Annotated in this window: 121 protein-coding genes and 1 pseudogene (2 of these 122 running past the window's edge); 65 read left to right on the top strand and 57 right to left on the bottom strand. The window is 61.1% G+C overall.

Features of this window, described 5'->3' with window-relative positions; translation table 11 throughout:
- From ACJO2E_RS03130 to ACJO2E_RS03175, 10 genes are all read right to left on the bottom strand, one after another.
- Positions 1-180, bottom strand: the 5' portion of a protein-coding gene (locus ACJO2E_RS03130; protein WP_406961739.1) for an HPr family phosphocarrier protein. 90 nt of this gene lie to the left of the window's left edge; 180 of the gene's 270 nt are visible here — the first part of the coding sequence; its start codon is at positions 178-180; the stop codon falls past the left edge of the window.
- Positions 177-1067: an RNase adapter RapZ gene (rapZ, locus tag ACJO2E_RS03135; protein ID WP_406961741.1), complete on the bottom strand. Its 891-nt coding sequence runs from the start codon at positions 1065-1067 to the stop codon at positions 177-179. The genes ACJO2E_RS03130 and rapZ overlap by 4 nt, the downstream gene beginning before the upstream one ends.
- A 65-nt stretch (positions 1068-1132) precedes the next feature.
- Positions 1133-1600, bottom strand: a complete 468-nt coding sequence (gene ptsN / locus ACJO2E_RS03140; RefSeq protein ID WP_406961743.1) for a PTS IIA-like nitrogen regulatory protein PtsN — start codon at positions 1598-1600, stop codon at positions 1133-1135.
- A gap of 93 nt (positions 1601-1693) precedes the next feature.
- Positions 1694-2002, bottom strand: a complete 309-nt coding sequence (gene hpf, locus ACJO2E_RS03145; RefSeq protein WP_328189485.1) for a ribosome hibernation promoting factor — start codon at positions 2000-2002, stop codon at positions 1694-1696.
- Positions 2003-2032: 30 nt separating this feature from the next.
- Positions 2033-3538, bottom strand: a complete 1506-nt coding sequence (locus tag ACJO2E_RS03150; protein ID WP_406961745.1) for an RNA polymerase factor sigma-54 — start codon at positions 3536-3538, stop codon at positions 2033-2035.
- Positions 3539-3771: 233 nt separating this feature from the next.
- The gene (gene lptB, locus ACJO2E_RS03155; RefSeq protein WP_406961747.1) at positions 3772-4497 is read right to left on the bottom strand and encodes an LPS export ABC transporter ATP-binding protein; all 726 of its coding nucleotides are present in this window, start codon (positions 4495-4497) and stop codon (positions 3772-3774) included.
- Positions 4498-4508: 11 nt separating this feature from the next.
- A complete protein-coding gene (gene lptA, locus ACJO2E_RS03160; RefSeq protein ID WP_406961749.1) occupies positions 4509-5048 on the bottom strand; it encodes a lipopolysaccharide transport periplasmic protein LptA in 540 nt (179 codons plus the stop codon).
- Positions 5032-5652 (bottom strand): LPS export ABC transporter periplasmic protein LptC, encoded by a 621-nt coding sequence (lptC, locus tag ACJO2E_RS03165; RefSeq protein WP_406961751.1) that lies wholly within the window; start codon positions 5650-5652, stop codon positions 5032-5034. The genes lptA and lptC overlap by 17 nt, the downstream gene beginning before the upstream one ends.
- On the bottom strand, positions 5652-6221 hold the full coding sequence (locus ACJO2E_RS03170) for a KdsC family phosphatase (RefSeq protein WP_406961753.1): 570 nt from the start codon (positions 6219-6221) through the stop codon (positions 5652-5654). Before ACJO2E_RS03170 ends, lptC begins: the two co-directional genes overlap by 1 nt.
- Positions 6222-6231: 10 nt before the next feature.
- Complete coding sequence (locus tag ACJO2E_RS03175) at positions 6232-7200, bottom strand: KpsF/GutQ family sugar-phosphate isomerase (RefSeq protein WP_406961755.1); 969 nt, start codon at positions 7198-7200, stop codon at positions 6232-6234.
- A 206-nt stretch (positions 7201-7406) separates the two neighbouring features.
- On the opposite strand from ACJO2E_RS03175, the gene ACJO2E_RS03180 reads away from it, so the two are divergent.
- From ACJO2E_RS03180 to ACJO2E_RS03230, 11 genes are all read left to right on the top strand, one after another.
- A complete protein-coding gene (locus tag ACJO2E_RS03180; protein ID WP_406961757.1) occupies positions 7407-8234 on the top strand; it encodes an ATP-binding cassette domain-containing protein in 828 nt (275 codons plus the stop codon).
- The gene (gene mlaE, locus ACJO2E_RS03185; RefSeq protein ID WP_406961759.1) at positions 8227-9021 is read left to right on the top strand and encodes a lipid asymmetry maintenance ABC transporter permease subunit MlaE; all 795 of its coding nucleotides are present in this window, start codon (positions 8227-8229) and stop codon (positions 9019-9021) included. Before ACJO2E_RS03180 ends, mlaE begins: the two co-directional genes overlap by 8 nt.
- Positions 9021-9479 carry an outer membrane lipid asymmetry maintenance protein MlaD gene (gene mlaD / locus ACJO2E_RS03190; RefSeq protein ID WP_406961761.1) on the top strand — a complete coding sequence of 153 codons (459 nt, stop codon included), beginning with the start codon at positions 9021-9023 and terminating at the stop codon, positions 9477-9479. Before mlaE ends, mlaD begins: the two co-directional genes overlap by 1 nt.
- A 30-nt stretch (positions 9480-9509) precedes the next feature.
- On the top strand, positions 9510-10205 hold the full coding sequence (locus tag ACJO2E_RS03195; RefSeq protein WP_406961763.1) for an MlaC/ttg2D family ABC transporter substrate-binding protein: 696 nt from the start codon (positions 9510-9512) through the stop codon (positions 10203-10205).
- A complete protein-coding gene (locus ACJO2E_RS03200; RefSeq protein WP_406961765.1) occupies positions 10202-10504 on the top strand; it encodes an STAS domain-containing protein in 303 nt (100 codons plus the stop codon). The genes ACJO2E_RS03195 and ACJO2E_RS03200 overlap by 4 nt, the downstream gene beginning before the upstream one ends.
- A 51-nt stretch (positions 10505-10555) precedes the next feature.
- A complete protein-coding gene (locus ACJO2E_RS03205) occupies positions 10556-10798 on the top strand; it encodes a BolA family protein (RefSeq protein WP_406961767.1) in 243 nt (80 codons plus the stop codon).
- 69 nt (positions 10799-10867) lie between these two features.
- Positions 10868-12130 (top strand): UDP-N-acetylglucosamine 1-carboxyvinyltransferase, encoded by a 1263-nt coding sequence (gene murA, locus ACJO2E_RS03210; RefSeq protein WP_406961769.1) that lies wholly within the window; start codon positions 10868-10870, stop codon positions 12128-12130.
- Positions 12131-12170: 40 nt separating this feature from the next.
- Positions 12171-12824 carry an ATP phosphoribosyltransferase gene (hisG, locus tag ACJO2E_RS03215; protein WP_406961771.1) on the top strand — a complete coding sequence of 218 codons (654 nt, stop codon included), beginning with the start codon at positions 12171-12173 and terminating at the stop codon, positions 12822-12824.
- Between the two features lie 293 nt (positions 12825-13117).
- Positions 13118-14437, top strand: a complete 1320-nt coding sequence (hisD, locus tag ACJO2E_RS03220) for a histidinol dehydrogenase (RefSeq protein WP_406961773.1) — start codon at positions 13118-13120, stop codon at positions 14435-14437.
- A 9-nt stretch (positions 14438-14446) separates the two neighbouring features.
- Complete coding sequence (gene hisC / locus ACJO2E_RS03225; RefSeq protein WP_406961775.1) at positions 14447-15505, top strand: histidinol-phosphate transaminase; 1059 nt, start codon at positions 14447-14449, stop codon at positions 15503-15505.
- A gap of 52 nt (positions 15506-15557) precedes the next feature.
- Positions 15558-16301, top strand: coding sequence for a Nif3-like dinuclear metal center hexameric protein (locus ACJO2E_RS03230; protein ID WP_406961777.1), 744 nt, complete (start codon positions 15558-15560; stop codon positions 16299-16301).
- Between the two features lie 42 nt (positions 16302-16343).
- Here the strand turns inward: ACJO2E_RS03230 and ACJO2E_RS03235 are convergent, their stop codons facing one another.
- Positions 16344-16790, bottom strand: a complete 447-nt coding sequence (locus ACJO2E_RS03235) for a Z-ring associated ZapG family protein (RefSeq protein ID WP_406961779.1) — start codon at positions 16788-16790, stop codon at positions 16344-16346.
- 313 nt (positions 16791-17103) lie between these two features.
- Here ACJO2E_RS03235 and zapE point away from each other — a divergent pair, with 313 nt between their 5' ends.
- On the top strand, positions 17104-18201 hold the full coding sequence (zapE, locus tag ACJO2E_RS03240; protein WP_406961781.1) for a cell division protein ZapE: 1098 nt from the start codon (positions 17104-17106) through the stop codon (positions 18199-18201).
- Between the two features lie 93 nt (positions 18202-18294).
- Here zapE and ACJO2E_RS03245 read toward each other — a convergent pair whose 3' ends face one another.
- From ACJO2E_RS03245 to ACJO2E_RS03280, 8 genes are all read right to left on the bottom strand, one after another.
- A complete protein-coding gene (locus ACJO2E_RS03245) occupies positions 18295-19233 on the bottom strand; it encodes a glucosaminidase domain-containing protein (protein ID WP_406961783.1) in 939 nt (312 codons plus the stop codon).
- A 72-nt stretch (positions 19234-19305) separates the two neighbouring features.
- Positions 19306-19872, bottom strand: coding sequence for a YfaZ family outer membrane protein (locus ACJO2E_RS03250; RefSeq protein WP_406961785.1), 567 nt, complete (start codon positions 19870-19872; stop codon positions 19306-19308).
- Positions 19873-20019: 147 nt separating this feature from the next.
- The gene (gene yacG / locus ACJO2E_RS03255; RefSeq protein WP_406961787.1) at positions 20020-20223 is read right to left on the bottom strand and encodes a DNA gyrase inhibitor YacG; all 204 of its coding nucleotides are present in this window, start codon (positions 20221-20223) and stop codon (positions 20020-20022) included.
- Complete coding sequence (locus ACJO2E_RS03260) at positions 20223-22604, bottom strand: response regulator (protein WP_406961789.1); 2382 nt, start codon at positions 22602-22604, stop codon at positions 20223-20225. The genes yacG and ACJO2E_RS03260 overlap by 1 nt, the downstream gene beginning before the upstream one ends.
- A 31-nt stretch (positions 22605-22635) precedes the next feature.
- A complete protein-coding gene (gene tsaA, locus ACJO2E_RS03265) occupies positions 22636-23379 on the bottom strand; it encodes a tRNA (N6-threonylcarbamoyladenosine(37)-N6)-methyltransferase TrmO (protein ID WP_406961791.1) in 744 nt (247 codons plus the stop codon).
- An 8-nt stretch (positions 23380-23387) separates the two neighbouring features.
- Positions 23388-24458, bottom strand: coding sequence for a hypothetical protein (locus tag ACJO2E_RS03270; protein ID WP_406961793.1), 1071 nt, complete (start codon positions 24456-24458; stop codon positions 23388-23390).
- A gap of 7 nt (positions 24459-24465) precedes the next feature.
- On the bottom strand, positions 24466-25077 hold the full coding sequence (gene coaE, locus ACJO2E_RS03275; protein ID WP_406961795.1) for a dephospho-CoA kinase: 612 nt from the start codon (positions 25075-25077) through the stop codon (positions 24466-24468).
- A 147-nt stretch (positions 25078-25224) separates the two neighbouring features.
- Positions 25225-26373 carry an isocitrate/isopropylmalate dehydrogenase family protein gene (locus ACJO2E_RS03280; RefSeq protein WP_406961797.1) on the bottom strand — a complete coding sequence of 383 codons (1149 nt, stop codon included), beginning with the start codon at positions 26371-26373 and terminating at the stop codon, positions 25225-25227.
- A gap of 209 nt (positions 26374-26582) precedes the next feature.
- Here ACJO2E_RS03280 and ACJO2E_RS03285 point away from each other — a divergent pair, with 209 nt between their 5' ends.
- Together ACJO2E_RS03285 and ACJO2E_RS03290 are read left to right on the top strand one after the other, a co-directional pair.
- Positions 26583-27353: an EAL domain-containing protein gene (locus tag ACJO2E_RS03285; protein ID WP_406961799.1), complete on the top strand. Its 771-nt coding sequence runs from the start codon at positions 26583-26585 to the stop codon at positions 27351-27353.
- Between the two features lie 15 nt (positions 27354-27368).
- Positions 27369-27725, top strand: a complete 357-nt coding sequence (locus tag ACJO2E_RS03290) for a hypothetical protein (protein ID WP_406961801.1) — start codon at positions 27369-27371, stop codon at positions 27723-27725.
- A gap of 10 nt (positions 27726-27735) precedes the next feature.
- On the opposite strand, the gene ACJO2E_RS03295 is transcribed toward ACJO2E_RS03290, so the two are convergent.
- On the bottom strand, positions 27736-28653 hold the full coding sequence (locus tag ACJO2E_RS03295) for a LysR family transcriptional regulator (RefSeq protein WP_406961803.1): 918 nt from the start codon (positions 28651-28653) through the stop codon (positions 27736-27738).
- A gap of 134 nt (positions 28654-28787) precedes the next feature.
- Between ACJO2E_RS03295 and ACJO2E_RS03300 the strand changes: the two genes are divergently transcribed.
- Both ACJO2E_RS03300 and ACJO2E_RS03305 read left to right on the top strand, forming a co-directional pair.
- A complete protein-coding gene (locus ACJO2E_RS03300; RefSeq protein WP_406961805.1) occupies positions 28788-29477 on the top strand; it encodes a histidine phosphatase family protein in 690 nt (229 codons plus the stop codon).
- A gap of 31 nt (positions 29478-29508) precedes the next feature.
- Positions 29509-30282 (top strand): SDR family oxidoreductase, encoded by a 774-nt coding sequence (locus tag ACJO2E_RS03305; protein WP_406961807.1) that lies wholly within the window; start codon positions 29509-29511, stop codon positions 30280-30282.
- A 71-nt stretch (positions 30283-30353) separates the two neighbouring features.
- Here ACJO2E_RS03305 and dacB read toward each other — a convergent pair whose 3' ends face one another.
- Complete coding sequence (dacB, locus tag ACJO2E_RS03310) at positions 30354-31880, bottom strand: D-alanyl-D-alanine carboxypeptidase/D-alanyl-D-alanine endopeptidase (protein ID WP_406961809.1); 1527 nt, start codon at positions 31878-31880, stop codon at positions 30354-30356.
- 345 nt (positions 31881-32225) lie between these two features.
- On the opposite strand from dacB, the gene ACJO2E_RS03315 reads away from it, so the two are divergent.
- Positions 32226-32639, top strand: coding sequence for a GFA family protein (locus tag ACJO2E_RS03315; RefSeq protein ID WP_406961811.1), 414 nt, complete (start codon positions 32226-32228; stop codon positions 32637-32639).
- Here ACJO2E_RS03315 and ACJO2E_RS03320 read toward each other — a convergent pair whose 3' ends face one another.
- On the bottom strand, positions 32640-33758 hold the full coding sequence (locus tag ACJO2E_RS03320) for a PQQ-dependent sugar dehydrogenase (RefSeq protein WP_406961813.1): 1119 nt from the start codon (positions 33756-33758) through the stop codon (positions 32640-32642).
- A 534-nt stretch (positions 33759-34292) separates the two neighbouring features.
- On the opposite strand from ACJO2E_RS03320, the gene ACJO2E_RS03325 reads away from it, so the two are divergent.
- On the top strand, positions 34293-34508 hold the full coding sequence (locus tag ACJO2E_RS03325; protein WP_406961815.1) for a dodecin: 216 nt from the start codon (positions 34293-34295) through the stop codon (positions 34506-34508).
- Positions 34509-34525: 17 nt separating this feature from the next.
- On the opposite strand, the gene ACJO2E_RS03330 is transcribed toward ACJO2E_RS03325, so the two are convergent.
- Together ACJO2E_RS03330 and ACJO2E_RS03335 are read right to left on the bottom strand one after the other, a co-directional pair.
- Complete coding sequence (locus tag ACJO2E_RS03330; RefSeq protein ID WP_406961817.1) at positions 34526-34978, bottom strand: YaiI/YqxD family protein; 453 nt, start codon at positions 34976-34978, stop codon at positions 34526-34528.
- 178 nt (positions 34979-35156) lie between these two features.
- Positions 35157-35969: a hypothetical protein gene (locus ACJO2E_RS03335; RefSeq protein WP_406961819.1), complete on the bottom strand. Its 813-nt coding sequence runs from the start codon at positions 35967-35969 to the stop codon at positions 35157-35159.
- A gap of 328 nt (positions 35970-36297) precedes the next feature.
- Between ACJO2E_RS03335 and pdhA the strand changes: the two genes are divergently transcribed.
- The 5 genes and pseudogenes from pdhA (at position 36298) to aqpZ (ending at position 41729) form a co-directional block, all read left to right on the top strand.
- Complete coding sequence (pdhA, locus tag ACJO2E_RS03340; protein WP_406961821.1) at positions 36298-37380, top strand: pyruvate dehydrogenase (acetyl-transferring) E1 component subunit alpha; 1083 nt, start codon at positions 36298-36300, stop codon at positions 37378-37380.
- Positions 37377-38405 carry an alpha-ketoacid dehydrogenase subunit beta gene (locus ACJO2E_RS03345; RefSeq protein WP_406961823.1) on the top strand — a complete coding sequence of 343 codons (1029 nt, stop codon included), beginning with the start codon at positions 37377-37379 and terminating at the stop codon, positions 38403-38405. Before pdhA ends, ACJO2E_RS03345 begins: the two co-directional genes overlap by 4 nt.
- Positions 38402-39523 (top strand): dihydrolipoamide acetyltransferase family protein, encoded by a 1122-nt coding sequence (locus tag ACJO2E_RS03350; protein ID WP_406961825.1) that lies wholly within the window; start codon positions 38402-38404, stop codon positions 39521-39523. Before ACJO2E_RS03345 ends, ACJO2E_RS03350 begins: the two co-directional genes overlap by 4 nt.
- A 630-nt stretch (positions 39524-40153) precedes the next feature.
- A pseudogene (locus tag ACJO2E_RS20090) lies at positions 40154-40896 on the top strand (transposase); the annotation flags it as partial.
- Between the two features lie 143 nt (positions 40897-41039).
- Complete coding sequence (aqpZ, locus tag ACJO2E_RS03365; RefSeq protein WP_406961831.1) at positions 41040-41729, top strand: aquaporin Z; 690 nt, start codon at positions 41040-41042, stop codon at positions 41727-41729.
- 342 nt (positions 41730-42071) lie between these two features.
- Here the strand turns inward: aqpZ and ACJO2E_RS03370 are convergent, their stop codons facing one another.
- From ACJO2E_RS03370 to ACJO2E_RS03385, 4 genes are all read right to left on the bottom strand, one after another.
- Complete coding sequence (locus ACJO2E_RS03370; RefSeq protein WP_406961833.1) at positions 42072-42497, bottom strand: hypothetical protein; 426 nt, start codon at positions 42495-42497, stop codon at positions 42072-42074.
- Complete coding sequence (locus ACJO2E_RS03375; RefSeq protein ID WP_406961835.1) at positions 42494-42802, bottom strand: hypothetical protein; 309 nt, start codon at positions 42800-42802, stop codon at positions 42494-42496. The genes ACJO2E_RS03370 and ACJO2E_RS03375 overlap by 4 nt, the downstream gene beginning before the upstream one ends.
- A gap of 1 nt (position 42803) precedes the next feature.
- On the bottom strand, positions 42804-43478 hold the full coding sequence (locus tag ACJO2E_RS03380) for a hypothetical protein (protein WP_406961837.1): 675 nt from the start codon (positions 43476-43478) through the stop codon (positions 42804-42806).
- Between the two features lie 721 nt (positions 43479-44199).
- On the bottom strand, positions 44200-44532 hold the full coding sequence (locus tag ACJO2E_RS03385) for a hypothetical protein (protein ID WP_406961839.1): 333 nt from the start codon (positions 44530-44532) through the stop codon (positions 44200-44202).
- Between the two features lie 174 nt (positions 44533-44706).
- Between ACJO2E_RS03385 and ACJO2E_RS03390 the strand changes: the two genes are divergently transcribed.
- The 10 genes from ACJO2E_RS03390 (at position 44707) to ACJO2E_RS03435 (ending at position 52168) form a co-directional block, all read left to right on the top strand.
- Complete coding sequence (locus tag ACJO2E_RS03390; protein WP_406961841.1) at positions 44707-46152, top strand: AAA family ATPase; 1446 nt, start codon at positions 44707-44709, stop codon at positions 46150-46152.
- A gap of 235 nt (positions 46153-46387) precedes the next feature.
- Positions 46388-46723, top strand: a complete 336-nt coding sequence (locus ACJO2E_RS03395; protein WP_406961843.1) for a hypothetical protein — start codon at positions 46388-46390, stop codon at positions 46721-46723.
- A 47-nt stretch (positions 46724-46770) separates the two neighbouring features.
- A complete protein-coding gene (locus ACJO2E_RS03400) occupies positions 46771-47055 on the top strand; it encodes a hypothetical protein (protein ID WP_406961845.1) in 285 nt (94 codons plus the stop codon).
- 93 nt (positions 47056-47148) lie between these two features.
- The gene (locus ACJO2E_RS03405) at positions 47149-47442 is read left to right on the top strand and encodes a hypothetical protein (protein ID WP_406961847.1); all 294 of its coding nucleotides are present in this window, start codon (positions 47149-47151) and stop codon (positions 47440-47442) included.
- Positions 47443-47534: 92 nt separating this feature from the next.
- Positions 47535-47948 (top strand): hypothetical protein, encoded by a 414-nt coding sequence (locus ACJO2E_RS03410; protein WP_406961849.1) that lies wholly within the window; start codon positions 47535-47537, stop codon positions 47946-47948.
- A 68-nt stretch (positions 47949-48016) separates the two neighbouring features.
- Positions 48017-48424: a DUF4279 domain-containing protein gene (locus ACJO2E_RS03415; protein WP_406961851.1), complete on the top strand. Its 408-nt coding sequence runs from the start codon at positions 48017-48019 to the stop codon at positions 48422-48424.
- A 205-nt stretch (positions 48425-48629) separates the two neighbouring features.
- On the top strand, positions 48630-48908 hold the full coding sequence (locus tag ACJO2E_RS03420; RefSeq protein ID WP_406961853.1) for a type II toxin-antitoxin system RelE/ParE family toxin: 279 nt from the start codon (positions 48630-48632) through the stop codon (positions 48906-48908).
- Positions 48908-49201 carry a HigA family addiction module antitoxin gene (locus ACJO2E_RS03425; RefSeq protein ID WP_406961855.1) on the top strand — a complete coding sequence of 98 codons (294 nt, stop codon included), beginning with the start codon at positions 48908-48910 and terminating at the stop codon, positions 49199-49201. Before ACJO2E_RS03420 ends, ACJO2E_RS03425 begins: the two co-directional genes overlap by 1 nt.
- Before the next feature lie 71 nt (positions 49202-49272).
- Positions 49273-49899 (top strand): DJ-1/PfpI family protein, encoded by a 627-nt coding sequence (locus ACJO2E_RS03430; protein ID WP_406961857.1) that lies wholly within the window; start codon positions 49273-49275, stop codon positions 49897-49899.
- Positions 49900-50125: 226 nt separating this feature from the next.
- Positions 50126-52168, top strand: coding sequence for a PhoX family protein (locus ACJO2E_RS03435; protein WP_406961859.1), 2043 nt, complete (start codon positions 50126-50128; stop codon positions 52166-52168).
- A gap of 76 nt (positions 52169-52244) precedes the next feature.
- On the opposite strand, the gene ACJO2E_RS03440 is transcribed toward ACJO2E_RS03435, so the two are convergent.
- The 3 genes from ACJO2E_RS03440 to ACJO2E_RS03450 all read right to left on the bottom strand — a co-directional run bounded on the left by ACJO2E_RS03440 (position 52245) and on the right by ACJO2E_RS03450 (position 54449).
- Positions 52245-53300, bottom strand: a complete 1056-nt coding sequence (locus tag ACJO2E_RS03440) for an NAD(P)-dependent alcohol dehydrogenase (RefSeq protein WP_406961860.1) — start codon at positions 53298-53300, stop codon at positions 52245-52247.
- A gap of 201 nt (positions 53301-53501) precedes the next feature.
- Positions 53502-54059 (bottom strand): CBS domain-containing protein, encoded by a 558-nt coding sequence (locus tag ACJO2E_RS03445; RefSeq protein ID WP_406961862.1) that lies wholly within the window; start codon positions 54057-54059, stop codon positions 53502-53504.
- Between the two features lie 90 nt (positions 54060-54149).
- Complete coding sequence (locus ACJO2E_RS03450) at positions 54150-54449, bottom strand: hypothetical protein (RefSeq protein WP_406961864.1); 300 nt, start codon at positions 54447-54449, stop codon at positions 54150-54152.
- Positions 54450-54708: 259 nt separating this feature from the next.
- Between ACJO2E_RS03450 and ACJO2E_RS03455 the strand changes: the two genes are divergently transcribed.
- The 4 genes from ACJO2E_RS03455 to ACJO2E_RS03470 all read left to right on the top strand — a co-directional run bounded on the left by ACJO2E_RS03455 (position 54709) and on the right by ACJO2E_RS03470 (position 57769).
- Positions 54709-55539, top strand: a complete 831-nt coding sequence (locus ACJO2E_RS03455) for a helix-turn-helix domain-containing protein (protein ID WP_406961866.1) — start codon at positions 54709-54711, stop codon at positions 55537-55539.
- Between the two features lie 40 nt (positions 55540-55579).
- Positions 55580-56188 carry a LysE family translocator gene (locus ACJO2E_RS03460; protein WP_406961868.1) on the top strand — a complete coding sequence of 203 codons (609 nt, stop codon included), beginning with the start codon at positions 55580-55582 and terminating at the stop codon, positions 56186-56188.
- A 50-nt stretch (positions 56189-56238) separates the two neighbouring features.
- The gene (locus ACJO2E_RS03465) at positions 56239-56790 is read left to right on the top strand and encodes a GNAT family N-acetyltransferase (protein WP_406961870.1); all 552 of its coding nucleotides are present in this window, start codon (positions 56239-56241) and stop codon (positions 56788-56790) included.
- Positions 56791-56866: 76 nt separating this feature from the next.
- Positions 56867-57769 carry a hypothetical protein gene (locus tag ACJO2E_RS03470; RefSeq protein WP_406961872.1) on the top strand — a complete coding sequence of 301 codons (903 nt, stop codon included), beginning with the start codon at positions 56867-56869 and terminating at the stop codon, positions 57767-57769.
- A 47-nt stretch (positions 57770-57816) separates the two neighbouring features.
- Here ACJO2E_RS03470 and ACJO2E_RS03475 read toward each other — a convergent pair whose 3' ends face one another.
- The 7 genes from ACJO2E_RS03475 to ACJO2E_RS03505 all read right to left on the bottom strand — a co-directional run bounded on the left by ACJO2E_RS03475 (position 57817) and on the right by ACJO2E_RS03505 (position 67220).
- Positions 57817-58677 (bottom strand): hypothetical protein, encoded by an 861-nt coding sequence (locus ACJO2E_RS03475; RefSeq protein WP_406961874.1) that lies wholly within the window; start codon positions 58675-58677, stop codon positions 57817-57819.
- Positions 58678-58711: 34 nt separating this feature from the next.
- Positions 58712-59695, bottom strand: coding sequence for a glycosyltransferase family 2 protein (locus ACJO2E_RS03480; RefSeq protein WP_406961876.1), 984 nt, complete (start codon positions 59693-59695; stop codon positions 58712-58714).
- Entirely contained in the window at positions 59692-60834 is a 1143-nt protein-coding gene (locus ACJO2E_RS03485; protein WP_406961878.1) for a polysaccharide pyruvyl transferase family protein, read from the bottom strand. The genes ACJO2E_RS03480 and ACJO2E_RS03485 overlap by 4 nt, the downstream gene beginning before the upstream one ends.
- Positions 60835-60838: 4 nt before the next feature.
- The gene (locus ACJO2E_RS03490; protein ID WP_406961880.1) at positions 60839-62329 is read right to left on the bottom strand and encodes an alkaline phosphatase family protein; all 1491 of its coding nucleotides are present in this window, start codon (positions 62327-62329) and stop codon (positions 60839-60841) included.
- A 32-nt stretch (positions 62330-62361) separates the two neighbouring features.
- On the bottom strand, positions 62362-63873 hold the full coding sequence (locus tag ACJO2E_RS03495) for a lipopolysaccharide biosynthesis protein (RefSeq protein ID WP_406961882.1): 1512 nt from the start codon (positions 63871-63873) through the stop codon (positions 62362-62364).
- A gap of 399 nt (positions 63874-64272) precedes the next feature.
- The gene (gene fhuB, locus ACJO2E_RS03500; RefSeq protein WP_406961884.1) at positions 64273-66273 is read right to left on the bottom strand and encodes a Fe(3+)-hydroxamate ABC transporter permease FhuB; all 2001 of its coding nucleotides are present in this window, start codon (positions 66271-66273) and stop codon (positions 64273-64275) included.
- The gene (locus ACJO2E_RS03505) at positions 66270-67220 is read right to left on the bottom strand and encodes an iron-siderophore ABC transporter substrate-binding protein (RefSeq protein ID WP_406961886.1); all 951 of its coding nucleotides are present in this window, start codon (positions 67218-67220) and stop codon (positions 66270-66272) included. The genes fhuB and ACJO2E_RS03505 overlap by 4 nt, the downstream gene beginning before the upstream one ends.
- Before the next feature lie 180 nt (positions 67221-67400).
- On the opposite strand from ACJO2E_RS03505, the gene ACJO2E_RS03510 reads away from it, so the two are divergent.
- Positions 67401-69062 carry a multidrug ABC transporter permease/ATP-binding protein gene (locus ACJO2E_RS03510; protein ID WP_406961888.1) on the top strand — a complete coding sequence of 554 codons (1662 nt, stop codon included), beginning with the start codon at positions 67401-67403 and terminating at the stop codon, positions 69060-69062.
- A 75-nt stretch (positions 69063-69137) separates the two neighbouring features.
- Complete coding sequence (locus ACJO2E_RS03515; RefSeq protein ID WP_328186311.1) at positions 69138-69317, top strand: hypothetical protein; 180 nt, start codon at positions 69138-69140, stop codon at positions 69315-69317.
- A 105-nt stretch (positions 69318-69422) separates the two neighbouring features.
- On the opposite strand, the gene ACJO2E_RS03520 is transcribed toward ACJO2E_RS03515, so the two are convergent.
- On the bottom strand, positions 69423-69629 hold the full coding sequence (locus ACJO2E_RS03520; RefSeq protein WP_328186309.1) for a cold-shock protein: 207 nt from the start codon (positions 69627-69629) through the stop codon (positions 69423-69425).
- Positions 69630-69860: 231 nt separating this feature from the next.
- Positions 69861-70829, bottom strand: coding sequence for a ribonuclease Z (locus ACJO2E_RS03525; protein WP_406961891.1), 969 nt, complete (start codon positions 70827-70829; stop codon positions 69861-69863).
- A 95-nt stretch (positions 70830-70924) separates the two neighbouring features.
- Between ACJO2E_RS03525 and ACJO2E_RS03530 the strand changes: the two genes are divergently transcribed.
- Positions 70925-72505 carry a PQQ-dependent sugar dehydrogenase gene (locus tag ACJO2E_RS03530; protein ID WP_406961893.1) on the top strand — a complete coding sequence of 527 codons (1581 nt, stop codon included), beginning with the start codon at positions 70925-70927 and terminating at the stop codon, positions 72503-72505.
- A gap of 87 nt (positions 72506-72592) precedes the next feature.
- Complete coding sequence (locus ACJO2E_RS03535; RefSeq protein WP_406961895.1) at positions 72593-72790, top strand: hypothetical protein; 198 nt, start codon at positions 72593-72595, stop codon at positions 72788-72790.
- A gap of 87 nt (positions 72791-72877) precedes the next feature.
- Here ACJO2E_RS03535 and ACJO2E_RS03540 read toward each other — a convergent pair whose 3' ends face one another.
- Positions 72878-74881 carry a hypothetical protein gene (locus ACJO2E_RS03540; protein ID WP_406961897.1) on the bottom strand — a complete coding sequence of 668 codons (2004 nt, stop codon included), beginning with the start codon at positions 74879-74881 and terminating at the stop codon, positions 72878-72880.
- 183 nt (positions 74882-75064) lie between these two features.
- Here ACJO2E_RS03540 and ACJO2E_RS03545 point away from each other — a divergent pair, with 183 nt between their 5' ends.
- From ACJO2E_RS03545 to ACJO2E_RS03560, 4 genes are all read left to right on the top strand, one after another.
- Positions 75065-75388 (top strand): antibiotic biosynthesis monooxygenase family protein, encoded by a 324-nt coding sequence (locus ACJO2E_RS03545; protein WP_406961899.1) that lies wholly within the window; start codon positions 75065-75067, stop codon positions 75386-75388.
- Position 75389: 1 nt separating this feature from the next.
- Positions 75390-75656, top strand: a complete 267-nt coding sequence (locus ACJO2E_RS03550; RefSeq protein WP_406961901.1) for a DksA/TraR family C4-type zinc finger protein — start codon at positions 75390-75392, stop codon at positions 75654-75656.
- A gap of 137 nt (positions 75657-75793) precedes the next feature.
- The gene (locus tag ACJO2E_RS03555) at positions 75794-76528 is read left to right on the top strand and encodes a helix-turn-helix domain-containing protein (RefSeq protein WP_406961903.1); all 735 of its coding nucleotides are present in this window, start codon (positions 75794-75796) and stop codon (positions 76526-76528) included.
- A gap of 73 nt (positions 76529-76601) precedes the next feature.
- On the top strand, positions 76602-76985 hold the full coding sequence (locus ACJO2E_RS03560; protein ID WP_406961905.1) for a VOC family protein: 384 nt from the start codon (positions 76602-76604) through the stop codon (positions 76983-76985).
- 18 nt (positions 76986-77003) lie between these two features.
- Here ACJO2E_RS03560 and ACJO2E_RS03565 read toward each other — a convergent pair whose 3' ends face one another.
- On the bottom strand, positions 77004-77588 hold the full coding sequence (locus ACJO2E_RS03565) for a 2-hydroxychromene-2-carboxylate isomerase (RefSeq protein ID WP_406961907.1): 585 nt from the start codon (positions 77586-77588) through the stop codon (positions 77004-77006).
- 18 nt (positions 77589-77606) lie between these two features.
- Entirely contained in the window at positions 77607-78335 is a 729-nt protein-coding gene (locus ACJO2E_RS03570; RefSeq protein ID WP_406961909.1) for an SDR family oxidoreductase, read from the bottom strand.
- Positions 78336-78447: 112 nt separating this feature from the next.
- Between ACJO2E_RS03570 and ACJO2E_RS03575 the strand changes: the two genes are divergently transcribed.
- Positions 78448-78924: a winged helix-turn-helix transcriptional regulator gene (locus tag ACJO2E_RS03575; RefSeq protein WP_406961911.1), complete on the top strand. Its 477-nt coding sequence runs from the start codon at positions 78448-78450 to the stop codon at positions 78922-78924.
- Between the two features lie 65 nt (positions 78925-78989).
- Here the strand turns inward: ACJO2E_RS03575 and arfB are convergent, their stop codons facing one another.
- Together arfB and ACJO2E_RS03585 are read right to left on the bottom strand one after the other, a co-directional pair.
- Complete coding sequence (gene arfB, locus ACJO2E_RS03580) at positions 78990-79400, bottom strand: alternative ribosome rescue aminoacyl-tRNA hydrolase ArfB (protein ID WP_406962371.1); 411 nt, start codon at positions 79398-79400, stop codon at positions 78990-78992.
- 73 nt (positions 79401-79473) lie between these two features.
- Positions 79474-80343: a LysR family transcriptional regulator ArgP gene (locus ACJO2E_RS03585; RefSeq protein ID WP_406961912.1), complete on the bottom strand. Its 870-nt coding sequence runs from the start codon at positions 80341-80343 to the stop codon at positions 79474-79476.
- 100 nt (positions 80344-80443) lie between these two features.
- On the opposite strand from ACJO2E_RS03585, the gene ACJO2E_RS03590 reads away from it, so the two are divergent.
- Entirely contained in the window at positions 80444-81052 is a 609-nt protein-coding gene (locus ACJO2E_RS03590) for a LysE/ArgO family amino acid transporter (RefSeq protein ID WP_406961914.1), read from the top strand.
- Between the two features lie 8 nt (positions 81053-81060).
- On the opposite strand, the gene ACJO2E_RS03595 is transcribed toward ACJO2E_RS03590, so the two are convergent.
- Together ACJO2E_RS03595 and ACJO2E_RS03600 are read right to left on the bottom strand one after the other, a co-directional pair.
- Positions 81061-81441, bottom strand: a complete 381-nt coding sequence (locus ACJO2E_RS03595) for a ribbon-helix-helix domain-containing protein (protein ID WP_406961916.1) — start codon at positions 81439-81441, stop codon at positions 81061-81063.
- Positions 81442-81497: 56 nt separating this feature from the next.
- Positions 81498-82067 carry a DJ-1/PfpI family protein gene (locus tag ACJO2E_RS03600; RefSeq protein WP_406961918.1) on the bottom strand — a complete coding sequence of 190 codons (570 nt, stop codon included), beginning with the start codon at positions 82065-82067 and terminating at the stop codon, positions 81498-81500.
- A gap of 159 nt (positions 82068-82226) precedes the next feature.
- On the opposite strand from ACJO2E_RS03600, the gene ACJO2E_RS03605 reads away from it, so the two are divergent.
- Positions 82227-82814 carry a CPBP family intramembrane glutamic endopeptidase gene (locus ACJO2E_RS03605; RefSeq protein ID WP_406961920.1) on the top strand — a complete coding sequence of 196 codons (588 nt, stop codon included), beginning with the start codon at positions 82227-82229 and terminating at the stop codon, positions 82812-82814.
- Between the two features lie 9 nt (positions 82815-82823).
- Here the strand turns inward: ACJO2E_RS03605 and ACJO2E_RS03610 are convergent, their stop codons facing one another.
- The 6 genes from ACJO2E_RS03610 to ACJO2E_RS03635 all read right to left on the bottom strand — a co-directional run bounded on the left by ACJO2E_RS03610 (position 82824) and on the right by ACJO2E_RS03635 (position 88195).
- Positions 82824-83330, bottom strand: coding sequence for a C40 family peptidase (locus ACJO2E_RS03610; protein ID WP_406961922.1), 507 nt, complete (start codon positions 83328-83330; stop codon positions 82824-82826).
- A 105-nt stretch (positions 83331-83435) separates the two neighbouring features.
- Positions 83436-84062 carry a hypothetical protein gene (locus ACJO2E_RS03615; RefSeq protein ID WP_406961923.1) on the bottom strand — a complete coding sequence of 209 codons (627 nt, stop codon included), beginning with the start codon at positions 84060-84062 and terminating at the stop codon, positions 83436-83438.
- Between the two features lie 16 nt (positions 84063-84078).
- Entirely contained in the window at positions 84079-84480 is a 402-nt protein-coding gene (locus ACJO2E_RS03620) for a DUF2721 domain-containing protein (protein ID WP_406961924.1), read from the bottom strand.
- An 87-nt stretch (positions 84481-84567) separates the two neighbouring features.
- Positions 84568-85959 (bottom strand): Re/Si-specific NAD(P)(+) transhydrogenase subunit beta, encoded by a 1392-nt coding sequence (gene pntB, locus ACJO2E_RS03625; protein ID WP_406961926.1) that lies wholly within the window; start codon positions 85957-85959, stop codon positions 84568-84570.
- A gap of 10 nt (positions 85960-85969) precedes the next feature.
- Positions 85970-87544, bottom strand: a complete 1575-nt coding sequence (locus ACJO2E_RS03630; protein ID WP_406961928.1) for a Re/Si-specific NAD(P)(+) transhydrogenase subunit alpha — start codon at positions 87542-87544, stop codon at positions 85970-85972.
- A 75-nt stretch (positions 87545-87619) separates the two neighbouring features.
- Complete coding sequence (locus ACJO2E_RS03635) at positions 87620-88195, bottom strand: NnrU family protein (RefSeq protein ID WP_406961930.1); 576 nt, start codon at positions 88193-88195, stop codon at positions 87620-87622.
- Between the two features lie 165 nt (positions 88196-88360).
- Between ACJO2E_RS03635 and ACJO2E_RS03640 the strand changes: the two genes are divergently transcribed.
- The 6 genes from ACJO2E_RS03640 to ACJO2E_RS03665 all read left to right on the top strand — a co-directional run bounded on the left by ACJO2E_RS03640 (position 88361) and on the right by ACJO2E_RS03665 (position 91003).
- Positions 88361-88681, top strand: coding sequence for a putative signal transducing protein (locus ACJO2E_RS03640; protein ID WP_406961931.1), 321 nt, complete (start codon positions 88361-88363; stop codon positions 88679-88681).
- Positions 88681-88890 (top strand): hypothetical protein, encoded by a 210-nt coding sequence (locus tag ACJO2E_RS03645; protein ID WP_406961933.1) that lies wholly within the window; start codon positions 88681-88683, stop codon positions 88888-88890. Before ACJO2E_RS03640 ends, ACJO2E_RS03645 begins: the two co-directional genes overlap by 1 nt.
- A 7-nt stretch (positions 88891-88897) precedes the next feature.
- Positions 88898-89557 carry a DUF2238 domain-containing protein gene (locus tag ACJO2E_RS03650; protein ID WP_406961935.1) on the top strand — a complete coding sequence of 220 codons (660 nt, stop codon included), beginning with the start codon at positions 88898-88900 and terminating at the stop codon, positions 89555-89557.
- Positions 89558-89627: 70 nt separating this feature from the next.
- Positions 89628-90017 carry a DUF2784 domain-containing protein gene (locus ACJO2E_RS03655; RefSeq protein WP_406961936.1) on the top strand — a complete coding sequence of 130 codons (390 nt, stop codon included), beginning with the start codon at positions 89628-89630 and terminating at the stop codon, positions 90015-90017.
- 12 nt (positions 90018-90029) lie between these two features.
- Positions 90030-90593, top strand: coding sequence for an RNA 2',3'-cyclic phosphodiesterase (gene thpR, locus ACJO2E_RS03660; protein ID WP_406961937.1), 564 nt, complete (start codon positions 90030-90032; stop codon positions 90591-90593).
- 35 nt (positions 90594-90628) lie between these two features.
- Positions 90629-91003, top strand: a complete 375-nt coding sequence (locus ACJO2E_RS03665) for a thiol-disulfide oxidoreductase DCC family protein (RefSeq protein WP_406961939.1) — start codon at positions 90629-90631, stop codon at positions 91001-91003.
- 16 nt (positions 91004-91019) lie between these two features.
- Here ACJO2E_RS03665 and ACJO2E_RS03670 read toward each other — a convergent pair whose 3' ends face one another.
- Complete coding sequence (locus ACJO2E_RS03670) at positions 91020-92159, bottom strand: aminotransferase class V-fold PLP-dependent enzyme (protein WP_406961941.1); 1140 nt, start codon at positions 92157-92159, stop codon at positions 91020-91022.
- Positions 92160-92382: 223 nt separating this feature from the next.
- Here ACJO2E_RS03670 and ACJO2E_RS03675 point away from each other — a divergent pair, with 223 nt between their 5' ends.
- From ACJO2E_RS03675 to ACJO2E_RS03720, 10 genes are all read left to right on the top strand, one after another.
- Positions 92383-93987, top strand: a complete 1605-nt coding sequence (locus tag ACJO2E_RS03675; RefSeq protein ID WP_406961943.1) for an alkaline phosphatase family protein — start codon at positions 92383-92385, stop codon at positions 93985-93987.
- Positions 93988-94074: 87 nt separating this feature from the next.
- Positions 94075-94551: a copper chaperone PCu(A)C gene (locus tag ACJO2E_RS03680; protein WP_406961945.1), complete on the top strand. Its 477-nt coding sequence runs from the start codon at positions 94075-94077 to the stop codon at positions 94549-94551.
- A gap of 391 nt (positions 94552-94942) precedes the next feature.
- Positions 94943-95752, top strand: a complete 810-nt coding sequence (locus ACJO2E_RS03685; protein WP_406961947.1) for a polysaccharide biosynthesis/export family protein — start codon at positions 94943-94945, stop codon at positions 95750-95752.
- Positions 95753-95774: 22 nt separating this feature from the next.
- A complete protein-coding gene (locus ACJO2E_RS03690) occupies positions 95775-97139 on the top strand; it encodes a Wzz/FepE/Etk N-terminal domain-containing protein (protein ID WP_406961948.1) in 1365 nt (454 codons plus the stop codon).
- The gene (locus ACJO2E_RS03695) at positions 97136-98017 is read left to right on the top strand and encodes a CpsD/CapB family tyrosine-protein kinase (protein ID WP_406961949.1); all 882 of its coding nucleotides are present in this window, start codon (positions 97136-97138) and stop codon (positions 98015-98017) included. Before ACJO2E_RS03690 ends, ACJO2E_RS03695 begins: the two co-directional genes overlap by 4 nt.
- 130 nt (positions 98018-98147) lie before the next feature.
- Positions 98148-99392 (top strand): polysaccharide biosynthesis protein GumE, encoded by a 1245-nt coding sequence (locus ACJO2E_RS03700; protein WP_406961951.1) that lies wholly within the window; start codon positions 98148-98150, stop codon positions 99390-99392.
- The gene (locus tag ACJO2E_RS03705; RefSeq protein ID WP_406961953.1) at positions 99389-100519 is read left to right on the top strand and encodes a glycosyltransferase family 4 protein; all 1131 of its coding nucleotides are present in this window, start codon (positions 99389-99391) and stop codon (positions 100517-100519) included. The genes ACJO2E_RS03700 and ACJO2E_RS03705 overlap by 4 nt, the downstream gene beginning before the upstream one ends.
- Positions 100516-101640: a glycoside hydrolase family 5 protein gene (locus ACJO2E_RS03710; protein WP_406961955.1), complete on the top strand. Its 1125-nt coding sequence runs from the start codon at positions 100516-100518 to the stop codon at positions 101638-101640. The genes ACJO2E_RS03705 and ACJO2E_RS03710 overlap by 4 nt, the downstream gene beginning before the upstream one ends.
- Positions 101641-101664: 24 nt before the next feature.
- The gene (locus ACJO2E_RS03715) at positions 101665-102882 is read left to right on the top strand and encodes a GumK N-terminal domain-containing glycosyltransferase (RefSeq protein WP_406961957.1); all 1218 of its coding nucleotides are present in this window, start codon (positions 101665-101667) and stop codon (positions 102880-102882) included.
- A complete protein-coding gene (locus tag ACJO2E_RS03720) occupies positions 102879-103655 on the top strand; it encodes a WecB/TagA/CpsF family glycosyltransferase (RefSeq protein ID WP_406961959.1) in 777 nt (258 codons plus the stop codon). Before ACJO2E_RS03715 ends, ACJO2E_RS03720 begins: the two co-directional genes overlap by 4 nt.
- A 20-nt stretch (positions 103656-103675) precedes the next feature.
- On the opposite strand, the gene ACJO2E_RS03725 is transcribed toward ACJO2E_RS03720, so the two are convergent.
- Together ACJO2E_RS03725 and ACJO2E_RS03730 are read right to left on the bottom strand one after the other, a co-directional pair.
- A complete protein-coding gene (locus ACJO2E_RS03725) occupies positions 103676-104797 on the bottom strand; it encodes a porin family protein (RefSeq protein WP_406961961.1) in 1122 nt (373 codons plus the stop codon).
- A gap of 310 nt (positions 104798-105107) precedes the next feature.
- Positions 105108-106562 carry an undecaprenyl-phosphate glucose phosphotransferase gene (locus ACJO2E_RS03730; RefSeq protein ID WP_406961963.1) on the bottom strand — a complete coding sequence of 485 codons (1455 nt, stop codon included), beginning with the start codon at positions 106560-106562 and terminating at the stop codon, positions 105108-105110.
- 919 nt (positions 106563-107481) lie between these two features.
- Here ACJO2E_RS03730 and ACJO2E_RS03735 point away from each other — a divergent pair.
- Complete coding sequence (locus tag ACJO2E_RS03735; protein ID WP_406961965.1) at positions 107482-109551, top strand: hypothetical protein; 2070 nt, start codon at positions 107482-107484, stop codon at positions 109549-109551.
- A gap of 139 nt (positions 109552-109690) precedes the next feature.
- Here the strand turns inward: ACJO2E_RS03735 and ACJO2E_RS03740 are convergent, their stop codons facing one another.
- Positions 109691-110602, bottom strand: the 3' portion of a protein-coding gene (locus ACJO2E_RS03740; RefSeq protein ID WP_406961967.1) for a sodium-dependent transporter. It continues 474 nt past the right edge of the window; the window shows 912 of its 1386 coding nt (coding positions 475-1386); its start codon lies off the right edge, out of view — the gene reads right to left on this strand; its stop codon occupies positions 109691-109693.

The following is a 110602-nucleotide window of genomic DNA, read 5'->3' on the forward strand; positions in this document are numbered from 1 at the left end:
TTCCGTTCCCTGGCTGGCGGCCAGCATCATCACCGGCATGATGCTCTTGGCGTCCACCTCGCGGTCACCCTTGGACAGCAGTACATGGCTTTCGAAGGCCGATGCCGTCTCGACCAGTTTGGCGGCCGCCCGGGCATGCAGCCCGAGCTTGTTGATGATGGTAATGGGTTGGCGGATCATGCCGTACCGCTGGTTTTCGGGTTCAGGTGGGGCAGTTCCGTGTGCCGGGTCTGGACCCGGTTGTACTGCCGGCTGAAATAGCGGGACAGTTGTTCGCACACGTAGACGGACCGATGCTGTCCGCCGGTACAGCCGATGGAAATGGTCATGTAGCTGCGGTTGCTCTTGCTGAACTGGGGCAGCCAGCTTTCCAGGAAACGGGTCAGGTCATCGATCATACGGTTAGTCATGTCGTCAGAGCCCAGGAAATCAATGACCGGCTGGTCCATGCCGGTGTATTTGCGCAGTTGCGGGTCCCAGTAGGGGTTGGGCAGGCAGCGGACGTCCAGAACATAGTCGGAATCCACCGGCACACCGTGCTTAAACCCAAACGACTGGAACAGCAGTGCCAGCTCCTGCTCACGGCGGCCGATAATTCGCTGCTTGACCATATCCCGGAGCTCGTACATGGACAGCTCGGTGGTGTCCAGGTACAGGTCCGCCAGTTGGGCGATGGGTTCCAGCAGTTGCTTCTCGTAGCGGATGGCCTCAGTGAGCGAGGTGTCGTCGTCGCTCAGGGGGTGCTTGCGCCGGGTGGCATGGAAACGCTGCAGCAGGGACTGTTCGGTGGCATCCAGATAGATGATCTCGGTGGTCATCCCCGAGTCCAGCAGCCGCTGATGGATAGCCTCGAAATTGGCAATCTCGCTGGACAGGTTGCGGGCATCAATGCTGACCGCAATCTTCTCCAGCCGGCTGCCGGAGTTGCGTGAGGTGGCCTCGGTGGTCAGCGGGAACAGCAGCCCGATGGGCAGGTTGTCGATGCAGTAGTAACCCAGATCCTCCAGCACATGGAGGGCGGTACTCTTGCCCGAACCGGAACGTCCGCTAACGATGATCAGCTTCATGAAACTTGTCCCCTGGCGACTTGGCCGACATTGAGCGCGAGTATACGCGACATGCCGGGAAAGGATCAGGTGTTGCCGGTCATCTTCTGGTGGAGACCTTCGGCGGTCTCGCAGGCCCGAAGGGCATCGCAGAAGCTGCGGTCATTGAATTGCTCGGCAAGCTGGCTGAGTAGCTCCAGGTGCTCTGAGGTGGCTTCGCGGGGCACGATCAGTGTGAACAGGAGATCCACCGGCTGGTTGTCGATGGCGTCGAAGGCTACCCCTTCCTCCATCGTGACCAGGGCCCCGACCACGCGGGTGCACCCTTCGAGCCGGCAGTGGGGAATGGCAATACCCTGACCGATGCCGGTGCTCCCCAGCCGCTCCCGGGCTACCAGGTTATTGAAGATCTGGGTTTCATCCAGCTCCGGATACTGTCCGGCCACCTTTTCCGCGATAAATTCCAGAATCCGCTTCTTGCTGGTGCCATTGACCCGGCAATGGGTGAGTTCCGGCGCCAGTATGTTGTTGATGGTCAAGGTCGAATCGGTCATGGATGCTCGTCGGTCCCGATAAAAAAATGCTGCGGTACGAGTCCGTACCGCAGCGTTGTGAGTCAGATTATAGCCGTTCCGGTATCGCAATGGTTAGCGGGCAGTTGCTCCGTGCATCCGGTCAACGTTCTTTTCCTTGTGCTTGAGGATCTGCCGGTCAAGTTTGTCCACCAGGGCATCGATGGCGGCGTACATGTCATCGTTTTCAGCCTTCGCGTGGATTTCGCCGCCGACCACATGCAGCGTGGCTTCCGCGATCTGGCGCACCTTTTCCACCTCCAGGGTTACCTGACAGTTGCTGATGTGATCGAAGTGGCGCTCAAGTTTTTCGAATTTCTCGTTGATGTAATCCTTGAGGGAGGGAGTCAGTTCGACATGATGACCGGAAATGTTCAGTTGCATGGGCTTCTCCTGTTTGTCAGACCCTTTGTGTCAGACCAGTCGCTTCCGCTCGTTGGAGGGCGGAATATGCATGGCTTCACGGTACTTTGCCACCGTTCGCCTCGCCACCTTGATGCCCTGCTCTCCCAGCATGGTGGCAATCTTGCTGTCACTGAGCGGCTTTTTCGGGGTTTCCGCCGCAATCAGTTTCCTGATCATTGCGCGAATGGCTGTAGACGAGCATTCGCCGCCTTCCTCGGTGCTCACGTGGCTCGAGAAGAAGTACTTCAGCTCGAAGATGCCACGGGGCGTGTGCATGAACTTTTGCGTGGTGACCCGGGAAATGGTGGATTCGTGCATTTCCACAGCCTGGGCGATGTCCGACAGGATCAGCGGTTTCATCGCCTCTTCCCCATGGTCCAGAAAACCCTGTTGATGTTCAACTATTCGTGTCGCCACCTTCAGCAGGGTCTCGTTCCGACTCTGCAGGCTCTTGATGAACCATTTCGCCTCCTGGAGCTGATCCCGCAGATAGGTGTTGTCGGCACTGCTGTCGGCACGCCTTATAAGGGAAGCATAGCTGGCATTGACACGAATGCGCGGGGCAATTTCAGGATTCAGTTCCACCCGCCAGCGGCCCTTGTCCTTGCGTACGATCACGTCCGGAATCACGTAGTCCGGCTCGGAGGTGTCCAGGGCGTTGCCCGGGTGCGGGTTGAGGGCGGTGATCACCGCCAGCACTTCCCGCAACTGGTCTTCCTTCAGGCGACTGCGCCGTAACAGTTGTGCGTAGTCGCGGTTACCCAGCAGGTTGATGTAGTGGGTGATCACCAGTCGCGCCTTGTCCAGCCACGGGGTGTCTGCGGGCAATTGGTTAAGCTGGATCAGCAGGCATTCCTGCAGGTCACGGGCAAAGACACCGGGCGGGTCGAAGTGCTGCAGGCGGCGCAGGACGGCTTCCACCTCGTCCATTTCCACCGGGTCCTCGTCTTCGTCGTCCATCAGCCCGGAATGGATTTCCTCCAGTGCGGAGGTCAGGTAGCCGCGCTCATCCACGGCATCCAGCAGGGCATGGGCGATGGCGGCATCCCGCTCGCCCATGGGGGTCAGGTTGAGCTGCCACTCCAGATGGTCGTGCAGGGTCTCGGTAGTGGGACTGCGGCTTTCGAAATCGGAGTCATTGTCGTCATCGCCCCGGGAGGCGGGAGCCGGCGCGGACTGGTAGATATCGTCCCAGGCGGTGTCCACCGGCAGGTCGTCGGGGATGTTGTCGGACGGGTTGTTGTCCGCCGACCAGTCCGATTCCTCCCAGGTATTGTCGGCTGCGGACTCACCTTCCGAGGCGCTGACCGACTCCTCGTTGTTGTCCTGCTCGGCGTCGGAAGACTCGTCGGTGTCTTCCTCCTCGGAGGTTTCCAGCATCGGGTTGGAGTCCAGGGCCTGCTGGATTTCCTGTTGCAGGTCCAGTGTGGAAAGCTGGAGCAGACGGATCGCCTGTTGCAGTTGTGGGGTCATCGTCAGGCTCTGACCCATCTTTAACTGTAAGGAGGCTTTCATCACCATGGTTTCACATCCATCGCCCTTCTGAGGTAGCCGGTAACAGAATCGTTGCTAAAAAACACTGATTCAGCTCAAAAAATAGCTGAAGTCAGGCAAAAAAATCAGCATTACCGGATACTTGGAAATAACAAGCAAGTTCTTTGCCGAGTGTACCCCCTTGCTGCTGTCAACACAATTGCAGGGCGTGCGGACTGTGTTGCAGTGTGTAATGGGCACGGTCTGGCGTCGGATTACAGCCTGAACTCGTTCCCCAGGTAGACTTCCTTCACCTGCTGGTTGGCCAGGACTTCATCCGCGGACCCAGAGGCAATGATGTGGCCGCTGCTGACGATGTAGGCCTTTTCGCAGATATCCAGCGTTTCCCGCACGTTATGGTCGGTGATCAGTACGCCGATCTGCTTGTCCCGCAGGTGGCGGATGATCTGCTTGATGTCGCTGACGGAGATGGGATCCACCCCGGCAAACGGTTCGTCCAGCAGGATAAAGGCCGGTTCCATGGCCAGTGCCCGGGCGATTTCCACCCGCCGGCGCTCCCCCCCGGACAGGGCCATGCCGGCGCTGTCACGGATATGGGTAATGTGGAACTCCTGCAGCAGTTCTTCCATCTTGTCCTGGCGCTGCTTCTTGTTGAGGTCTTTCCGGGTTTCCAGGATCGCCATGATGTTGTCGCTGACCGACAGCTTCCGGAATACTGACGCTTCCTGGGGCAGGTAGCCGATGCCCTGCCGTGCCCGCCCGTGCATGGGCAGGGGGGTGATGTCCTTGCCGTCGATGCTGATGTGGCCGTGATCCGCCGGCACCAGGCCGACGATCATGTAGAAGCAGGTGGTCTTGCCGGCGCCATTGGGGCCCAGCAGTCCCACGATCTGGCCGCTCTCGATGCTCAGGGATACATCGATAACCACCTGTTTCTGTTTGTAGCTCTTGGCGAGATGATTTGCCTGCAATAGTGCCATGGAAACAGCCGTCAGTTGTTGTTGCCGGAGTTGTTGCCCCGGGGCTGGATAACCATTTCAACCCGTCCGGACCCCTCGCCCTCCGCGGTCCGGCCCTCACCGGTAACCACGCGGTTGGCGGTGTTGTAGTTGATCACGGCACCACGGAACTCGTCACCGCCTTGCTTCACCACGGCCTCCCGCTCGAAACGCAGCAGGTTGTCGGGAGCGGAATAGTGGATGAGCAGGGCTTCGGCGTCCACCGGGCCTTCGGTCTCGGTGGCGGGCCGGGAATAGGTGGCAGGTTGTCCGCGGGCGTCGATACGGTCAAGGCCCTGGGCGTTTCGGTGGACATCGACCCGGTCGGCGGTGAGCAGGATCCCCCCCTGGCGGACCTCGACGTTGCCCCGGTAGATGGCGATGCCCTGGTTGTCGTCCAGGCGGGCCGAATCCGCGGTCACCCGGATCGGTTCGTTGGAGTCCAGGTTGAAGGCCAGGGCGGGCAGGGCCGGGCCCAGAACCAGCGTTGACAGCAGTAGCAGGCGACCTGCCAGGTTACTGACGGGTTTCATAGATCCCCTCGACTGAGTTTTCCAATTCCAGCACCCGTTCATCGAACCAGCCGGTCATGCCTCGGGCGTGGGTGATGCTGCCCGGCGACTTCAGGGTGACGGGGCGATCGGTTGTCGCCCTGCCGGCGGGATTATCGATGCGAAGGTACTCGGTGAGCAAGATGGCATTACCGCCTTCCACGCTTCGGGTGACTTCCACGTTGCCTTCCAGTTCCATCACTTCGGTGTCCATGTGGTACAGGCCATGGTTGGCGTCCAGCAGCCAGCGCAGGTCGGCCTCATGATCATACAGAGTGGCGTCCGGCGCTTCCAAAACTGCCTGCCGGCGGTCGTCGAACTGTTCCGTACGAGGGCTTGAGGCTACCAGCTTGGGGCGGCCCTGGGTATCGAACGAGCGGAATTCACCGTCATTGATAAAGGTGTCGGGCTCACTGGCGCCCCGTAGCTCCATGGCGTCGGTATCGACGGTGGCTGGCTCATCGCTGTGCCACAGCAGGAAACCCAGGGCCACGACGGCGATCAGCAGGCCGGGGTTGCGGATGCCCGGGCGGGCCAGGAAATCCAGGACCCTCAGCAGCAGGTGGCGGGGATTCTCTGACGCCATCAGGTGTCCCCCAGCCAGGTCAGCAGTTCGCCGTCCAGGTGCCCCCGGGCCGACAGCAGCAGGTCGGTGAGCTCCCGCACGGCACCCGAACCGCCGGCGGCGTGGGTGCAGAAATCGGCGTGCTGGCGCACGAACCAGTGGCCGTTAGGCACGGTAACACCAAACCCGGCATAGCGGATGGCGGCCAGGTCTGGCAGGTCGTCGCCAATGTAGGCCACCTGGGCCGGCTGCAGTTGTCGCTCGGCCATAATTTCCCGCAGGGCGGCGATCTTGTCCTCCCGGCCCTGGAGCAGGGTGGTGATGCCGAGGCTGGTCATGCGCCGCTCGGTGAGCGGGGACTGGCGACCGGTGATCACCGCCACCTCAATGCCGGCGGCCATGGCCTGCTTGAGGCCAAGCCCGTCGAGGATGTTGAATGCCTTGAGTTCATCGCCGCTGGCAGAGAACAGCAGGGAGCCGTCGGTCATCACGCCGTCCACGTCCAGGGCCAGCAGGGCAATCTCCCGGGCCCTGGTGAGTGCGTCGTCCGGCCACTCCGGCCGGCTGTTGGGTGCCGTCTCCTCGGTCATTACCACTCCGTCAGATCACGCCGGCGCGCAGCAGGTCGTGCATGTTGAGGGCGCCCACCAGTTCGTCGTTGCGGTCCAGCACGGGCAGGGCGTTGATCTTCAGCTCCTCCATGATGTGCAGGGCCTCGGCGGCGAGCTGGTCCTCATGGATGGTGCGTCCGTTGCGGGTCATGACATCACGGATCAGGGTCTTGTGGATGTCGATGGACCGGTCCAGGGTCCGGCGCAGGTCGCCGTCGGTGAAGATACCCACCAGCTTGCCGTCCTCGTTGATGACCGTGGTCATGCCGAGGCCCTTGAGGGAGATTTCCAGCAGGGCGCCGGACAGGGGGGTGTTCTCCTGTACCTTCGGTACCCGGTCATCGATGTGCATGATGTCGGACACCCGCAGCAGCAGTCGCCGTCCCAGGGTGCCACCGGGGTGGGAGAAGGCGAAATCCTCGGCGCTGAAGCCGCGGGCCTCCAGCATGGCCACGGCCAGGGCGTCGCCCATGACCAGGGTGGCGGTGGTGCTGGAGGTGGGGGCCAGCCCCAGGGGGCAGGCCTCCTTGGCCACGCTGATGTCCAGGTTGGCCACGGCCTCCCGGGCCAGGGTGGAATCCGGGTTGCCGGTCATGCTGATCAGGGGGGCGCCCATGCGCTTGATCAGGGGCAGGATGGTGAGGACTTCGGCGGTGTTGCCGGAATTGGAGATGGCGAGTACCACATCCTGGGGCGTGATCATGCCCAGGTCGCCATGGCTGGCTTCACCGGGGTGGACAAAGAACGATGGCGTGCCGGTACTGGCCAGGGTGGCGGCTATCTTGTTGCCGATATGACCGGACTTACCCATGCCGGTCACCACCACGCGGCCCTGGCATGCCATCATCACCTCGCAGGCATGGACGAAGTCATCGCCGATGCGCGTGGACAAGGCCTCCACGGCCTGGCGTTCCACTTCGATGGCCTGCAATGCGGCAGAGACATAAGGCTTGTTCATGGGGCTCCTGGATTGCTCCGATCCGGGGCTGGTGCCACCGGGGGTGTAACAGGGGCGACAGTATATCATCAACCCGGCCTCCGGGCCTTCTCGCAGGGGGTGTTCGCTGGCTGCCGGGCCTCTCCTGCCAAACTTTAACACCCCCGACCATTGAGCGGCAGCGCAAGTTGGCATACTGTACGCCAAATTTTCCGGCAGTTTCTGACATGTCTGACTCATCCTGCATCACTCTCGATGATGTTGTCTTTACCCGGGGGAACCGGCGCATCTTCGACGGCGTGACCCTGAGCATCCCCCGTGGCCGGATCACCGCCATCATGGGGCCCAGCGGTACCGGCAAGACCACCCTGCTGCGGCTGATCGGTGGCCAGCTCAGGCCGGATAGCGGCCGGGTCACGGTGGAGGGTGAGGACGTGCCCAGGCTGGGCCGCAAGGCCCTCTACCGGCTGCGTGAGCGCATGGGCATGCTGTTCCAGAGTGGCGCGCTGTTCACCGACCTGAGTGTGTTCGAGAATGTGGCCTTCCCGCTGCGGGTACACACCGCCCTGCCGGAGGACATGATCCGGGACATCGTGCTGATGAAGCTGGAGGCCGTGGGACTGCGGGGTGCCCGGGACATGATGCCCGCTGAACTCTCCGGGGGCATGACCCGCCGGGTGGCCCTGGCCCGGAGCATCGCCTTGGACCCGGAGCTGATCATGTACGACGAGCCCTTTGCCGGCCAGGATCCCATCGCCATGGGTGTGCTGGTGAAACTGATCCGTGACCTCAATACCACCATGGGACTGACCAGCGTGCTGGTGTCCCATGACGTGCCGGAATCCCTCAGTATTGCCCATTACGCCTGCATCATCGCCGACGGCCAGGTAATCGGCGAAGGCTCGCCGGACGAGCTCAGGAATCACTCGTCGCCCCGGGTGCAGCAGTTCCTCCATGGTCAGCCGGACGGGCCGGTGCCGTTCCATTACCCGGCACCGGATGCCGGAGCGGACTGGGGCAGCGCCGACCGGGTGGGGGAGGGGCGCCATGGTTGACGGGCTGGTGGATCGTGTCGCCGGGCTGGGGCGCAGCGCACTGGCCGTGGTGGCCTCCCTGGGGCGGGCATCTATGTTCCTGTGGGGCGCCCTGGCCGGGGTGCCCCGGCCGGCCGTCGGGTTGCCGCTGCTGGTGCGCCAGCTCTATACGGTGGGGGTGCTGTCACTGGCCATCGTGGTGGTGTCGGGGCTGTTTATCGGTATGGTGCTGGCGCTTCAGGGCTACTCGATCCTCAGTGACTTCGGGTCGGAAAGCGCCATTGGCCAGATGATTGCGCTGACCCTGCTGCGGGAGCTGGGGCCGGTGGTGACGGCGCTGCTGTTTGCCGGCCGGGCCGGTTCCGCCCTGACGGCGGAAATCGGCCTGATGAAGGCCACGGAACAGCTTTCCAGTATGGAGATGATGGGCGTGGATCCCCTGCGCCGGGTGATCGCGCCCCGCCTGTGGGCCGGTTTCATCTCCATGCCGGTACTGGCGCTGATCTTTTCGGTGGTGGGCATCTGGGGCGGTATGCTGGTGGGTGTCCAGTGGCTGGGTGTATTCGAAGGCTCCTACTGGGGCAACATGCAGGCGTCCGTGGCGTTCCTGGATGATGTGGTCAACGGCCTGGTCAAGAGCCTGGTGTTCGGGTTCGTGTGCACCTGGATCGCGGTGTACCAGGGGTACGACTGCGTGCCGACCTCGGCGGGTATCAGTTCGGCCACCACCAGGACGGTTGTGTATTCATCATTGGCGGTCCTGGGGCTGGATTTTGTCCTCACCGCTGTCATGTTCGGGAGTTTCTGATGGCCCAGAGAACAACGGAAATCATGGTTGGTCTGTTTATCCTGGCGGGTGGTGCGGCGCTGCTGGTGCTGGCACTGCAGGTGAGCGGGCTGACTTTCAAGCCGGGTGGTGAGACCTACACGGTGTCCGCCTACTTCAACGATGCTGGCGGTCTGGCGCCGCGCTCCCGGGTCTCCATGGCCGGTGTAACCGTGGGGCGGATCCGCGAGGTGGCCCTTGATCAGGAGGCCTTCCAGGCGCGGGTGGTGATCGATATCGAGGCAGGGTACGACAGCATTCCCGCCGACAGCTCAGCAATCATACGTACATCAGGCCTGCTGGGTGAACAGTATATTGATATTTCACCGGGTGGGGACCTGGAATCCCTGGCGGACGGAGATATTTTCTACGAAACCCAGTCAGCGCTTAACATTGAGCGTGTGATCAGCAACTTCGCCTCCGGTCAGGGTGGCGAGTAGTCAGGCAAGGACATAAAACAGGAGAGACCCATGACCGCGGTTCGATCGATCAACCAATACGCCTTCATGCCCTGGGCGCTGGCCGTTTTCGCGCTGGTAGCGGCCTTGCTGGTACGGCCCGCCGCCGCCAACAGCGAGCAGTTGGCGAGCTATGTGGACGAGAACACCCAGAAGCTGGTGCAAAGGCTCAATGAGGAAAAAGGGCTGTACAACGAGGACCCGGATGCCTTCTACCGGGAAATGGAAAAGACCCTTGAGGGCTTTGTCGATTTCCGCCGTATTGCGGCCCGGGTCATGGGCCGTTACGCCAGACAGACGACACCGGAACAGCGTGACGACTTCGTGGTCCGTTTCAAGCGCAGCCTGTTCGAGAGCTATGCCCAGGCCCTGGTGAATAACTCCGATGGCTTTGAGATCGCGGTCCAGGGTGCCCGGATCAACCCGAGGGACGAGGACCGGGCCTCCGTGGACATGCTGGTCACCACCGAGTCCGGTGACCGCTACCAGGTAACCTATTCCATGTACCGCAACAAGGAAGGCGGCAACTGGATGATGGAAAATGTCATTGTGGAGGGCGTGAACATCGGCCTGGCCTTCCGTGACCGGTTTGCCCAGGAGATGGAGTCCCGTCGCGGTGACGTGGACGCGGTGATCGAGAACTGGGGCGATGCCGTGGCCTCCCTCAACCTGGACGAGGAAATGGATAAGGGCGCGGACAGCGAATGAGTGCCGCCGCCGAGCCCGCCGGTGACTGTCTGACACTGGCCGGGCGTATCCATGCCGGCAATGTGCTCGAGATCAGGCGGCGGGGTGAAAGCTGGCTGGCCTCCCTGTCGTCGGGCACCAACGCCCGCGTTGACCTGGCCGCCACCTCTACCGCCAGTAGCGTGTTGCTGTCGCTGCTCCTGTGCCTGCATCGTCAGGCGGACCGGCGGCAGGTCTCGCTGACCTTCATCGGAGTACCGGACGACCTGCTCGGGCTCTCCCGTCTCAACGGTGTTTCCCGCTGGCTGACCGCCTCCTGATAATCCGGTACAATTCCGCTTTCGTTTCGCACAAATTGAGGTTATACGCGTATGCAACCCCAGGACGTTGCCGAACTGGTTCGCAAAGAGCTGCCCGACTGCGAGATCGAGGTACAGAGCGAAGGGAACCATTATCTGGTCGTGGCCGTTGGCGACCGCTTTGAAGGCATGTCTCCGGTGAAGAAGCAGCAGCTTGTCTATGGCGCGCTGCGGGAGCAGCTGGATGACGGTACCATCCATGCCCTGACCATTCGCGCATTCACTCCGGCCCAATGGGCGGCCCGGCAACAGTAAGCCGACGTACAGCGGCCGGTTCCTGACTACCGGTTCATAACGGTTGGCTCACAACTACAGGAATTCATCGTGGACAAACTACTTATCCGGGGTCGCCAGCCGCTTGACGGCGAGATTCGCATCTCCGGAGCCAAGAACTCAGCCCTGCCGATCCTGGCGTCAACGCTGCTGGCGGATGAGCCGGTAACGGTGGGCAATCTGCCGCACCTCAACGACATTACCACCATGATCGAGCTGCTCGGCCGCATGGGCATTGAGGTGATGATTGACGAGAAGATGAGTGTGCAGGTAAATGCCAGTACCATCAAGGAAACCGTCGCGCCTTACGAGTTGGTGAAGACCATGCGGGCCTCCATCCTGGTGCTGGGGCCGCTGGTGGCCCATTTCGGCGAGGCCGAGGTGTCCCTGCCCGGTGGTTGTGCCATCGGCAGCCGGCCGGTGAACCTGCACATTCAGGGGTTGGAGCAGATGGGCGCCGAGGTGCGGGTGGAAAATGGTTACATCCACGCCAAATCCAATGGTCGCCTGAAGGGCGCCCATATCTTCCTGGACACGGTGACCGTGACTGGCACCGAGAACCTGATGATGGCGGCGGCCCTGGCCGACGGTGTCACCATCCTGGAAAACGCCGCCCGGGAGCCGGAAGTGGTGGACCTGGCGGAATGCCTGATCGCCATGGGCGCGGATGTCCGGGGCCATGGCACCGCCACCATCGAGATCCACGGTGTGGAGCGGTTGCACGGCTGCCATTACGATGTGCTGCCGGACCGGGTGGAAACCGGTACCTATCTGGTGGCTGCTGCCGCCACCGGTGGCCGGGTGCGGCTGAAGGACACCCGGGAAGACCTGCTGGAAGCGGTGTTGCTCAAGCTGGAAGAGGCCGGGGCCCATATCAGCACCGGCAAGGACTGGATCGAGCTGAACATGAAGGGTAACCGGCCGAAGGCGGTATCCCTGCGCACGGCCCCCTATCCGGCATTCCCCACGGATATGCAGGCCCAGTTCGCGGCCATGAATACCGTGGCCGAGGGTACCGGCACCATCGTGGAGACGGTGTTCGAGAATCGCTTCATGCATATCCAGGAGCTTGGCCGTATGGGGGCCGATATCACCCTGGAAGGCAACGCCGCGATCATCAAGGGTGTGCCGCATCTGACCGGCGCGCCGGTGATGGCCACGGACCTGCGGGCTTCCGCGAGTTTGGTGATTGCCGGGCTGGTGGCGGACGGTGACACCATCGTGGATCGCATCTACCATATCGACCGTGGCTATGAGTGCATCGAGGAAAAGCTCCAGCTGCTGGGCGCGAGTATCCGCCGGCTGCCGGCCTGAGGCCGGACCGGACAAGACATTCAGACCGGACTGATCACCGATGACCGAGACATCGATTACCATTGCGCTGTCGAAGGGGCGCATCCTTGACGAGACGATTCCTTTGTTGAGGGAAGCCGGCATTGAGTTTGTGGACGACATCAAAAAGTCCCGCAAGCTGGTGTTCCCGACCACGGATCCGAATGTGCGCCTGCTGATCATCCGCGCCACGGATGTGCCCACCTATGTACAGTATGGTGGTGCGGATCTGGGGGTGACTGGCAAGGATGTGTTGATGGAGCATGGCGGCGAAGGGCTGTATGAGCCCCTGGACCTGAATATTTCCCGCTGCCGGCTGATGACTGCCGGGGTGAAGGGTCAGGAAGCGCCCCAGGGCCGCCTGCGGGTGGCTACCAAGTTTGTGAATCTGGCCCGGCGCTATTACGCGGCCCAGGGGCGGCAGGCGGATATCATCAAGCTCTATGGGGCGATGGAGCTGGCGCCGTTGCTGGGGCTGGCGGATGAGATCGTGGATATCGTGGATACCGGTAATACGCTTAAGGCCAATGGGCTGGAGCCGCGGGAGCTGATTGAGAATATCAGTACCCGGCTGGTGGCGAACCGGGCTTCCATGAAGATGAAACATGACATGTTGCAGCCCATTATTGAGAAGATGGGGCAGGCGGTTGAGGCTCGGCGGGTTGTCGAGGCCTGATTTTTGATTGTGGATTTAGGAATTTGGCCTTACGCCCGGCTAAGCGGTAGTGCTTTCCGGGACACGCCGTGGATACGTCCCTGTAGGCTCTTCAAAAACGTCCTTGTTTTTGAAGGTCCCGGAAAGCACTACCGCTCATCCGGGCTTCTTCCGGAGTTGCCTGCAAACCCGGCTTGATGCTACTGAAAAGCTCCTCCCATGGGGGAGTGTATTCAGGAGCTTGTTTGGTCTGGATTGCGTGTCCGGACTACTTCGGAGATATCTCCAACTTGGTTGAAAATCTCAGGTGATTTATGACTGATGTGACTATTACCCGATTGTCTGCTTCCGATGCAGGCTTTGATGACGCGCTCAGCAAGCTGTTGGCTTGGGATGACAGCGTGGACCATCAGGTAAACGAGTCGGTCCGTCATATCCTGAGCGAGGTAAAGCTGCGGGGCGATCAGGCGGTGATGGAGTTTACCGCGAAGTTTGATCAGCTTGAGGTGGCTTCCATGGCCGAGCTGGAGATTTCCCAGACGCGTCTGGAGCAGGCCCTGGAGAGTATTCCCTCGGACCAGCGGGACGCCCTGGAAGCTGCGGCTGATCGCATCCGTGACTACCACCAGCGTCAGAAGCAGGATTCCTGGCAGTACGAGGATGCCGATGGCACCGTGCTGGGCCAGAAGGTGACGCCGCTGGACCGGGTGGGGCTGTATGTGCCCGGTGGCAAGGCGGCCTATCCGTCGTCGGTGCTGATGAATGCGCTTCCCGCCAAGGTGGCGGGTGTCGGCGAGGTGATCATGGTGGTGCCCACCCCGGCGGGGGTGGTGAATGACATGGTTCTCGCCGCTGCTGCCATTGCCGGTGTCGACCGGGTGTTTACCCTTGGTGGCGCCCAGGCGATTGGGGCGCTGGCCTACGGGACCGAGACAGTGCCGGCGGTGGACAAGATTGTGGGGCCGGGCAATATCTTTGTGGCTACGGCCAAGCGTGAGGTGTTCGGGACCGTGGGCATCGATATGATCGCCGGGCCGTCGGAGATTCTGGTGATCTGTGACGGCAAGACCGATCCGGACTGGATTGCCATGGATCTGTTCTCCCAGGCGGAGCACGATGAGCAGGCACAGTCCATTCTGGTGAGCCCGGACGCCGCGTTTCTGGATACGGTGGAAAACAGTATCCGTAAGCTGCTGCCGACGATGGAGCGCAGTGAGATTATTGCCCGGTCGCTGTCCGACCGTGGGGTGCTGATCCAGGTGAAAGACCTGGATGAGGCGGCGGTGGTGTCCAACCGGATTGCTCCGGAGCACCTGGAGTTGTCTGTTGAGGAGCCCCAGGCGCTGGCGGAGAAGATCCGTCATGCCGGTGCCATCTTCATGGGCCGCTATACCGCCGAGGCCCTGGGTGACTACTGCGCGGGTCCCAACCACGTGCTGCCCACCTCCGGTACGGCGCGGTTCTCGTCGCCGTTGGGGGTCTATGATTTCCAGAAGCGCTCGTCGCTGCTCGGGTTTTCCGCCGCCGGTGCTGATCGCATGGGGCGGGTGGCTTCGGTGCTGGCCCGGGGTGAGGGGCTGACGGCTCATGCCCGGTCCGCCGAATACCGCGTCGATTCCGACAGCGAGTCCTAAGGAGCCGCCATGAGCAAGTTCTGGAGTCCCCTGGTACGCGAACTCAAACCCTACGTGCCGGGGGAGCAGCCGAAGATGCAGCGGCTGGTGAAGCTGAATACCAACGAGAACCCCTACGGCCCCTCGCCCAAGGTGCTAGAGGTGATCCGTCAGCAGGCGGACGACAGCCTGCGCCTGTACCCGGACCCGGAGAGTGAGCGGCTTCGTGGGGTGATTGGCGATTACTATGACGTATCGCCGGAGCAGGTCTTCGTGGGCAACGGCTCGGACGAGGTGCTGGCCCATATCTTCCAGGGGCTGCTCAAGCAGGACAGGCCTATCCTGTTTCCGGACATCACCTACAGTTTCTATCCGGTTTACTGCGGGCTCTATGGTGTGGAAAGTCGCCTGGTGCCCCTGAACGGGGACTTCGGGATCAACCCGGAGGACTACCGGGTGCCCAACGGTGGCGTGATCTTCCCGAACCCGAATGCGCCCACGGGCCGGTTCCTGCCACTGGATGATGTGGAACAGATCGTTGCCGGTAACCCGGACAGTGTCGTGGTGGTGGATGAGGCATACGTGGATTTCGGTGGTGAGAGTGCTATCACCCTGGTGGACCGGTACCCGAACCTGCTGGTCACGCAGACCCTGTCCAAGGCCCGTTCACTGGCCGGGCTGCGGGTTGGCTTTGCGGTGGGGCATCGGGACCTGGTGGAGGCCCTGAACCGGGTCAAGAACAGCTTCAATTCCTACCCCCTGGACCGGCTGGCGCAGGCGGGTGCGGTGGCCGCCTTTGAAGACGAGGCCTGGTTCGACCATACCCGCAAGCAGGTGATCGCGGAGCGGGAGCGGGTGACAGAGGCCCTGACTGAGATGGGCTTCGAGGTGCTGCCGTCCGCCGCCAACTTCATCTTCTGTCAGCATGGATCGGTGTCAGGCGATACCCTGGCCGCCCAACTGCGTGAGCGCGGTATTGTCGTGCGACACTTCGACAAACCCAGGATCGACAACTTCCTGCGTATCACCATTGGTACCGACGGACAGAACGACGAATTACTGTGGGCACTCGGCGAACTGACCGGCTGAGAACGGCCGGGTTTTCCGGGCCTGCCTGTCCGCTGACCGATAGGAGTCACTCATGGCAACACGCAACGACATCCTCCAGACCCTTAACCAGTGGCTGACCCCCGAAAACTTCCAGGACTACTGCCCTAACGGCCTGCAGGTGGAAGGTCGCGACGAGGTCTCGAAGATCGTCAGCGGCGTGACCGCCTCCCAGGCCTTTATTGATGCGGCGGTAGAAGCCGGCGCCGATATGATCCTGGTGCACCACGGCTATTTCTGGAAGGGCGAGCCCCAGCCGGTCACCGGCATGAAGAAAGCCCGCATCAAGACCCTGCTGACCCATGACATCAGTCTGGTGGCCTACCACCTGCCGCTGGATGATCATCCGGAGTACGGCAACAACCGCCAGCTGGCGGAGACGCTGGATATCCGCAACCCGCGACCACTGGGTGGATTGCTGTGGGAAGGGGAACTGGCGGAGCCCATGACCCCGGAGGCCTTTGCCGGTTTCCTGCAGGAGCGGCTCAGCCGCCAGCCCCTGCACGTGGGCGCCGGGCCCGAGCAGATCCGGCGGGTGGCCTGGTGTACCGGTGCCGCCCAGGGATTCCTGCCCTCGGCGGTGGAGGCGGGCGTGGATGCCTACATCAGTGGTGAGGCGTCGGAGCCCACCACCCATACCGCCCGGGAATGCGGCATCCATTACTTCGGGGCTGGTCACCATGCCACCGAACGCTACGGTGTGCAGGCACTGGGCAAGGCCCTGGCGGAGACGTTCGGGGTCTCACACCAGTTCATTGACTGCGATAACCCGGTGTAACGGCGACGCCAGGCCGGTTGGCCTGGCAGACGCGGTCTCAAGTCAGGCCTTGGCCTTTTCCTCGTCGGTCAGGCCGTAACCCTCGTCCAGGGTGCCTTTCTCGTCGGGATCCTTCTTGGGCGCATAGTCCCTGGGGGGTTCCGCCACGTCGCCATCGCCGCTCTTGGCTCCGGTCAGACGGGCGCGCTGCTTCTCCTGTTCAAGCTCGTCCAGCCACTCGTCGTCGTTGGCCAGGCGGTTGGCGCCGCGGGCCATGTGGTGATTGACATCGCGGAAGGCATCGTTGAAGCGCCGCAGCAGGTGCGCCGATTCCATGAAGTGTTCGTTTACCTGTGCCTGGTAACGGGTGTACTCGTTGCGCAGTTCTTCCATCTGCTGTTCGGTACGGCGCTGTCGCAGGGTCGTGCCCTGGCTGGAGCGGCCAATCAGAAGGCCAATGATCAGTCCTACGGCTAATGCGGCAACAGCTGCCAGAATCAGGTTGGTCATAGGGTTATCGTCCTGTCGGAAGTCCTTTTTAGCGTCAAGGGCGGTGTTGTCCGGAGGAGCGGGTCGGTCGCACCACCGGTTACCCCGCTATGCCTCCAGCCCGCCCCGGCCGGGAACATTATGATTTCAGTATACCCGTTTAGGGCGGGCCCTGCCCATGGTCTCATACCCCTACGAAGGTTTTGTTGATTTATTGCAACTTTGATCTGTCGGGTGTTTACCGGCGTTGCCCGCAAGATGGCGATTTTTATGAAAATCAGCGACAATAGCGACCCTTTCGATTACCACTGCTCCCGACAGGAGAAGGCTCTGAATGACACCCTGGGAACGATACCAGCAAGACCTGGAACGCCCTGATTTCAAGGCGGATGCGGCTCAGGAAGACGCTGTGCGCCGACTGCATGCGTTGTACGAGAAACTGGTTGAAGCGGAGAACGAGCGCAACCGGCCGCTGAAGAAGCTGTCGCTGAAGGTACGGAAAGGTCGTGAGGAACCGGTCAAGGGGCTCTACTTCTGGGGTGGCGTTGGTCGTGGCAAGACCTATCTCATGGACACCTTCTATGAATCACTGCCCTTCGACCGCAAGATGCGGGTGCACTTCCACCGATTCATGCAGCGGGTGCACAATGAACTCAAGGCCCTGAAGGGCGAGAAGAATCCCCTGGAAAAGGTCGCGGCCCACTTTGCCGAGGAGGCCCGGGTCATCTGCTTTGATGAGTTCTTCGTGTCCGATATCGGCGATGCCATGATCCTGGCGACACTGATGGACGGGCTGTTCAGCCGTGGCGTGTCGCTGGTGTGCACGTCCAATATCGAGCCGGACGGGCTGTACAAGGACGGTCTGCAGCGGGCGCGGTTCCTGCCTGCCATCGACCTGGTCAAGAAGTACACGGATGTGGTGAATGTGGACGGGGGAGTGGACTATCGCCTGCGGACTCTGGAACAGGCCGAACTCTATCATTCGCCCCTGGACGAACAGGCGGATATCAGCCTGCAGAAGAGTTTCGATGGCCTGGCGGTGGAAGCTGGCAGCCATTCCCTGAACCTGGAAATCAACGGTCGCAAGCTGCAGGCCCGGGCCCATTCCGACGATGTGGTGTGGTTCGAGTTCCGAGAGCTTTGCGATGGCCCCCGCAGCCAGAATGACTACATCGAACTGGCCCGGGAATTCCAGACCATTATCGTGTCCAACGTACCGGTGCTGGGGGGCGACAAGGATGACCAGGCCCGCCGGTTCATCAATATGATCGATGAATTCTACGATCGTAACGTCAAGGTTATCCTTTCCGCGGAGGCCCCGATTACCGAGCTGTATGCCGGTGGCCGGCTCGGTTTCGAGTTCGAGCGCACCGAGTCGCGGTTACTGGAGATGCAATCCCGGGACTACCTGGGCGCGCCCCACAAGGCCTGAGAGCCTTGATAGCCGCGTTGCGCCGGCTCGATTTGGACTCGCCAAACCTTCGCCACCGCGCCTTGCTCTCAAGGCGCTCAGTGACTCAACAGGTTAGTCGACAGAAGCGGTGTTGGTGTCCTCGGCCGGCTCGTAACCCGGCTGCAACCGCTCCTCCGGAGCCGTGGCCAGGTCCATGAGCCCTTCGATATTGTCACGGCTGACAATGGTGTCCCGGTATTGCTGGTCATACCACACCAGGTTGTTGTAGCGGATCATGCTCCGCAACTCCCGGATGTACTCGTGACCCCGTTCCGAATAGTCCCCCAGGCCGGCGGCCAGTTCGCTGCCGGTGGGGTAGCCACCGCTCTGATGAGCCTTTTCCCGCAGTACCCGAAGCTCATGGTAGGCCGGATGCCGGTTCAGGTTCTGCACGTAGGCCCGTACCGAGTGATAGGCGGAGCGGAAACGGGCGACTTCGTAGTTGGCGCCCTCGGGCCGGCTCAGGGGGACCAGGCCGCAGCCCGGCGAGAAGCACCACTGGCCGAACAGGTTGTTGCCCTGGCGAGCGAACCGGGAGGTACCCCAGGCGGACTCGTTGGCGGCCTGGGCGAGTACCAGGGAGGGCGGTATGGTGTCCAGACGGCGCAGCAGCCGCCGGAACATCTCATCGCTGCCGGTCTCCTGATCCACCCGCAGGCGTTCGGCCTGCTTCGCCAGCCACTCGATATCGTTCTCGCTGAGGGTTTCCTTTACCTGCAGGTCCAGCAGGTGCTGGCGTTGCAGCAGTATCCGGCTGTTCACCAGCAGGGTGCGGCTGTACAGGTAGGAGAAGAAGGCGGCCTTCTTTTCCGTCACATCCTGATAGAGATGGAAATCAGGCAGGGGATCGAGGATCCACCGGGGTAGTTCCGGCAGGGTGGCCAGTTCCACGTCCTCTTCCGCGTCATCCGTGCGGGGTTCCGGCGGCGGAGGTGGGGTGTGCAGGACGCCCCACAGCGCCGCCAGGGTAAACGGGATGATCAGAAGGAGACTTCTTGAACCGGCAGACATTCGAATCCTCGCAGTGACTGTGACATCGGGAGTGTAACAGTCACTACGAGGAAAGGTCTGTTCAGGTTTGTATCAGAAGAAGATTTTCATGCCGGCCATGACACCTTCATCCAGATTGATGTCGGCGCTGCTGTCGTCCAGATCGGTGTTCACGTAACGGTAGCCCGCGTACACGTCGGCATTGCGGATGACCCGGTAGCTGACCCTGGCTTCGATGTCGGTGACAGCGTCGGAGTCCCCGAACGACAGGATGCTGGGGGCGTAGTGGGCGCTGCCACCGACCGACAGGCCCGGAACGTTGGGAATGTTGACCGTGGCATAGCCGCCGATGCCAACGCCGCCGCCATCCAGGTCGTCATCGTCCCACAGCAGGCCCCGGAAGCCGATGCCGGCAGTGGTCGGCAGGTTGCCCAGGGCGGTCTGGCCCTGGGCGTGGAACTCGCCATTGATCAGGTGACGGCTACCTTCGTGGTAGGTGTAGCCGGCGCCGGCCTGGATGTCGGACCGGGCATCAAAGAAGTTGACCTGGCCCTTGACGGACTCGTTGGTCAGGCTGAAATCCGCGTCGGCGGCCAGGGCCGGTGCTGCCGCGATTGACAGGGCAGCGGGCAGGGCAATGGCAGAAGTCCTAAACAGCATGGTGGGGTACCTCTGGAGTTGGTTGATTCGTTCCGATCAGATGTTGTTGTGAACGTGGTGGCATATTACCGGTGGGGCGTACCACGCTCAACTTAAAGTCCGTTCAGCCGCCGTTAACGACGGTACGGACGCGGTTGATGGTCGGTTTCAGTGGGAGTGATCGGCGTCCTGCTGTTGCAGGGACTCCATCAGGTCATCCTCCGACACCGGCTCCTGGGAGGGAATGCGGTAATCCTCGCTGGCCCAGGCGCCCAGGTCGATCAGGCGGCAGCGGTCGGAGCAGAAGGGGCGGTGGGGGTTGCTGTCGGTCCATTCCACCGGGGTCTTGCAGGTCGGGCAATCTACAAACATCAGGATTCTCTTGCGGCCTCGGGTTGGGTCTCTGAACAGTATTGTTCCAGAACCGCCCGCAACATGTCGATATTGACTGGCTTGGCCACAAACACATCCATCCCCGCCTCGCGGCTGCGCTCCTCGTCCTGTTCCATGGCGCTGGCGGTCAGGGCGACCACGGGGGTGTGCGGCAGGCTGTGCTCCTGCTCTTCCTGGCGGAGCTGGCAGGTGGCCTCGTAGCCATCCAGTTCCGGCATCACGCAATCCATGAAGATCAGGTCGAAGTGCCCGGCGCGCCACTGCTCAAGCGCCTGTTGGCCATCGACGGCGGTGCTGACCCGGCAGCCCAGCTTTTCCAGCAGGCGCTGGGTCAGGGCCCGGTTCACCGGGTTGTCCTCGGCCAACAGGACGTCCATGGGGCCGCAGGGCAGGGGCATCGGTGTCGGCAGCGGCGCCATCGGGGCCTGCAGAGAGAAGCGGGTCAGGAACCGGCGTTCGCCCCGGTCGGCATCCTCGAACAGCTGGTTCAGCATGGGCGCCAGGCGGGATTCGCGCAGAGCCTTGCTGAGAAAGGCATCGGCACCGGATTCCCGGAAATGCTCGCCATCGCCCCGCTGCGGGTTGGCGGACAGCACGAAGATGCGGGTACTCTGCCACCCCGGGTTTTCGCGGATCTTGCGGCACAGCAGGTCGCTCTCCATATCCGGCACGAACCCGTCCAGGATCACGGCATCAAAGGGTGTGCCGGTTTCGTCGGCGGTGGCCAGGGCTGCGAGGGTCTCGGCGCCGGAACGTACAGCCTCGATGTCCACTTCCAGCCGCGACAGCATCTCCAGGGTAATCTTGCGGGACAGAGCGTAGGAGTCGGTCACCAGGATGCGCCGACCCCGTACCTTGCCAAGGTTGGCCCGGGTTTTCGGGGCCCGGTTGCTGGCTTCCGGCAGGCTGATCTCCAGCCAGAAGGTGGAGCCTTCGCCGGGGGTGCTCTCCACGTCCAGGTGGCCGTCCATCAGCTGTACCAGTTGCCGGCAGATGGTCAGGCCCAGGCCGGCCCCCGGCAGTTGCCGGCGGGACCGGGCGTTGAACTGGACATAGGGCTCGAAGATCAGCGGCAGGTTATCGGCGTCGATGCCGATACCGGTGTCCTCCACCGACAGCCGGAGCTGGGCATTGCCACCCTTACGCCCAAGCAGTTCGGCGCTGACCAGGACATGGCCGGAGTCGGTGTAGCGGATGGCATTGGAGGTGAGGTTCAGCAACACCTGGCGGACCCGGATCGGGTCGCCCACCAGGTGTTCGGGCAGGTTCTCGTCCACCCGCAGCTCCAGGGCCAGGCCCTTGTCCCTGGCCCGGGGGCCGAGCATGCTCACCATATCGTTGAGGGTTTCCCGCAGATCGAACTCGATGGCGTCCAGCTCCAGCTTGCCCGCCTCAATGCTGGAGATGTCCAACAGGTCGTTAATGATGGCAGACAGGCCTTCCGCCGCATGCATGAGGGTGTCCACATAGTCCTGCTGTTCCTGGTCCAGCCGGGTGTCCTGGAGCAGGCTGGCGTAACCCAGCACGGATTGCAGCGGGATCCGCAGTTCATGGCTCAGGTTGGCCAGGAACAGGTTCTTGGCGTGGTTGGCGCGAATGGCTTCATCCCGTTCGTCCATGGACTGGCGGCTGGTCTGCCGCAGGTCCCGGGTTTCCTCCAGCAGACGTTCCCGCATCTGGTTGAGGGCGTGCTCCATCTCGCTCAGTTCGTCGGGCCGGGACGGTGGCGTACGGTTCAGGCGCAGGGGTTCGATCAGGGCGTTGAGGTTGAGGCGGGTGGTGTAGTTGGCCATGGCCTCCAGGTGGCGGGACAGCATGATACGCACAATCAGCAGCAGCCCCAGGGTACCCAGCATGACGATAATCGACTGGAACAACAGCAGTACAATGGCTCGTTCCCTGACCGCCGCCTGCACCTGGTCCGCCGAGGAGGTCAGGATGAGCCGGCCGACATTGGGGCTGTTCACCAGCTCCGAGCGGGTCATCCTCAGCGGATGTTGATGGCTGATCACGTCCCCTTCCGGGTAGTCGCCGATGCTGAATTCACGGCCGTCGGCGGTGACAATCCGGGCGTGCTGGATAACCTCGAAGGACAGCAGGTCGCCCAGCATGTGTTCCACTTCACGGAAGTTCATCAGCCAGAGTTGCTGGCTGAGATTGCCCTCGATGATTTCAGCGGTTTTCTGTTGCAGGTTGCGTATTTCGGCGAGCCGGCGGTTGGTCTCACCGGCCAGTTGCAGCCCGGTGGCCACTACCGCTACCAGCATGCTGAAAAGCAGCACGTAGAGCAGCAGGCGCGCGGCCAGCGGTCGAACGCTGAGGTTGCGGGTAAAGGCAGCAATCACTCGTGATGCAGACAAGGCACATGATTCCCTGTGATACAGAATTCCGTCAGGCAGTGTAACAGACTGTCAATATAACAACACCGACCATGTCAAACCTGAAACGGACATTCAGGTCATAAAGATGCGCGCCGTAGATACGGTCTTCGTCCTGACGGCCTCGCCGGAACGAGGGTCTGGGATCGTAACTGGTGACATCTTCAATTAATCCTTTCAGGTCAGGGTAGCGCTCCTCCCCAAGCGCGGCAAGCTGGGCTTGTGCTTCTGTCGAAAAGCGCACGGGAAGGCGGTCCGGCGCTTCCTCGCCAGCCCAGCCGACCCGGGCATCGGGCACCGAGTCGGCGAACGGCAGGTAGGGCTTGATGTCCAGTATCGGGGTGCCATCGATCAGGTCATGGTCGCGGATGCGAAGGATCAGGTCACCTTCCCGCCGGGCCAGGCCCTCGTTGCGTACCACCGACAGCCCCAGGCTGTTGGGACGAAAGGGCGAGCGGCTGGCGAACACGCCCACCTTGCGGTTGCCCCCCAGCCGTGGCGGGCGCACCACGGGGCGCCAGTCGGCCCTGACCGCTTCATGAAACTGGAAGGTCAGCCACAGGTGGCTGCAGCTCTCCAGGCCCCGGAAGGCATCCTCCCGGTTGAAAGGGGGCTGGATAACCAGTTCGGCCCAGGCATGGCGGGTCAGGCCAGGTTGCCGGGGTACCGCGAACTTGTCCCGGAAGCAGGAACGGGTATAGGCCACCGGGGTCAGTGTCAGGGCGTCTTCGGCGGGTATGGACGGGTGGCGCGGCACAAGGGCTCCTAATCGCGTAGCACGTTGCCGGAGAAGAACATCTCAACACGCAGCAGCAGCGAGGTATCGTCCTTGAAGTCATTCTCCCGTTCGAACTCGATGGACGGTATGACTTCAGCGTACAGCCAGTCATGGTAGAGGCGGTAGCGCCAGGTGACATCGGCGAAGATGCTCTCATGCCGCCAGTTGGGCTCGCTGTCACCCAGCACCCCGAAACGGGGGTTCAGTTCCGAGCGGTTGTTCAGGTGCTTGTGGAAATCGAAGATCTGCGCCACCTCGAAATTGCGGTTATCGTGGTGCCAAACCGCTTCGGAGCTTGCCAGGAAGGTCCAGCCGTCGCCGATGTCCTTGCCGAAACCAAGCCAGGTGGAAGCCCCCCAGCCATCCTGGTGGAAATAGTACACCCGCTGGCGTGCGGACAGTTTCCAGTCAGCCAGGTCCCAGCGGCCACGGGCGGTGGCACGCCAGAAGGCGTCCGGGGGAAATCGCAGGCGCGCGCCCACGTCGTTGCTCAGGTTGATGGCGTCGGTAATGTCGGTCAGGTAGCTCAGGGCGCCAGTGGGGTCGGTGTCGGTGCGCTCATCGGAGGTCAGTTGCCGGTTCCGTCGACGTTCATCGAGGGGGACCAGGTCATCACTCTCGCTCTCCACCACCACCCGCAGTTTTTCTTCCGCAGTGGGCAGGTCCAGCTTGAAGCGGGCCTCGGGGTCAAAGTCGAAGAGTTCGCCGGTGCGTGATTCCGTGGCCAGCCCAAGGCGGAGATAGCTGGCATTGTTGGGCGCGGCGCGGGGGTTACCGGACAGCGTGCGGTCCGCCCAGGCGCCCAGTGCCTGCACCCGCCGCGACTGGGTGTGTTCCTGGCGGATCACCCAGTTGGAGAAGTGTATCCAGTAGGAATCCTCCGGCTCCAGCCAGTACTCGTCCGGGGTGAAGGTGAAGAACTCCGGTGGCAGGCGGTCCGGTGACAGTTCATCGGACGGGCGGATTTCCGCCCGGGTGATGCCGGCGGCCAGGGTTGCCGCCAGGAACACACCAAGTACGGGCCAGGGCCGGACGCCGGTCGTGAGATCAGGTACCACTAGTTGCTCAGCCCCGGGTCATGTCCGTTAGTTGTTGATGCAGCGATGCCACCTGCGACCGGACCTGTTCCAGGGGCTGGTCGTTGTGGATGACATAGTCGGCACGTCCGAGCCGGTGCTGGCGGGGCATCTGGGCGGCGATAATTCGCTCCACCTGGTCCCGGTCGTTGCTGTCGCGGCTCATGGTCCGTTCGATCTGGGTTTCCTCGGGGACATCCACCACAATGGCCTTGTCGACCAGCGTGTGCTGGTCGGTTTCCAGCAGCAGTGGTGACACCAGCAGAACGTAGGGCTGGTCGTAATCGGTGGGCTGGAGCTGTCGCGCCAGTTCGTCACGGATGGTGGGGTGCAGCAGCCCCTCCAGCCATTCCCGCTCGTTGGCATCCTGGAAGACGATGGTGCGCAGGGCGGCCCGGTCGAGGGTACCGTCCGCCTGCAGGATCTGATCCCCGAAGTGTGCGGCGATTTCTGTCAGGGCGGGGGTGCCGGGCTCGACCACTTCCCGGGCAACGATGTCCGCGTCCACCCAGTGTACGCCCAGATCGCCAAACATGGTTGCCACAGTGGATTTCCCGCTACCAATACCACCGGTCAGTCCGATTACTGCAGGGTTGCCCATTCACACCTCTTTTTCTTGTGGTTGACGACGCTGCCGGAATCGATTGTCCGCACAGGCGCCGCCGTGGAATCCTGGCGGATTTTGCCATGGACCCGGTACCACTTGCACCTTTCCTGTTCCGTTATCGCAAACGGGCCAAGGCGTTATTCAGAGTCTCCCTCGCACGGAATCGCCGATTTCTCGGGTGTCACGACGGGTTCCGCCGTTTTCCGCCAGGTCGGCGGCAACGGCATCAAAAAGCTCAAGCCCGGCGGTGCCCAGCAGCGGTTCCCGGCGGCCCAGCCACTCCAGCATGCGGGCGGTGGTGAACAACATCGCGGTGGGATCGGCAATGCCCTGGCCGGCGATGTCCGGGGCGCTGCCGTGGGTGGGTTCGAACATGGAGGGCAGATCCGGGTTGTCCGGGTTCAGGTTGCAGGACGGGGCCACGCCCATACCGCCGGAGAGCACGGCGGCCAGGTCGGTCAGGATATCCCCCTGAAGGTTGCTGGCCACCACCACGTCGAACGCCCAGGGAGACTGCACGAATTTCATACAGGCGGCGTCGATCAGCTCGTGGTGAGTGGCCACATCCGGGTAATCGGCGGCCACTTCCTCAAAAACCTCGGTGTACATATCACCCCAGTAACGCAGGGCATTGCGCTTGGTCACTACGCACACCTGGCTCTCGCACCGTTGACCGGAACGGGTGGGAAATTCCCGCTTCTGGCCATCCCGGCGACGGGCATCGGCCCGCAGGCGGGCCTGTTCGAAACCGTAGCGGATGATGCGTTCGGTGCCACGGCGGGTGAACACCTCCATCTGGGTGGCCACCTCATGCTCGGTACCCTGGCGCAGGCGACCGCCCTGGCCCACGTACTCGCCCTCGCTGTTCTCCCGGATCACCAGCATGTCGATGTCCCGGGCGCGGTCGTCCGCCAGGTACTGCCGGGCGCCGGGCAGCAGGCGGGCGGGCCGTTCGCAGACCCACTGGTCGAAGCCCTTGCGCATATCCAGCAGCGGTGCCAGGGACACGCTGTCCGGCAGCAGGTAGCGGTCCGGGTCGTCCATGGGGCCCGGATCTCCCAGGGCGCCCAGCAGGATGGCGTGGTAATCCCGGAGCTGTTCCAGCGCGTCCCCGGGCATGACTTCACCGTACTGCTCGTGCCAGGCGTGGGAAGGCCAGGGAAAGCGGGTCCACTCGACGGGAAGCTGGTGCTTTTCCCGTAGTGTCTCCAGGCAATGAACCGCCTCGGTTACCACTTCCGGACCAATCCCGTCACCGGGCATGACAGCGATACGCAGGGGCTGGGGCATGGGGCCGCTCCTTGAGAGGGAATTTACAGAGTTTTGCAACAGGACCCCCGAGTAATGCGTATTCTTGGTACAGAATCCGGGCGTCCGGGTTGATAGACAGTGTAGACACCCGGGCGGTTTTCGTCAGTATTTCAGGACGTTTACCCCTGGCGGGACGCTGTCTATAGTGAGTGAGGTAAACCTTGGTTCATCAGATCAGAGGAGTAGGCGTGGAACGACCCGAAGTACTGTTTGACGAGTCCCACTGTGATCAGTGTGCCTGTGGTGAGGGTCTGGACTTCCAGTTCTCGTTCGCCTACCAGCCGATTGTCGATGTTTCGGATAACAGTGTGTTTGCCTACGAGGCCCTGGTCCGGGGGCCGGAGGGCGAAAGCGCGTGGAGTGTCCTGTCGAAGGTGAACGAGCGGAACCGCTACGCGTTTGACCAGATCTGCCGGGTCAAGGCCGTCAAGCTGGCGTCCCGGCTGGGTATGGAGGCCATGCTCAGCATCAACTTCATGCCCAATGCGGTCTACCAGGCGGAATACTGTATTCGCACGACACTGGCGGCAGCGAAAACCTACAATTTCGATACCCGCAGGATCATCTTTGAACTGACGGAGAGCGAGGATCTGTCTTCAATTGATCATCTGGTTTCGATTATAAAAGCCTATCAGGACATGGGGTTCAGTACAGCCATTGACGACTTCGGCGCGGGTTTTTCCCGTTACAATATCATGACGGCCAGCCCGCCGGACCTGCTCAAACTGGATATGGGCCTGATCCGCAATATCGACCACGAGCCAAACAAGCAGGCGGTGGTCAACGGTATTATTACCATGATGGCGGAACTGGGTGGCCGTATCGTGGCCGAAGGCGTGGAAACCGTTGAGGAATATGCCTGGTTGCGGGGCCGTGGTATCCGGTTGTTCCAGGGCTACCTGTTCGCCCGGCCCGGGTTCGAATTGTTGCCCAGGCCGCATTTTCCCGATCTCGGATAATCTGGAGAGAATCCCTTGTTCTATCGTCTGGTGACCCTGGCTGGCGGCGTACTGTTTGTCGGCGTGCTCTATGGACTGATCTGGCTGTTCTGCCGCTGGTTCCTGCGTGGTCACCAGGTGACCGACCAGCTCAACGACCGTGCCACTGTACTGGCGACCTGGACCTTCACCGGGGTTTGCCTGGGGATCGTTTTCGCCGTGTTCGGTGCCTTCGTGCTCGGGCCCTGGGCTTTCTATCGCACGGCGCGGGCCCACGATGTGGCGGTATCGGACGGCGCCGCTGTCTGGTGGGGGCTGGGCGTGGTGACGCTGGCCATGGCCCTGACGGCGGCCGGGTTCGCCGGTTTCCTGTGGCTGGTCGGGGTCTTCTGAGCCAGGACTGTTAGCGGATCAGCTTTTGCTGTTCAGCCACCACGGCGTGGAACTGTTCCCGCAGCCAGATCAGCGCCGGTTCCTTTTCGTAGGCCCGGTGCCAGTACAGGTGCGCGTCCACGTCCGGTAGTCCTTCCGGCGGGTTGAGGATCCGGGTATCCGAGCGGGTGGCGATCTGCCGGGCGTAGGCTTCCGGCATGGTCAGCAGCAGGTCGGAGGTTTCCACCACCTGGCAGGCGGCATAGAAGTGCTGACAACGCAGGCGGATCTGTCGTTGCAGGCCGAGCCGTGACAGCTCGAAGTCCTCCACACCCGGCCCCTCGCTGCGGGACGATACCAGGATGTGCCGGGCCGAGAGGTAGTTCTCCATGGTCAGTGGTTCCGCGGCCAGGGGGTGGTCTTTCCTGACCAGCACCACCAGGCGGTCCTTGCGCAGTCGTTCATGGGCGGTCTGGTCACTGACCGGTAGCAGCACATCCACCGCGAAATCCACCTTGCCGGCGGCCAGCAGGCTTTCCATGTCCCGCCGGGCGATGCGCTGGCTGTTGATCTCGATCTCCGGGTAGTCGTCCAGCTTGCGCACCAGTTGTGGCAGGAAGGTGGACTCCAGCACATCCCGCAGGGCCAGGGCGAAGGTCTTGCGGTGGCTGGCCGGGTCGAAGGCGTGGAACTGGTTGACGGCGCTGTGGATCTGGTTAAGCCCGGGGCGCATGGATTCCACGAACCGGCGGGCCAGGGGGGTTGGCACCATCCGATTGCCCTGGCGTGAAAACAGAGGATCGCCGAAATGCTCCCGCAGGCGCGCCAGGGAATGACTGACCGCCGGCTGGGTCAGGTGGAGCGCCCGCGCGGCCCGGGTCAGGCTGCCTTCCCGATAGATGGTATCGAACACGTGAAGAAGGTTAAGATCTAGCCGGTTTGAGGCCATGGATTGCTCCCGGGATTGTTGCGGCGATAAGTTCGGATTATGGTCAGGGATAAGAATAATTCAGTCGTGTAATAGTATACAGGCCTATAGACTGCCCCGTTGCGAAAAAAATGGGTGTATCGGAGGACCGAGTAGTGGCAACCATTTACCTGATCCGTCATGGCCAGGCCAGCTTCGGCAATGACAACTATGACCAGCTTTCACCCACGGGCTGGGAGCAGGCCCGCGTTCTGGGGCGCTGGCTGGCCGGCAGGGTGCACCCGGATGTGGTGATTGGCGGTGACATGCAGCGCCACCGGGAGACCGTGGAGGCCATCGCCAGCGGCTACCGGAGCCCCTTTCCGGACATGCAGGTTGCCACCGGCTTCAACGAATTTGACCACACCGCCGTGGTGCACCGTTTCAGGCCGGAGTGGGCGGACCGCGAACGGATGCAGGCGGACCTGCAGGCGGCGGACAAGCCCGCGAAGTTCTTCCAGCAAACCTTCGTCCAGGCGGTGGACCGCTGGACCAGTGGCGAGTACGACAACGAATATCCGGAAACCTGGCCCCAGTTCAAGGCGCGGGTGCAACAGGCCCTGGATGACCTGGTCGACTGGGCCAGCGGTGGCGATGTGTTTGTGTCCACCTCGGGCGGTCCCATCGCGGTGATTATGCAGAGCCTGCTGGGGATCAGTGACCGCAAGGCCCTGGGCCTCAACGAAGTCATTGCCAACACCAGTGTCACCCGGGTGCTGTACTCCGGGCGCCGTCGCAGTCTGGCGGTCTTCAACAATTACAGCCACCTGGAGGCGGAAGGGCCGGAGATGGTCACCTTCCGCTGAGGCGGAATCCGACACGATTAAGGAGAGAAACATGAGCAAGAAGAATCTGTTTGACCTGCAGGGCAAGGTGGCCCTGGTCACCGGTGCCAGCCGGGGGATTGGCGAGAGTGTGGCACGCCTGCTGGCGGACAACGGTGCCCACGTTATCGTCAGTAGCCGCAAGATCGACGGTTGTGAGGCGGTCGCCAGCAGCATTCGCGAGAACGGTGGCAGCGCCGAGGCCGTGGCGTGCCATATCGGCGAGATGGCACAGATCGAGTCCATCTGGCAGCACATCCGCGACAACCACGGCAAGCTGGATATCCTGGTGAACAACGCTGCTACCAACCCCTACTTCGGCAAGATCGAGGACACCGACATCGGTGCCTTCCAGAAGACTGTTGACGTGAACATCCGGGGCTACTTCTTCATGTGTGCCGAGGCGGCCAAGCTGATGAAGGCAAACGGCTGCCAGGGCGCCATCGTCAACGTGGCCTCGGTAAACGGCGTCACACCGGGCATGATGCAGGGCATCTATTCCATCACCAAGTCCGCGGTGATTGCGATGACCCGTTCCTACGCCCGCGAGCTGGGCCCGGACAATATCCGTGTCAACGCGCTGCTGCCGGGGCTGACCGACACCAAGTTCGCCAGCGCCCTGACCAGCAATGACAGCATCCGCGACCGGGCCCTGGAGCATATTCCCATGCACCGTATGGCCGACCCGGACGAAATGGCCGGCACCGTGCTGTACCTGGTGTCCGATGCCTCCAGCTACACCACCGGCACCTGTGTCAACGTGGATGGCGGTTACCTGACGGTCTGATCAGGCAGGGTCGCCGTCATGAAAAAGCCCCGGCAGTACCGGGGCTTTTTTGTGCGTCAATGAAAACCGCGTTACTGGGTGCCGGCCTGGGACAGGGCGGTACCGGTGGGCGGGTTGGTGTGCAGGGTATACAGCACCTTGTCGAGGATGGACTGCCCCTTCCAGGCGGGTGAGTGGTTGATGATGCCCACCACCGCCCAGGTGGTGTTATTGTCATCCCGCGTGAAACCGGCCACGGAGCGCACATCCTGCAGGGAGCCGGTCTTGATGCGGCCCATGCCCTCCATGTCCAGGTCACGCAGGCGCCGGGCCATGGTGCCGTCCATGGCCGTCAGCGGCATGGAGGTCATCAGGTCGGCACTGTAGGGGCTGGACCAGGCATTGGTGAGAATGGCGGACAGTTGCCGTGCAGTCATGCGGGCATGGCGGGACAGGCCGCTACCATTGTCGATAACCATACCCTGGGTATCGATGCCCTTGCCTTCCAGCCAGTCGTAGATGGCGCGGATACCGGACACGCGGTCGTCGTTATCCGCCGGGTGACGGTTTTCGGCGCCTATGGTGATCAGCAACTGGCGGGCCATGACATTGCTGCTCCACTTGTTGATGTCACGGACCATGGTGACCAGGTCCGGAGACGTGGTGCTGGACACCAGCCGGCTGCCGGACGGGGTCACGCCCTGGCGCCAGCCACCGCTGATGGTGCCGCCCAGTTCCTGCCACATGGCGATAATGAGCTCGCCGCTGTACTGGTCCTGGGGCAATAGCGACAGGTAGGAGGTAGTACGACAGCCTTCCGGCAGTTCCCCTTCCACGGTCACGGTGACATTGCCCCGATTGTCGAAGACCGGTTCCCAGGTAAACCGGCGGCGGCTCGGGCAGGGGCCTTCCTCGATGGCGGTGATGCGGTTGTCGATGGTGATGGCGGGCAGGGCAGGCGTCGCCCAGGCCTGGGTCCCGCGCTCATCGGCGCGGACCTGGAAGTGCACCAGGTTCATGTTGAGCAGTACCGGTGACGGCTCCACCAGGAATGGCCGGTGGGGATTGTTGCCGTTGTCATGGAACTTGGGCAGGCCGTCCGGCAGCGCGAACACCCGGCCGTCCAGCACCACATCGCCCTCGATATTACGCACGCCCATGGCGCGTATTTCCCGCAGGACCACCCAGAGGCGTTCGATGGTCAGCTTGGGGTCACCGTCGAAATAGACATAGAGGTCGCCCTTGAGGGTGTCACCCTCGAAGTCGCCATCGGTGTAGAAACGGGTGGTCCAGCGATAGTTGGGCCCCAGGATTTCCAGGGCGGCATAGGTGGTGAGCAACTTCATGATGGAGCCGGGGCTCATGACGGTATCGGCATTGATAAACTGCTCGATACCCGGGCCATCAAGGGGAACGGCGGCGACGCTGAGACCATTGACGTCGTCCAGGGATTCCTGGGCCAGCCCCTGGACTTCATTGCTCCAGAGGCGGGGCTCGGTGGTGGTTCCTTCGGCCGCGGCGGTGACCGGCAGGGAAAGCAGGGCTGCCGCAGTCAGGCCCGCGCCCAGGGAGCGGTAAAGGCCGGTCAGGTCGACTGCGATGGATCGAAGTTGCCACATTCCACAAGCTTCCGTTCTGTTGGTTTCAGTGTCCCTTCGACAGGACACCAGGTGCTTCGCCAGCGTTTGTTGTCAGGCGCCCCGGGACGATGCCGGTCCACAGTCCGGCATTCTGCGCAGACTCTAGGTCAGACAGAAACAACAACTGGATTAACAATAGCTCATTTTCTGTTCCGCTACTATGTTCTGAGCCTATACATAACGTTAAAAAATGACAGCAGGGTGCCGGAATTACAGCAATTTTGTGACGAGAAGTTACAGAATGTGCTGCCCGCGTTAGCGCGGGTTGCTAGAATGCCGGCCAAACGTTCACTGATGTATTCGATAAATCAAGGGGTTGGGGAAATGCTGACAGGACACTGCCTGTGTGGTGAGGTGAAATTCGAGTATGACGGCCCCCTGGGGCCCGTGGCCCTGTGCCACTGCAGCCAGTGCCGCCGCGCCCACGGCAGTGCCTTTTCCGCCAGCGCCCCGGTGCAGAAGGTGCATTTCCGGTTTACCGGAGGAGAGGACCGGATTACCGAGTACGAGTCCCGGCCCGGCAAGTATCGGGCGTTCTGCCGCACCTGCGGCAGCCAGCTCTATAGCCGGGTGGACGCCATCCCCGGCATCCTGAGGTTGCGGGTGGGGGTGATCAACGAGCCCCTGGGCAGGGGCCCGGCCGCCCATGTCTTCACCGGTTCCAAGTCAGACTGGTTCACCATCACCGATGACGTGCCCCAGTACGAGAAGACAGAGCGGGCCAACGACCCCCACTGATTATTCCGCTGGCAGGATGCGCAAAACCTGGCCGTCGGATTCGTCGGTCAGCAGCCACAGGTGCCCATCCGGCCCCATGATGACCGAGCGGAGTCGCTTACCGAAATCCGTGAGCAGGTCCTCCTCCCCGGTTATTTCACGGCCATCCAGTTCCAGTCGCACCAGTTTTTCCATCTTCAGGGCCCCTACGAACAGATCACCCTGCCATCGGGGAAAGTCATCCCCGGTATAGAAGGCCATGCCGGACGGGGCAATGGATGGGTCCCAGTAGTGCAGGGGCTGGGCCATGCCTTCCTTGTGGGTCTGTTCGGTGATGGTGGTTCCGCTGTAGTTGATGCCGTAGGTGATCACAGGCCAGCCATAGTTGGTGCCCGCCTCGATCACGTTCACCTCGTCGCCACCGCGAGGGCCGTGTTCATGGCTCCACACCGCACCGGTATCCGGATGCAGGGTCATGCCCTGGATGTTCCGGTTGCCCAGGGTGAACAGGGTATTGGCGCCCTCCTGACCGTGGAAGGGGTTGCTGTCCGGGGCATCACCGTCGATGGTGATCCGGTGCACCGCCCCGGCATCGTCGTTGATGTCCTGGGCCCGGTCCCGTTCGCCCCGGTCACCCACGGCCACGTATAGGTAGCCGTCTTCCGGGATCACCATACGACCGGCAAAGTGCCGGCTGGCACCGGAGCGGGGCAGGGCCTCGAAGATAACACGCACGTCCTGCAGGGCCTGGTCACGGTATTCCGCCCGGGCAACCCGGGTGGTCAGGCCGTCGCTGTTGCGGTGGGCATAGCTCAGGAACAGCAGCCGGTTGTCCTCGAAATCCGGGTGCAACAGCACGTCCAGCAGGCCGCCCTGTCCGGTGGCTGCTACCTCAGGGACACCGGAGACCGGCTCGGCCAGCAATTGCCCGTTGCGGATCACCCGCAGGCGACCGGCCCGTTCCGTCACCAGCTTGTCGCCGCCGGGCAGGAAGGCAATGGACCAGGGGTTTTCCAGACCAGAGGCAACGGTCTCCAGCCTGAAATCCGCCTGGTTTGAGGTGTAACGGTCCGCCGCCATGGTGGCCAGGGGAGTGGCTGCCAGGGTCAGGGCGGCGGTCAGTGTCAGCAGTCGTTGCATGGTCGTCTCCGCAGGTTGGTGGCGCTGTGTGAACGGCGCTGTGTGGAGGGAGAGCCTCAATGGTTTGATCATATCAACCACGCCGGGCCCGGCGAGGTGAGTAAGATTACTGTTTCTTCATCGGACGAATGCCCGTCCGGGGACCACCAAATTTACGAACGGGCTGATGACTGGATCATTATTGCAAATAAGAATCAATATCATTAATGTGTGAAGTAGGTTGTAATCACGCAATCCATTTCCGTGATTGCCTTGGCGATAGGGAGACAACCGTGTTCGAGCACGAACTGAAAGAGGGACTCAAGATTGCCGCTGCCGCCGGCCTGTTCATTCTGACCCTGGCGACCATCGTCGCTTTGGTGGGAACCGGAGTCTGACGCCAGCCGCGACAGCGAAAACCTGTGGGTTAAAAGCCACGTAATCGACCAGGTCCTTGAAGACCGGTACGACGGGCCTCAGGGATATCCTGTGCCATACTGGGGTTGTCACCCCGGTGACGCGCTTTTACGAGGAAACCGACAGGAGGCTTTTCCCATGTCTGATCATCACGTGTACAAGAAGACCGAGGTGGTAGGCTCCTCAAGGACCAGCATTGAAGACGCCATTGAGAATGCCCTGGCGGAATGCGCCAAGAGCATTCGCAACATGGAGTGGTTCGAAGTCACCGAAACCCGTGGCCATATCGAGAATGGCAAGGTGGGCCATTACCAGGTCAGTCTCGTGGTGGGTTTCCGTCTCGAGAACAGTTAGCCTTCCTGTTATCCCGGTCAGCGGTGGTGGTTCTTCTGCAGCCACCGGTCCAACTGGTCGGCAAATTCCTTGCGGTCCTGTTGGCTGAAGGCCGACGGGCCGCCGGTCACCTGCCCGGCGTTACGCATCTCTTCCATGAAATTCCTCATGGCCAGACGCTGGCGGATATTGTCGCGGGTGAAGGCCTGCCCCCGGGGGTTGAACACATCCGCCCCCTGCTCAATGGCCTCCGCCGCCAGGGGAATATCCTGGGTAATCACCAGGTCGCCGTTGCTGAGCTGGGCCATGATTTCATTGTCTGCCACATCAAAGCCGTGGGCCACCTGCCGGGACTTGATCCAGGGGCTGGGGGGGAGCTTGATGATGTGGTTGGCAATAAACGTGGTTTCGATCTGCCAACGGGTAGCCGCCCGGCAGAGAATTTCACGGATGGGCACGGGACAGGCGTCGGCATCGACCCAGATCGGCATGGTAATGGCCTCCGGAACAGGAATGGCGGGAGTGTAACCGGCTGCGGACGGTATTGGTAGCCGGTCACCCTGTCCGGCCTGTGCCCACCGGGGATGCTCCCCCGGGGTAACTGCGGCCCTGAAACACGAAAGCCCGACAGATGCCGGGCTTTCAACGATCAGAAGGCCGCCTCTGGAATTACAACGTCTGCAGGAACCCGTTGATGGTCTCACGCTGGTTCTTGGCGTCTTCCTTCGTCTGGAACACCACCTTCTGGCCATCGCGCCCCAGGTTCATGCTGTCGGCGAAGCCGCAGTCCACCTCGGAGACTTCCCGGACCCGTTCCTTGAAGCCGTCGTCGCTGAGGCAGAGGTATTCCATTTCCGCCGCCACCTGGCCGCAGTAGCCGGAGATGCTCAGGCTGTTCAGCTGTTCATTGCTGAGTGCCTCCCAGTCAACCCGGGTGGTTACCGGGCTGCCGCACACCTTGCTGGCGGACTCGTCGATGGCCTGCAGTGCACTCTGCTGGCGTTGCAGGGCCTTGCCCCGGTCAAAGCGGGCCAGTTCGGCCTGTACGCCTTCGGTCATCTGCTGCTCGTACTGGGCCGTCAACTCATCAAGGCTGATCTGTGCGCTGCGTTTCTCGTCGGTCTTGACCGCGTAGGGTTCCTGATGGCCGGGTACGTAGGCGGTGTAATCCGTGGGTGCCCAGTAGGAGTTGGTGTACACCACCAGCGAGCGCATCTTGCCGTCAACCTCGGCCCGGTAGGCGCGGCTGCTGTCCTCGCGCTCCTCGATATCGGCCAGCACGACCACCCCGTCCAGGGGGTGGTTAACACCGCTGAGTTTTACCAGTGCCTGGCTGTCGTCGGCGGTATGGGCCACAACGGCCTCCAGGTCGCTATCGCTGACCAGGGCCAACGGGCTATCCCCCAGCTCCAGGGCATGGGCCGACAGTGACAAAAGCGCAAGGGCTGCAGAAGCAACAAAAGTGGAAAGGGTCCGGGTCATGGGGTGAGTCCTTGTGTCCTGTTGAGCGGGGGATACCAGTGCGTCCGTCAGCGATTTACAAACAGACGTCTAGCTTCCTACCGCTGCCGATTTTGATGTCATTCCCTGTCATGCACAAGACGATAGTACATAACGTCTCAGATTCTATTTCGCAGCGAGAACTGTGTCTCGTTTTCGTTGATCAAACTTTCATCATCGACTAAAACCTAAAGGAGTACAGCTAATTCTGTACCCCACGTAAGCCGGTGTGATCCACCGGTCAGTGAACCAACAGCCAGCGTGACCCGACGGCCACAAGCCGGAACGGTGACGGTGTGAGGAGACGGGGATGAAACAACATCACGACTTCACGGTGGTGAGCGCCCGCTATCTGGATGAAGCCGGCCAGCCACTGGACAACCTGCCTGAACTGGCATCGGATACCCCGCGACTGCGGGACGCCTATCGCAACATGGTGCTCACCCGCACCCTCGACCAGAAAATCATTGCCCTGCAGCGTACCGGCAAGTGCGGCACCTATCCCTCGGTGCTCGGCCATGAGGTGATTGGCACCGCCATCGGCCAGTGCATGGACCACCACGACGTGTTCGTACCCTATTACCGGGACCAGGCCACGCAGCTCATCCGCGGTGTCCCCATCGTCAACATGCTGCTCTACTGGGGCGGCGACGAGCGCGGCAGCGCCGGCTGGGAGCGCTGCCCCGAGGACCTGCCCATAGCCGTCCCCATTGCCACCCAGTGCTGCCATGCCGTGGGCATCGCCACCGCCATGCGTATCCGCGACGAAAAACGGGCGGTGCTGGTCACCCTGGGTGACGGAGCCACCTCCAAGGGCGACTTCCTGGAGAGCATCAACCTGGCGGGCGCCTGGCACCTGCCGGTGGTATTCGTGGTGGCCAACAATCAGTGGGCCATTTCCACGCCCCGGGGCCTGCAGACCGGCAGCGAGACCATCGCCCAGAAGGCCATCAGCGGCGGGCTGCCGGGCCGGATCGTGGACGGCAACGACTATTTCGCCGTCAGTGAGGCGGTGGACCATGCCCTGGAGCGGGCCCATGGCGGCAAGGGCGCGTCGGTGATCGAGGCGGTCACCTACCGCCTGGGGGACCACACCACCGCCGACGATGCCACCCGCTACCGCAGCGCGGAGGAGCTCAAGGCCGCCTGGGAGCAGGACGGTATCAAGCGCTTCCAGAGCTACCTGCACAATGCCGGACTGTGGGACGCCGACCAGGAGAAAGAGTTACAGGCCCACTGCAAGGATATGGTGGAGAAGGCCGTACAGCGGTATCTGGACAAAGCGCCGGAACCACCCACCGCCATGGTGGACTACCTCTTCGATACCCTGCCGACAGCCTTGCAGGGCCAGCGTGAAAAACTCGCCCGCATCGGGCAGGGAGGTAACCCATGAACGCGTCCGTGGAGAAAGCCATCAACCACCAGCAGGGGGATGAAGTGAGCCGCGACGTCACCCTGGTGGAGGCCGTCAACATGGCCCTGGCCCGGGAAATGGAGAACGACGACAACGTGGTGGTGCTGGGGGAGGACATCGCCACCAACGGCGGCGTGTTCCGGGCCACCGTCGGCCTGAAGGAACGCTTCGGCTACAAGCGGGTGATGGACACGCCCCTGGCGGAAACCCTCATCGCCGGCACCGCCGTGGGCCTGGCCACCCAGGGCTTGAAACCGGTGGCGGAGTTCCAGTTCATGGGCTTTATCTACGCCGGCCTGGAGCAGATCATCAGCCACGCCGCCCGCATGCGGAATCGCACCCGGGGCCGGCTGCATTGCCCCATTGTCTATCGCGCGCCCTTCGGCGGTGGCATCCATGCCCCGGAACACCACAGCGAGAGTACCGAGGCCCTGTTCGCCCACATCCCCGGCCTGCGGGTGGTGATCCCCAGTTCCCCGCAACGGGCCTACGGGTTACTGCTGGCGGCCATCCGCAACCCGGATCCGGTGATCTTCCTGGAGCCCAAGCGCATCTACCGGGCCGTCACCCAGACCGTGAAGGACAACGGCGATGCGCTGCCGCTGGACACCTGTTTCACCCTGCGGGAAGGGGACGACGTCACCCTGATCAGCTGGGGCGCCCCTATCATGGAAACCCTGCAGGCCGCCGACCGGCTGGCGGAGCAGGGGGTATCCGCGGAGGTGATCGACGTGGCCACCATCAGCCCCCTGGACCGGGAAACCCTGCTGTGCTCCGTGGCCAAGACCGGTCGCGCGGTGATTATCCACGAGGCCTGCCGTAACGGCGGCTTCGGCGCGGAAGTGGCGGCCAGCATTGCCGAGGGCGCCTTCCTGGACCTGCAGGCGCCGGTGGTTCGCGTTACCGGCTACGACACCGTCATGCCGTACTACCGCAATGAGGCCCATTATCTGCCGAAGACGGAAGACATCGTCCAGGCGGTGGAGGAGGTGATCGCACTATGAAGTACTTCAAGCTACCCGACCTGGGCGAAGGCCTGCCGGAAGCGGAAATCGTGGAATGGCATGTGAAGGTGGGCGATACCGTGGAAGTGGACCAGACCCTGGTCAGCGTGGAAACCGCCAAGGCCATCGTGGAAGTGCCGTCACCGGAGGCCGGTGTGATCGCCAAGCTGTTCGGAGAGGCCGGCGACATCATCCACACCGGTGAACCCCTGATGGCGTTCGAGGGGGAGGGGGATGACAGCGGCACAGTAGTAGGAGAGCTAAAGGGCTCCGATAAAGGTGAGGAAGGCAGCCAGGAGGACCAGTTCATCATCGGCGCCGCCCCCTCCAGCAAACGGGCCAGGGCCAACCGCGCCACCCCGGGCGTGCGGGCCCTGGCCGAGCGCCTGGGCGTCAGCCTGGAGGCCATCAAGGGCAGCGGCCCCGGAGGGCTGATCACCAACGACGACGTGCACCGCCAGGCCAGCCACCAGAAACAGCTTGGCGAAGCGGAAGGCCTGCGCGGCCCCAGGCGCACCATGGCCAAGAACATGGCCCTGTCCCACGCCCAGGTGGTGCCGGTGTCCATCTTCGAGGACGCCGATATCCACGACTGGCCGAAGGGCACCGACATCACCATGCGCCTGGTGCAGGCCATCGCCCACGCCTGCGAGGCCAGCCCGGCCCTGAACTGCTGGTTCGACGGCGACAACCTCAGCCGCCGCCTGCTGGACGAAGTGCACATCGGCATCGCCGTGGACACCCCGGACGGCCTGTTCGTCCCGGTGCTGCGGGACGTCAACCACCGCACCATGGACGACCTGCGAAAAGGCCTGGAAAACCTCCGCGAAGCCGTCGCCACCCGCAAGATCCCACCCCAGGAAATGCAGGGCGCCACCATCACTCTGTCCAACTTCGGCACCATGACCGGCCAGTACGCGAACCCCATCGTCAGCCCTCCCCAGGTGGCGATTGTCGGCGCCGGCAAGATCCGGGAGAAGGTCGTGCCTCACGAGGGTAAACCAGCGGTGCGGCGAATCATGCCCCTGTCCGTAACCTTTGATCACCGGTCCGCAACCGGGGGAGAGGCTGCGCGGTTTATGGCGGGGTTGGTGGATTCGTTGCAGAGCGTACCGTGATGCGGAGCAACCCTTGACCCAGGCCCCGCCCCGGCGGGGCTTTTTCGTTTGAGGCAGGGTGAAGATTGGTGTAGGTTGAATTCATTAAAGAATTTTTAATGATTGGGCGGTAAAAGGAATACGCCAGATGATTGCGGAGATTCTTTGGCTGGACCTGTAAGTCATTTTTATTTTTGAATGTTTTTTAAGTGCGCAAGCGGTTCATTTTGCAATAATGAAGCGGTCAGATTTTTACAATCATAAAGAGGTCTATCTAACTGCTGTTAACTTCAATGGACATCGAACAATTACGTCGAATTCGGAACAAGAACGTCCAGTAGCAGAACCAACTGGCGTATCTTGAAATGGAGCTGGAGGCCGATTCATTTCTTGGACTTCCCCCGATACGCCGGCGTTAAAAATCAGAGGGAATCGTGCTTAAGCTAGATACACAGCCAGTTGTCTATTATTCACAGCTCGATGAGGACCATTTCTTTACTTGGGCGCAAGAAATCCCATGTGTAAAAAGTATCGACCGTGGTTATCTGCATATCCAAGAAGCTGAGGTAGACGAGCAGGCAATGAGAGATCTCCTCGCCCTCTTGGAGCGTTACGGGCTGTCACCAAAGCCTCTCGCAGCACTGTGTACTCCCGAGAATGAGTCGTGGTTCAAAGACAAGGAAAAGTTCTGGTACCACGATGTCTTCGAGAGCTTTTAACAAGCAAGGGCACGATCCAGGGCTATAACGACGTCGCCACGGTGGACAGGAAACACCAGGTCATCATTGGCGCCCAGGCCTTTGGCGAACGCCAGATCAACGGCTACGTGCCGGACAACCAGTTCCGCAGCCGGGCCCCGAAGTTCGCCCACCAGAAAGACAAGTCCGGCAAGCGACAACAGAGCCTGCCCGACAATGGCTGGAAGGAGACCATTCCGGCCAGTGACTTCCCGTTCGAACCGGTCAACCTGACCTGTGTCTACCCAAGCGGCGAAACTCTCACCTACCGGGGCCAGCGGGAAGCCGAAAATGGCAAGATCCGGGTGCACTTCAAAGGCCGTTTTCTGCAATGCCGGCATAGCCTGAAGAAGCACCAATGCATCCAAAACTCCCGCATCAGCCAATCGCCGGAATGGCTCTGGCCGCCAGGTCTGATTCTCTTTCGCAAACACACGTCTCGAGCTATACCGACTGGATGACACACCGGGTAGACAGTCCGCAGTGCAAAGAGATCTACAGTCATCGAATGTCGGTGGCGGAACCGGTATTTGCAACATTGGCACCACAAAATGGTTGAATCGCTTCAGTCTGCGGGAAAGGAAGTAGGTGCAGGGCCAGTGGCAGCTATACTGCCTGATGCACAATGTTGAGAAACCGGCCGATAAAGGAGACTGAGCGGATATTGCCGACAGCAAAAAACGCACCTGCCAGAGGTGGGTGATCAAAGAACAACTGCAGTGGTTGGTGGAAATGGCCCGGGATCGGGTTTTTCTGCAGCCTTGTTGGACAGGATGGTCAACAATACGAAGGAGGACAGTATGAAGAAATATAGCGCAGAGTTCTTTGGAACATTCTGGCTGGTTCTTGGTGGATGCGGCAGCGCCGTTTTAGCGGCTGCGTTCCCGGATGTTGGCATTGGCCTGCTTGGCGTGGCACTGGCATTTGGTCTGACCGTGCTCACTATGGCCTTCGCCATCGGGCATATATCTGGCTGTCACCTCAACCCGGCCGTTTCTTTTGGCCTCTGGGCCGGAGGTCGCTTCCCCGCAAATGAGCTGCTGCCCTACATTGTTGCGCAGGTCTTGGGCGGGGTGGTAGCAGGTGGTGTTCTGTATCTTATTGCTTCCGGTAAGCCAGGCTTTGATTTATCCGCCGGCTTTGCCTCAAATGGATACGGTGCCCACTCGCCTGGCGGGTATAGTTTGCTGGCAGCCCTGATAACTGAAGTGGTCATGACCATGATGTTTCTCCTTGTCATTATGGGCGCTACTGACAAACGGGCACCACAGGGTTTCGCACCGATTGCCATTGGTTTGTGTCTGACTCTCATCCATTTGATTAGCATCCCGGTTACAAACACCTCGGTGAATCCTGCACGCAGTACGGGCGTTGCTGTGTTTGTAGGCGATTGGGCGATTTCACAGCTTTGGCTTTTCTGGGTGGCTCCAATAATTGGCGGTATGCTCGGTGCGGCGATCTATCGGTTTATCGGTAGTGAAAAAAACTAAACAGGAAAATGCCCAACACATATGAGCCTTCTCGGAATCAGTAGGCAATAGTCATTTTTTGGGGCAGCGCCAGCGGCCAATCATGAACCCAGGAGCGAGAACGCCTGCTTCGCTAGTCTCGCGGGGCTGTCAAGCACTCGGGAAAATCGGGACAGATTTATTCTTTGGGCCGTCCGGGTGGCCTGGCTTTGATGCGGAAGCCAATAAGGCGCTCGACCTCCTCGAGGAAGCGGTCGCCGCTCTTCAGCTTGTTTTTGTCGATGGCAGCCTGTATCGCCAGAAAATAAATCTGTCCCGGTTTTCAGCCTGGAAGCAACCTGAGGCATGCCCGCGGGCGGGCCATCAGGGCGTGGGGAAAGGCCTGCCCCTGGACAATTGGCTGGTTGCAGTAGCTAACCGGTCCTGGCAGCGTTCCCGTGAAAAGTGGCGAAGCTGCCAGGACTCGCGTGTATCGCTGTCGGAGAGCTCAAGTTCCTGATAGCGCTCCTGCGCAGAAACCAGTGCCGAATCGAACTCGGTTTGTTCCCAGCCGGCCTCACTCGACGCATCGCTTAGAGCGAATGCCGTCTCGCGGTACGTCTCAGCAGCGGTTGGGTCTGACTGATACTCCGACGCCGTGTTGGCGCACATCAGGAGATCCAGGTAGGTTCTTACCACTGGTGTCAGACGTTCTCCAGGGGCGGCAGGACTGTCTGCGTTAGCGGAAGCGGCAAACCCCACACCGGCCGCAAACAGAACCGCGAGCTTCTTCCCTGTGTTGAACCTCATTCCTTACCTCCGTTATCCAGCGCCGATGGTCTGAGGTCGCCTTCTGCTTTCACCGCCACTGAATAACCAGCTTGCAGCGGCAGAAAGATAATTGGCCAGATAGCGACGCTAAGCCAGAGGGTGGGTTTGGCCCCGAACCAATGAGCCACCACGCTGGCGGCAATCGCCAATAGAAATGCGCTGCACCCCGTACAGCAGAACCAGTTGACCCAGGTAGCAGACAGCGACTTTCGCTTTATGCTGGCCAGCAGCGCGTAATAGAGGAATGAGCCGGCAAGGCCGGAGCCCAGGAGGACAATCAGCATTTCAGAGGTCCTGATAGGCGAGAAGGCCTCGCGCAGCAAGTTCCCGCCTCGCCACTTCCGATTCCTTACTGGCCATGATGTTAAGTCCGGAAATGACGATGATTGTCGGAATACTGGCGATGCCAATGGCCGAAAGTAACCGGCCTCCAATGCCGAGTCGCTTGCTGATTTCCTGCACCAGTCCACTTTTCTTCATGAGGGCATCGATCTGTCCCTGGGCCTGCTCTTTCAATGCCGCTCTTGGCCCTTTCAGGGACATAACCACAAGTGCCGTTGCCAGGGAGCCCACACTGAAATCGGGCAAACTACCGACACTAAGGGGCTCCGTGGCAGAGGTTTTGGCCTGGGAAAAGTTGAAGAACTCCAACAGTTCTTCGTCCGACAGGGACCACATATACCAGTAGGGTTGAACAATCTGGCTGGTAACCAGGCCCATCAGCTTATCCGTCAGTTGACCGCGGGGAACATCGTTCCTGATCGCCGACAGGATTTCCCGACGCTGCGGGCTTTCGATATGACGATAAACGGATATGCCATTCAGGATCGGAGAAAACAGCTCCGGTGATGCCATGATCTGGCTTTGATAACCGTTTAGCCCCATCAGATCGGCGAGGGCAGCCAGAGGGGCCGAGTTGAAATCAGAGGTGACGTAGCGATCAGTAGCCACTGCGGTCATAAGTACGCTCCTTGTCTGAGTGCTTGATAACAATCCACTGTTATTCTGCTGGTCAGGAATGGTTCCAGAACCCTGATGACCGTGTCAAGACGACGCTGGACTAGCCTTTAGACACTGAGCCTTTGGACACAGGGCCATGATCAGGGGGAACCGTCCTGATCTACGAACACGTTGATTGACCCAGGGGCAAGGACTTCGCGACGGGGTAGCACCGGGTTCCCCCCTCGCTTCGGAGAGATTTTCTGTTTGAGGCAGGGTGAAGATTGGTGTAGGTTGAATTCATTAAAGAATGTTTACTGATTGGGCAGTAAAAGATAGATGTCAGATGATTGCGGAGATTTTCGGCTGGGCCTGTAAGTCTTTATTATTTGGGCTTGCTTTTTATGTTAGCAAACGATCCACAAAACCAAATAAGGAAGATCGTTGCTGAACGCTTTTTTGGCTACCCTCGGAGAGGCCCGCTTGTGCGTGACAAGACGCGGCTTGGATACACACAAGCGGGTCTCCGTGGGCTCACCATTCATCAGCGATGGGGGTTACCTTCGTTGGTTGCCATTCGCTTCTCTACAGCACGCCTCGAACTACTCGCCTGGAGCCGTATCGCATGCCTGGTAATCCTGAGTGGTCAGAGAGGAAGGTGAATCCTGATGCTCTGATAGAACTGGGCAGTCAAACTGTTGTTAGGTCTCAGCCCGCTATGGACGGGCTGAGTAACCGGCTTTCAGATTTGGGGAGCAAACTCTGTGGCATCAAGAGTGCTTTCTTGCTGATCCTTGATCAGCGCGCGAGCTTGTTTGGCTGTGAGAACGACCCTTGTTTCAGAGTCCTGGTACAACTTTGCGTAAGAATCAACATCTTGAGCCGTGTATTTCTGACCATTAGGACTGTTTTTAGTCATTTGCAGTGCGGTGACTTCTGGGTCGACGCCTTGTTCAGTCATTTTTCCAGACCGTTCAACAACTGAACCGGAGCGAGAAGCAGGGCTAGACACTTTTTCGAGCAGGTCCGTCGTCCTATCTGCGACGCTGCTGGTTACATCTGTGAGATTAGACATATGGCACCTCGTGTTTTCAGTTAGCAGGGTGGGGCTGATTAAGGCTTACCAAGCCCCGTTATGATGTATAGGAGTGGCCTCAGCGAATTTCAAGGTCACGTCACAGAATTAACAAGTTTCTGAGCAAGGCGTTAAACAAAAAACGAGGAATTGAATAAAGGAAAATTTATGCCTTTGAGTAGAGAAGTAAGAAGGTTGGCAGGAAAGTGGCAGAGAGGTGACTTTCCGAAACATCTCGAATGGATTGAGATTAATGGTATAAGAGGTTGGGCTGGCCAACGAGTTGATTTTAATTTTCCGATAGTCGCTATTTGTGGCGAGAACGGATCGGGGAAAAGCACGATTATCCAGACCGCGGCGAGTATTTATGAATCGTCATCTGATGAAACCCACTTCGCGTCTAGTTTCTTCCCTGATACAGCTTGGGATTCTCTCTCAGGGATTATTTTAAAGGCATCTATCAAAGAAGGGAAAAACTCAACAGAGGTTTCTCTTCGAAAGCCTACTACAAGATGGAGAGGTAATGAGAAAAGGAAGTTAAGGCCTGTAAAGTATCTTGATCTCCGGCGTATTCAGCCCATCGCTGCAAGGACCGGGTATGCTCGCCTAGCTAAGCCTGCACTCAATGAGGCTGACGCTCAGGCCTTTGAGCAAGAAGCCTTGCAACGATTCTCATCCATTATCGGCAAAACCTACTCGTCTGCGAGACAGGCAACGACTAACTTTGATCCCAATCGTATGGTGCCGGTTGTTTCTCATGACGGAGAAGAATATTCGGGTTTTCACCAAGGAGCGGGTGAGGCGACTATTGCAGATTTGATCTCAATCGATATACCTAAATATAGCATTGTACTCATTGATGAGATAGAAACTTCCTTGCACCCTCGGGCCCAACGACGGTTGATAAGAGATCTTGCAGAGATAGCTCGCACGAAACTTGTCCAGTTTATTCTTACCACTCATTCGCCCTACGTTCTAGAAGAATTGCCTCCCTCCGCTCGGGTATACGTTTTTAAAGAGGGAGACCAAAAGGCGGTTGTTCCAGGTGTGAGTCCGGAGTTCGCTCTTTCAAAAATGGATGAAGAAATCCATCCAGAAGTTGATGTCTACGTCGAGGATGAGACGGCCAGAATTCTTTTAGAAGAAATTATGGCAAAAAGGGCTCTCGATAAGCTTGCACGATGCTCGATATCGGCATTTGGTGCAGCCTCTGTAGGGAAATCTCTAGGACAAATGGTAGATGGTAATCGATTCCAGCGGCCAACCATTGTGGCACTCGACGGAGACCAAGACCCTTCGCCTGGCTGTCATATTCTTCCCGGTGGTGATGCGCCTGAACGGGTAGTTTTTGAAGACCTTGAACAAATCGGGTGGCAGGGTATCTCTCCATTAATAAACCGTTCTCATGCGGATTTCGTCAGCGCAGCAAGCAACGCATTAACTTTACCTGAGCACCATGAATGGATTAAATCTGTAGCTGATAGGATGGTTATTGGTAAGGAAGAAGTTTGGCGCGCAATGAGTAGGGTTTGGCTTAATGAATGCGCAGAACCAGACGTAGCCGAGGATATCGTTGAATCTTTGGCTGACTTCTTAGACAACAACGTTGCGGTTGTTTAACCAGTGAATCAAGCCGACTGTTTTGCGCTAGCGCTCAAAACGGCGGCTTATTCTGGTGTTAGCTTTTACGAAGTCCCGAGGTTACATGGAAATCTATTTATCGATAGCATCTGTGATCGTGGCGCTCTGTGCTCTTGGATTTACCGCGTGGCAAACAAGTGTACAGCGGGCCCACAATCGGATTAGTGTAAGACCCCATTTATTCACCCTTACCAAGCGGGAGAAGCACAATGACATGGCACGCCTCCAAGTGCTTCTGATCAACAATGGGCTTGGCCCTGCCTATGTCAATCAGTTTCAAATTTATCACAAGGGTAAACAGTGTGAACCAGAGGCCGCCCTTTCCGCTGCTTTAGGAGAGTTGTCGAAAAACTCCACACGAACAATCCTAGGCAATGACTACGCAATGCCTGCAAACGAAAAGAAAGTATTGCTGGCAATCACTTTTCCGGCAACTTCAGATGAGGAAATTGCTAGTGTTGAGGAGAAGATCGATACCTTAGATTTGGTTATCGATTACTCATCTGCCTACGAGAAAATGGCTCCTTTTGATAGCCGAAACAAAAGCTAACAATCGACTTCCGTCAGTGTTTGAGACGTTAAAAATCAGAGGGAACCGTGCTCAAGCTAGATACACAGCCAGTTGTCTATTATTCACAGCTCGATGAGGACCATTTCTTTACCTGGGCGCAGGAAATCCCATGTGTGAAAAGTATCGACCGTGGTTATCTGCATATCCAAGAAGCTGAGGTAGACGAGCAGGCAATGAGAGATCTCCTCGCCCTCTTGGAGCGTTACAGGCTGTCACCAAAGCCTCTCGCAGCACTGTGTACTCCCGAGAATGAGTCGTGGTTCAAAGACAAGGACAAGTTCTGGTACCACGATGTCTTCGAGAGCTTTTAAGCAAGCGCGGCAGGCGGATTAAATTTCCGCTCCTCCATAGCTGCAATTTTCCCGCTGTGCGGGACATTATGAGTCTAGTGATTGGATAGCTAATTGAAAGATCGAGAAATTATTGATGTGGCGCTTGATGCTTGCAGAAAACTGGCTGCTGGTGAGGTTTCGGCCCGTGAGGCGGCCCTGCGTATAGCTAATGCTGTTTACTCGAGCGACACTGAACCTGAATTACCGGAATTCTTCGTGATGGCGGCCCTTGAAGATGAATACGGGGAGTTCGGTAAGGACTATAGGATTCAGTTCTATGGCGAGCAGCGAGCCCGGGAGCTTCAGCTAGATGTAGAACGAAAAATCATTGAAACCGCAAAGAGTATATTGGCCAAGTATGCATGAACTCAACAAAGTGTTGTGGTTCGCTCCGACTTACGGCCTTCACTCGATTCCCTGACGGCCCTCCGCTAAACCAAAGCGCTACAAGGTACAACATGACTGTTGATCAAGACACTAGAAAGGCTCTCCGCTGGAACGCAGGATTACGGAGCAGTGAAACCAAGAAAAAGGTTTCTGGGCCGGATTATTCGATGTCATACGCCTGTCTTACCTGCAAAACTGCCAATAAACGCCATGTGGAAGGATTGCCCTCCGACTACCCTCTTAAGATGCAGTGCCCGGTCTGTAACGGCACCATGTTCAATGTCGGTCGTCATTTTAAGGCTCCTAAAAAATCTGACCTTACTCAGTGGAAGAAGGTCCAGTTTTTGATTGAGCATGGCTTTCTGTTCCAAAAAATCAGGCTGGAGCCCAACAGCTACGAATCTGTTCCGTACCCGGCTACTCTGGAAGAGGCAAGAGAATTCGTGGTTAAGTACAGAAGTTGGGCAATAACCGACACCTTGTAGAAAATCCGGCCTGCGGATGTGCTGCATACGCCGTTGCCTTCAGCGTCACGCATGTGAATCGGAGAATTATGGCCACAATCAGTCAGACAAAGGCAATACTTCGGGTGATCGGTGATGATCTTCTGCCCGAGGACATAACCGATTCGCTTGGTGGCTTTCCAACACATTGGCAGGCTAAAGACCAGAAAGTCGTTGCCAAGTCCGGGAAGGTGCGAATAGCTACGGCAGGGCTGTGGGGGTTGTCTGCTGCCGATCAGATGCCCGGCGATTTGGATGTTCAGATTTCCGAAATTCTGGACCAGCTCACAGATAATCTTGATGCGTGGCAGGAGCTGGCTGATAACTACCGAATTGATCTTTACTGCGGAGTTTTCTTGGACGGGAGTATGGAAGGGCTCAGTCTTAGCCCGGCATCCCTTTTGAAGCTTGGTGAGCGAAATATATTGTTAGATATGGATATTTATGGGGCTGATTGAGGCCCCGAACTGGATTTCCCCAGTGTAGTGGACGCGCGTCGTTAGCCCAAAAAACAGTGTAACCATCCCCTAAAACCGGCGCTCTGATCGATCGCTGACGCATAAAACCGGTTGCAGCGGATGGTCTGCTACGCAGCCTCCGGGCGGGGAGTCATAATGTCTAAGCTCCATTGTTGCGCGATGCGCAACATGCTGCCATCCTCTCATGATTAAATCATTCCGTCACAAAGGACTGAAACGGTTCTACTCGACCGGCAGCACCGCAGGCATACAGCCTGACCACGCCAGGAAACTGCGTATGCAGTTGGCTGCTCTGGATACCGCCACTTCGGTGGAGGACATGGATATCCCTGGCTTTCGGCTTCATCCATTGAAGGGAAAAGACAAAGGGCGTTGGTCGGTTCGGGTTAACGGTAATTGGCGCATGGCGTTCGAATTTCAGGACGGCAATGCCTACATTCTTGATTATGAGGATTATCACTGATGACTATGCATAATCCGCCGCATCCTGGTGAATTCATTCGGGAAGTGTACCTGGAGCCTTTCGGTATCAGTGCCCGTCAGCTTGCGTCCAGTCTGGGGGTTTCACCCTCCACGTTGTCTCGGCTGCTCAAAGGGGATAGTGGTATTAGCCCGGAGATGTCTCTTCGGCTATCCAGGGTTCTCGGGCGTAGTCCTGAAAGCTGGTTGGCGATGCAGGATATCTACGATCTTTGGGTGGCCCGCAATACGGTCAATCTGGATGGAATTCATCCCCTGGACTTCGAAGCAGCTTAGCCAGTGGCTGTGTAACCGTCCCCTGCCTGCTGCACCACCCTGGGGAAGGGTGGCTCTGAAAGGAGAAAACCATGAACTTCGGAATCGTCATCTTCGACCAGGCTGAAGAACTTGATTTTGTGGGTCCGTGGGAGATGGTCACCATGTGGAGCCGGTTTGCCGATGGGCCGGAGGAGTGCCTGCTGGTTGCCGAGAAACCAGGGCCCGTGACCTGCGCAAAGGGCATGTCGGTCAATCCGCACACCACCTTTGCGGAATGCCCCCCGCTTGACTATCTGCTGGTGCCGGGCGGTGAAGGCACACGGCGGGAAGTGTCGAATCCCGGGATGCTCTCCTTTGTTTCAACTCAGGCCCGGAGTGCCAGGGCTGTGCTTTCGGTATGCACCGGGTCGTTCGTGCTGCATGCGGCCTCGCTGCTTTCCGGCAAGCGCGCGACAACACACTGGGGCTCCCTGGACAGGCTGCGGGCGTTGGGGGATGTGGACGTCCTGGAGCAGCGTTATGTGCAGGACGGAACGATCTGGTCATCTGCCGGGGTCTCCGCCGGCACCGACATGGTGCTGGCCTTTATTGCCGAGGTGGCGGGCGAGGAGGCGGCTGGCAAGGTTCAGTTTGGGGCCGAGTATTACCCGTCCACCAGAAAGTACGGGGGCTTCGAGAAACACGCGAAAGCGCCAGCGTATGTGCGGAGCACCTGAGGCTTGCGGTTTCGGGATGCGCCAGCAGTCACGCCGCTGTTGCAGCCTCAGTACAGGCTACCCATGATTCGTCCACTTTTGATGTTTATGTGAACGTTTTTTTATCTGTAGATCAGACACATAGCATTCATCGTAACGAAACGTAACCGTCACGGTACCGTCAACTAATTCTCTCATCCTGCCAAGGCTATCAACATCACAACCATGGCCGCGAGAGAGAACAAAGATGGACCAGAAACACTATAGTATTGAACACATTACCGGTGACCACGAGCACGAGCCGGTGGTTAACCATTCCGGCAACCGTCCCTTCCAGTCCGTGCTGTCTGCACGTATGGAGCGCCGTACCGTGATGAAGGGCGGCGTGGGCGCCGCGCTGGCGAGCCTGATGGGGGTGTCTGCGCTTGGCCTGGTGGGCTGTTCCAGTGACGACGATGACGATGATAGCGCTGAGCAGCCCGGCGACGGCGGCTCCGGTGGTTCGGTGACGCTGGGCTTCGAGGCGGTCATGCCATCTACCGCCAACGAGGTTGTGGTGCCGGCCGGCTACACGGCCACGGTGTTCCTGCCCTGGGGCACCCCGATTACCGGTAGCTATCCCGAGTTCCAGCCGGATGGCACCAACACCGGCGCCCAGCAGGAAGAGCAGGTGGGCATGCACCATGACGGCATGACCTTCTACCCGATCGACGTCAAGACCGGCGGCAACAGCTCCGAGGAAGGGCTGCTGGTGATGAACCACGAGTACATCGACATTGATGCCCTGCACCAGAATGGTCCGACCGTCGATGCCGGCGTTCGCACGGTGACCGACGAGGTTCGTAAGGAAATCGCCGCCCACGGGGTCAGCGTGTGCCATATCCGGAAAACTGACGGCGTCTGGGACCTGGTGTTCGGCAGCGAATACAACCGCCGCATCACCGGCGCCACCGAGATGGACATCCGTGGTCCGCTGCGTGGCCACGACAAGCTGGTCACCGCCTTCAGCAATGATGCCACCGCCACCCGCGGCACCCTGAATAACTGTTCCATGGGCCCGACGCCCTGGAACACCTACCTGGCCGCCGAAGAGAACTGGCACGGCTACTTCAAGAACGACGATACCCCGCTGCCCCGGGAGCACGCCCGCCATGGCATTGGCACCGGCACACGCTACGCCTGGGAAACCGCCACGGGTGGCACCAACGGCGAGTATGAGCGGTTCAATGCCACCAGCATTGAGGCCTCCGCAGACCTGGACTACCGTCACGAGCCGAATACCTACGGCTACATGGTGGAAATCGACCCGTTCGCGCCGGAGTCCCGCCCCAAGAAGCGCACCGCACTGGGACGCTTCGGCCACGAGGGCGTTATCTTCGCCCCCGCCACCGAAGGCGAACCGGTGGTGTGCTATTCCGGTGACGACAGCCGTTTCGAGTATATCTACAAGTTCGTGTCCGCCCAGCCGTACCACGCCGACACCGCCAGCGGTGACCTGCTGGACGAGGGCACCCTGTACGTGGCCCGCTTCAACGAGGATGGCACCGGTGACTGGCTGGCACTGTCCCTGGACGATGCGGATTTCGTCAGCGCGATGAACGCGGCCGTCGGCACCCAGGTGGGCGATATCCAGTTCGATACTCCCTTCGCCGACCAGGGCGAAGTGCTGCTGAACACCCGCCTGGCCGCCGACATCATGGGCGCCACCCCCATGGACCGCCCGGAGTGGGGCGCCGTGGATCCCAACACCGGCGAGGTGTACTTCACCCTGACCAACAACACCCAGCGGACGGAAGACCAGGTCAACGCCGCCAACCCCAATGCCAACAATGAGACCGGTCATATCATTCGCTGGAGCGAGGATGGTGGGGATTACGCCGCCACCAGCTTCCAGTGGGATATCTTTGTGTTTGCTGGCGTGGCTGGTACCGAGACGGTAGTGGACGGCGAAGCCGTGGTGACGCTGGACGAAAGCAATATCTTCAACAGCCCGGATGGCCTCTGGTTTGACGGCAGCGGTCGTCTCTGGATCCAGACCGACGGAAGTGATGCGGCGCCCTACCAGAACAACATGATGCTGGCTGCCAACCCGGAGACCCGTGAGATCAAGCGGTTCTTCGTTGGCCCGGTGGGCTGCGAGGTCACCGGTGTGACCAGCACGCCGGACCAGACCAGCATGTTCGTGGGCATCCAGCACCCGGAAAGCTGGCCGGCCGGTTCTGCCGCAGGCCATCCCCGTTCATCGGCGGTGCTGGTGACAAAGGATGACGGTGGCGTGATCGGCGCCTGATAGCCTACCGTCGCAAGAAAAAAAAGCCGGCCCCCGTGGCCGGCTTTCTCGTTGGCGGCTTCGTCAGGAAACGCCTTCAGGCATCCTTCAACGACTTCATATCAATCACGAACCGATACTTCACGTCGCCCCGCTTCATGCGCTCATAGGCGTCGTTGATGTTGTGGATATCCAGCATCTCGATATCGCACCCGATGTCGTGCTCCGCGCAGAAATCCAGCACCTCCTGGGTTTCCGGCATGCCGCCGATCAGTGACCCGGTGAGGATGCGGCGCTTGCCGATCAGGTTTCGCGAATGCACGGTGGGCTCGATGGGTTCGATCATGCCCACCAGGATGTGGGTGCCGTCCACCTTCAGGGTTTCCAGGTAGGGGTTCAGGTCGTGGTGGACCGGGATGGTATCCAGCAGGAAGTCGAAGTTCAGCGCCACTGCTGCCATCTGTTCCGGGTCTGTGGAAACGACCACGTGGTCCGCTCCCTGCTTCTTCGCTTCCGCCACTTTGCTTTCGGAACGGGTGAAAATGGTGACCTCGGCCCCCAGGGCCCTGGCGAACTTGACGCCCATATGACCCAGGCCGCCCATGCCCAGCACCCCGACCTTGTGGCCCGGGCCCACGCCAAAGTGCTTCAGCGGTGAATAGGTGGTGATGCCGGCGCAGAGCAGGGGCGCGGCGGTGGCCGGGTCCAGTTGTTCGGGCACCCGGACCACAAAACGGTCGCTGACCACGATGCGCTCGGAGTAGCCGCCGTAGGTGCGCAGGCCATCGTGGCGGTCGGTGCCGTTGTAGGTGGGGGTCATGCCTTCCCGGCAGTACTGTTCAAGGCCCTGTTCGCAGGAGGAACACTGACGGCAGGAATCCACCATGCAACCAACGCCGACCCGGTCTCCCACCTGGAACCCGCTGACATCACTGCCAACGGCGGTGACGCGCCCGATGATCTCATGACCGGGTACCACCGGGTACAGGGTGCGGCCCCAGTCGTTCTGGGCAAAGTGGATATCGGTGTGGCAGACACCGCAGTAGTCGATCTCGATGGAGACATCGTCCGGTCGGGGCGTTCGGGGCTGGAAACCGAAAGGCGCCAGTCCGGAGGTTTCCGATTGGGCCGCGTAGGCTTTCACATCTGACATGGTTGTCCTCATTTTTTGGTTTTTGGCGGACGGGGTTGGAACCATCCAATCTCGCATGTGCCCGCAGTCCTGTAAAGGATGGCGATAGGGGGCACCGGGAGTGCGTTGCATTCAGGGAAGGTGTGGCACAGCTGCCGATCAACAGCCGTGCGGCGGCCCGTTCAGGCCAGGCCGGCAGGCATGACACCTGCCGGCTGATCATCAATGGACGGCGCTGAACACCCGGAAGAAATCCGACCGGTCCTGGATATCGATCGGCAACCGGAGTTTCCGGGAGATGTCGCTGGAGGAGAAAATTCCCCGCACCGAGTGGGTCTGCTGGTCGACCACCAGGCAGTGTTGCTGGCGATAGTCCTTGAGCAGGGTGACGACATCGCCAATGGTGGCTTTGGCCACCTCGTCAATACCCATTGCCATCAGTTCGCCCTTGGGGACCATCAGGTCCGTTACCGCGATGTCGCTACGGGAATAACCCTCGGCAACCTTCTGCACGATCTTGCGCTCGGCAAGGTCGTCGGAGCTGATAACGCCAACAAACCGGTCGGCCTCGTCCACCACGAACTTCAGGCGAACGTGGGTGCGGATCATCATTTCCCGGGCCTGGACCGCGGTGACCGAGGCGTCGATCACCAGCGGCTGGACCAGGCTGAAGTCGGTGAAGAACTCCAGCGCTGGCGTTTCCAGGGATACGCTGGAGGTGCCATGGGGCGACGCCAGCTCGTCGACGCTGGAAACGGGGTAAAGGGTCAGTTTCTTCATTGGAGACCACTCCTGATTTCTCGACCAGGCCCCTATGGGCCTGACATAACGGATTGGGTCAGGTGCGGGCAGGGCCCGTCCTGTTGTGCGTTAAATCCGGTGGTCGAGAAAGGGAGGGGCGCGAATGCGGTGGTTGTCCTGGAAGTCTGTACCGGTTTCGGAAACCAGTACCTGTTGGTGGGGCGTACCGGAGGCAAGTGTCAGGGCTTCGAAGCCGGGCGATAGCACTGCATCGCCGGTATCCGTAGCGGGCTCTTTACCCCTGTCGACATCCAGTTGATGCGCGGTGTCAGCCCAGCCGGTGTCGGAGACAATACGATCCTGCCCCGTAGCAGGGCCGGCGGCCAGCAACACGATAAGCAGTAACAGTATGCGCACTACGGTTTCCATGCCCGGTTCTAATGATCAAACGGGACATCAGCGGCTACTACGGGGCCACAATGTCCGGCCATGACACTGATATTAGTCAAAACTTACCGTTAGTATGTCACTCTGTTTGCGGGCACGGAAGCGGGGTGGTATCCGTTATATCCGAGATGGATGCCCGACCGTCCACTCAGCAATATTGTCCAAGCAAGCCAACCGGGATGGCGTTAGAGTATCGGTACGTCGGGGCTGATAGGGCCCGGAAACAGGCCGGGAGAGCGTTGTGGAACAGGACAGCCAGTTTCAGTTCATCAAGAGCGGGCACTTGCCGGAGGTGACCGCCCTGCAGGCGGCCATGGACGGGTTTACCTATGACAAGCATGCCCACGAGGAATACGCCTTTGGCGTGACACTCAGTGGCCGGCAGGATTTCTTCAGCAGTGGCGCCTTCCACCGCAGCACCCCCGGCAATGTGATCCAGCTCAATCCGGATGAGGTTCATGACGGCCACTCCGGCATCGAGGAACCGCTGAGCTACGTTATGCTGTACATCCATCCGCGCCAGATCGAGCCTTTGTTGGTGGAGGCGGCGGGTGTCAATTCCACGGGGGACCTGCGCATGCGCGAGACGCTGATGCAGGACCCGGTCCTTCGCAACCATATCCTGGAACTGGTGCGGCTGATTGCCAGCGGGGTGGGCAGCCGCATCGAACAGGAACACCTGCTCTACCAGATGGCCTCCCGCGTGGTGCAGCGGGTGGGGCGCTATCAGCCGGATGAACGGGTCCGCCGTGCCGACCGGCTGCTTGTGCAGGCCAAGGCGTTCATCCACGAGAATGTGGATGCGGACCTGTCCCTGGACGACCTGAGCGAGGCGGCGAACCTGTCCAAGTACCACTTCGTACGGCTGTTCCGGCGGCAGTATGGCATTACCCCGCACCAGTACCTGATCAACTGCCGCATCAACGCGGCGCGATCAGCGCTGGAGACGGGCGCGTCCCTGGGCGATGTGGTCTACCGCTATGGCTTCTCCGACCTGAGCCACTTCAACCGGCGCTTCAAGCGTATCTATGGCATGACTCCTAAGCAGTACCAGGCAAGTGTCATTGCCTAGGTAACACCCGCGTCTCGCAGACATCCCAAGGGTAAACACCATGATTGAGATAATCGCCTATGCCGTGGGCGTGATGTACACGCCTGGGCCCGTGAACCTGCTTGGCCTGAATGCCGGCATCAATGGCCAGTGCCGTGGATCGGTCGGATTCTTCGTGGGGGTGGGGAGCGCCATGCTGATCCTGTTCCTGCTGTTCGGCTGGGTCGGGACATCACTGGTGTCGGGGCATGGATTGATGGTGGTCAGTGTGCTGGGCTGCAGCTATATCCTCTACCTGGCCATCAGGATCCTGCGGGCCACCGTGGATACGGACGCGGTGGGCCCGGGCACCCGGGCGCTGCGTTTCCGCGAGGGGTTGGCCATGCAGCTGCTCAATCCCAAGGGTGTTGTGGCGACCCTGCCCATTGCCACCATCCAGTTTCCCGGCGCCGGTATCCAGGGCGCCAGCCTGGTGTTCTGGTCGGTGGTGCTGTCGGTCCTGGCCATTGGCGCGCCCGGTAGTTATTCCCTGGCCGGGGCATTGTTGGGTAGCCGTATCCGGAACCCGGTTTTCTTCCGCTGGTTCAACCGGGGGATGGCGGTGCTGCTGATTTACGTGGCCGTTGCCATCGGGTATGAATATATAGCCCTGCCAGTGATCCATGGGTAGGAGACCATGCGAAATCGCTGAACCCATCTGCACCAGAGTCGTCAGGAATCATGCCTGCAACCATCCAGACCCAACGCCTGCACCTTCGTCAGTGGAAACCGGAAGACCGTGAGCCCTTTGCTGCATTGAACGTCGATCCGGAGGTCATGCGCTATTTCCCCTCCCCGCTGACTCGGGCGCAAAGTGATGCCATGGCGGATAAGTGCGAGGCGTTGATACAGGAACAGGGGTGGGGGTTCTGGGCACTGGAAAGCAGGCCGGCCGGGCGGTTCCTGGGATTTGTGGGATTGAATAGGCCCCAGGCGGACCTGCCCTTCAATCCGTGTGTGGAGATCGGCTGGCGGCTGGTACGCTCCGCCTGGGGGCAGGGTTACGCCACGGAGGCGGCCCGGGCGGCCTTGGCATTCGGGTTTGATGAACTGAACCTGCCGGAAATCGTGTCGTTCACGGCTGTTCTCAATACCCGCTCGGAAGCGGTGATGAAACGCCTGGGAATGGTGCGTGACCGAACCACATTTGAGCACCCGGCCGTACCGGTGGGTTCACCCCTGCGGGAGCACTGCCTGTACCGGACGGTTCCCACTGGAAAAATGCGGCCCTGAGGGGCACCCGCCTGCACGGGCCACCCTGGCACCGTTGATGCATCCATGGATGAGAGCATCCAGCGGGAGGGCAGGTATGGCCAGAGGGAATATCGTTTACAGGGCGTATCACAGGATATACCGGTATCTCCGGGTCCGGTTGCTGGTGGGCAGGCTGAGGCTGGGGCAGTTCCGGGCGTTCCACGGGAACGAAGCCGCCAACCTGGTGGTCAGCCTGACGTCGTTTCCCGCCAGGATCGATGATGTGTGGATCACCATCGAGTCCATCTTCCAGCAGCACTACAAACCTTCCCGGGTGGTGCTGGTCCTGGCGGAACCGGAGTTCCCGGGCAGGAGGCTGCCCAGGTCCATCGAACGTCAGGTGGCGCGGGGACTTGAAATACTGTGGGTGCCGCACAACACGAGGAGCTACAAGAAACTGCTGCCGGTCCGGCACAAGTACCCGGACAGCGCCATCGTTACCCTGGATGACGACATTATCTACGAGCCCTGGCGCTTGGGACGACTGGGGGCGCATTCCCGGGAACATCCCGGCAGTATCATCGGTTTCCGGGGGCGGGAAGTCTGTCTGCGGGACGTTGCCGGCTTCCGGCCCTATATGGACTGGCCGTTGGCCACGTTGAACACACCTCCCTACCGGACGTTGCTCACTGGCGTTGGCGGTATCCTGTACCCGCCGGGGGTGATGGACGGCGATATGCTGTTTGATATGGCGTCGGCCCAGGAGCTTGCGCCCACGGCGGACGACATCTGGTTCTGGGCGGTTGCCCTGCACTCTGACGTACCGGTGCGCTGCCTGGGCTACCAGGGGCATATCGCCATCCGGATGAACGACCTCGAGAACTCACTGCAGAAGATCAATTGTGATGAGGGGCGCAATGACCGGCAGCTGGCGGCGGTGGCCAATGCCTATAATCTCTGGGACAGGCTGACAGCAGACAGTGCGGCCCACGATGTCGGCACCGGACAGGCGCAGTGATCCGTGGCACCTGATGGCCCCGGACTGGATGGGTTATCCCCAGGGCGTCAGGCCGTGTGCTCCGGCAGGATCCGACGGTCGTGATCCCGCTTGCTGAAATACTGCTCCACCTTCTGGTAGGCCCGGTCATTGCCGCACACCGGTATGCCCATATACCCCGCCATCCATTCCCACAGCCGCAGGCCAATTTTCTGCAGCAGGGCGACCTGCCTGGGGTGGTTGTGGTTGACCAGTCCGTCATTGTGCTCAATGAAATTCAGCTCCCGCAGTACCTCGGGGATGATCCGGACGCGGGTATCATTGCGCAGCAACAGCTTGGAGTACCAGAGGTCATCGGCGGTTGGCGCCACCTCAAGGAAGCCGTCGTCCAGGATATCCTGCTCGCGGAACATGGACCGTGACAGCACGGCGCCACCGCCGAAGGTGATGATGTAGCCCTCCGAGACCACGGAGGGGTCCCGGAGGATATCCCAGTTCATGTAGGACATGGTCCTGCCGAAGGCGTTGTAACGCTTCTTCCTGACCCGCCCCGCGATGGCCATGCCGCTGCCGGGTTCATAGGCCTGGAGCAGGGTGCTGAGCCAGTGCTTGCCGTAGGCGATATCGTCGTCCGCGGTGATCAGCAGGTCGTCCGGTCCGGCGTCCCGCAGGGCGGGGATCAGTTTGCGGTAGGGGCCGGTATTGGTTACCCATCGTAGCCTGATCCGTTGCTGCCAGTCGGCCGGCAGGTCGCTGAAATACCGGGTGAGTTCCTCCTGATCAGGAATGCCACCGTCACGCAGGTAAGGTTCGGTGGATACCCACAGCCTGATCTCGTCCGGTTGCCGGGATTGCAGGCATAGCGACATCAGGGTGATCTTGCACAGTGGGAGTCGCTGGCAGGTTGTCGTCAGGTTGACCGTTATCATTGGGATAGTCCTTTCGAATGAGCCGGGCTGAACATTAGACGGGCTCCCCCAGGAATCTTCTTGAGAGTGCCCTGACCACCCGGCCCACTGACATGGGGGCGCTTGGCGGCGTGGTGGTCAGCCCCCCCAGGCCCGCCGGATAGCAGTCCATGATCAGCTCCACCGCTTCTCTGATTTCCGCCCCGAACGACGACATGGTGCGGGTATCGTCCAGCCGGTAGGGGGGCCACGACAGTTGCTGGCGGTACATGTTGGTAATCTCCGCCAGTACCTCGTCGCCGCTGTCCCGGAACAGGCTGACCGCAATGGCGTAGGCCCTCAGGGTCTGCAGGCAGGCCTTTTCCACGCTGCCGGATGTGCTGACGCTGGTATCCCGGAACACATACTCGTAGAGCATACCCTTCATCAGGTGCACCGTATTGGCGTCCTTGAAGCATCCGATGTTGAGGATCAGGTCCTCGTTGATGTTCTGGCGCCAGGGAAAGTGCAGGTCGGCGTAGGGCATGATGAGTTCGCGCCGGAACAGCTTGTTCCAGAGCATGCCGGTACCGAACCGGAACTGGCAGAAACGGGGAAAGATATCGCGGGTAATGGTGGCATTGTCGCGGAACCGCAGCTTGGGGCTGATGACCTTGCGGTCGCCGGTTACCCGGTAGGCGCCGCAGACCACGATATCGGCCTGGTGCTCCTCGCCGGCGGCCTGCATGCGTTCGAACATCTCCGGCCGGGCAATATCATCCGCATCCAGGAAACCTATCCACGGCGCGGTGGCGGCCCGCAGGCCATTCAGGCGGGTCTCATGGACGCCCTGGTTGTGTTCGTTGTGGACGGCCCGGATCTGTGGGTGCTTCGCCGCCAGCCGGTCGATCAGGTCTCCGGAGCCGTCGGAGGAACCATCGTTTATCAGGATGATCTCAAGGGCCTTGAGGGACTGGTCCAGCAGGCTGTCCACGGACCGTTCCAGGGTATCCGCCCCATTGAACACCGGCACGATGACGGAGACGAGTGGATCGGTCATGGTGTCGCCTCCCGCAGGTTGTCATCCAGGAACTGCCGGGCCAGGGCCTGTTGCTGGCGGCGGACGGTATTGACCCGGGGCCAGTCGATCTCCGCCTGAAGTTGCTCGGTGGTGATGTCGTCCGCGTGCTCCACCAGCCGGTCCAGCAGGCCGAAACGGGTCAGCAGCGACTGGAAGCGCGACAGCCCCCGGGTGCGGTTGCCGACGGCAATAAAGGGCTTGTTGAACAGGATGGAGAACACGGTGCCGTGGAAAGAATCCGTCACCACGAAGTCCGCATCCCGGAAGCCCTGTAACCAGGCGCCGACACCAGGGTAGAGGCTCTGGTCGAAGGTGTCCTTACGGACTTCCCAGAGTGATTTCCGGGGTTTGATGGTGAAACTGTCCCTGCCGAGCAGATCCACCACCCGGTGGACAATCTGCTGTTTCGAGGGCTGGGTGTCCAGCACGTAGGTCAGCACCTTGCCCTGGTTATCGGGCCCGGCGGGGTTGTCGATCACCGTTTCGTATTCCCCCCGTTCCAGCAGGAAGGTGGGGTCGGGGATGCACTCGGCGGTACGCCCCAGGTGCTGTTCGCAAAGTCGGACGCCGGATTGTTCCCGCACCGACACCGCATGGAAGCGCCCCAGCAGGTCCCGGCAACGGTCGGTATCCCGGGGTGAGAATTCCCATTCGTCCACGCCGAAGGAGGCCGCGTAGCTCAGCCGCCGGGCCGGGCTGCCGATATCGTCCAGGAAATCCAGGAAAAAATTGCCCAGGCTCGGTGAGTAACGGGGCCGCCACACCTGGTCACTGCCGACGATGTAGGCATCGAACGGATTCTGCCGGTAATAGTCCCGCAGTGCCCGTTCTGAGGTGATGCACGGGGACAGGCTGATATGCTGCTCCCGGAACCGGGCCAGTTCACGGTACACCTGTTCCTGTTTGCGCCGGGTGGGAACGGTGCCGATCCGGCCCAGCAGGTACTTGGCGGTGTTGATGGTGTAGTCCAGTAGCGCTCGTAGCGGCTGGTCCGGCGGTCGCCGGTCCAGGGTCTGGACCTCATGGCCCTGATCGCGGAGGTACTTCTGCAGGGCGAAGGCCTGGAGCAGTCCGCCGTAGTTGTGGCCGAGTGGCTGTGTGAGGATCGCGATCTTCATGGTGTCAGGCGGCACCTTCGAAGTGCCGGCAGATCATCCGGTAGACCACCCGCAGGTCGTTGGGATCGTCGGTCTGCAGATGCTGTTCCAGTTCCTGGCTAAACACGAACAGCGGGTCGTGGCCCTTGGCGCCGGTATGGGGGTAGCGGATTCCCGCCAGGTTTTCGTCCAGTGGCTTGAGGTTGCCATTGTCGCGGATAAATTCCCAGTTACGGCTGGAGAAGTAGATGCTGTCGGGCTTGTGGAGGCGGATGTCGGGCATCAGCCGCTGGAACTGCGTGCCGGGATATTGCCGGCGGTACGGCCTGGCCTCCAGTTGGTATTCCTTCGCTTCCTCGCTGGCGTTCAGGTTCTCGCAGATCTCGTCCACCAGGCGTTCGTGTTCCTGCTCGCTGGACACCGGCCCACCGAACCGCGACCGGTCGTTGATGAAAATGCCGGCGAAGTTCCCGGTGTCGTAGAAGGTGCCGAAGGCCCGGGTGCGGCCGGGGCTGAACTTGGTCAGGGGCCGGCGGATCAGGGGCGGTGACTTCTTGCCGAAGTACTTCACGGCGATCCGGTCAGACTTGTTGCGCAGGCGGATCAGGCCGCCCCGGGCCTTGCGCTCGGCATTCGACATGCGGCTCAGGTAACCGGCCCGCTCCAGCCAGACATCCACGTTGCCCTCATGCTTGAACAGGGCGGTGCTGTGGTCCCCCACAAAGATGTAGTGTTCCGGCTCCAGGGTTTCGAACAGCTCCCGGATGCTGTTGTCCAGGTTGGTGTAGTGCTCGATCACTTTCTGCTGGGTGGGGGTTTCCGGCTGGAAGTCGCCACCGTTCTCCCGGGCCTTGCGGATCGCCTCCGCGGCCCGTTCGATCTCGAACCGGGCCAGGTACTGCACCTCGGTGGTGATCCGGAAACAGTGGAAGCCGAACTCGGGTTTCTCCTTCCGCGCCAGTTCGATGAAGGTGTCCTTCTGGGCATTCTCCGCCTGACGGATTTTCTCCAAAAACCCGGAGACCGTGCTCTCACCACCGGGCAGCCGCACATCGAACACGTAATTGTGCTGCTCCAGCAGCGGTTTGCAGGTCTGGGGGTGCATCATGGTGGGCGGGATGGCGCCGCCCGCCTTGACGCCACCGCCGCCACCGGCCACCAGGAACCCCTTGACCTGGTCCGCCGGCCCGGTGGTGGGAATGTTCATCAGGCCCACCGAGGTGCCCGCCTGGTTCAGTCTTTTCCAGATGGGTTCATTGCGACTGTAGGACAGCATGTCCGACTTGGAATAGGAGGCGTTGAAATCCAGGCCCCCCTCGGCCACCGGCATCAGGTAGAACGCCTTGTTGTCCGACGCGTGCTCACCGGTGAGGATTTCCGCCCAGCCCCGGCTGATCAGGTCCTCATCCAGGTTCCGGCTGGCGGACCGGGCAAACAGCGCCTGGGTAAAGGGCATGGGCATGGCATCGATGATGTTCCGGGAACCACCGTCGATTCCGATGACAAGCAATTTCATGATCACCTCCCTGTACAGGACACGATTATGGATCAGTGACTGTTACGCTTTCGCATCCAGGCCGTCCGGATATAGCCGAGCAGCTCGACGATATCCTCCCGGGTACGCCGGACGGACAGCGAAAGCAGCAGATAGAGACCGGCACCGATGGCACCGAACAGTAACAAGGCAACAACAGGATTCTGTGGTTCGAACACCGTGCGCAGTGCGTACAGCAGCGCCGCGGTGGTCAGGCCGATCAGCAGGCTGGGAACCAGCGCTCGCAGGTGGTCGGCCATGGTGATGGGCAGGAACCGGGTGGAGTAGACCAGGAACAGCGGCATGCGGATGAAGAACCCGGAGATGGCGTGCGCCACCACAATGCCCATGACGCCCCAGATGGAACCGATGGCGATAGCCACCAGCAGGATGAAGAAGGTGATGACCTTCCACTTCAGCAGGGCTTTTGATTCGCCGATGGCCACCAGGCTGATGGCGGTAAACGTGGTGATCGGGGTGACCACCGAGAAGGTGGCCAGGAGCTGGAACATCAGCACGGCCTCATCCCAGCCGTCGCCCAGCAGGACCGCCACCATCCAGTCCGCCGTAACCACCATAACCAGGGTCACGAACACGGTGGTCAGGGCGATCTTGCCGGCCAGGGACACAATCGCGGTGCGCAGGCGGGGCTTGTCTTCCGCCACCCGGGCCAGTGCCGACTGGAACACATTGAACACCGGTGGCAGAAGTTGTTTGGAGGGGATGGACGTCAGCTTGAAGGAGCGGTCATACAACCCCAGGGGCTGAGCACCGCCCACCAGGCCAATGCCGAAGGGCGTGATGTTGGTGGCGAAGTAACCCACGAAGTTGGCGCCGGTCAGGTTGACGCCGAATCCCAGTAACGATCGCACCCCGCTGCCCCGGGACAGCCACCCCGGTACCCAGCGGGCGGCCTGCCACCGCATGATGCTCATGACCGCAATGGTCGCGATCTGCTGGCCCACCAGGGACCAGTAGCCAAAGCCGTACCAGGCCATGGCAATGGCCACGCCGACGCCGAACAGGTTGGCAACCACCTCGATCACCGCAAGGGCCCTGAAATTCATCTGCCGCTTGAGGATGGCCTCATGCTGCACCGAGAGCCCGCCGATCAGGAAGAACAGGCTCAGGGCGCACATGATCCCGATCAGGCTGTCCTCGCCATACACCCACGCCACCAGGGGGGATGCGGCTATGTAGATGAGGCACAGCAGCCCCCCCAGGGCGACGTTGGTCCAGAACAGGTTGGACACCTGCGCATGGGTAATGTGGGGGCGCTGGATAGTGGCCATGGACAGGCCGCCTTCCATGAACACGATGGCCAGACCGGTAAACACGGTGACCATGGCTACCAGACCAAAATCCGTTGGCTGCAGCAGGCGGGCCAGGACGGTAATGGAAACGAGCTGGAACAGCAGCTTGAGGCCCTGGGCCGTCACCGTGAAGCCGACACTGCGTACGGAGTGGGCCTTGAGGTCCCCTTCAAGGTGCTGGTTCGAAAAGACACGATCGGCGTTGGTAGACAAGGTAAGTCCGTTTTAACCGTCTATGAGAGTGAATGCCACAGGCCGCATCCGGACCTGCACTTTCCGCGACGTTACATCGCCATTGCTACACGGCCATGAAGCGAATTCAGTTGAGCATTTGATTAGGGTATCGCCTTAACCGGCTCCTGGCCCACTTAACAGATGGCAATGAAACGGTACCCGCCATCGGCGAGGTTGGCTGGTATGGCCACACCGCGATGCAATGCATTATGGGTGCCAACCCGGACCTGAAGCACAAGTGGAAAAGGGGAGGGGATATCCGGCGATTCCTGGCCCACACGTCAGTTCCCTGGCGAGCGGTAGAGTGCCGAATCACCCCTGGAGGATCAACGTGCCGGGATAAGAGACGGGTAGCCTGGGAATCCGGGCCGTGGCCCATCAGTGCCTGCGCAGGCTCCACATGAAATAGGCGCCACCCAGCAGCGCCGAGATCAGGCCGGCGGGGATTTCCTGGGGAAACAGGATCTGCCGCCCCAGCCAGTCGGCCATCACCATCAGGGTGGCCCCGATCAGGGACGCGCCCAGCAGGTGGGGCAGGGCCCGGGACAGGCCCAGCATGCGGGCCAGGTGCGGTGCCAGCAGGCCCGCAAAGCTCAGGGGCCCGACTATCAGCGTGGCGAAAGCGGTGAGCACCGATACCAGCGCCAGCAGTAGCAGTCGCACCCGGCTGACGCCAACGCCCAGGGCCCGCGCTGAATCCTGGCCCAGGGGCAGCAGGTCCAGCCAGCGGGTCACCAGGGGCGTCAGTGCCACCATGACGGCGGCGCATAGGACGGCGATCGTGCCGGTGAGGGTGTCCACATAGTAAGTGGACCCGGACATCCAGGCGATCATCTGCTGCACCCGTGGGTCGCCGTTGGCCAGGATCATGCTCCGTATCGGGTCGAACAGGGCTGTGATGGCGATGCCGGTCAGTAATAGCCGCTCCGGCTGGAAACCGCTACGACGGTTCAGCAGCACCAGCACCATCAGGGTGACAAAGGCGCTCAGAGTGCCGGCCAGCAGCAGGATGGGCAGTGACACCGTGGCCATCACCACAATGGTGACGATCAGGCCGATGGCGGTGCCGGAGCTGATGCCAAGGACCTCCGGACTGGCCATGGGGTTGCCGGTGATGCGTTGGATGGCGGTACCGGCAAGGGCCAGCAGGGCTCCGGCGCCCATGGCTGCCAGTATCCGGGGCAGGCGCCACTGGCTGATGGTGGACCATTGGTCCAGGCCATCCAGCGCCCAGCCTTCGGGCACCCGGCTCACAAACAGGGCCACCATCAGGGTAACCAGTAGCAGCACCAGAAGCCGGACCAGCAGACGGGGGGCATGAACCCGACGGGCGTGGAGGCCGGCGGCGGACGGCGTAGCGGGGCCGCCCTTCAGGGCCAGGCGGGGTATCAGCCACAGCAGCAGCGGCGCCCCAAGCAGGCCGGTCATGGCGCCGGTGGGGATCACGGCGGGTAAGTTTCCGGCCACCTGAAGCAGGACCAGGTCCGTGGTCAGCAACAGCAGGGCCCCCAGCAGGGGCGCCCACAGCAGGCGCTGTATCAGGGAACGGGCCCCCATCAGCCTGGCGATGGCCGGGGCGGCCAGGCCCACGAAACCGACGATACCCACCAGGCTGACGGCCGAGGCGGTGATGAATACGGCAACGCCCAGGCCCAGTAGCCGCAACTGCCGCACCGAGGCACCCAGGCTGCGGGCATTGGCTTCATCCAGTTCCAGCAGACGCAGGGGGCGCGCCAGTAGCCCTGCCACCACCGCGGCCATGAGCAGCCTGGGCAGCAGGTGCAACACGTCATCCCAGTTGTTCTGTGCCAGTGAACCGGCCGCCCACACCAGCAGTCCCCGGAATTCCTCCTGGTTGAACAGGATCAGTACGGTACTCAGGGCCCCCAGGTAGAGGTTGACCACCAACCCCGCCAATACCACCGCCACCGGGGCCAGCCGCCGGCGCCAGGACAGGGCAATCACCAGCAGCAGCGAGGCCACGCCACCGGCCAGGGCCGGCCATTTGCCACCAAAGGCAAGCAGGCCGGGGGCATAGAGGGTGGCGGCCAGCAGGCCCAGCTGTGCGCCGCTGGCCACGCCCAGGGTGGTGGGGGCGGCAATGGGGTTGCGTAGCACCTGCTGCATGAGCACGCCCGCCAGCCCCAGGCCCGCGCCGACCATCAACGCCATGGCCATGCGCGGCAGCATGCTGTACCAGACCACGGCCGCCGTCATGTCATCGCTTTTCCGCGATGTCAGCAGCGAGAGCCAGTCAACGACGGAGCCCGCCGCCTGGGACAGGGTCTCCTGCATCAGGTTGAATCCAAGCCAGCCACAGGCCAGGGCCAGCAACAGACAGATGGGGGCCGGAGAAACGCGGAGGGCGAGTCGGTTCATGAGTCAGTCGCCCCGGGCCGGGACCCGGATGTTGCCAGGGATTCGCCAAGTTCCTCCGCGAAACGGGCGGCGGAGGGCAGGCCGCCGAAGCTCCAGACCGCCGGCAGGTGCAGGACCTGACCCGCTTTCACCGACGGCAGCGACTGCCAGAGGCGATTGCTGGTCAGGTGATCCCCAACGCCCATGGGCATGGGGTCCACCACCACCAGGTAGCCGGTGGTGGTCAGTTCTTCCAGGCCCGCAGTGGCGTAACCCCAGAGGTTGGTGCCACCCCGCCAGGCATTGTCCAGCCCGAGCCGTTCGAGGACCATGTCGTATACGCTGCCCGGGCCGTAGACCCGCACGTGGCGATCGTCGATGAACTGAACCACCAGCAGCTCCGGCACGGCGTCGGGCAGCCGGTTCCGCACATGCTCAATGCGCTCGCGATGTGCCTTGATGACCTGGTCGGCCCGTGCCGGCACCCCGGCGACGTCGGCGACTTCCCGGGTGGCGGTGACCAGGTTCTGCCACAGGTCCCCTTCCGGTTCGTAGATGGACAGGGTGGTGACCGGCAGAATCCGGGACAGGGTGGGTTCCAGGGCCGCGAACAGGGGGGATAGCAGGAACCGGTCAAGGTCCAGGGACGCCACCAGCTCCCGGTTGGGCTGGGCCCGCAGGCCAATGTCCACCACGGTGTCGGGCAGGGCGGGCTGTTCCACCCAGGCCTGGTATTCGGCCACCTGGCCCACGGCAACGGGTTCCACTCCCAGTGACATCAGGGTTTCGGCAATGGTCCAGTCGACGGTGGCAAGCCGTGGGACGGAGGAATCCGCGCTGGCTGTCGCAGGGAACAGGAGACTGGCAAGGAGCAGGCAGCACCTTGCGAGGGTGGCAGCCAGCGGGGCCTTGAGGGCAGGCCGTACGCCGTCACGGGCCAGTGAGTGTCGGGGAGTTGGTAACAACATCGGGTGAAGACCGAACCTCGGGAACTGCGCTGCACCGGTTAACCAGGCTGTCGGCCCCGGCAACCGGGAAAACCCGACAGGATGCATCCGTGTTTGCATGCAGGGTGGCTGTGCGCGAAAATTGATTGATTCGCATTATACATTCGCCCGACCCACCGGGCCACTCACCCTGGAGACCAGATGGAACTACTGGCCATCGTCTATCGCCAATACCGGACGTCCTTCCTGATCATCATGTTACTGAGCCTGGCCAGCGCCGTGGTCGGTATTGGAGTGATCGCCTATATCAACTCGAAGCTGATCGAGTCGGTGGCCGCGCCCTGGCAGGTGCTGCCGGAGTTTCTCGGGCTGGTTCTGCTCCTGCTGGTGGTCACCCTGGGGGCGCAACTGGCGTTGACCACCCTTGGCCACCATTTTGTCTACGACCTGCGGGCGCGTCTGATCAAGCGGATCATGGATACCGACACCGAAACCCTGGAGCAGATCGGCAGTGCCGGGGTACTGGCCAGCCTGTCCGCCGATGTGCGTAACGTCACCATTGCCTTCGTGCGCCTGCCGGAGCTGGTCCAGGGGGTGGTGATCACCATCGGGGCGGTTGCGTACCTGGCATGGCTGTCGCCGGGCATGCTGGCGGTGACCGCCCTGTGGGTGTTCTTCACCATGCTGGTGGGCTGGTTCCTGGTGCAGAACGTGTACCACCACCTGGCGAGGGTGCGGGAAACGGAGGATGCCCTTTACCGGGACTATGAATCGGTCATCGACGGCCACAAGGAACTGGCCCTGAACCGCAGCCGGGCCAGGGAGCTGTACGAGGGGGATTATGACACCCACTCCCGCACCTACCGCAGCCATATCATCCGCTCCGACACCTTCCACCTGTCGGCGGTGAACTGGTCCAACATCATGATGCTCGGGGCCATCGGCGTGGCTTTCTTCCTGGCCAATGGCCTGGGCTGGGCCAACACCAATGTGGCCGCCACCTATTCCCTGACACTGCTGTTCCTGCGTACGCCGCTGATCCAGGCGGTGGGCGCCCTGCCTACCCTGCTCAATGCCCAGGTGGCGTTCCGCAAGCTGGAGTCCCTCAATCTGGCGGAGTACCAGCGGGATTTCGGTGAAACCACCCCGGCACGGGACTGGCAGACCATCGAGCTGAAGGGCGTCACCTATCAGTACCCGGACAGCGACGGCAATGGCTTTATGGTGGGGCCCATCGACCTGACCCTGCACCGGGGCGAACTGGTGTTCCTGATCGGTGGCAACGGCAGTGGCAAGTCCACCCTGGCACGGTTGCTGACCGGGCTATACCGGCCCCGGGCGGGGCAAGTGCTGGTGGACGGCACGCCCGTGGAAACCGAAGACGACTGGCAGCGGTTCCGCCAGCGGTTCTCCACCGTTTTCACCGATTTCCACCTGTTCGACCGGCTTATGGGTCCCAACGGCGAGGATCCGGACCCGGAACGGGTGGACACCTGGCTGCAGCGATTACAGATGAAGGGCAAGCTGCTGTTCGACGGTAACCGGGTGACCAATCCACAGCTGTCCCAGGGCCAGCGCAAACGCCTGGCGATGCTGCTGGCGGTGGCGGAGAACCGGGATTTCCTGCTGCTGGACGAGTGGGCGGCGGACCAGGACCCGCAGTTCCGGCGCACCTTCTACCAGGAGCTGCTGACGAACCTCCACGAAATGGGGGTAACGGTGTTCGCGATCAGCCACGATGACCACTACTTCGAGCGGGCGGATCGCCTGCTGGAAATGAAGGAGGGACACCTGAGTGAACTGACGGGTGAGCAGCGTGACCTGGCCTCAAGGGATGCGGTGGCCCGCCTGAATCAGGTGTGAGTGCCGGGCAGGCGCCCTTGTCCGGAGCAGGGAAGCTGCGTAGTCTGAAGGAAACGGACCGGGAGTGGTAAGTCCATGACAACGCTGTTCATCATACTGGTCGTGCTGTTCGCGGCCCTGTTCATCATCGTCCCCCTGCTGGAGAAGCACGCCTCCAAGGGGGATGCCATTGATGATCGCAAGCTCTCCCGCTGGATCATTCCCCTGATGGCTCTGGTACTGGTGCTGTCCATTGCCCGGTACTATTTTGGATAGCTGCCTGTTTGGGTAGCCACCTGGAATCAGGGGCTCTCGGGGTAAATTACAGGCAATAAAAAAGGCAGCCGAAGCTGCCTTTTTGCGTGCTGTTGAACCTGTTATTTACAGGCCAACAACATTTTCCGCCTGAGGACCTTTCTGGCCCTGAGTCACGGTGAACTCAACCTGCTGGCCTTCAGCCAGGGTCTTGAAGCCGTCGCCCTGGATGGCGCTGAAGTGCACGAATACGTCGGGGCCGCCTTCACGAGTGATAAAGCCGAAGCCTTTGGATTCGTTGAAGAACTTAACGGTACCGGTAACTGTAGACATATCTTTTAATATCCTGAAATCAATCTTCTAAATACGCTGCCAGGATCCCCGGATGGGTCTGGTCAGCATTGTTCGGAAACAAGAAACATGCGGGATCAAAAACAGGACGTGCACTACGAACTTCGACAGGGCGTCTTATTGATGAACTGCTTTGCTAACTCTTTCCTACGGCGACCAATGTAACCTGCCTTGCCAGCAAATTGCTACTGTTATTTTTCATCGTGGGTATATTTACTCATCTATCTCAATCAGCGTCAGGTCCTGATTCAGGCGATATCGCTGGAAATCCCGGGCCAGGTGCAGGTTGCCGCTGTAGGCCTGCCGCGCCTCGGCGGCTATGTCCCCGATCACCGGCCCCCGGTTGCCACCGAACTGGTAGCGGGAACTGAAGTGGGTGAGTATCAGGTTGGGAAGCTGTGCCGCCTCGGCGAAACCGGCCACCTGCCGGGCGGAACTGTGCTGGGGCCAGGGGCCGACCCGGTCCGCCACATCCTGGGTGTAGGTGGCCTCGTGGACCAGCAGGTGCACGTCACGGCAGGCATCGGTCAGCAGTTCCGGGGTGTCGTTGTCGCCGGCCACCACCACCTTGCGCGGCGACCGGGGAATGGTGGTGTAGTCATCGACGCAGGCCAGTCTGCCGTCCGGCAGGCGGATGTCCTGGCCCTTCTGCAACTGGCCCCAGTCCGGTCCGGCTTCAATACCATCCGCTTCCAGCCGGTCGGTCAGCAGCTTGCGCTCCAGCCGGGTCTCCTCGAACCGGAAGGCGTGGCAGGGTACCCGGTGGGACAGGGGAAAGCTGGTGACCCGAACGGCATCATCCTGCCAGCGGAAGTCCGCGGATTCGGCGTTGATGAACGACAACTCAAAGCCCAGGCTGGAGTCGGTGTTGGCCAGGGCGGCCTCGATGAACGGTTGCAACTGCGGTGGCCCGATCAGCGGCAGGGGCTCGGTACGCCCGGATATGGAGGCACTGGTGAGCAACCCGGGCAATCCGAAGGTATGATCACCATGGACATGGGTGATAAAAATGGCCCGTAGCTGCATCACCGAGAGTCGGGTACGCAGGAGCTGGTGCTGGGTGCCTTCGCCACAGTCGATGAGGTACCACTGCCTGGGGCCGCCGTGCTGCAGTGCCAGACCGGTGACATTGCGCGCCCGGGTCGGGGTGCCGGCGGAGGTGCCGAGAAAGGTAAGTTCCACCACTGCTCCTTGTCTGGTTTGCGCTTCGGTCACCCGGGTGTCGTTCCGGGGCCCTGTACCGGCTGAGGATATCAGAATCCAAGAGGGAGGTAGGCATGAGTGAACGGACATCCTGGCCCCGGGTCATCCTGGGATTTGCCACGGCCCTGGTTGTGGGCGCGGCACTGGGATCGGTGGTACAGACCCAGGTGAATCTGATTGCGTTGCTGGGGCTGGACGTGGAGATCGGTATCGGCACGTGGCTGGCGACCACCCTGGAGGACCTGTTCAAGTTCGGGCCCGTGTACCTGGTGATGTTCGGTGTCAGTTTCCTGGTGTCCCAGATCGTGGCCATGGTTGGCACCCGGTTTGTGCTGACGTCATGGCGCACATCGGTCTGCGCACTGGCTGCCGCCGTCGGCCTGTGGGCCACCTTCAAGCTCGTGGACCACCTGGCCCCGCCACCGACGCTGATTGCCGCTACCCGTGATGTCGGCGGCATGTTGGCGATGCTGGCCTCGGCGGCCATTGCAGGCTGGTTGTTCGCCCGGATGGCAACGGGCCGGTCCGGCGCCCGTCGTTACCCTGGCGCGGCTGCCGTGCTGGCCCTGGTGACACTGTTGGGGTTCCCCGATGGCGAGGTTCGCGCGGAGACGGTGGATAGTTACCGGGTGGAAACGGTGGTGTCCGGTCTTGAACATCCCTGGTCCCTGGCGTTCCTGCCGGATGGCGGCATGCTGGTCACCGAGCGGCCGGGTCGACTGCGCCGGATCACACCGGACGGTGAGCTGGATCCGGAACCGGTCAGCGGGGTGCCCGAGGTGCTCACGGGTGGGCAGGCCGGTTTGTTCGATGTCTCCCTGGCGCCGGATTTCGAGGACAGTCGCGGGCTCTACCTTAGCTATGCCTGTGGCACCGTCCAGGCCAACCACACCTGCCTGGCCCGGGCCCGGCTGGAAGGGAACGACCTCCGGGATCTGGAAGAAATTTTCAGGGCCAGGCCCGCCAAGGTAGGCACGGCCCACTATGGTGGTCGCATCGCCTGGTTGCCGGATGGCACGCTGGTACTCTCCCTGGGGGATGGCTTTGACTACCGGGAAGAGGCACAGCGGCTGTCGAGCCACATCGGCACCCTCGTCAGGCTGCGGCCCGACGGCACGGTGCCGCCGGACAACCCGTTTGTCGACGACCCCGATGCCCTGCCGGAAATCTACAGCTACGGCCATCGCAACGTGCAGGGGCTGGTCTACGATGATGCTGGCGAACGGCTGATTGCCCATGAACATGGCCCCCGGGGCGGCGACGAGATCAATGTGATCGAACCCGGGGCCAATTATGGATGGCCGGTTGCCACCCACGGCCTGGATTACACCTGGGCGCGAGTGACGCCCTATACCGAATACCCTGGAACCGAGCCGCCCCGGCTGCACTGGACGCCGTCCATCGCGCCGTCGGGGATGGCCCTGTACACCGACGACCGGTTTCCCCGGTGGCGCGGCGACCTACTGGTGGGTGGCCTGGTGACCCGCGCGGTTCACCGGGTTGAGCCTGGCTCCGGGGACGCCACGGAACGGGAGAGACTGTTCGGGGAGCAGGGGGAGCGGATCCGCGATGTCCGCACCGGCCCGGACGGTTCGGTTTACCTGCTTACGGATAGCCCGGAGGGACGCCTGCTGAGGGTGACGCCGCAACAATAGAGGGCGGCTGTTGATATTGTTTTACAGGTCCGTGGCTGACTTCTAAGCTCAATAATGGGTTCCCTGAAAAGCAGAGGAGAACCAGCCATGAGCAAAGCCATCAACGGAAAGTTCCAGGACATGGACCAGGCCCGCAATACCCGGGATGATCTGATTGGCAGCGAGATCCCGCAGGATCGGATCTTCATTGACAAGGAGGCGATGGAAATCCGGGTCATGCTGCCTGAGGAAGAGGCCCGTGAGGTCTGGGAGATCTTCGATCGCCATGGTGTGACGTACGACTAGAGAAGCTCGGATCCGGGCAGACCCCGGCAGTCACACCCATAAAAAAGGCCCGCCAAAGGCGGGCCAAGGGACAGGTAGTTCTTCCGTTTATTCCGTGACTTCGATCAGGACGACCAGTCCCATTTCGTTGGGATCACCGCTGGCGGGGCCATAGCGATGGGTCAGCAGAGCCATGCTGGCATCCTCGTTGAAGAAGCCTTCCATGGTGGTGCTGTCAGACCCTTCCGGTATGGTGATGGTGACAGCACCGTTAGACTCAACAGCCACCGAAGCACCGTCCAGTGTCTCGGTTTCCGCGCTCCTTTCAATGCCCATATTGCCCATCAGGCCCGTGATGCTGGCATTGGTGAAGCGGCCTTCCACGGTGGCCTCGGTTTCACTGTCCATGGTGAGGAACGTATTGAACTGGCTGGTGTTCAGCTCGACCTCGGAGCTGCCGTCGCCGGTATTGCCGGTCAGCCCCATGGACATGGCCATCAGACGGTAGCGCTTGTCGGCAACGGATGGCTTGCTGGTGGGGAGTTTGACCATGAGGGTCTGGCCAACCTGGCCATAGCTGCCTTCCGTCCCCTCGCCGCTGACGATAGAGATGAAGTCAAAGGTGTCATTGATGAAGCCGTCAGTTTGCTCTCCATCAATGGACACAATATCGCCGTCACCAGAGGTACCGAGCTCTACAGGCAGGTCGGCCGATGCTGTGTCGGACAGGGTTTCATAATAGGGACCGGATGGGGAAATGGAGATGCGGTGTCCGGCCAGGGCGCCGGAGTCCACGGAACCCGCGCCGTCGAAGGTAAGGACATTGGTTTCCGTCAGGACTTCAACGGAGCTGCCATCGAGATAGGATTCGATATAGACACGACCGAAGTCACCGGCCAGGTCCGCATCGGTCATACCGGAGGGCTTTCGGGCGAAGATCTCGATGGCTCGGGAGATTTCATCACCTTCCTTGGCCTCGGGGTCAATGCCGGTCTTATCCTCGGTCAGCGCGTAGCGGGCGCTCGCTTCCTGGGACAGCAGCACGAACAGGCCCTTGTCGTCCACCTGCTGCAGGTTCAGGATGATAGGCAGCCAGCGCCAGCCATAGCCGTCGTCGGTGTCCAGTTCTTCCTCGAGCTGGCTTTCAATGGTCAGCAGGCCGTTGGCGAGATAGCTGCCCGGGAAGGTCTCGTTCATGGTCTCGGTCCAGGTGTCGAACCAGACGTAACCGTAGCCGGTGAGTCCGGCATCGGCGCCTTCCTCGGAACCGATGGTAATGCTGACGTCGCCACCGGAATCGGAAGCGAAGGCGAAGTCGTTGATCCAGATTTCGATACCCAGGGTGCCACCCGCTCCGTTATCACTATCATGCAGGTCAAAGCTGAAGGCGGAGCTGCGGTAGTCACCGGCGATGGTGCTGGTGTCGCCGTCTTCGGTGGTGACATTGGTTACCCCGGACTCCACGAATTCACCCAGTTCGCGTTCCAGGATCGCCAGCATGGCCTCGATATCGGCACTGGGGTCGGCAGTCAGGTCGAATTCCTCGGCCTGACCACGGAGTTCCACCACTTCGGTCACCTCAAGGGCGGCAAGGTCGGCGTCGCTCTCGATGAACTTGCGGGCGATGAAATCGGATATCGGGTTGATATCGATGTCCTGTTCCACAACCATGGCAGTCATGGTGGCGTTATTGGTGCCGGAAATGCGGACCACCAGGTCGCCGGAGAGATCCACCCCGGAGGGCAGTTCCAGTTCATAGTCACCGGTGATGGATGTGTAGGTCGTATCAATGGGGTCGCCGATCTGGTTGCCGTCATTGTCGATTCGGATCAGCTCTACCAGGGCGCCTTCCACGGGTTCGAGGCCCAGTACCGCAGCGGCGGCGGGGCTGATAAAGAAATTGGAGATGGCGGCCAGGGAACCCTGGTCCGCGAATGCGCTGATGGAGGCTGCCGGAACCTCGACAACGCCGCCGACGCTGGTTGCCGAACCGGTATCAGTGCCGCCGCCACCGCTGCTGTCGCTGCTGCTGCCGCCCCCACCACCACAGGCGGTGAGGGCCAGAGCCGAGGCAATGGCGGATACTAAAAGAACGTTCTTGAACTGCTCCATGGGAACTCCTTCAACATGGTCTGGATTATTGTTACCGCCTCTTAATGTTGTCAGGAGCGCCGGTCAGGGGAATCACCCAAATGGGGGATATAGCCGTAAAGAAATGTTAAATACCGCAACGGAGTGTGATCGGTCATTGTGGGGATAGCGTTCCGTTGATCCGTCAAAATCGGGGAGGTAGGTATGAAATTCATCTTTGAAGCACGGGTAAGGGAAGGGCACACCGCCGAGGAATACGCCGACGCCTGGGTCCGCGCCAGTGAACTGATCCAGCAGGCACCCGGTGCCCGGGGCACCGAGTTGCACCGCAAGATCGGCGATCCCAACACCCTGATCGCCATCGCCAGTTGGGACAGCAAGGAACAGCGGGACGCCATGGAAGGCCAGCACAACCCGGAAATTGCCGACATTATCCGCAGCGCCGCCCCGTTTGTGGACATCACTCCGATTGGCGAATTTGAGGACCCGGAGTGGGTGGTAATGCCGCCGGACCCGGAGGGTTACTGAGATGGCCGGTGGCTGGTCAAAGGATGGTGCGGTACAGGACCAGATTGACAGCACCGTGGAAGATGCCCTCGAGCGGGCACGCTCGAATCTGCCCCAGGGTGACAGCCTGACGCACTGCGAGGAGTGCGATGATCCTATTCCGGAAGCCCGGCGCAAGGCCCTGCCGGGTGTTCGCCTCTGCGTGCGCTGCCAGAGCGAGAAGGATCGTGAACAGTCGGATGTCAGTCTGTTCAATCGCCGGGGCAGCAAGGACTCCCAGCTACGCTGACGTCTCCTGATGTAAGGTTATCTTCTGGCAAGGGGGTGTCGGCCATACTGCTGCTGGCACTGGTGGCGTCCTTCGCCATTCGATGAAAGTCGGCGGTAATCGGCTATAGTGATGATGCTATCGAGTAAGGAAAGGCCATGGTCACCGAGCCCCTGGAATTCCATCTTCCTGCACCGCCCCTGCGACCATTGGTCAGCCATTACTGGCGCAGCCGGGGTAACACGGACCCCGACTACGCAGTCATACCGGATGGCGCCGTGGATCTGGTGCTACAAGTGGAAGGCCCTCGACTAAGGGCGCTGGTGTACGGAACGTCCACCGCCTGTCGCCGGGTGCCCCTGGTCACCGGGGGCGATTATCTCGGTGTCCGCTTCCGGCCAGCCCGTGCGCGGCATCTCCTACAGGCGGCAACTCATGAACTGACCGATACCTCTGAACCGGTCCATGACGTGCTTCGTCTTGATCTGGGTGACGTGCCAGAGATCATGGATCAGGATACTGTCTTCGACCGGCTGAATCAGCGCCTGTTGGCAGAGCTTGGTCGCATGACCCTGGATATCACGCTGGCGGACCGGGCGGTTGCCTGTATTACTGCCCACTGCGGCCAGATTTCTATTGACGCCCTGGCGGAAGAACTGGGATGTAGCCGGCGGCGCCTTGAGCGAGGCTTCCTGCCAGCGGTGGGGGTTCCGCCCAAAGTGTTTGCCCGAATCTGCCGGTTCGGCCATGCCCGCGATTTACTGGATGGGACGGGCCATGAACTGGCGGATGTGGCACTGCAGGCCGGATACTACGACCAGAGCCACCTGAGCAACGAGTTCCGGCAGTTTGCCGGCCTGTCCCCCTCCCAGTACCGGATTTCCACAGATTGACGCATTTTTCCAAGAACCGGCTACTGGCCTGGTCTGATACTGGGTGGAAATCCACAGCAGCAGGAGGCAGACCATGACCACTATCCGTAAACTCTGGTCGGGTGTCGTCACCGATAAGGTGGCAGAATCACGGGACTTTTACGTCCGTTATTTCAACAGTGAGGTGATCTATGAGGGGGAAGACCTCTGGGTGGTGGTTCTCAGTCTGGGGGAAAGTGAGCTGGGCTTCATGAAGCCTGGACTTGAGTTCCAGTCTTCCCTGTTCCAGGCGCCGTTTTCCGGACGGGGCCTGTGGTTTACCGTGGACGTGGATGATGCGGACGCCGAGTTCGAGCGAATCCGGGCACTGGGCGCCCCCATCGAAGTATCGTTGCGTGACGAGCCCTGGGGCGACCGGCACTTCTCCATCCTTGATCCCAATGGCATTGGGGTGGATATCGTCCAACGCCTGGAATAGGAGCAGGCCGGGCCGCCTTCAGGCCAGGGCTTCCTCCACCATCCACAGGCGGTCCTGGCCGAAGAACATCTCATTGTCCACGAACAGGGTGGGGGCTCCGAATACGCCCCGCTCGACCGCCTCGGTGGTGATTGCCTTGAGCCGGTCCTTGACGGCCTGGTCGCTGGCCCGGGCCATGACGTCCTGCGGATCGAAGCCCGCGCGGGACAGAACCTGCGCGACCACCTCCGGCTGTCCCATGTCCTGCTCGTCCACCCACAGGGCGTTGAAGACCGCCGTCAGGTAGTCATCGAACCGGGGCGTGTCCAGGAAGGCCACGGCGCCCCGCATCAGATGGAGTGTATTCACCGGGAAATAGGGATTGTGGTTCAGGGTTACCCCGTAGCGGCGGGCGAACCGCTGCATGTCCATCCGCGAGTATCGGCCCTTGGCCTCGATGGCGGCCGGGGACTGGTTGCCGGTGGCCTGGAACACGCCGCCCAGCAGCATGGGTTTCCACACCAGTCCGGCATTGTGGCGGCTGGCGATCCCGGGCAGCTGGGTCCAGGCCAGGTAACTGGCCGGGCTGCCCACATCGAAGTAGCACTCCAGTGTCTTGCTCATGGTCGTTCTCCGTTTGCGTCAGAAGGTTTCCAGCCAGGGGCGCAGGTCCAGCTCATGGGTCCAGGCATCCCGGGGTTGGCGGTGCAGTTGCAGGTACTGCTCCGCGATGTGGTCCGGATTGAGGATGCCGTCCTGGTCCTTTAGGGCGTAGCGGTCCGGGAAGTTGTCGCGGATGAAATCGGTATCGATGGCGCCGTCGATAATGCTATGGGCCACGTGTATCCCCTGTGGCCCCAGCTCCCGGGCCATGCTCTGGGCCAGGGCCCGCAGGGCGAACTTGGCGCCGGCAAAGGCGGAGAAGCCGCTGCCGCCGCGCAGGGACGCCGTCGCCCCGGTAAAGATAATGGTGCCTTGTTGCCGGGGCAGCATGACCCGGGCCGCCTCGCGACCGGTCAGGAAGCCGGCGAAGGCTGCCATTTCCCAGACCTTGCGATACACCCGCCCGGTGGTCTCGGTGATGGGGAAACGGACGTTGGCGCCGATGTTGAAGACCACCACGGTGACCGGGCCGATATCCCGTTCTATGCCGTCGAACAGCGCCGTCATGGCGTCTTCATCACGGGCGTCACAGCCGAAGGTGTGGGCCGTGCCACCGTCGCCCTCGATGGCTTCCCTGAGAGGCTCCAGGGCGTCGGCGTTGCGCCGGGTCACGCACAGGGTAAAACCTTCGCGGGCAAAGCGGCGGGCGATGGCTCCCCCGGTGGCGTCGCCAGCGCCAATGACAACGGCGACCTGTTGCCTGGACATGGCTGTCTCCTCTTTATCGACAATTGGTTCTTTTTTGGAACTAACTGATAGTCGGTTCCAAAAAAGAACCTGTCAAGTTATTCTGGTATCACATCCATTTCCGGGGCCATCCATGCGCTGGCAAGAGCTTGACCAACAACCCTGTTCCCTGGCCCGTACCCTGTCTGTGGTGGGGGACCGCTGGACGCTGATGGTCCTGCGGGACTGTTTCCTGGGCGTTCGCCGGTTTGACGACTTTGAAAAGCGGCTGGGTATTACCCGGCACGTGCTTACCGACCGTCTGAAGAAGCTGGTGGAACAGGATGTGCTCCGCAAGGTGCCGTATCAGCAGCGACCGCTGCGGGAGGAATACCGGCTGACGGAGAAGGGGCTTGAACTGCATCCCGTGATCCTGGCCCTGGTGAGCTGGGGTGACCGGCATATGGCAGACGACCAGGGAGCGCCCCTGCAGCATATCCACAAGGCGTGTGGCCAGGTGATGAAACCGGTGACGGTCTGTTCGGAATGCGGGGAGCTGGTCACGGCCCGGGATATCCGCGTCCAGGTGGGGCCCGGTTGGCGGGAGGAGAGCGGGGAAGTACTTCCCTGACCGGACTGCTGGCTAGGGCGGAGCCGCCCGGTACTCACCGATAACCGGTATTCATGGGGCAATGATTACATGACTTTGCCGCGCAGGGCTTTGGTTTTGCCTTTCTGGGTTTTTTTGTCCACCCGTTTGCGCTGGGATGACCGGGTAGGTCGGGTGGGGCGGCGCCTTTTCTGCACTTTTACCGCATCCAGAATCAGCGCCTTCAGCCGGTCCAGCGCATCCTGACGGTTCAGTTCAAAGGTACGGAAAGACTGGGCCTTGATGATGACCACGCCGTCTTTGGTGATGCGATGGTCCGACAGGGCCAGCAGCCGTTCCTTGTAGAAGGGCGGCAGGGTGGACCGGTTGATATCGAAGCGCAGGTGAACGGCGCTGGCCACCTTGTTGACGTTCTGGCCACCGGCACCCTGGGCCCGGATCTGGGTCAGCTCGACCTCCCAGTCGGCCAGTTCCACCGCATTGGACAGGCGTATCAGTGTCGGCATAAGTCAGACGGACTCCACAGAATGAACGGCGCAGTGTAACAAATCTGTCTGTCCGTCTCCGGGTTCAGGGTTTCCAGGCGGCCAGTAATACCTCGGTGAGGCGGTCCATGAGGCTGCCTCCATGGCGCCAGAAGTGCCAGTACAGGGGCACGTCCAGGTGTTGCCCGGGCACGATGCTGGACAGTACGCCCGTGTCCAGTTCCCGCCGGGCCTGGCTTTCCGGCAGCATGCCGTAGCCCATGCTGCTGGTGGCCAGTTTGAGGAAACCTTCCGACGACGGGCACAGGTGGTAGGGAAACCGGCCGTGGTAGCCGCACTGGGCCAGGAACCGGTGCTGGAGCTGGTCGTTGGGGCCGAACACGATCACCGGGGCGCAGCGGAACGCCTCCAGGGTGGGACCGTCCGGGAAGTACCGGGCCTGGTAGGCCGGTGTTGCCAGGGGCAGGTAGGTCATGGTGCCCAGGGACACGCAGCGGGCCCCGGCCACCGGTTGCGGGCTGCTGCACAGGCAGGCGGCGACGTCCCCTTCACGCATCCGTTGCAGGCCAATGTCCTGATCCTCGATCACCAGGTCCAGCAGCAAGCCTTCCTGCTGGCAGAACTCGCTGAGGGCATCTGCCCACCAGGTGGCGAGGCTGTCGGCGTTCAGGGCAATCCGCAGGCGGCTGGTGGACTCCGCCAGGGTAGGGATGCTCTGGGCCAGGTCCCGTTCCAGCAGTTTCACCTGTTGCACATGGTTCAGTAGCCGCTGGCCGGCCGGCGTGGCATGGGGCATCGGCGAGCGGATAAGCACCGGCTGCCCGACCCGCACCTCCAGCGAACGCAGCCGCTGGGATACAGCAGACTGGCTGATGCCGAGGGCGTCGCCGGCCCGTTCAAACCCACCATGCTCGATCACCGCCGACAGGGCTTCCAGTAGTTTGTAGTCGATCATAAGTAAAACTGATGTGGCAGTAGCAATATGAATTTCCAGTATATCGGGAAATGGCTATGCTTGCCTCGCTTAGGGGAAAACATCGGAGTAAGAGGCGGACATGTTGGACAGTTACCTGACCGGATTACTGGTGTGTGGCGGGATTATCGTGGCGATCGGCGCGCAGAATGCCTATGTGCTGAGCCAGGCGATCCGACGGGAACACCACTGGTGGTCCGCCGGCCTGTGCATGCTGGCGGACGTGGTGCTGTTCAGCGCCGGTATGCTGGGGGTGAGTGCTGCCCTGATGGCGGTGCCGGAGGCGCTGGAAGCCCTGCGCTGGCTGGGCGTGGTGTTCCTGGGGTGGCTGGCGGTCCAGGCCCTGGTGCGGGCCAGCCGTGGCCGTGACCGGTTGCGGGTGGGCGAGGTGAAAAGCCGGAGTCTCAAGGGGGTGCTGTTTAGCACGCTCGCGGTGACCCTGCTTAACCCCCAGGTCTATCTCGACACCCTGCTGCTGATCCCGTCCATTGGCGCCCAGCAGGAAAGTACGGCTACCTTTGTGGCGGGTGCCAGCAGTGCGTCCATCCTCTGGTTCGGGGCCCTGGCCTGGGGCGGGGCAGCGCTGGCGCCGGTGCTGTCGAAGCCCCTGGCCTGGCGCATTATCGACGGGGTGATCGGGCTGATGATGGCGGGCATCGCCCTTCATCTGGCGGTCAGCGGTCTGGCCTGACCAGCCTGTCAGTGCGTGGCGTTACCTCCGCTGGCATTCACCACGGGCGGCTTCGGTTCCTGCTCCAGGATCTTCTCTGCGTCCAGTGACGCGATGGATACCCGCTGATCCCTGGGCACGTCGCCACTCAGTTGCAGGGCCAGGTAGCGCATGGCGCAGACCCGCAGGAAGGACGTGAAGTTGCCCAGGTCATGGCCCGCGTCGATGGATTCATGGTACAGCCGGGTGACCAGTTGGGGCACGTTCATGCCGTCCCGGTCCGCCAGTTCCGCCAGCACGTGCCAGAAGGTGTTTTCCATGCGGATGCTGGTGACCATGCCATCAATGCGCAGGGAATGGGTCTTGCTGACCCAGAGATCCGGGTCGGCGTTGATGAAGAGCTTGCACATCACGGGATCTCCTCCGCCTGGGTTCCCGGGCCGGACAAAGCCGGCCCGGGTAGCCGTCAGCGGTCCAGCAGTTTGAAGAACTGGGCCAGCCAGGCCGGATGGGCCGGCCATGCCGGTGCTGTTACCAGATTAGCATCGGTGACCGCCTGGTCCACTTCAATGTTGGCGAAGGAGCCACCGGCCAGTTCCACCTCGGGCTGACAGGCGGGGTAGGCGGAACACTTGCGGCCTTTCAATACACCCGCTGCCGCCAGGATCTGGGCACCGTGGCAGATGGCCGCCACCGGCTTCTCGGTCTCGAAGAAGTGCTTCACCATCTGCTGTACCCGGTCGTTCAGGCGCAGGTATTCCGGTGCACGTCCGCCGGGGATCACCAGGGCGTCGTAGCTGGCCGGGTCCACCGAATCAAAGTCGGCGGTCAGGGCGAAGCGATGGCCGGGCTTCTCGGTGTAGGTCTGGTCCCCCTCGAAATCGTGGATGGCAGTGGCGACAGTCTCGCCGGCCTTTTTGTCCGGGCATACGGCGTCCACGGTGTGGCCGACGGCCATCAGGGCCTGGAAGGGCACCATGGTTTCATAGTCCTCAGTGAAATCACCGGTGATCATCAGAATCTTTTTACCGCTCATGGCCTTCTCCTTGTCGTTGTCTCGGCACAGTTGCCATTGATAACGCTATCAGGGTTGTCCCGAGTGCGGGTATTAGCGGATTACTACATGGGATTGGCGCCTGCCCCGCGGCCACGTAAAGTGAGCGCGGTATGGCCAATGACAGACGGGGCGGATTACATGGCGACACGACGGAAACGGGGGCTCTCGCCGCTGGCTGGATTGCTGTTCCAGGCGGGTATTGTGCTGGTGGGACTGATACCGCTGATGGTGTTTGATATCCCGGTGGCGATGAAAGGCCTGACCATCTCCGGCTTTCTGCTCCTGGGTACCCTGGCCGGGTTGCTGACCTACGGCGCACTGTTGCTGCTGTCGCTGATGGATGTGCTGTCCTCCGATACCATGAAGAAGCATATCCGGGACCTGCATCGGTTCGTCCGTTCCCAGCGCTGGCCGGTGCTGGTCGGGCTGGCGGTGCTGGCCGGCATTGGCGAGGAACTGCTGTTCCGGGGCGTGATCCAGGGCTGGGTGGGGCAGCACCTGGGCACGGTGGCGGGCATCCTGGTCGGGGCCATGGCATTCGGCCTGGCCCACGCCATGTCGCGAGCCTACTTCCTGGTAGCCACGGCCCTGGGGGCGCTGTTTGGTGTTGCCTATGCCCTCACCGACAGCCTGCAACTGGTGATGGTCTGGCACGCGGTGTACGACCTGGTGGTGATTGCAGTGTTGCGTTGGTACCCGCAACTGTTCGGTCTCGGAACCTCCTGAAACGCGCCCTCAATCGAAACGCCGGGCCTGGGTCATGCGGCCCCGCCAGTAGTAACCGTTCAGGGACGACTGGGTAACGCCCACGGAGGTGGAGGCATGGATGAAATCGTCACCGCCCATAAAGATACCGGCGTGGCTTTCCTTGCCCCGGATATTGAAGAACACCACATCACCGGGCCTCAGCTGGTCCGGTGGCACATAATCTCCCTGGTCCAGCAACTGGGAGGTCGTGCGGGGCAGTTCCATACCGAACGCCTCCTGGTAGGCCCTGCCGATAAAGCCCGAACAGTCGAAGCCACGGGCATTGGTGCCGCCATACCGGTAAGGCGTACCCTCATACCGGGCGAACACGTCCTCCAGGGCGGCGATGCGATCGTTGTCGGCCTCTGTGGTGGGCTGGTACACCGGTGTGTAGTCCTGGTCACCCCGTTGGCTGACGTCGGGCCCGGACGCACAGCCCGTCAGTAACAGGGCTATCACCAGCAAAAGGGGGCCGGGCTGGTGTAAAAAACGCATGGGTCGCTTCCTCGATAGTGTTCCAGACGAAACTCTACAACCCGGTTGCGATTCTGTCAGGCGCTGGCTAGCAGATTTGCGCAGTATTTACAGATAAGAGCCGTTTCAGAACCGGAACGCCAGGCCCGCACTGGCTTCAACCTGCCCATAGCCGCTACTGTCGAAGCGCACGGCACAGCCACCATCGCAGAATACCGCCCCTCCGCTGTCGAGCACGGTGTAGACGCCGCGCAGGTCGAACCGGGCCAGCAGGCTCTCCGTCAACGCCAGCTTGTAGCCGCCGCCGATGGCAATGGACGCCCGGTGGTGGTCATCCAGCCCGGAGGGCTTCGGATCCAGCCGGGTAACGCCCACTACCCCGGATACAAACCCCCCGGTGTTCTTGTGACCGGGAAAGTACAGGCCACCGAACTGGAGCTGATAGATGGTCACATCCACCGAATAGCGATCCTCGGTGAGGAACTGGTTCGAGGTGGAGGCGGTGGTTTCCTGCCGGCTGAAGTACAGCTCCGCCTGCTTGCCCGGTTCCTTCAGGTCGAAGTTCATGACCACGCCGAAGCTCTCGGAATCCTTGAACTCCAGGGTGTCCTCTTCGTCGGTATCCCGGTCGTTAACGTCAAATTCGCCGCCCATGCGAAAGCCCGCGAAGGGGGCGATTTCCACTTCGGCCTGGGCAGTGGCGGCTGCCGTAACCAGGGTGATGGCGAGAAGGCAACGGGCAAAGGCTGACATGGCTTGGGCGTCCTGTTCAGGGAGAAGCCCGGTGGCGGGCCTCGAAGTTTTCCAGTTCCACATTAATCGCATTGGTGGAAATAATAATCTCATAAAGGGAGTACAGCAGCGATACCGACAGCAGTACAAGGCTCAGGCCGAAGGTGATGGCACCGGCCATCTGGGCCCCCAGGAACAGCATGAACATGGACACGGTGCACACGAAGAAACTGAGCACCCCGAATGCCTGCATGCGCTTGGTCAGCGTGATACGTTTGCGCAGCATGCCGATCTGGCGGGCGATCAGGGCGTGGTCCTCCTCCGAATCCATCTGCTTGAGCTGACGGATGAGCTGTGCCAGCACCAGGAAACGGTTGGTGTAGGCCAGCAGCAACAGGGAAATGGCCGGAAACAGCAGGGCGGGTGTGGTCAGGGTCAACGACGGCAATCCTTCTGGTGTAAGAGAACGGGACACCAGGCAGTATAGCGGACCTGGTCGCACCAGGTCCGCTCACCACTCTTTGTCTTACCGGATGGCACCAAGCAGTTTGTCCACGGACTCCTTGGCATCACCGAACAGCATGTAGCTGTTGTCCCGGAAGAACAGGGGATTCTCGACACCGGAATAGCCAGTGGCCATGCCCCGTTTCAGGATCACCACCTGCCGGGACTTCCAGACCTCCAGCACCGGCATGCCGGCGATGGGGCTGGTCGGATCCTCGGCGGCGGCCGGGTTTACGGTGTCGTTGGCGCCGATGACTAACACCACGTCGGTTTCCGGGAAATCGTCGTTGATCTCGTCCATTTCCAGCACGATGTCGTAGGGCACGTGGGCCTCGGCCAGCAGCACGTTCATGTGCCCGGGCAGGCGGCCCGCCACGGGGTGGATGCCGAAGCGCACATTGACACCCCGGTCCCGCAGCGTTTTGGTAATTTCGCTGATGCCGTTCTGGGCCTGGGCCACGGCCATGCCGTAACCCGGAACGATGATCACCGAGTCGGCGTTGCGCAGTTCCTCCGCCAGTTCATCGATGGCGATCTCCTGCACCGTCTGGTCGGTATCGCCGCTTGAGGAACTGGAGGAGGTCTGTCCGAAGCCGCCCAGGATCACGCTAATGAACGACCGGTTCATGGCCCGGCACATGATATAGCTGAGGATGGCACCACTGCTGCCCACCAGCGCGCCGGTAACGATCAGCAGGTCATTGCCCAGCATGAAGCCGATGGCTGCGGCCGCCCAACCCGAGTAGCTGTTGAGCATGGATACCACCACCGGCATGTCGGCCCCGCCGATGGCCATGATCAGGTGAACGCCCAGGACCGCCGCAATCAGGGTCATCACAATCAGGAAGATGATGCCCATGGCCATGCTGCCGGTGCCCAGGAAGGCGGCGCCCAGCAGCACACAGAGGATCACCGCGGCCAGGTTCATCCAGTGGCGGCCGGGCAGGGTCAGGGCCTTGCTGTCGATACGCCCGTCCAGCTTGCCACAGGCCACCAGGGACCCGGTAAAGGTCACGGCACCGATGAAGATGCCCAGGAATACCTCCACCAGCTTGATAGTATGTTCAACACCCACCATCACCACCAGCGGGTCGATGTAACTGGAAAAACCCACCAGCACCGCCGCCAGGCCCACGAAGCTGTGCAGCAGGGCCACCAGTTGCGGCATCTGGGTCATTTCCACCTTGTTGGCGATGGGCAGACCAATGGCAGCACCCAGCAGCATGGCAATGATAATGGCGGTGAGACTGCCGGGATCAAAACCGGCAACGGTGGCGGCAATGGCGATGAGAATGCCGGCCACCCCGTACCAGTTGCCCCGGCGGGCGGATTCCTGGTGCGCGAGTCCGCCCAGGCTTAGGATAAACAGTACGCTGGCCACCACGTAGGCGACGCTGATCAGTCCTGCACTCATGGTTGGCCTCCTACCTGTGGAACATCTTGAGCATGCGATGGGTGACGCGGAATCCGCCGGACACGTTGATCATGGCAATGAACACCGCGATAAACGACAGGATACCCACGGCAGCGTGTTCGGCTTCGGCCAGGTGAAGCAGGGCACCGATCACGATAATGCCACTGATGGCATTGGTCACACTCATCAGTGGGGTATGCAGCGATGGCGTCACGTTCCAGATCACCTGCCAGCCGATAAAGCAGGCCAGCACGAACACCGTGAAGTGGCTCAGGAAGCTCTCTGGCGCATAGGCACCCACCCCGTAAAGGGCGAGCGCGGTTACTACCAGCAGCGCAATCTTGCCCGCGGCCTTCCGAGCCGGTGAGGGCGCCGGCGCCGCTGGCTTTGCCGGCGAGGGCTCTTCCGTGCCCGGTGGTGGCGCCGTGGTGGCCGGTTTCTCCGGTTCGGGGGGCGGCCAGGTAATGTCATTATCCCTGACCACGGTCAGGCCACGGATCACCGCGTCTTCCATGTTGACCACCGGCTGGCCGTCCTTCTCCGGGGTCAGCTCGGTCATCATGTGCACCAGGTTGGTGGCGTAGAGATCACTGGCCACCTTGGCCATACGGCTGGGCAGGTCGGTATAGCCGATCAGCCGCACGCCATGCTTTTCCACGATGCTGCCGGGTTCGGTCAGTTCGCAGTTACCGCCGCGCTCCGAGGCCAGGTCCACAATCACGCTACCGGGCTTCATGGTCTTCACCATGTCAGCGGTAATCAGTTTCGGAGCGGGTTTGCCGGGGATCAGGGCGGTGGTGATAATGATATCCACCTCCTTGGCCTGCTCGGCGAACAGGGCCATTTCCGCCTTGATGAACTCGTCGCTCATCTGCTTGGCGTAGCCGCCCCCGCCGCTGCCTTCCTCGTCGCCAAAGTCCAGCTCCAGGAATTCGGCGCCCATGCTTTCCACCTGCTCCTTCACTTCCAGGCGGGTGTCGAAGGCCCGTACCACTGCCCCCATGCTGTTGGCGGTACCGATGGCCGCCAGCCCGGCCACCCCGGCACCAATCACCATCACCTTGGCCGGTGGCACCTTGCCAGCCGCAGTGACCTGTCCGGTGAAGAAGCGGCCAAACTGGCTGGCGGCCTCGATAACGGCCCGGTAGCCGGCGATATTGGCCATGGCGCTGAGGGCGTCCATTTTCTGGGCGCGGCTGATCCGGGGCAGGGCGTCGATGGCAAAGGTAGTGACCTTGCGGTCCGCCAGTTTCTTGAGTAGTTCCGGATTCTGGGCCGGCCAGATGTAACTCCCCAGGAGGGCGCCCTCGCGAATCATGTCCGCTTCGTGCTTGCGGATGTCCGGATGCTCCGTGGGCGCCCGTACCTTGAGGATAATGTCCGATTCCCGCCAGAGGCTGGTGGTGTCCCCGGCAATGGCGGCACCGGCCTCCCTGTAGACATCGTCGTGATAATCGGCGGCGTCACCGGCGCCGGATTCTATCACCACGTCATAACCAAGCTTGATCAGCTTCTCCACGCTGGCGGGGGTGGCGGCCACCCGCCGCTCGTCTGGATAGATTTCCTTCGGGATACCAATTTTCATTGTTGTTGACTCCTGCCATTGGTCTTCAGAATCATCGTACTCGTAGACGACACTAGTACCTCCCCCAGATTCTCATTACATCACCACCGGGGGCACGCCTGTCAGCCACTGGTGGATCCACATAACGAACAGCACGTAGATGATTAGTCCGCCAATCACGGCGATGGCGTCGTTTGCCGGTTTGGTGGGCAGGGCCGGCACCGGGTGCCCGCTCCGGCGTTTCAGGGAGATCCGGTCGATCACCGCCCAGGCCAGGAAACTGCCGAACAGTACAACGTCGTGAAGCATGCCATTGGCCAGCAGGTGAGCCACCGCCCAGAGCTTGACCGCGATCAGCGTCGGGTGCTTGACGGTACGGCTGATCCGACCGGGAAAGTAGGTCGATACCAGCAACGGGAATACCGGCACCAGTAACAGCAGGGCCACATGGCGTAGCCAGGCCGGTGGTGCATAGAGCAGGGTAGGCTCCATCCGGGCCAGGCCGTAGCCCCAGACAATCAGAATCAGGCCGACGGCGGACAGTGCCGAGTAGAGCCCCTTGAAGGGGCCTTCCCCCAGTCTTTCCAGAAGCCGGTGTCGGAAAGGTTCGTTGATGATCGAGAGCGAGTGAACGCCCAGGAAGATAATCAGTCCAAGGATAAGTACCAGCATAGACTCGGTTTTCCATTTGTCGTTTGTGCGCAGTCTAGTTTGTTCCGGTGACATCTGCGTAACCGATTCGGCGCACGGGTGGATAACTGGCTATAGTTAACGTGTCCCTGCCGGTTTGCCACAGGACCGGGCGGGAGCTTCCGCAGCTGCATCGGGAGTCATACTATGCAGATAGCCTACAATGCCCGGGACCTCACCGAGGCCCATATCATCGCCGGTCTGCTGGGCGCCCACGGCATCGACAGTCATGTGGGCGGGCACTACCTGCAGGGTGGTCTCGGGGAAATCGGTGCCGCCGGTTTTACCAATGTGCAGGTGGATGACGACGACTACCTGGAAGCCCGTCGCCTGATTGCGGAGTATGAAGGGGCGGCCACTACCGACGGTCGCCGTATTCCGTCGGCGGATGACGCCGGCGAGTTCTATGCCCGCTGGTTCCTGTTGCTCATGCTGGCAGTGGCGGTGGGCTTCGTAATGGTGCTCTGATGTCGGTTTCTCCCCGGTTGGCGCTGGCCGGCCTGCTGGCGCTGGTAATGTTGTCCGGCTGTGCCACCGGCCAGCCCGGCGAGGATGGCCGTTACCCGGGTGACGCCCGCGAGTGTGATAGCCTGCCCCTGTATGAACGGCAGGAATGCCGGGAGCGGCACCCGCCGCTGCATGAGCCCTACGATCTCACACGACCGGAACTGTCATGAGGAGCCGATGCGTATACGGGTAACCCATCAGCGCATTACCTTTGTGCTGCAATGCGTGCTGTTTGTCGAGGTGCTGGTGGCGCTGTGGGCCCACCGCTGGTCCACAGGCTTCTTTACCTCGCTGATCATCCTGGTCACCTTCCTGCCGGTGCTGCTGGAACGACGTTTCAGGATTCACATTCCACCGGAAATGCAGTTGCTGGCCATTGCCTTTGTGTTCGCCTCCCTGTTCCTGGGGGAGGTTTGGGACTATTACAACCGTTTCTGGTGGTGGGACATTGTGTTGCACACCTCCTCTGGTTTCCTGCTGGGTATACTGGGGTTCCTGCTGGTGCATGTGCTGAACGAGGTGGAGCGGGTCCAGTTGCACATGAAACCGGGATTTGTTGCCTTCTTCGCGTTCCTCTTTGCCCTGGGGGTCGGGGCGTTGTGGGAGATCTTCGAGTTCACCATGGACCAGGTCTTGGGTACGACCATGCAGAAACCGATGCTGGGGGATCCGTCGGGGCTCACCGATACCATGTGGGACCTGATCGTCGATGCCCTGGGGGCACTGGTCATCAGCGTGTTGGGCTGGCGATACCTGAAAAATCCGCAGAAGGCGTCCTTCCTGGAGCGATGGATTGGTGAGTTTGTCGAACGTAATCCACGGTTCTTCCGGAAATAGGCCATAGGGATATTCAGAGTCTCCCTGGGAGGTACCCCATGACCACCGCTAACCCCGGAGCAGTTCGGCGATGATCTGGCAATGGCTGGCGGACGCGGTGCTGGCCCTCCACGTGGGGGTGGTGCTGTTCGTGGTCCTGGGGCTGGTGCTGGTGTTCCTGGGCAACGGCCTGGGGTGGCGCTGGGTCAATCACCTGTGGTTCCGGCTGGCGCACCTGGTGGCGATCGGAGTGGTGGTGCTCCAGGCGTGGCTCGGGGTGATCTGCCCGCTTACCACCCTGGAAATGTGGTTGCGACGCCAGGCCGGCCAGGTTGGCTACGATGGGAGTTTTATCGAACACTGGCTGCAGCAGTTTCTGTACTACGATGCACCGGCCTGGGTGTTTATTGTGCTTTATACAGGGTTTGGTCTGCTGGTGGTGGCAAGCTGGTGGTGGTTCCCACCGCGGCGTCGATCCTGAGGAGTTTCCCCGATGCCCAGACTCTTCCTGGGGCTGGAATTGCCCGAGCCGGTCAAGGACCGGATGCTGGACTGGAAAGCCGATATTTCCGGCGCCCGCTGGCAGCGCCGGGATCAGCTCCACCTGACCCTTTGTTTCCTGGGTCAGCTGGCCCCTGACCGGGTGCCGGTGGTCTTCCGGGCCATGGCGGACCTGGACAGTGACGCCTTCGAGCTGCAGCCGGTGTCGGTAGGTTGTTTCGGCCCCTCACCGCGACCCCGGACCCTGTGGGCTGGGGTCGATCCGGAGGAACCGGTGAAGGCGCTACACCAGGAGGTCACCGGCAGGATCCGCGATGCCGGGCTGCCGGTGGAGGTTCGCCCGTTCACGCCCCACATCACTCTGGCCCGGTTTGGCCGGCGGGCGGGAGGGCCCGTGGACGCCTTCCTCCTGGACTATCGCGAGGCCGCAGCGCCGGGGTTCCTGGTGGATCGGGTCAGCCTGTTCCTGAGCCAGACCGGGGACGGTGGCTCACACTATCAGGTACTGGCGTATTTTCCCCTGCGGCAGGCCCACACAACGGGCCCGGGGTGTTAGGGTAAAGAGACACGTCACCGGATGGAGGAGACACCATGGTCGATTCCAGTGACAGACTTCGCGTGTACTACGACGGTTCCTGTCCCAGTTGCATCCGGGACCGGGAACAGTACGAGAAGCTGGCCGGGGATGCCGGCAACAACGTTGAATGGGTGGATATCACTGGTCGTGACGAGGCGTTACGGTCCGTCGGTATCGAGCCACAGGCGGCCCTCAAGGAACTGCACGTGGAGGATGGCCAGGGGCACATCCATCGGGAGATGGATGCCTATATCCTGCTGATGTCCCGGGTCAGGTTGTTGAAGCCACTGGCCTGGGTGATGGGCCTGCCGGTGATCCGGCCATTGCTGGCACGGATCTACCACTGGATGGTCAACCGGCGGCTGGAGCGCACCGGGCGGATGCCTTAACCCCTTACCGTGACCTTCAGGCTTCCTGAGCCCGGATGGTGGCCAGGGCCTGGCGCAGGTTATCCACGGTCCGGTCCAGGTGGTTGAGCTTTTCCAGTCCGAACAGGCCGATGCGGAAACTGCGGAAGCTGTCCGGCTCGTCGCACATCAGGGGCACCCCGGCGGCGGTCTGCAGGCCCTGTTGCCGGAACAGGCTGGTGTTGTGGATATCGATATTGTCGGTGTGCAGCACCACCACGCCGGGGGCTTCGAACCCTTCCGCCGCGACACTGTTGAAGCCTGCCTCTGCGAACAGTTGCCGGACCCGGTTGCCCAGCGTCCACTGGCGCTCCTTCAGCACTTCCAGCCCGGCCCGTTCGGTTTCCATCATGGCATCCCTCAGGGTGGCCAGGGTGTCAGTGGGCATGGTGGCATGGTAGGCATGTCCACCGTCCTCATAGGCCCGCATGATGTTCAGCCATTTCTTCAGGTCGGCGGCGAAACTGCTGCTGGTGGTCTGTTCAATGCGCTCCAGGGCCTTCGGGCTCAAGGCAATCAGGGCCGCGCAGGGGGAGGCGCTCCAGCCTTTCTGCGGGGCGCTGATCAGCACATCCACGCCACAGGCCGACATGTCCACCCAGAGCGCGCCGGAGGCCACGCAGTCCAGTACGAACAGGCCACCCACCCGGGCCACGGCGTCACCGATGGCCGCCAGGTAGTCGTCCGGCAGCACCATGCCCGAGGCGGTTTCCACGTGGGGCGCGAACACCACCTCCGGCTTCTCCGACAGGATGGTGTCCACCACCTGGTCAATGGGAGGCGGGGCATAGGCAGCCTGGTGACCGCCGGCCACGGGTCGGGCCTTAAGGACGGTTTCCCGGGAGGGGATCTTGCCCATGTCAAAGATCTGGCTCCACCGGTAACTGAACCAGCCGTTACGGATCACCAGGCAATGCCGGTCATGGGCAAACTGGCGTGCCACCGCTTCCATGCCGAAGCTGCCGCCGCCCGGTACAACCACCGCGGCCTCGGCCCGGTAGGTTCGCTTGAGGGTGGCGGAGATGTCGCGCATCACCTGCTGGAAAAGCGCCGACATGTGGTTCAGGGAACGGTCGTTGAAGACCACCGAGTACTCGAGCAACCCGTCCGGGTCGACTTGGGGAACCTGTCTGGACATGGGGATACCTGTAGGTTGTTTGACTCCTAATGATAACAATCATTTCATTTCCCATGGCCATGACGCAATCGGCAAATCCCGAGGTCTAACAGGATTTTCATGTGGATAAGACATCCATGGACGCAGGCGACACAGTAAAGTCAGATAGCACACTCGCGAATGTGCGCGACGTGGAACGGACGTGAGTGGTCGTCAATGCTTTGTTTTCTCCGGTACCGATAGTATGGCGCGTCTGGCCTTTCTGACTTTCCTGCTGAATGCGTTCCTGGTGGCCCTGATGGTACCGGGCGATGCCAGCCTGCCCTGGATTGCCGCGGAAACCCTGGTGCTGGCGGGGTTGTTCCTGTGGTTGCCCGACCGGTGGCTGCGTCTCGGACTGGCCCGGGGTGTGGGCCTGCTCTACGGTGTGTCGGCCCTGTTCGTCATGCTGGACGGCCTGGTCAGGATGAGTCTCGGGCGCCCTCTGAACCTGTATCTCGATGTGTCTATTATCCGGGCCAGCGTGGATTTGCTGGTGTCCAACCTCGGCATACCGGGTACCGTCATGGTGTGCGCCCTGGGCCTGCTGCTGTGCCTGGCCCTGGCAGCGCTGGTGTCGCGCCTGCTGCTGGGTATCGGTGAGCTGGGGCCGCAGGTGGCCCGCCGTCCCCTGGCTCTGGGCCTGACCCTGGTGGTCATGGCGGGCCTGGTGGTTCCGGTACCGTTGGTGGGTGCCACAGCCATCAGGATCGGAGCCTCCCAGGCAGATCACGTAATGGATGCACGGCAGGCCAGTCGGCAATTCCGGGAGCAGTTGTCCCTGCGCCGGGATATGTCGGCAATGGATGGCGTGGCCCTGGAGGGACTGTCCAGCACCACGGTGGTGCTGGCGTTCGTGGAATCCTATGGTGTGTCCGCGCTGATGGATGATCGTTACCGGCCGACCGTGGCCGCCTCCCTGGAGCGGTTGGGGCAGGTGGCGGAAGAACGCGGATTCCATGTGGTGTCCGGCCGCCTGCGGTCACCGGTACAGGGCGGGCAGTCGTGGCTGGCCCACGGAACGCTGCTCAGCGGGCTGTGGATCGATAGCCAGCAGGACTACGATGCGCTGCTGGCCAGTGGCAGCGCCACCCTGATCGATGATTTCCGGCGCACCGGGCATGAATCCGTTGCCGTAATGCCCGCCATCACCCTGGCCTGGCCGGAGGGGCGGGCTCTGGGGTACGACCGTATACTGGATGCGGACAGCATGGGCTACCTGGGCCCCAACCTGAACTGGGTGACCATGCCGGACCAGTACACCTGGTCGAGGATGCACGATGTGGTCCTGGGGGACTCCGGTGGGCCGGTTTTCGCGGAGCTGTCGCTGATCAGCAGCCATGCACCCTGGGTGCCGGTATTGCCGGTACTGGAGGACTGGCAGTCCATCGGCCGGGGCGAGGTGTTCGAACCCTGGCGTCAGGCCGGGGAAGCGCCGGCCTCCCTCTGGCAGGACCCGGACCGGGTCAGGCAGCACTATGCCCGGGCGATCTCGTACAGTATCGACGTGATTGCCGGTTACCTCGAAAACCGCATGAACGACCGGACACTGCTGGTGATCATGGGCGACCATCAACCGGCACCGCTGGTAACCGGCGAGAGGGCGAGTCGCGACGTCCCCGTGCACCTGATCAGTGCGGATCAGGGCCTGCTTGAGCCATTTGCTGGCACTGCCGGGCAGGAGGGTGGCCTGGTGGGGTTTCGGGGAGGCATTTGGCCTGATGTAGGGCAGGAGGGGCCGACCATGGACCGGTTCAGGCCGTTCCTGCACCGGCATTTCCGGGCACGCGGCAATTTATCGCACCCTTAAGGCTTGTTTTTGGCGGGTCCTGGAGGAAGACTGGGCACAGTAAACAACACTCTCTGAATACCCCCGATACTCATAAGGGACAACCTGATGTTGCCAAGAGCGCTGACTTTGACACTGGGGTTGCTGGCTATCCCCGCCGCCACCATGGCCCACGACTATAGCCACGGTGACCTCGTGATCGACCATCCCTGGTCCCGCCCAACACCTCCCGGAACACCGATGGGCGTAGGGTATATGACCATCCACAACCATGGAGAGGACCCCGTTGTTCTGGTCGCCGGTGAAACGCCGGTCGCAGCGAATGTCTCCATCCATGAAACCGTCAGTCAGGACGGCCTGATGAAAATGCGCCCGCTGACCTCGGGGCTGACCATTCCAGCAGGAGAAACCGTCGCCCTGAAGCCGCACAGCTATCACTTGATGCTGGAGCAGCTCGAGGCGCCCCTGGAGCCCGGTGATAAAATCCCCCTGACCCTGACATTTGATGGGCTTGAGCCCATCGAGGTCTGGCTGCATGTGGACCATCAGGACGCGGAACCAGCCGTGGACCATTCAGACCATTGATCCCCGTGATGCCCCGGTTGTCGCCGGGGCCGTTCCTCCTGCCCCCCGAAAATCACAGTGTTTTTCCCGCCTTGTGTCCTCCCGGCAGGTTCCATGTGATGAAGATCTCATAACATGCCTGTCATGTTCTGTCGCTAAACTGGAAAGTGTCGATAATTCTGATAGTTACGATACCCTGAATTCCACCTATCCACGACCGCGACACGTTGATGATGCCGTGAAGAGGTGCGCATAATAGGTTGCGTAGGGGGTGCTTAAGGGCCCTTACAGACCGTGTTTCGAATGCTTACCCGGGCCTTGTTCCCAAAGGCCCAGCAATTGCATGGAACCGTTCAGGTTTCGCCACCCGGCGTACCTGACATGCTGATGCTCCAACAAGGGATGGATTGGGATGATAAAGAGCATTACTTTCCGGAGATCGATTCTGGTACTGGCATTAATGCTGCTGACCACCATGTCGGCCAATGCGCAGGATGCCTATGAACTGGGGATCGGTGACCGGGTCAGCATTTCCGTATTTGGTCAGGATGACATGAGCACCACCACGGAAGTGGCGGCGGATGGCACTATCACCATGGCGTTGATTGGTCGCGTGAACGTTGAGGGCATGACCCCGCCATCGGTCAGCCGACTACTGGAATCGCGACTGGAGAACGAAGGCTACCTCCGCAATGCCAATGTCAATGTGGTGGTGGAGGAGTATCGAAGTAACACCGTATCGGTGCTGGGGCATGTCAACCAGCCGGGCAAGATCGCCCTCCGGGGGAATACCTCGTTGACGGAGATCCTGGCCCTGGCAGGTGGCATCAAGAGCGGCGGTGGTGAGCGGCTGGTGTTAATCCGGGAAGGCTCGGATGGCACCCAGATCCGCCAGGAGTATTTCCTTAACGAACTGCTGGACCGCAAGGCCGGCAGTCAGCCACCGGTGATGGTGCACAAGGGCGATACGCTGTTCGTGCCCAAGGCGGAGCAGTTCTATATTCATGGTCAGGTCCAGAAGCCCGGCACATACACCCTGGATCGCCCCCTGAACGTCATGCAGGCGCTGTCCGTCAGTGGCGGCTTCAACCCCCGCGCCAATACCAACGGTGTGGTTCTCTATCGCAAGCAATCCGACGGTACCGTCAAGACCCTGGATGTGGATCTGTCTGATCCGATCCGCGATGGTGATGTCCTGTTCGTCAAGGAAAGCCTGTTCTGAAACCGCTTCCAGGGAGAGAGGCATGAGCCTGAGCAGTCTGTTGCGAATCCTGTTGGCCCGATGGTGGATCACCGCCGCCCTGGTGGTGGTCTGCATCGCTGCCATGGCGGTGGTCACCATGTTCATGCCGCGCAAGTACACGGCGTCCACCGAACTGATCATGGAGGGCAATGTACAGGACCGGGTGACCGGCGAGTCGGTTTCCGCCCGATCCGGTTACATGTCCACGCAATCGGAAATCATCCGCAGCCGGCGGGTGGCGGAGCGTGTCTACGAATACCTGCCTGACGATATCCGCGCGCTGGTGGATGAGCGGGCCGCGGAGGTGCAGCCAGAGGGCAGAGTTGACCCGGCGGGGTGGTTGTCCGGTTATGTCCGCAGGAACGTGACGGTTGAACCCGGCAAGAACAGCAGCGTGATGGCGATCACCATGACGGCGGAGGACCCGGAAGTGGCGGCCGGGGCGCTGAACAGCCTGGCAGCCGCCTACATCGACACCAGCATTGAGCTGCGTACCGACCCGGCTCGCCGTTTCTCCGTGTGGTACCAGAACCAGATGGAACTGCTCCGCAATAACCTGCGGGAGGCCCGTGGCAAATTGTCCGGCTTCCAGCAGGAACATGGCATTGTCGGGCTGAATGAGCAGCTTGACCTGGAAACGGCCCGCCTGTCGGACCTGTCCTCCAGACTGGTGGAGGCCCAGGACCAGAGCACCCAGGACCTGTTGCGCCAGGGTGAGGGCAATGAAGCCTCGGCCATTCCCAACAATGCGGCCATCCAGAACCTGCGTTCGGAACTGGCCAGGGCCGAGGCGGAACTGGAAGACATGTCCACCCGCTACGGTGAGCGTCACCCGGAATACCGTCGCCAGCGCTCCGAAGTGCAGGCCCTGCGGGGAAGCCTGGCCAGGGAACGGAGCATTGCCGCGGAAAGCCTGGAGTCCACCGCCGATGTTTCCCAGAGCCGGTTGAAGGAACTGCGGCAGTCATTTGATGACCAGAAAGCGCGTGTACTGGCTCTGAAGGCCAAACGTGACGAACTGGAACTGCTGCAGCAGGAAGTACAGATGGCCCAGGATGCCTATAACTCCGCCTCCGGTCGGGCCCAGGCCAACACCCTGGAGAGCCGGCTGGCGGAAACCAGCGTGACGGTGCTCAACGAGGCCATTCCACCCTCGTTGCCGACCTCGCCGAACCTGAAACTGAACCTGGTGATTGCCACCGCGCTGGGCTTCATGCTCGGGGTGGCCCTGTCGCTGTTGCTGGAGCTTGGCAACCGCCGGGTGAGAAGCCGGTCGGATATCGAGGAAACCCTTGGTATCCCGGTACTGGCCTATTTACCTGACACCGCCGGCACCTATCGCCAAAGAGAGGCCCAGACGGTATGACTGAAGTCGCGCTTCCGCTGTTCCGGGATGGCTCGCACATTCCGAACCAGACTGACCTGATGGGCCGGCTGATGGTCCAGAAGGGGTTGATCCATGGTGACGACCTGGACCGCATCCTGGGCCTGCAGAAACAGAAGGGTATTCGCTTTGGCGAGGCCGCCCAATCCCTCGGCCTGGTAACGGCCGAAGACGTCAAGGCGGTACTCGCCGAACAGTTCGCCTATCCGGTGGTTGCCCGTCCCGCCAGTGAGGTCAGCCTCCACCCCCGGGTGATTGCGGCCTACCAGCCCACCCATCCCCGGGTGGAGGCGCTTCGCAGCCTGCGCAGCGAACTGATGCTGCGCTTCTTCAACCAGCCGGAGAACAAGGTGCTGGCGGTGGTCGGCGTGGATGGGGAGGCCGGTATCCGGGACCTGGCCACCAATCTGGCCGTAGTGATCGCCCAGACTGGCGCCCGTACCCTGCTGATTGATGGCAACCTGAGGGATCCGTCGCTTCATGAGTGGTTCGGGCTGCCTAACCTGAGAGGGTTGTCCGACGCCCTGGCCGGTCGCTCATCGGCTATTCCCCGGCATTGCCCACCATTGGATTCCCTATGGCTCCTCAACGGCGGCACGGTGGCACCCAACCCCCAGGAACTGCTGGCGCACAAGCGCTACCAGACGCTGATGACTCAGCTCGGGGCCAAGTTCGATGCCGTGCTGATCAATACCCCCGCGCTGAATGGCAACCTTGATGCCCAGCTGGTGGCGGCCCGCTCCGGTGCCGCGTTGATGGTTGCCCGGGAGAATCACACCCCCCTGAAGGCACTGGATAAGGCCTCCCATCGGTTGAGGGAACTGGGGGTGGCCGTTACCGGGGTGGCACTTTCGCACTAGGGGGAGTCTCCCCAATGCTTCACGCCCGGAAGCCGTGTTGTAGCCGGGATCACTCATACGGGGCAGTGCAGGAACGCGTGCGCCCCAGGCAGGGAACGTCATGCCAGCAGAGTATCCGGCTCAACATGTGATGCTGAGGCCACTTGGCATGGCCATTGTGATCGGCGCCGTCTGCTATCAGGTGGTGTTGTGTCTGGTCAATACTCATGTATTCCCGGCGTCCCGGCCCCTGGTGGGGCTGGCGGAAGCCATGCTGATGCTGGCCTGCCTGCCGTTGCTGCTGCCCCGTTTGCTGCCGGGTGTGGTTATCCTGGCCTCGCTGACCGGGGCCATGCTGTGTCTCCTGGCCCTGTTCCGGGGAGGGTTGGACGTCAAGGGTTTCCGGGATGTGCTGATTCCGATCTGGTTCTTCTGGCTGGGCAGGAACCTGGGGGATGTCCGGCTGGCGGATCGGATACTGAAGATCACTGTCGCTGTGGTGCTGGTGGTGGGCTTTTACGAACTGTTTGCCCTGGATAGTTTCACGGAGACACTGGATATCTTCGGCTACTACGTCAACATCGGCAGCCTGCAGCCCATCACCGAATACGAGCGGGACAGTCGGTTGCAGATGAACGGCATCCGCCCCGAGGACATGGGGCGGACATTATTGCCATGGTTACTGGACAATCACCGCGTGTCGTCGGTTTTCCTGGAGCCCGTGTCCCTGGGTAACTTTGCCACCCTGGTGGCCGCCTGGGGGCTCAGCAAGGGCCGCGATGAACGCGCCCTGACGTGGCTCTTCCTGGGCGCTGGTGTCGTCATGATGGTGATGGCGGATTCCCGCTTTGCGCTGCTGTCAGTGAGCCTGCTGGTGTTCGTACGGCTGGTTTTCCGGGGCTGGATGCTCTATCTGCCTGCCGCCATGCCTTTTCTCATTATGGCAGCGCTGGTGGCCCTGGGCTCGTTCAGTGACATCGGCTACAGCGACACCTTTGTCGGACGTCTGGTGGCCAGTGCCTGGGGGTTGATGAGTTTTGATGCCGCAATGTTGATGGGCGCGGATGGTAACGCCTGGTTCCCTGACCAGGGTTATGCCCACCTGCTGTCCAGTTTTGGCATTGTGCTGGTGCTGGGCTTCTGGCTGACCATCTGGATGATGCCGGTGCCGGACGAACGGGCCGCCCGTTTCAGGTGCTTCGCGGCCATCTATATCTCCCTGATCCTGACTGTCAGTGGTACGTCCCTGTTCGCCATGAAGACGTCCGCGCTGCTCTGGTTCCTGTTTGGTGCTGTCCTGGCCGATCCCTTCCGTTTGCCGGTTCCCCGGCACCTGCGGGCCGGGTGGACCGGCTGGGGTGGCTTTACGGCTTATCGCAAGGAGGCAGACGCATGAGCCTGCACGTGGTGCACGTGATCCGGCAATACTACCCCTCGGTGGGCGGCATGGAGGATGTGGTGAGGAACATCGCCTCCAGCCAGCGCGCCACGGGTCGACAGACCGCATCGGTGGTCACCCTGAACCGCCTGTTCCGGAATTCCGGTGAATTGCTTGAACCCGCCGATATCGTGGATGGCGTGCCGGTAACGCGGCTACCCTACCGGGGCTCCAGCCGCTATCCGTTGTGCCCGTCGGTGCTGCGGGAGATCAACCGGGCCGATGTGGTGCATGTCCATGGCGTGGACTTCTTCTTTGACTACCTGGCTGCCACCCGTCTGGTCCATCGGCGCCCCCTGCTGGTATCCACCCACGGTGGTTTTTTCCACACCGAGTTTGCCAGCCGGCTGAAGGAGATCTGGTTCCGCACCATTACCCGGGCCTCGTCCCGCGCCTACGACCGGGTTGTGGCGACCAGTGAGAACGACGGGAACCGGTTTCGTGACATTGTTCCCGACGGCCGGTTGGAGGTTATCGAGAATGGGGTGAATACCGACAAGTATGCGGGCCGGGGTCGCGAGGAAATCAACCGGACCCTGATCTACTTCGGTCGCTGGTCATCCAACAAGGGGCTCCTGGAAGCCCTGGACCTGATCCGGGTGCTCCGGGAGCAGGATGGTCGCTGGCATCTGATCATCGCTGGCCGGGAGTATGATTTCAGCCTGGAATCCCTGGACCGGGAAGTCCGCCGCCGGAATCTCGGGGATGGCGCGGTGACGCTCGAAGCCAGCCCCTCCGACCAGAGGCTGTCGGAACTGATGGGGCAGGCGTCCTATTTCCTCTGCCTGTCGCGGCACGAAGGGTTCGGCCTGGCCGCCATTGAGGCCATGAGCGCGGGGCTGACCCCCGTGCTCAGCGACATTCCGCCGTTCCGCAAGTTGAAGGAAGCCTCCGGTATCGGGCTCTGTGCCGATGCCTCGGCGCCGGAGACACTGGCAGACCATGTGCAGCACCTGCATGAGCAGGGACAGGTCGCTCATCAGGAGCGTCGCGACGGAGCTATGGCCTTTGCCCGTCAGTACAGCTGGCCGCGTATTGCGGACCGGTACATTCAGCTCTACGACACTCTGGGAGGACCCCGATGATCCACCACCGTTTTTCCCCTGAAGCTGTTTCCAGGTCTGCTACCCGTGCCTTGATGCCCTGGGTACTGGGGCTTGTCACCGCTGTTCTGGGCGTGTCGTCCGCCTCGGCGGTATGTCTTCAGGACGCGCCCCTGCGGGGCGTCAACCTGTCCGGTGCCGAGTTCAACAGCAGCAAGATTCCGGGGAGGATGTTCACCGACTACACCTATCCGTCCCCGTCGGACTTCCAGTACTTTGCCGACAAGGGGGCCAATATGATCCGTCTTCCGATCCGGTGGGAGCGGGTCCAGCGTGAACTCCAGGGGGAGCTGGACGGGGCGGAACTGAACCAGATACGCAAGGCGGTGGCCAATGCCCGCGACAACGGCCAGTGCCTGCTGATTGACCTCCACAACTATGGCGCCTACGAAGGCGATATCATCGGTGAAGACAGGGTGGCCACCGAGGACCTGGTGGATGTCTGGTCACGTCTGGCCACCGAACTGGATGACACCGATCATGTCGCTCTGGGGCTGATGAATGAGCCATACACCATGGATCTCCCCGACTGGGCGGTGGTGGCCCAGGACACGGTGACCGCCCTGCGCCAGCAGGATATCGACCACCTCATCATGGTATCCGGCGGTCGCTGGAGCGGTGTGCATGAATGGTTCAAGCAGAGCGCGGGCAGCAGCAACGCGGCGGAGTTCAAGGATTTCCAGGACCCCCTGGATCGTAGCGTGCTGGAGGTTCACCAGTACCTGAACCAGGGATATTCCGGCACCAGGGATGATTGCCTGCCCCCGGAGCATTTCGACAGCATGTTCAGGAATATTTCCCAATGGGCGGACGAGAACGATCAGCAACTGTTCATGGGCGAATTCGGCTCGCCGGCCCGTGAGGAGTGCCTGGCGTCCCTGGAGCGGCTCCTGGAGCTGACCAACAACCCTGTGATCTGGCGGGGCTGGGCCTACTGGGCGGCCGGTGCCTGGTGGGGGGATTATTTCCTGACCGTGCACCCTAAAAATGGTCAGGACAGGCCCCAGATGGCCACCCTGGAAGACTACTTCCAGGACTGGTCCTGCGCCGATGTGAGCAGTGACCAGTGCCCCGAACCCCCTGAAAACCTGGCGACAGACTGACACAACAGGAAGGACACCCAAGTCATGGAATCCGTGATACGCAAACCGGTCCAGCGTACGGGCGATACCCCCAGCCAACCCGACCGCAGGAAATCCCCGGGACAGTCCCGGCCAGGCCGTATTGGTGCCGGGCTGCGGTATCTGGTGCTTTCAGCACACGACTATCGCTCTCCCAGGAAAGCGAACATCCACTTCATTGCCCGGGAACTGGCCAGGCGTGGTGAGACCCGCTTCTTCTCCCTGCGTTACAGTCTGTTGTCCCGACGCACGGGGGATCCGAGGTTGTCCCTGGACCGGGAGGCCAACCGGGTGGGAACCCTTGACGGTGTCGAATGCTATCTCTGGAAGACGCCGATCCACCCGTTCAACACCCGTCGTCCGAACCTGCGCAAGCTTGAGGAGTGGATGTTCCGGGGCTATGTGGCGCTGGCCAGCCGGGTGCTTAAGCGCTGGCTGTCGGAAGCGGATGTGGTGGTCTTCGAGAGCGGGGTGTCGCCGGTGTTCTTTGATCTGGCCAAACGCCTCAATCCCCGGGCCAGGACCATCTACATCGCGTCGGACGATCTGGATACCATCGAGGTGGCGGACTACGTGAAGGAGGCGTTCCGCCGGGCGGCGCCAAAGATGGATACCATCCGGATACCGTCCCGGACGCTGGCGGAGCATATACCATCCAAGGACAATCTGGCCCTGGTGCCCCATGGTATCGACCACCAGCTGGCCGGTGACGAGGCGCCGTCCCCCTACCGGGACGCGCTTAATGCCGTGTCGGTGGGATCCATGCTGTTTGATACCGGCTTTTTTGCCGAGGCGTCCCACCGATTCCCTAATGTGCATTTCCACATTATCGGGTGTGGCCAGCCCCACCACCCGTCCTATGGTCCCAATGTCACGGTGTATGACGAGATGCCCCATGAAGACACCGTGCGCTATATCCGTCATGCCGACATCGGTATTGCGCCGTACCGCTCGGAGGCGGTACCCGCCTACCTTGCGGACACCTCGATGAAGCTGATCCAGTATGATTTCTTCGGGGTACCGGCGGTGTGCCCCCATGCCGTGGTGGGGAGCTACTCCAGCCGTTTTGGTTACAAACCCGGCGACGGCGTCTCGGTGGAACAGGCCATCAACCAGGCCCTCAAGGCACCCCGGGGGGCGTCCCGCCAGCACCTGACCTGGTCGGAGGTGACGGACCGGATCCTGGCACCTGCAGAATTCGATGACACCCGGATATCGCCATGACTGCCTACGAGAAGCCAGGTTTGTTCCCCCTGTTGCCACTGGCGGGTTACCCGGTTGCGGCATTGACCACGGACCAGCTCAAGGCTCAGCTGATCCGGGACCTGGATCAGGGCCGGCGGCGGATGTTGTTCTTCGTGAACACCAACTTCGTCAATCAGTGCACAGCCCTGAAGGCCGCCTTGACTTCCCCCGAGGTAATCCTGGTGAACGACGGGGTCGGGATGGACCTCGCCAGCATGCTGATCCACCGGCGACGTTATCCGGATAACCTGAATGGAACGGATTTTGTGCCGGCGCTGCTGGACGCCCTGGTTGAACGCCGCCAGGCAGGTGGTGAGGGTGGGGAAGCACCCCGGGTATTCCTGCTGGGCGCGAAACCGGGGGTTGCCCGTCAGGCAGCACAGGTGCTGGAGGCCCGTGGTGTGGCTGTTGTCGGCGCTCTGGATGGTTACCAGGAGTCGGCGGACAACGATCGCGTGTTGGCGGAGATGAATGCCGGGGGAGCCGATATCGTACTGGTGGCGACCGGCAATCCGCGCCAGGAAACCTGGATACTTGAAAATGCCCCCCGGCTGGAGGCCCGGCTGTTCATTGGCGTGGGGGCACTGCTGGACTTCCTGGCCGGGGACAAGCCCCGGGCACCGGAAACCATTCGTCGCATGCGGCTGGAGTGGCTTTACCGGCTGAGCCTGGAACCCCGCAGGCTGGCCCGACGCTATACGGTGGATATCGGTCGTTTTCTGGTTCGCTGTATCAGGGAACACCGGACCTAGCCTGGCGTCCCTCCATTAATTCAGAGCGTGAGATCCAGCCCGACCTTGACGATGGTGGCATCGAACTCCCGGTCATCCACGGGTGAGCTGCGGTCAACCCAGGTACTGCGGAAGTAGAACTCCAGGGCATCGGTCATCTGGTAACGGGCAATCAACGGATTCAGCACCTGGACCCGTTCAGTGCGTGCCTCGCGGCGAGCGTTCGCCTCGAAGTCATTGTTTGCCCAGGAGTAGCCGGTGCTCAACAGGATCTTGGGAGTGGCCTGCCACTCGGCATCCAGATAGATGCGTTCAATCTCGGACGGGCTGTTCGAGCGCTCGCCGATGGGCGGCTCGGTATACTGGATGCCGGTGGTCAGTTTGGTCTTGTAGGTGGGTTTCCAGCGCCCTTCCACCAGTGCATAGCCCCCGGAGCCATCGTTGGCTTCACCGTCCCGCTCGAAGAACCCCAGGCGCCCCTCGAGCTGGGTCTTGGGGCTGACGATCCAGTTGGTCTCGAATTCCACGGTGGTGTAGTCGTAGTCAAGGTCGTCGCCCTGGGGAATGTCACCCGGGCGAGCGCGGTCCTGGTTGGGGTATTCCCGTTGGCCGCCAATCAGGTTGAGGCCAGCGCTGGAATTCCGGTCACTGGTATACATCACCCCGATGGAGGCCTGCTCGTCGATATAGTCCAGGGCCGTCTGGCTGTCGTTGGAGTGCTCCTGTTCAAGCCGCCGGGCCCTGACAGGAATGTTCCAGTGGGGGCCCAGGGAATACACGACCCCGCCGCTGATCACCTCGTCGGTAAGGATATCCTTGCCCTCGAATTCGGCGCGATCCACCAGGTTTTCGCTGTAGTTCCAGGACAGGTAGGGTTTCAGCTTGCTGCCGATAGTGCCCTGCCACCCGACACCGCCGGACCAGGTAGTGGTGTCCAGTTCGTCCCGTTCACCGAACTCGTCCCGGGTCACGGCGGCCCTGGCGTTGAAGTGCTGCCGGCTGAGGGTCTGGTTCAGGCGGATGCCGGCAGTTCCCGTGGTGATGTGCTCCGGGTCATTGTCCGGTACGCGGTCATAGTTGCTGTCGCGGGTATGGCCGAGATCGGCATTGAACTGGAATCTGTCCGGTCGTTCGGCGTCCTGTGCCATTGCCGGTGCGGCCATTGCCGCCAGACCTGCCACCAGAATCGCGAGGCAAGGTGCGGTTACCGTCGGGAGAGCAGGGAAGGGGATTGGCATATTCATCCGTGTACCCATGGGAAAGTCCTTTACCTGGCGAAATATCGGTCCGCTGGATGTCTGTCGCCGGACGTGGGGCTGTGCCAGGATACTGATTTCGCTCGAATCAAGTTACCCCATCCGTGTATCGAAGAAAAGCGTCCGCCACGTGTCCGGGATTACGGTTTGCCACCATCCGGTTAAGAAAGTGTCATGGGAGGTGAGCGCGGTTCAGGTCGACCGGGCGGATGTCCCTTCAATAGGCCTGCTGGCCCACGAAACCCCGGAAGGCGGTCCACCAAAGGATCTTGATATCGAGCCACAGTGACCAGTTACGGATGTACTCGAGGTCATAGGCAATCCTGCCCACCATTTTGTCCATGGTCTCGGTTTCACCCCGGAATCCGTTGACCTGGGCCAGCCCGGTAATGCCGGGTTTCACCTTGTGGCGAAGCATATAGCCCTGGATATGGCTGCGGTAGAACTCATTGTGTGCCACCGCATGGGGACGGGGGCCGATCAGTGACATGCTGCCACCGAGCACGTTAAAGAGCTGGGGCAACTCGTCCAGGGAGGTACGCCTCAGCATGGCACCGAAGGGTGTGATGCGGGGGTCGCCCCGTTTGGCCTGGGGAACATCGGGACCATCTTCACAGACTTTCATGGACCGGAATTTCCAGACCTTGATCTTCTCCCCCCGGACACCGTAGCGGGTCTGCTTGAAGAACACCGGTCCCCGGGAATCAAGCTTGACGCCGATGGCGATGGCCAGCATGGGAATGGCAACGATGGCCAGGATCGCCAGGCTGGCAGCCAGGTCGAAAAGGCGCTTGGTCCAGGCCTGATCCGCCAGTGGTGAATCGTAGATACTGACCGCCGGAATGCCCTGGATGCCGGTCAGACGGGAATGCAGCAGGTCAAAGCTGAACACGTCCGGTATGAGGTAGGCGGATACTGTGGTATCGGCCAGGTCGTGCACCAGTTCACGGACACGGCGTTCCGCGGCCATGGGCAGGGTAATGAACACCATATCGAGTTCCCCGTTCCGGGCCGCCTGCTTGAGTTGCTCCAGGTTGCCGGAAACCTGGATCTGGTCATTGTCCAGGCGTCGGCTGCGGTCTTCGGTCAGCAACCGGTCATCGTAGTAGCCGGCAATCTGATAGCCCATCCAGGGCAGGTTCCGGATGGCGGTGGTGACCCGCTGGCCGAGTGATGTGGCACCGACAATGCCCACCCGTCGCTGGGCGGATTGTCGGCGGAAACGTGTCAGCACCAGCCGGCGCAGCCAGTGGCAGGCGATGATGGTGACGGGGGTGAGGGCAAGCCACAGGGCCACGGCGCGAATGTTGATACTGGCCATCAACTCCATGGCCACGGCGAAGGTGCCCAGAACCACGGCGGTACCTGCCCAGGCCAGGATGAGTCGGTGGGCGAGTGCCGGGGTGGAGAAGCCCTGCCAGAGGTGGTACACCTCATTGCTCTCCGCGAAGAACACGAAGGCGATGATGGCCAGTACACCCAGCCAGGTATAGGTATGGCTCCAGGTGGTATCCCAGAACTGGAGCACGCCCCAAAGCACGAAGATAACCAGCAGGCTGTCGAACGCGCGAAAGAACGCCAGGATGTTGGAGCGGTGCAGGCGAATAGAGGCTGTGGTCCCGGAAGCTGGCGGAAGCACAGTCGCCTTTTGCTCCTTTTGTTGACTGCCCATAAATCCCTCCATGAATATCCCTGGGTCACCAAACAGAACAAGGACGCATATGCCCTGCATTAAACGGGCCATAAAAGTCGGGGGAAACTGTCTTGGTGTGTTCTTAGGATTCTAAAAGAAAAAACGGGGCGAAAGACATGTCACGAGGATAGATATAAAAATAAAAGATAATTCTGTTTGCACCGGAATAAGGCAGTTATTTCAACGGTGCACAGCCATGCGGCACCTTTTTTGTATGGTGTTCGGTGTTTGTTAAATTAATTTAAATTTCTGTTTTTAATGGATTTTAATGGAATGTTAATGGTGATTAATTAATTGCTTAACATTTATGCTTTCAGGGTTTTTGGTTTGCATTTCTATTTATTCAGGTTTCGAGTTTATTTTTTGTTAAAACTGCATATATAAATGTCATGTATATTAAGTGGATTGGTAGTTTGGGGGTATTTGAGAGATTTACTGTGACTCGAAATTCATTTCGACGTATCGCTGTTTCTGTCGGGAGAGAAGGGCAGCCGTGGCTCGATGCCTGGGATGGGGAACCTGGGGCCCGTCTTCGTATCCCGCTGTTTCACCGTGTTTAAATTTGTAACCTGACGCCGGAATAAGCATATTTATGCTGGCTATTCTGTGATGTGTTGATACCTTTATGGTTAATTTCAGGAAATGTATACCAATTCTCCACGGGCAGAATGTCATGAGTAGTCAAAACCCTTCTGATAGCAACAACAACGATAAGACGGCGCCCGCTGAGGACGTGCCGACCAGTGTGGCCTCCGATGCCAGGGTGGTCAGCAAGCCAGGCGCCTCCAGATCCCGCAGCAAGGGCGCCGGCGGCAACACCCGGGTAGCCAGCCCGACACGGAAGCCTACTCGCCCTACGGCCGGCAAAAAGTCGTCCACGGAACTCCAGGAACCATACATGTATTTCACAGAGAGGGATCTCGACCAGATCCTGGCCAATCTGGATCACCTGAGGGATTCGGTTTTCCCCCGGGTGTTTTCCGATAGCCAGAAAGAGGAAGGCAAACAGCAGTTCTTTCCGTCAGTCTGCCTGATCGGGCTGGGGCGTTGTGGTTCCAATATCGCTCTGGATGTGGCCGAGCTGGTGCATAGTGCCCGTTCCTACTACCTGCAGGAACTGGACAATGACGAACGTCGTAGCCGGGAGAAGGAAATCGGTCCCTTGCGGTGGATCCGCCAGAGCCTGAACCTGCCTCCGGCCAACAGCGTCAAGCCAGTGTTCCTGATTGAGCCTATGGTGATGCTGGGGGACCTGGACAAGGACATTGAGGGCCGTATCCGTTTCTCCCGGCGGGCCGACGAGAGCACGTTCCTGGAGGACTACAACAAGATGAAGATCATGGACCTGTCGGAGGTCCATGCCGGTGGTGCCGGTAATGCGCCGATCCTGGGGCAGTATCTGGCGCGGATCATCCTGAACAAGGATACCGACCATTTCTCCAATGAGGACTGGAAGTTCATCCATTCCTACCTGATCGATTCCTGTGGCATCAAGGCGAACCAGTCACGGCTGTATTTCTACATCTTCAGTGCCGGTGGCGGTACCGGTTCCGGCATGGCGTCGGAGTTCGGGCTGGCGCAGCAGTATTCCTACATGCGCAAAACCTTCGACCCGAAGCTGGAAGACCGGGAGATGGAGAACCGCGACCATTCCTTCGTGTTCGAGCCCATCTTCACCAGTGGCATCTGTATCCTGCCCAATATCCAGGACAACCGGGTGGAGATGTCGGAAGCGTTGCACATCAACGCCGGTCGCCTGCTGTGCAAGTACCTGGCGGAGGAGTGGGACTTTTCCTACAACTTCGACGTGGACCAGACGCGCGATGCCGACATGATGCACCGCATCCGGCCCTGGAACGCCATGATGCTGATTTCCAATGACATCATGCGTTATGCCGAACAGCAGGACGAGGGCAAGATCCGCGATGTGGACGTCAACGCCATGGAGAAGTATGCCAACCAGTACATCTCCCAGCAGATCTTCAACATCCTCACCGCACAGGCGGTGACCACCGACTACGACGAGGATTACTTCCGCCGTGCCGGTGTGGACATTGGCGAGACCATCCGACTGGATGCCAACGACCTGTTCATGAGTCTGGCCGGCCCGGTGGCGGTGGCCTACGCGGAATCGGTGGTGCCCACGGATGCCCATGCCACGGAATTCCGCAGCATTAACGAGGACTCGCGGCTGGATATCGATGACCTGTTCTACCGCTCCATCGACCTGCCACACTTCAATAAGGTCACGGAGGCGATCGAGGGCGTGAGCCTGCTGCCCATCGAGGCAGGCCGGTACCGCCAGGCGCTTAAGCAGTACAAGGAGTCCGGTTACGACGCCAGCCATCTCAAGGATCTGCACTTCTTCAAGAACTGCTCGTCCATCGTGTCCATTGTGTCGTTGCCGAAGGACTACAAGCTGTCCTACATGGACCTGAACCGCCTCAAGACACACCTGAATGCGCTGTTCCCCAACACCACGCTGAAACGCTACGCGCTGGTGATCGGAGCCTCCGCCAACCTGTCCCTGACCACCCTGGTGGTGAAGAGCCCCTGCCTGAGCGACGACTTCCTGACCCTGATTGTCGCCTACATCAAGCGCTGCTTCGCCAATGACAGCGCTCGTTACGACGACAGTCTGGATGAGGCCATGCTGGACTTTATCCGGTCGCCGGAGTTGGACGAGGAGCTGGTGGACAGCATGCTCAATGAGTTTGAGAATCCGGCCAAGATCCTGGATACCAACTGGTATGCCATCAAACCCATGTACGAGAAGAAGTACCGGGAGATGTGCCACGACCAGAACAATTTCGTGTCTATCAACGACATCCGGCTTAGCCGGGACAACGTCAAGAAGGCCATCAAGTACCTGCGGGAGATCTACCGTCACCGCATCAGCAAGACGCGGATGATCAGTCTTAATGATGGAAATGGCGGTGAAGGCTTCACTCTGTCTGGAGATGAGTGATGCCCGGGACCCGGTAACAGGCTGGTAAAAAAAGGCCGGGATTCCGCCGCAAACCTGGAATCGGCGGGCCCCGACCGGAAAGTCCAAGCGTCGTAGGTATAAAGGTCGGCCCTTCCCCCTGGGAAAGGGCCTTTTTACGTCACCCGATAAGGTTATACAGGAACACCACGGCGATGCCCGCCGGGGTCAGGTACTTCAGCACGACCATGAAGGCCTTGTAGGCACTGCCCTGCAGGCCGATATCCTCCGCCAGTCCTTCCCGTTTCATGGCCCAGCCGGCGAACAGTGCAATGGCCAGCCCGCCCAGGGGCATCATCAGATTGGAGACCAGGAAGTCCAGCAGGTCGAATACGGTCTTGCCCTCGAAGAAGGCGATAAAGCCCAGCGGATGGACGCCTTCCCACACGTTGAAGGACAACACGGTCCCGATGCCGATAAACCAGATGGCCAGCCCGCCGCCGAGGGCGCTCCTGGCCCGGCTGATGCCTTTGTGTTCTTCCAGCCATTCCACCACCGGTTCCAGCATGGAGATGGCGGAGGTGATGGCCGCCACCAGCAGCAGGGCGAAGAAGACGGTGCCGAAGAGTGCCCCACCGCTCATCTGGCCGAAGGCCAGGGGCAGGGTGACGAAGATCAGTCCTGGGCCGGCGCCGGGTTCCAGGCCGTTGGCGAAGACCAGCGGGAAGATGGCCAGGCCAGCCAGCAGGGCGACGCTGGTGTCCAGCACGGCGATGGTCATGGCGGTGCGGGCGATGTTGACGTTCTTTGGCAGGTAGGAGCCGTAGGCCATGAGTACGCCGATACCGATGCTCAGGGTGAAGGCAGCGTGGCCCAGGGCGGTGAGCACACCGGCGGTGGTGAGCCGGCTGAAGTCCGGCGAGAACATGAAACTGACGCCCTGGCCGAAACTGCCGCTGTTCATGGCGTAGAAGACCATGACAATCAACAGGATGAACAGCAGCGGCATGAGGGTGTTGACGGCTTTTTCCAGGCCGGAGCGGATGCCTCGGCCGACGATGAAGATGACGACGGCCATGAATATGGCGTGCCA

It is taken from the genome of Marinobacter shunpengi (assembly GCF_045449695.1).
Lineage (GTDB): Bacteria > Pseudomonadota > Gammaproteobacteria > Pseudomonadales > Oleiphilaceae > Marinobacter.

Bases quoted from the DNA above. Each gene is read 5' to 3' on its own strand.
- ACJO2E_RS03480 (WP_406961876.1), bottom strand. From the start codon at position 59,695: ATGACCGATCCACTCGTCTCCGTCATCGTGCCGGTGTTCAATGGGGCG.
- ACJO2E_RS03475 (WP_406961874.1), bottom strand. From the start codon at position 58,677: ATGATAACGGTCAACCTGACGACAACCTGCCAGCGACTCCCACTGTGC.
- ACJO2E_RS03410 (WP_406961849.1), top strand. From the start codon at position 47,535: ATGACTGTTGATCAAGACACTAGAAAGGCTCTCCGCTGGAACGCAGGA.
- ACJO2E_RS03605 (WP_406961920.1), top strand. From the start codon at position 82,227: ATGGCGACACGACGGAAACGGGGGCTCTCGCCGCTGGCTGGATTGCTG.
- lptB (WP_406961747.1), bottom strand. From the start codon at position 4,497: ATGGCACTATTGCAGGCAAATCATCTCGCCAAGAGCTACAAACAGAAA.
- hisG (WP_406961771.1), top strand. From the start codon at position 12,171: ATGACCGAGACATCGATTACCATTGCGCTGTCGAAGGGGCGCATCCTT.
- ACJO2E_RS03715 (WP_406961957.1), top strand. From the start codon at position 101,665: ATGGAATCCGTGATACGCAAACCGGTCCAGCGTACGGGCGATACCCCC.
- ACJO2E_RS03645 (WP_406961933.1), top strand. From the start codon at position 88,681: ATGTCGGTTTCTCCCCGGTTGGCGCTGGCCGGCCTGCTGGCGCTGGTA.
- ACJO2E_RS03515 (WP_328186311.1), top strand. From the start codon at position 69,138: ATGACAACGCTGTTCATCATACTGGTCGTGCTGTTCGCGGCCCTGTTC.
- ACJO2E_RS03440 (WP_406961860.1), bottom strand. From the start codon at position 53,300: ATGTCAGATGTGAAAGCCTACGCGGCCCAATCGGAAACCTCCGGACTG.
- ACJO2E_RS03450 (WP_406961864.1), bottom strand. From the start codon at position 54,449: ATGGAAACCGTAGTGCGCATACTGTTACTGCTTATCGTGTTGCTGGCC.
- ACJO2E_RS03600 (WP_406961918.1), bottom strand. From the start codon at position 82,067: ATGAGCGGTAAAAAGATTCTGATGATCACCGGTGATTTCACTGAGGAC.
- zapE (WP_406961781.1), top strand. From the start codon at position 17,104: ATGACACCCTGGGAACGATACCAGCAAGACCTGGAACGCCCTGATTTC.
- ACJO2E_RS03570 (WP_406961909.1), bottom strand. From the start codon at position 78,335: ATGTCCAGGCAACAGGTCGCCGTTGTCATTGGCGCTGGCGACGCCACC.
- ACJO2E_RS03665 (WP_406961939.1), top strand. From the start codon at position 90,629: ATGGTCGATTCCAGTGACAGACTTCGCGTGTACTACGACGGTTCCTGT.
- ACJO2E_RS03305 (WP_406961807.1), top strand. From the start codon at position 29,509: ATGAGCAAGAAGAATCTGTTTGACCTGCAGGGCAAGGTGGCCCTGGTC.
- ACJO2E_RS03635 (WP_406961930.1), bottom strand. From the start codon at position 88,195: ATGCTGGTACTTATCCTTGGACTGATTATCTTCCTGGGCGTTCACTCG.
- ACJO2E_RS03195 (WP_406961763.1), top strand. From the start codon at position 9,510: ATGACCGCGGTTCGATCGATCAACCAATACGCCTTCATGCCCTGGGCG.
- ACJO2E_RS03315 (WP_406961811.1), top strand. From the start codon at position 32,226: ATGCTGACAGGACACTGCCTGTGTGGTGAGGTGAAATTCGAGTATGAC.
- ACJO2E_RS03385 (WP_406961839.1), bottom strand. From the start codon at position 44,532: ATGTCTAATCTCACAGATGTAACCAGCAGCGTCGCAGATAGGACGACG.
- ACJO2E_RS03175 (WP_406961755.1), bottom strand. From the start codon at position 7,200: ATGAACAAGCCTTATGTCTCTGCCGCATTGCAGGCCATCGAAGTGGAA.
- ACJO2E_RS03560 (WP_406961905.1), top strand. From the start codon at position 76,602: ATGACCACTATCCGTAAACTCTGGTCGGGTGTCGTCACCGATAAGGTG.
- ACJO2E_RS03465 (WP_406961870.1), top strand. From the start codon at position 56,239: ATGCCTGCAACCATCCAGACCCAACGCCTGCACCTTCGTCAGTGGAAA.
- ACJO2E_RS03735 (WP_406961965.1), top strand. From the start codon at position 107,482: ATGTATTTCACAGAGAGGGATCTCGACCAGATCCTGGCCAATCTGGAT.
- ACJO2E_RS03670 (WP_406961941.1), bottom strand. From the start codon at position 92,159: ATGTCCAGACAGGTTCCCCAAGTCGACCCGGACGGGTTGCTCGAGTAC.
- ACJO2E_RS03545 (WP_406961899.1), top strand. From the start codon at position 75,065: ATGAAATTCATCTTTGAAGCACGGGTAAGGGAAGGGCACACCGCCGAG.
- ACJO2E_RS03345 (WP_406961823.1), top strand. From the start codon at position 37,377: ATGAACGCGTCCGTGGAGAAAGCCATCAACCACCAGCAGGGGGATGAA.
- ACJO2E_RS03520 (WP_328186309.1), bottom strand. From the start codon at position 69,629: ATGTCTACAGTTACCGGTACCGTTAAGTTCTTCAACGAATCCAAAGGC.
- ACJO2E_RS03325 (WP_406961815.1), top strand. From the start codon at position 34,293: ATGTCTGATCATCACGTGTACAAGAAGACCGAGGTGGTAGGCTCCTCA.
- ACJO2E_RS03430 (WP_406961857.1), top strand. From the start codon at position 49,273: ATGAACTTCGGAATCGTCATCTTCGACCAGGCTGAAGAACTTGATTTT.
- ACJO2E_RS03675 (WP_406961943.1), top strand. From the start codon at position 92,383: ATGGCGCGTCTGGCCTTTCTGACTTTCCTGCTGAATGCGTTCCTGGTG.
- ACJO2E_RS03375 (WP_406961835.1), bottom strand. From the start codon at position 42,802: ATGCTGATTGTCCTCCTGGGCTCCGGCCTTGCCGGCTCATTCCTCTAT.
- coaE (WP_406961795.1), bottom strand. From the start codon at position 25,077: ATGGGCAACCCTGCAGTAATCGGACTGACCGGTGGTATTGGTAGCGGG.
- ACJO2E_RS03380 (WP_406961837.1), bottom strand. From the start codon at position 43,478: ATGACCGCAGTGGCTACTGATCGCTACGTCACCTCTGATTTCAACTCG.
- ACJO2E_RS03555 (WP_406961903.1), top strand. From the start codon at position 75,794: ATGGTCACCGAGCCCCTGGAATTCCATCTTCCTGCACCGCCCCTGCGA.
- ACJO2E_RS03640 (WP_406961931.1), top strand. From the start codon at position 88,361: ATGCAGATAGCCTACAATGCCCGGGACCTCACCGAGGCCCATATCATC.
- ACJO2E_RS03550 (WP_406961901.1), top strand. From the start codon at position 75,390: ATGGCCGGTGGCTGGTCAAAGGATGGTGCGGTACAGGACCAGATTGAC.
- ACJO2E_RS03435 (WP_406961859.1), top strand. From the start codon at position 50,126: ATGGACCAGAAACACTATAGTATTGAACACATTACCGGTGACCACGAG.
- ACJO2E_RS03590 (WP_406961914.1), top strand. From the start codon at position 80,444: ATGTTGGACAGTTACCTGACCGGATTACTGGTGTGTGGCGGGATTATC.
- ACJO2E_RS03230 (WP_406961777.1), top strand. From the start codon at position 15,558: ATGGCAACACGCAACGACATCCTCCAGACCCTTAACCAGTGGCTGACC.
- ACJO2E_RS03655 (WP_406961936.1), top strand. From the start codon at position 89,628: ATGATCTGGCAATGGCTGGCGGACGCGGTGCTGGCCCTCCACGTGGGG.
- ACJO2E_RS03510 (WP_406961888.1), top strand. From the start codon at position 67,401: ATGGAACTACTGGCCATCGTCTATCGCCAATACCGGACGTCCTTCCTG.
- ACJO2E_RS03680 (WP_406961945.1), top strand. From the start codon at position 94,075: ATGTTGCCAAGAGCGCTGACTTTGACACTGGGGTTGCTGGCTATCCCC.
- ACJO2E_RS03335 (WP_406961819.1), bottom strand. From the start codon at position 35,969: ATGACCCGGACCCTTTCCACTTTTGTTGCTTCTGCAGCCCTTGCGCTT.
- ACJO2E_RS03700 (WP_406961951.1), top strand. From the start codon at position 98,148: ATGCTGAGGCCACTTGGCATGGCCATTGTGATCGGCGCCGTCTGCTAT.
- fhuB (WP_406961884.1), bottom strand. From the start codon at position 66,273: ATGAACCGACTCGCCCTCCGCGTTTCTCCGGCCCCCATCTGTCTGTTG.
- ACJO2E_RS03705 (WP_406961953.1), top strand. From the start codon at position 99,389: ATGAGCCTGCACGTGGTGCACGTGATCCGGCAATACTACCCCTCGGTG.
- ACJO2E_RS03725 (WP_406961961.1), bottom strand. From the start codon at position 104,797: ATGGCCGCACCGGCAATGGCACAGGACGCCGAACGACCGGACAGATTC.
- ACJO2E_RS03490 (WP_406961880.1), bottom strand. From the start codon at position 62,329: ATGAAATTGCTTGTCATCGGAATCGACGGTGGTTCCCGGAACATCATC.
- pdhA (WP_406961821.1), top strand. From the start codon at position 36,298: ATGAAACAACATCACGACTTCACGGTGGTGAGCGCCCGCTATCTGGAT.
- lptA (WP_406961749.1), bottom strand. From the start codon at position 5,048: ATGAAACCCGTCAGTAACCTGGCAGGTCGCCTGCTACTGCTGTCAACG.
- ACJO2E_RS03695 (WP_406961949.1), top strand. From the start codon at position 97,136: ATGACTGAAGTCGCGCTTCCGCTGTTCCGGGATGGCTCGCACATTCCG.
- ptsN (WP_406961743.1), bottom strand. From the start codon at position 1,600: ATGACCGATTCGACCTTGACCATCAACAACATACTGGCGCCGGAACTC.
- ACJO2E_RS03370 (WP_406961833.1), bottom strand. From the start codon at position 42,497: ATGAGGTTCAACACAGGGAAGAAGCTCGCGGTTCTGTTTGCGGCCGGT.
- ACJO2E_RS03535 (WP_406961895.1), top strand. From the start codon at position 72,593: ATGAGCAAAGCCATCAACGGAAAGTTCCAGGACATGGACCAGGCCCGC.
- ACJO2E_RS03630 (WP_406961928.1), bottom strand. From the start codon at position 87,544: ATGAAAATTGGTATCCCGAAGGAAATCTATCCAGACGAGCGGCGGGTG.
- ACJO2E_RS03200 (WP_406961765.1), top strand. From the start codon at position 10,202: ATGAGTGCCGCCGCCGAGCCCGCCGGTGACTGTCTGACACTGGCCGGG.
- ACJO2E_RS03205 (WP_406961767.1), top strand. From the start codon at position 10,556: ATGCAACCCCAGGACGTTGCCGAACTGGTTCGCAAAGAGCTGCCCGAC.
- dacB (WP_406961809.1), bottom strand. From the start codon at position 31,880: ATGTGGCAACTTCGATCCATCGCAGTCGACCTGACCGGCCTTTACCGC.
- yacG (WP_406961787.1), bottom strand. From the start codon at position 20,223: ATGTTTGTAGATTGCCCGACCTGCAAGACCCCGGTGGAATGGACCGAC.
- ACJO2E_RS03585 (WP_406961912.1), bottom strand. From the start codon at position 80,343: ATGATCGACTACAAACTACTGGAAGCCCTGTCGGCGGTGATCGAGCAT.
- mlaD (WP_406961761.1), top strand. From the start codon at position 9,021: ATGGCCCAGAGAACAACGGAAATCATGGTTGGTCTGTTTATCCTGGCG.
- aqpZ (WP_406961831.1), top strand. From the start codon at position 41,040: ATGAAGAAATATAGCGCAGAGTTCTTTGGAACATTCTGGCTGGTTCTT.
- ACJO2E_RS03485 (WP_406961878.1), bottom strand. From the start codon at position 60,834: ATGAAGATCGCGATCCTCACACAGCCACTCGGCCACAACTACGGCGGA.
- ACJO2E_RS03170 (WP_406961753.1), bottom strand. From the start codon at position 6,221: ATGACCGAGGAGACGGCACCCAACAGCCGGCCGGAGTGGCCGGACGAC.
- hisD (WP_406961773.1), top strand. From the start codon at position 13,118: ATGACTGATGTGACTATTACCCGATTGTCTGCTTCCGATGCAGGCTTT.
- ACJO2E_RS03575 (WP_406961911.1), top strand. From the start codon at position 78,448: ATGCGCTGGCAAGAGCTTGACCAACAACCCTGTTCCCTGGCCCGTACC.
- ACJO2E_RS03250 (WP_406961785.1), bottom strand. From the start codon at position 19,872: ATGCTGTTTAGGACTTCTGCCATTGCCCTGCCCGCTGCCCTGTCAATC.
- ACJO2E_RS03150 (WP_406961745.1), bottom strand. From the start codon at position 3,538: ATGAAAGCCTCCTTACAGTTAAAGATGGGTCAGAGCCTGACGATGACC.
- ACJO2E_RS03460 (WP_406961868.1), top strand. From the start codon at position 55,580: ATGATTGAGATAATCGCCTATGCCGTGGGCGTGATGTACACGCCTGGG.
- ACJO2E_RS03595 (WP_406961916.1), bottom strand. From the start codon at position 81,441: ATGTGCAAGCTCTTCATCAACGCCGACCCGGATCTCTGGGTCAGCAAG.
- ACJO2E_RS03720 (WP_406961959.1), top strand. From the start codon at position 102,879: ATGACTGCCTACGAGAAGCCAGGTTTGTTCCCCCTGTTGCCACTGGCG.
- ACJO2E_RS03415 (WP_406961851.1), top strand. From the start codon at position 48,017: ATGGCCACAATCAGTCAGACAAAGGCAATACTTCGGGTGATCGGTGAT.
- ACJO2E_RS03420 (WP_406961853.1), top strand. From the start codon at position 48,630: ATGATTAAATCATTCCGTCACAAAGGACTGAAACGGTTCTACTCGACC.
- ACJO2E_RS03425 (WP_406961855.1), top strand. From the start codon at position 48,908: ATGACTATGCATAATCCGCCGCATCCTGGTGAATTCATTCGGGAAGTG.
- ACJO2E_RS03710 (WP_406961955.1), top strand. From the start codon at position 100,516: ATGATCCACCACCGTTTTTCCCCTGAAGCTGTTTCCAGGTCTGCTACC.
- ACJO2E_RS03540 (WP_406961897.1), bottom strand. From the start codon at position 74,881: ATGGAGCAGTTCAAGAACGTTCTTTTAGTATCCGCCATTGCCTCGGCT.
- ACJO2E_RS03610 (WP_406961922.1), bottom strand. From the start codon at position 83,330: ATGCGTTTTTTACACCAGCCCGGCCCCCTTTTGCTGGTGATAGCCCTG.
- ACJO2E_RS03180 (WP_406961757.1), top strand. From the start codon at position 7,407: ATGTCTGACTCATCCTGCATCACTCTCGATGATGTTGTCTTTACCCGG.
- ACJO2E_RS03350 (WP_406961825.1), top strand. From the start codon at position 38,402: ATGAAGTACTTCAAGCTACCCGACCTGGGCGAAGGCCTGCCGGAAGCG.
- hisC (WP_406961775.1), top strand. From the start codon at position 14,447: ATGAGCAAGTTCTGGAGTCCCCTGGTACGCGAACTCAAACCCTACGTG.
- hpf (WP_328189485.1), bottom strand. From the start codon at position 2,002: ATGCAACTGAACATTTCCGGTCATCATGTCGAACTGACTCCCTCCCTC.
- ACJO2E_RS03730 (WP_406961963.1), bottom strand. From the start codon at position 106,562: ATGGGCAGTCAACAAAAGGAGCAAAAGGCGACTGTGCTTCCGCCAGCT.
- ACJO2E_RS03245 (WP_406961783.1), bottom strand. From the start codon at position 19,233: ATGTCTGCCGGTTCAAGAAGTCTCCTTCTGATCATCCCGTTTACCCTG.
- lptC (WP_406961751.1), bottom strand. From the start codon at position 5,652: ATGGCGTCAGAGAATCCCCGCCACCTGCTGCTGAGGGTCCTGGATTTC.
- ACJO2E_RS03650 (WP_406961935.1), top strand. From the start codon at position 88,898: ATGCGTATACGGGTAACCCATCAGCGCATTACCTTTGTGCTGCAATGC.
- mlaE (WP_406961759.1), top strand. From the start codon at position 8,227: ATGGTTGACGGGCTGGTGGATCGTGTCGCCGGGCTGGGGCGCAGCGCA.
- ACJO2E_RS03530 (WP_406961893.1), top strand. From the start codon at position 70,925: ATGAGTGAACGGACATCCTGGCCCCGGGTCATCCTGGGATTTGCCACG.
- ACJO2E_RS03320 (WP_406961813.1), bottom strand. From the start codon at position 33,758: ATGCAACGACTGCTGACACTGACCGCCGCCCTGACCCTGGCAGCCACT.
- ACJO2E_RS03505 (WP_406961886.1), bottom strand. From the start codon at position 67,220: ATGTTGTTACCAACTCCCCGACACTCACTGGCCCGTGACGGCGTACGG.
- ACJO2E_RS03330 (WP_406961817.1), bottom strand. From the start codon at position 34,978: ATGCCGATCTGGGTCGATGCCGACGCCTGTCCCGTGCCCATCCGTGAA.
- ACJO2E_RS03565 (WP_406961907.1), bottom strand. From the start codon at position 77,588: ATGAGCAAGACACTGGAGTGCTACTTCGATGTGGGCAGCCCGGCCAGT.
- rapZ (WP_406961741.1), bottom strand. From the start codon at position 1,067: ATGAAGCTGATCATCGTTAGCGGACGTTCCGGTTCGGGCAAGAGTACC.
- ACJO2E_RS03470 (WP_406961872.1), top strand. From the start codon at position 56,867: ATGGCCAGAGGGAATATCGTTTACAGGGCGTATCACAGGATATACCGG.
- thpR (WP_406961937.1), top strand. From the start codon at position 90,030: ATGCCCAGACTCTTCCTGGGGCTGGAATTGCCCGAGCCGGTCAAGGAC.
- ACJO2E_RS03395 (WP_406961843.1), top strand. From the start codon at position 46,388: ATGGCACGCCTCCAAGTGCTTCTGATCAACAATGGGCTTGGCCCTGCC.
- ACJO2E_RS03685 (WP_406961947.1), top strand. From the start codon at position 94,943: ATGATAAAGAGCATTACTTTCCGGAGATCGATTCTGGTACTGGCATTA.
- ACJO2E_RS03295 (WP_406961803.1), bottom strand. From the start codon at position 28,653: ATGGCCTCAAACCGGCTAGATCTTAACCTTCTTCACGTGTTCGATACC.
- ACJO2E_RS03280 (WP_406961797.1), bottom strand. From the start codon at position 26,373: ATGCCCCAGCCCCTGCGTATCGCTGTCATGCCCGGTGACGGGATTGGT.
- ACJO2E_RS03235 (WP_406961779.1), bottom strand. From the start codon at position 16,790: ATGACCAACCTGATTCTGGCAGCTGTTGCCGCATTAGCCGTAGGACTG.
- pntB (WP_406961926.1), bottom strand. From the start codon at position 85,959: ATGAGTGCAGGACTGATCAGCGTCGCCTACGTGGTGGCCAGCGTACTG.
- ACJO2E_RS03445 (WP_406961862.1), bottom strand. From the start codon at position 54,059: ATGAAGAAACTGACCCTTTACCCCGTTTCCAGCGTCGACGAGCTGGCG.
- ACJO2E_RS03615 (WP_406961923.1), bottom strand. From the start codon at position 84,062: ATGTCAGCCTTTGCCCGTTGCCTTCTCGCCATCACCCTGGTTACGGCA.
- ACJO2E_RS03690 (WP_406961948.1), top strand. From the start codon at position 95,775: ATGAGCCTGAGCAGTCTGTTGCGAATCCTGTTGGCCCGATGGTGGATC.